The 113,556-nt window shown below is 64.9% G+C and carries 104 protein-coding genes, 2 tRNA genes and 1 riboswitch (2 of these 107 cut by a window edge); of the genes, 56 read left to right on the top strand and 50 right to left on the bottom strand.

The window, feature by feature from the left end:
* The 5 genes from ACIGJG_RS12570 to pepN form a co-directional block, all read right to left on the bottom strand.
* On the bottom strand, positions 1–72 hold the 5' end (the start) of the coding sequence (locus tag ACIGJG_RS12570) for a hypothetical protein (RefSeq protein WP_011298597.1). Its footprint begins 261 nt before the window's first position; only the first 72 of its 333 coding nucleotides appear in the window; its start codon is at positions 70–72; the stop codon falls past the left edge of the window.
* Between the two features lie 167 nt (positions 73–239).
* Positions 240–608 (bottom strand): hypothetical protein, encoded by a 369-nt coding sequence (locus ACIGJG_RS12565; protein WP_011298596.1) that lies wholly within the window; start codon positions 606–608, stop codon positions 240–242.
* A gap of 102 nt (positions 609–710) precedes the next feature.
* A tRNA-Thr gene (locus ACIGJG_RS12560) sits at positions 711–786 on the bottom strand.
* A gap of 111 nt (positions 787–897) precedes the next feature.
* The gene (locus ACIGJG_RS12555; RefSeq protein WP_011298595.1) at positions 898–1,917 is read right to left on the bottom strand and encodes a class 1 fructose-bisphosphatase; all 1,020 of its coding nucleotides are present in this window, start codon (positions 1,915–1,917) and stop codon (positions 898–900) included.
* A gap of 77 nt (positions 1,918–1,994) precedes the next feature.
* On the bottom strand, positions 1,995–4,694 hold the full coding sequence (gene pepN / locus ACIGJG_RS12550) for an aminopeptidase N (protein ID WP_011298594.1): 2,700 nt from the start codon (positions 4,692–4,694) through the stop codon (positions 1,995–1,997).
* A 225-nt stretch (positions 4,695–4,919) separates the two neighbouring features.
* Between pepN and ACIGJG_RS12545 the strand changes: the two genes are divergently transcribed.
* Both ACIGJG_RS12545 and ACIGJG_RS12540 read left to right on the top strand, forming a co-directional pair.
* Entirely contained in the window at positions 4,920–5,591 is a 672-nt protein-coding gene (locus ACIGJG_RS12545; protein ID WP_011298593.1) for a DUF4136 domain-containing protein, read from the top strand.
* A gap of 268 nt (positions 5,592–5,859) precedes the next feature.
* Positions 5,860–8,193, top strand: a complete 2,334-nt coding sequence (locus ACIGJG_RS12540; protein ID WP_011298592.1) for an NADP-dependent malic enzyme — start codon at positions 5,860–5,862, stop codon at positions 8,191–8,193.
* A 92-nt stretch (positions 8,194–8,285) separates the two neighbouring features.
* On the opposite strand, the gene ACIGJG_RS12535 is transcribed toward ACIGJG_RS12540, so the two are convergent.
* From ACIGJG_RS12535 to ACIGJG_RS12510, 6 genes are all read right to left on the bottom strand, one after another.
* Positions 8,286–8,531, bottom strand: a complete 246-nt coding sequence (locus tag ACIGJG_RS12535) for a hypothetical protein (RefSeq protein ID WP_011298591.1) — start codon at positions 8,529–8,531, stop codon at positions 8,286–8,288.
* Positions 8,532–8,783: 252 nt separating this feature from the next.
* Positions 8,784–9,863: a porin gene (locus tag ACIGJG_RS12530; RefSeq protein ID WP_011298590.1), complete on the bottom strand. Its 1,080-nt coding sequence runs from the start codon at positions 9,861–9,863 to the stop codon at positions 8,784–8,786.
* 199 nt (positions 9,864–10,062) lie between these two features.
* Positions 10,063–10,581 carry a 2-oxo-4-hydroxy-4-carboxy-5-ureidoimidazoline decarboxylase gene (gene uraD / locus ACIGJG_RS12525; RefSeq protein ID WP_011298589.1) on the bottom strand — a complete coding sequence of 173 codons (519 nt, stop codon included), beginning with the start codon at positions 10,579–10,581 and terminating at the stop codon, positions 10,063–10,065.
* Positions 10,578–11,528 carry an allantoinase PuuE gene (gene puuE / locus ACIGJG_RS12520; protein WP_011298588.1) on the bottom strand — a complete coding sequence of 317 codons (951 nt, stop codon included), beginning with the start codon at positions 11,526–11,528 and terminating at the stop codon, positions 10,578–10,580. The genes uraD and puuE overlap by 4 nt, the downstream gene beginning before the upstream one ends.
* Positions 11,529–11,591: 63 nt before the next feature.
* Positions 11,592–12,998, bottom strand: a complete 1,407-nt coding sequence (locus tag ACIGJG_RS12515) for a nucleobase:cation symporter-2 family protein (RefSeq protein ID WP_041679675.1) — start codon at positions 12,996–12,998, stop codon at positions 11,592–11,594.
* Positions 12,999–13,144: 146 nt separating this feature from the next.
* The gene (locus ACIGJG_RS12510) at positions 13,145–13,903 is read right to left on the bottom strand and encodes a GntR family transcriptional regulator (RefSeq protein ID WP_011298586.1); all 759 of its coding nucleotides are present in this window, start codon (positions 13,901–13,903) and stop codon (positions 13,145–13,147) included.
* Positions 13,904–14,241: 338 nt separating this feature from the next.
* On the opposite strand from ACIGJG_RS12510, the gene uraH reads away from it, so the two are divergent.
* Both uraH and ACIGJG_RS12500 read left to right on the top strand, forming a co-directional pair.
* A complete protein-coding gene (gene uraH, locus ACIGJG_RS12505; protein WP_220630925.1) occupies positions 14,242–14,595 on the top strand; it encodes a hydroxyisourate hydrolase in 354 nt (117 codons plus the stop codon).
* A 31-nt stretch (positions 14,596–14,626) separates the two neighbouring features.
* Positions 14,627–15,832 (top strand): urate hydroxylase PuuD, encoded by a 1,206-nt coding sequence (locus ACIGJG_RS12500; RefSeq protein WP_011298584.1) that lies wholly within the window; start codon positions 14,627–14,629, stop codon positions 15,830–15,832.
* 230 nt (positions 15,833–16,062) lie between these two features.
* Here the strand turns inward: ACIGJG_RS12500 and ilvD are convergent, their stop codons facing one another.
* From ilvD to xdhA, 8 genes are all read right to left on the bottom strand, one after another.
* Positions 16,063–17,922, bottom strand: a complete 1,860-nt coding sequence (gene ilvD / locus ACIGJG_RS12495; RefSeq protein WP_011298583.1) for a dihydroxy-acid dehydratase — start codon at positions 17,920–17,922, stop codon at positions 16,063–16,065.
* Positions 17,923–18,138: 216 nt separating this feature from the next.
* On the bottom strand, positions 18,139–18,714 hold the full coding sequence (locus tag ACIGJG_RS12490) for a TMEM165/GDT1 family protein (protein ID WP_483672412.1): 576 nt from the start codon (positions 18,712–18,714) through the stop codon (positions 18,139–18,141).
* Positions 18,715–18,744: 30 nt separating this feature from the next.
* Positions 18,745–18,969: riboswitch (yybP-ykoY riboswitch) on the bottom strand.
* A gap of 52 nt (positions 18,970–19,021) precedes the next feature.
* Entirely contained in the window at positions 19,022–20,164 is a 1,143-nt protein-coding gene (locus ACIGJG_RS12485; protein ID WP_011298581.1) for a fatty acid desaturase, read from the bottom strand.
* A 174-nt stretch (positions 20,165–20,338) separates the two neighbouring features.
* Positions 20,339–21,661, bottom strand: coding sequence for a guanine deaminase (guaD, locus tag ACIGJG_RS12480; protein ID WP_011298580.1), 1,323 nt, complete (start codon positions 21,659–21,661; stop codon positions 20,339–20,341).
* A gap of 61 nt (positions 21,662–21,722) precedes the next feature.
* Positions 21,723–22,778 (bottom strand): adenosine deaminase, encoded by a 1,056-nt coding sequence (locus ACIGJG_RS12475; RefSeq protein ID WP_011298579.1) that lies wholly within the window; start codon positions 22,776–22,778, stop codon positions 21,723–21,725.
* Between the two features lie 20 nt (positions 22,779–22,798).
* Positions 22,799–23,791: a xanthine dehydrogenase accessory protein XdhC gene (xdhC, locus tag ACIGJG_RS12470; protein WP_011298578.1), complete on the bottom strand. Its 993-nt coding sequence runs from the start codon at positions 23,789–23,791 to the stop codon at positions 22,799–22,801.
* Positions 23,792–23,947: 156 nt separating this feature from the next.
* Positions 23,948–26,329: a xanthine dehydrogenase molybdopterin binding subunit gene (gene xdhB / locus ACIGJG_RS12465; protein ID WP_011298577.1), complete on the bottom strand. Its 2,382-nt coding sequence runs from the start codon at positions 26,327–26,329 to the stop codon at positions 23,948–23,950.
* Between the two features lie 12 nt (positions 26,330–26,341).
* Positions 26,342–27,844 (bottom strand): xanthine dehydrogenase small subunit, encoded by a 1,503-nt coding sequence (gene xdhA / locus ACIGJG_RS12460; RefSeq protein ID WP_011298576.1) that lies wholly within the window; start codon positions 27,842–27,844, stop codon positions 26,342–26,344.
* 220 nt (positions 27,845–28,064) lie between these two features.
* Between xdhA and ACIGJG_RS12455 the strand changes: the two genes are divergently transcribed.
* Positions 28,065–29,012: a LysR substrate-binding domain-containing protein gene (locus ACIGJG_RS12455; protein ID WP_041679673.1), complete on the top strand. Its 948-nt coding sequence runs from the start codon at positions 28,065–28,067 to the stop codon at positions 29,010–29,012.
* Between the two features lie 23 nt (positions 29,013–29,035).
* Here ACIGJG_RS12455 and ACIGJG_RS12450 read toward each other — a convergent pair whose 3' ends face one another.
* The gene (locus ACIGJG_RS12450) at positions 29,036–29,815 is read right to left on the bottom strand and encodes a PP2C family protein-serine/threonine phosphatase (protein ID WP_140951925.1); all 780 of its coding nucleotides are present in this window, start codon (positions 29,813–29,815) and stop codon (positions 29,036–29,038) included.
* A 414-nt stretch (positions 29,816–30,229) separates the two neighbouring features.
* On the opposite strand from ACIGJG_RS12450, the gene ACIGJG_RS12445 reads away from it, so the two are divergent.
* Entirely contained in the window at positions 30,230–30,700 is a 471-nt protein-coding gene (locus tag ACIGJG_RS12445; RefSeq protein WP_041679672.1) for a lecithin retinol acyltransferase family protein, read from the top strand.
* Between the two features lie 260 nt (positions 30,701–30,960).
* Here ACIGJG_RS12445 and ACIGJG_RS12440 read toward each other — a convergent pair.
* The 3 genes from ACIGJG_RS12440 to ACIGJG_RS12430 form a co-directional block, all read right to left on the bottom strand.
* Positions 30,961–31,035, bottom strand: a tRNA-Arg gene (locus tag ACIGJG_RS12440).
* A 246-nt stretch (positions 31,036–31,281) separates the two neighbouring features.
* On the bottom strand, positions 31,282–31,431 hold the full coding sequence (locus ACIGJG_RS12435) for a hypothetical protein (RefSeq protein WP_166487012.1): 150 nt from the start codon (positions 31,429–31,431) through the stop codon (positions 31,282–31,284).
* 48 nt (positions 31,432–31,479) lie between these two features.
* Positions 31,480–31,812, bottom strand: coding sequence for a DMT family transporter (locus ACIGJG_RS12430; RefSeq protein ID WP_483672410.1), 333 nt, complete (start codon positions 31,810–31,812; stop codon positions 31,480–31,482).
* Positions 31,813–32,066: 254 nt separating this feature from the next.
* Between ACIGJG_RS12430 and ACIGJG_RS12425 the strand changes: the two genes are divergently transcribed.
* Positions 32,067–32,573 carry a hypothetical protein gene (locus ACIGJG_RS12425; protein ID WP_011298514.1) on the top strand — a complete coding sequence of 169 codons (507 nt, stop codon included), beginning with the start codon at positions 32,067–32,069 and terminating at the stop codon, positions 32,571–32,573.
* Positions 32,574–32,602: 29 nt separating this feature from the next.
* Here ACIGJG_RS12425 and ACIGJG_RS12420 read toward each other — a convergent pair whose 3' ends face one another.
* Entirely contained in the window at positions 32,603–33,781 is a 1,179-nt protein-coding gene (locus ACIGJG_RS12420; protein WP_483672409.1) for a benzoate/H(+) symporter BenE family transporter, read from the bottom strand.
* 105 nt (positions 33,782–33,886) lie between these two features.
* Positions 33,887–34,822, bottom strand: coding sequence for an amino acid ABC transporter substrate-binding protein (locus tag ACIGJG_RS12415; protein ID WP_011298512.1), 936 nt, complete (start codon positions 34,820–34,822; stop codon positions 33,887–33,889).
* A gap of 511 nt (positions 34,823–35,333) precedes the next feature.
* Between ACIGJG_RS12415 and ACIGJG_RS12410 the strand changes: the two genes are divergently transcribed.
* Complete coding sequence (locus tag ACIGJG_RS12410; protein WP_483672408.1) at positions 35,334–37,262, top strand: ATP-binding cassette domain-containing protein; 1,929 nt, start codon at positions 35,334–35,336, stop codon at positions 37,260–37,262.
* Here the strand turns inward: ACIGJG_RS12410 and ACIGJG_RS12405 are convergent.
* Both ACIGJG_RS12405 and ACIGJG_RS12400 read right to left on the bottom strand, forming a co-directional pair.
* Positions 37,259–37,402 (bottom strand): hypothetical protein, encoded by a 144-nt coding sequence (locus tag ACIGJG_RS12405; protein WP_166487011.1) that lies wholly within the window; start codon positions 37,400–37,402, stop codon positions 37,259–37,261. The genes ACIGJG_RS12410 and ACIGJG_RS12405 overlap by 4 nt on opposite strands.
* Positions 37,399–38,610: an MFS transporter gene (locus ACIGJG_RS12400; RefSeq protein WP_483672407.1), complete on the bottom strand. Its 1,212-nt coding sequence runs from the start codon at positions 38,608–38,610 to the stop codon at positions 37,399–37,401. Before ACIGJG_RS12400 ends, ACIGJG_RS12405 begins: the two co-directional genes overlap by 4 nt.
* 318 nt (positions 38,611–38,928) lie before the next feature.
* Here ACIGJG_RS12400 and ACIGJG_RS12395 point away from each other — a divergent pair, with 318 nt between their 5' ends.
* From ACIGJG_RS12395 to ACIGJG_RS12375, 5 genes are all read left to right on the top strand, one after another.
* Positions 38,929–40,920 (top strand): DNA topoisomerase IV subunit B, encoded by a 1,992-nt coding sequence (locus tag ACIGJG_RS12395; RefSeq protein ID WP_011298509.1) that lies wholly within the window; start codon positions 38,929–38,931, stop codon positions 40,918–40,920.
* Between the two features lie 76 nt (positions 40,921–40,996).
* Complete coding sequence (locus tag ACIGJG_RS12390; RefSeq protein ID WP_011298508.1) at positions 40,997–41,779, top strand: lytic transglycosylase domain-containing protein; 783 nt, start codon at positions 40,997–40,999, stop codon at positions 41,777–41,779.
* A 72-nt stretch (positions 41,780–41,851) separates the two neighbouring features.
* Positions 41,852–44,194: a DNA topoisomerase IV subunit A gene (gene parC, locus ACIGJG_RS12385; protein ID WP_011298507.1), complete on the top strand. Its 2,343-nt coding sequence runs from the start codon at positions 41,852–41,854 to the stop codon at positions 44,192–44,194.
* A 113-nt stretch (positions 44,195–44,307) separates the two neighbouring features.
* Complete coding sequence (locus tag ACIGJG_RS12380; RefSeq protein ID WP_011298506.1) at positions 44,308–44,865, top strand: chromate transporter; 558 nt, start codon at positions 44,308–44,310, stop codon at positions 44,863–44,865.
* A complete protein-coding gene (locus ACIGJG_RS12375) occupies positions 44,862–45,392 on the top strand; it encodes a chromate transporter (RefSeq protein ID WP_011298505.1) in 531 nt (176 codons plus the stop codon). Before ACIGJG_RS12380 ends, ACIGJG_RS12375 begins: the two co-directional genes overlap by 4 nt.
* An 89-nt stretch (positions 45,393–45,481) precedes the next feature.
* Here the strand turns inward: ACIGJG_RS12375 and ACIGJG_RS12370 are convergent, their stop codons facing one another.
* Positions 45,482–47,158, bottom strand: coding sequence for an L-lactate permease (locus ACIGJG_RS12370; protein ID WP_011298504.1), 1,677 nt, complete (start codon positions 47,156–47,158; stop codon positions 45,482–45,484).
* A 375-nt stretch (positions 47,159–47,533) separates the two neighbouring features.
* Here ACIGJG_RS12370 and ACIGJG_RS12365 point away from each other — a divergent pair, with 375 nt between their 5' ends.
* A complete protein-coding gene (locus ACIGJG_RS12365; RefSeq protein ID WP_483672406.1) occupies positions 47,534–48,181 on the top strand; it encodes a LysE family translocator in 648 nt (215 codons plus the stop codon).
* Between the two features lie 21 nt (positions 48,182–48,202).
* Here the strand turns inward: ACIGJG_RS12365 and ACIGJG_RS12360 are convergent, their stop codons facing one another.
* From ACIGJG_RS12360 to ACIGJG_RS12325, 8 genes are all read right to left on the bottom strand, one after another.
* On the bottom strand, positions 48,203–48,847 hold the full coding sequence (locus ACIGJG_RS12360) for a glutathione S-transferase family protein (RefSeq protein WP_011298502.1): 645 nt from the start codon (positions 48,845–48,847) through the stop codon (positions 48,203–48,205).
* Between the two features lie 91 nt (positions 48,848–48,938).
* Complete coding sequence (locus tag ACIGJG_RS12355; RefSeq protein ID WP_011298501.1) at positions 48,939–50,123, bottom strand: aminotransferase-like domain-containing protein; 1,185 nt, start codon at positions 50,121–50,123, stop codon at positions 48,939–48,941.
* Between the two features lie 43 nt (positions 50,124–50,166).
* Entirely contained in the window at positions 50,167–50,496 is a 330-nt protein-coding gene (locus ACIGJG_RS12350; RefSeq protein ID WP_011298500.1) for a DHCW motif cupin fold protein, read from the bottom strand.
* Positions 50,497–50,513: 17 nt separating this feature from the next.
* Positions 50,514–50,969, bottom strand: coding sequence for a RidA family protein (locus ACIGJG_RS12345; protein ID WP_011298499.1), 456 nt, complete (start codon positions 50,967–50,969; stop codon positions 50,514–50,516).
* Between the two features lie 11 nt (positions 50,970–50,980).
* A complete protein-coding gene (locus ACIGJG_RS12340; RefSeq protein ID WP_483672403.1) occupies positions 50,981–51,973 on the bottom strand; it encodes a DMT family transporter in 993 nt (330 codons plus the stop codon).
* 25 nt (positions 51,974–51,998) lie between these two features.
* A complete protein-coding gene (locus ACIGJG_RS12335; RefSeq protein WP_011298497.1) occupies positions 51,999–52,637 on the bottom strand; it encodes a LysE family translocator in 639 nt (212 codons plus the stop codon).
* A gap of 5 nt (positions 52,638–52,642) precedes the next feature.
* Complete coding sequence (locus tag ACIGJG_RS12330) at positions 52,643–53,356, bottom strand: alanyl-tRNA editing protein (RefSeq protein ID WP_011298496.1); 714 nt, start codon at positions 53,354–53,356, stop codon at positions 52,643–52,645.
* Positions 53,357–53,398: 42 nt separating this feature from the next.
* The gene (locus tag ACIGJG_RS12325; protein WP_011298495.1) at positions 53,399–54,076 is read right to left on the bottom strand and encodes a VOC family protein; all 678 of its coding nucleotides are present in this window, start codon (positions 54,074–54,076) and stop codon (positions 53,399–53,401) included.
* Between the two features lie 84 nt (positions 54,077–54,160).
* Between ACIGJG_RS12325 and ACIGJG_RS12320 the strand changes: the two genes are divergently transcribed.
* From ACIGJG_RS12320 to ACIGJG_RS12310, 3 genes are all read left to right on the top strand, one after another.
* Positions 54,161–55,699: an aminotransferase-like domain-containing protein gene (locus ACIGJG_RS12320; protein WP_011298494.1), complete on the top strand. Its 1,539-nt coding sequence runs from the start codon at positions 54,161–54,163 to the stop codon at positions 55,697–55,699.
* Between the two features lie 128 nt (positions 55,700–55,827).
* Positions 55,828–57,729, top strand: coding sequence for a molecular chaperone HtpG (gene htpG, locus ACIGJG_RS12315; protein ID WP_011298493.1), 1,902 nt, complete (start codon positions 55,828–55,830; stop codon positions 57,727–57,729).
* 90 nt (positions 57,730–57,819) lie between these two features.
* On the top strand, positions 57,820–58,323 hold the full coding sequence (locus tag ACIGJG_RS12310; RefSeq protein ID WP_011298492.1) for a DNA-deoxyinosine glycosylase: 504 nt from the start codon (positions 57,820–57,822) through the stop codon (positions 58,321–58,323).
* Positions 58,324–58,338: 15 nt separating this feature from the next.
* On the opposite strand, the gene ACIGJG_RS12305 is transcribed toward ACIGJG_RS12310, so the two are convergent.
* On the bottom strand, positions 58,339–59,421 hold the full coding sequence (locus ACIGJG_RS12305) for an SRPBCC domain-containing protein (protein ID WP_220630916.1): 1,083 nt from the start codon (positions 59,419–59,421) through the stop codon (positions 58,339–58,341).
* Positions 59,418–59,786 (bottom strand): ArsR/SmtB family transcription factor, encoded by a 369-nt coding sequence (locus ACIGJG_RS12300; protein ID WP_011298490.1) that lies wholly within the window; start codon positions 59,784–59,786, stop codon positions 59,418–59,420. The genes ACIGJG_RS12305 and ACIGJG_RS12300 overlap by 4 nt, the downstream gene beginning before the upstream one ends.
* A 24-nt stretch (positions 59,787–59,810) precedes the next feature.
* Here ACIGJG_RS12300 and ACIGJG_RS12295 point away from each other — a divergent pair, with 24 nt between their 5' ends.
* The 3 genes from ACIGJG_RS12295 (at position 59,811) to ACIGJG_RS12285 (ending at position 62,710) form a co-directional block, all read left to right on the top strand.
* Positions 59,811–60,491 (top strand): lipocalin-like domain-containing protein, encoded by a 681-nt coding sequence (locus ACIGJG_RS12295; RefSeq protein ID WP_235679762.1) that lies wholly within the window; start codon positions 59,811–59,813, stop codon positions 60,489–60,491.
* Between the two features lie 132 nt (positions 60,492–60,623).
* Complete coding sequence (locus ACIGJG_RS12290; RefSeq protein WP_483672402.1) at positions 60,624–61,766, top strand: PLP-dependent cysteine synthase family protein; 1,143 nt, start codon at positions 60,624–60,626, stop codon at positions 61,764–61,766.
* A gap of 71 nt (positions 61,767–61,837) precedes the next feature.
* Entirely contained in the window at positions 61,838–62,710 is an 873-nt protein-coding gene (locus ACIGJG_RS12285; RefSeq protein WP_181184508.1) for a class I SAM-dependent methyltransferase, read from the top strand.
* 40 nt (positions 62,711–62,750) lie between these two features.
* On the opposite strand, the gene ACIGJG_RS12280 is transcribed toward ACIGJG_RS12285, so the two are convergent.
* A complete protein-coding gene (locus ACIGJG_RS12280) occupies positions 62,751–64,346 on the bottom strand; it encodes an ABC transporter substrate-binding protein (protein WP_011298486.1) in 1,596 nt (531 codons plus the stop codon).
* A gap of 161 nt (positions 64,347–64,507) precedes the next feature.
* Here ACIGJG_RS12280 and trmB point away from each other — a divergent pair, with 161 nt between their 5' ends.
* Positions 64,508–65,185, top strand: a complete 678-nt coding sequence (trmB, locus tag ACIGJG_RS12275) for a tRNA (guanine(46)-N(7))-methyltransferase TrmB (protein WP_041679664.1) — start codon at positions 64,508–64,510, stop codon at positions 65,183–65,185.
* Positions 65,186–65,256: 71 nt separating this feature from the next.
* Here trmB and ACIGJG_RS12270 read toward each other — a convergent pair whose 3' ends face one another.
* From ACIGJG_RS12270 to ACIGJG_RS12240, 7 genes are all read right to left on the bottom strand, one after another.
* Positions 65,257–66,459, bottom strand: coding sequence for a DUF2863 family protein (locus ACIGJG_RS12270; protein WP_011298484.1), 1,203 nt, complete (start codon positions 66,457–66,459; stop codon positions 65,257–65,259).
* Between the two features lie 99 nt (positions 66,460–66,558).
* Positions 66,559–66,699 carry a hypothetical protein gene (locus ACIGJG_RS12265; protein ID WP_166487010.1) on the bottom strand — a complete coding sequence of 47 codons (141 nt, stop codon included), beginning with the start codon at positions 66,697–66,699 and terminating at the stop codon, positions 66,559–66,561.
* 228 nt (positions 66,700–66,927) lie between these two features.
* A complete protein-coding gene (acnA, locus tag ACIGJG_RS12260; protein ID WP_483672399.1) occupies positions 66,928–69,633 on the bottom strand; it encodes an aconitate hydratase AcnA in 2,706 nt (901 codons plus the stop codon).
* 268 nt (positions 69,634–69,901) lie between these two features.
* Positions 69,902–70,438: a hypothetical protein gene (locus tag ACIGJG_RS12255; RefSeq protein WP_011298481.1), complete on the bottom strand. Its 537-nt coding sequence runs from the start codon at positions 70,436–70,438 to the stop codon at positions 69,902–69,904.
* A gap of 209 nt (positions 70,439–70,647) precedes the next feature.
* Positions 70,648–71,829, bottom strand: coding sequence for a bifunctional 2-methylcitrate synthase/citrate synthase (gene prpC, locus ACIGJG_RS12250; RefSeq protein ID WP_483672398.1), 1,182 nt, complete (start codon positions 71,827–71,829; stop codon positions 70,648–70,650).
* Positions 71,830–71,883: 54 nt separating this feature from the next.
* Positions 71,884–72,864, bottom strand: coding sequence for an HpcH/HpaI aldolase/citrate lyase family protein (locus tag ACIGJG_RS12245; RefSeq protein ID WP_011298479.1), 981 nt, complete (start codon positions 72,862–72,864; stop codon positions 71,884–71,886).
* Positions 72,865–73,001: 137 nt separating this feature from the next.
* Positions 73,002–73,985 carry a malate dehydrogenase gene (locus ACIGJG_RS12240; RefSeq protein WP_011298478.1) on the bottom strand — a complete coding sequence of 328 codons (984 nt, stop codon included), beginning with the start codon at positions 73,983–73,985 and terminating at the stop codon, positions 73,002–73,004.
* 378 nt (positions 73,986–74,363) lie between these two features.
* On the opposite strand from ACIGJG_RS12240, the gene ACIGJG_RS12235 reads away from it, so the two are divergent.
* The 30 genes from ACIGJG_RS12235 (at position 74,364) to ACIGJG_RS12090 (ending at position 105,861) form a co-directional block, all read left to right on the top strand.
* A complete protein-coding gene (locus ACIGJG_RS12235) occupies positions 74,364–75,227 on the top strand; it encodes a GntR family transcriptional regulator (protein WP_011298477.1) in 864 nt (287 codons plus the stop codon).
* 247 nt (positions 75,228–75,474) lie between these two features.
* Positions 75,475–75,885 carry a succinate dehydrogenase, cytochrome b556 subunit gene (sdhC, locus tag ACIGJG_RS12230; RefSeq protein ID WP_011298476.1) on the top strand — a complete coding sequence of 137 codons (411 nt, stop codon included), beginning with the start codon at positions 75,475–75,477 and terminating at the stop codon, positions 75,883–75,885.
* 11 nt (positions 75,886–75,896) lie between these two features.
* Entirely contained in the window at positions 75,897–76,262 is a 366-nt protein-coding gene (gene sdhD, locus ACIGJG_RS12225; protein ID WP_011298475.1) for a succinate dehydrogenase, hydrophobic membrane anchor protein, read from the top strand.
* A gap of 3 nt (positions 76,263–76,265) precedes the next feature.
* Entirely contained in the window at positions 76,266–78,044 is a 1,779-nt protein-coding gene (gene sdhA, locus ACIGJG_RS12220) for a succinate dehydrogenase flavoprotein subunit (protein WP_011298474.1), read from the top strand.
* 34 nt (positions 78,045–78,078) lie between these two features.
* Positions 78,079–78,780, top strand: a complete 702-nt coding sequence (locus tag ACIGJG_RS12215; protein ID WP_011298473.1) for a succinate dehydrogenase iron-sulfur subunit — start codon at positions 78,079–78,081, stop codon at positions 78,778–78,780.
* 93 nt (positions 78,781–78,873) lie between these two features.
* Entirely contained in the window at positions 78,874–79,161 is a 288-nt protein-coding gene (locus ACIGJG_RS12210; protein ID WP_011298472.1) for an FAD assembly factor SdhE, read from the top strand.
* A 44-nt stretch (positions 79,162–79,205) separates the two neighbouring features.
* Positions 79,206–80,507 (top strand): citrate synthase, encoded by a 1,302-nt coding sequence (gene gltA, locus ACIGJG_RS12205; protein ID WP_011298471.1) that lies wholly within the window; start codon positions 79,206–79,208, stop codon positions 80,505–80,507.
* 527 nt (positions 80,508–81,034) lie between these two features.
* On the top strand, positions 81,035–82,150 hold the full coding sequence (locus ACIGJG_RS12200) for a branched-chain amino acid ABC transporter substrate-binding protein (protein WP_011298470.1): 1,116 nt from the start codon (positions 81,035–81,037) through the stop codon (positions 82,148–82,150).
* 115 nt (positions 82,151–82,265) lie between these two features.
* Complete coding sequence (livH, locus tag ACIGJG_RS12195; protein ID WP_011298469.1) at positions 82,266–83,192, top strand: high-affinity branched-chain amino acid ABC transporter permease LivH; 927 nt, start codon at positions 82,266–82,268, stop codon at positions 83,190–83,192.
* Positions 83,193–83,204: 12 nt separating this feature from the next.
* Positions 83,205–84,482 (top strand): high-affinity branched-chain amino acid ABC transporter permease LivM, encoded by a 1,278-nt coding sequence (locus tag ACIGJG_RS12190; protein WP_290371295.1) that lies wholly within the window; start codon positions 83,205–83,207, stop codon positions 84,480–84,482.
* Between the two features lie 8 nt (positions 84,483–84,490).
* Complete coding sequence (gene livG, locus ACIGJG_RS12185) at positions 84,491–85,264, top strand: high-affinity branched-chain amino acid ABC transporter ATP-binding protein LivG (RefSeq protein ID WP_140951983.1); 774 nt, start codon at positions 84,491–84,493, stop codon at positions 85,262–85,264.
* Positions 85,264–85,965: an ABC transporter ATP-binding protein gene (locus ACIGJG_RS12180; RefSeq protein ID WP_011298466.1), complete on the top strand. Its 702-nt coding sequence runs from the start codon at positions 85,264–85,266 to the stop codon at positions 85,963–85,965. Before livG ends, ACIGJG_RS12180 begins: the two co-directional genes overlap by 1 nt.
* A 319-nt stretch (positions 85,966–86,284) precedes the next feature.
* Positions 86,285–87,694 (top strand): 3-isopropylmalate dehydratase large subunit, encoded by a 1,410-nt coding sequence (leuC, locus tag ACIGJG_RS12175; protein WP_011298465.1) that lies wholly within the window; start codon positions 86,285–86,287, stop codon positions 87,692–87,694.
* A 14-nt stretch (positions 87,695–87,708) separates the two neighbouring features.
* Positions 87,709–87,837 (top strand): entericidin A/B family lipoprotein, encoded by a 129-nt coding sequence (locus ACIGJG_RS12170; protein WP_011298464.1) that lies wholly within the window; start codon positions 87,709–87,711, stop codon positions 87,835–87,837.
* 10 nt (positions 87,838–87,847) lie between these two features.
* A complete protein-coding gene (gene leuD, locus ACIGJG_RS12165; protein ID WP_011298463.1) occupies positions 87,848–88,498 on the top strand; it encodes a 3-isopropylmalate dehydratase small subunit in 651 nt (216 codons plus the stop codon).
* 35 nt (positions 88,499–88,533) lie between these two features.
* The gene (leuB, locus tag ACIGJG_RS12160) at positions 88,534–89,601 is read left to right on the top strand and encodes a 3-isopropylmalate dehydrogenase (RefSeq protein ID WP_011298462.1); all 1,068 of its coding nucleotides are present in this window, start codon (positions 88,534–88,536) and stop codon (positions 89,599–89,601) included.
* A gap of 101 nt (positions 89,602–89,702) precedes the next feature.
* On the top strand, positions 89,703–89,834 hold the full coding sequence (locus ACIGJG_RS12155; protein ID WP_258234652.1) for a hypothetical protein: 132 nt from the start codon (positions 89,703–89,705) through the stop codon (positions 89,832–89,834).
* Between the two features lie 90 nt (positions 89,835–89,924).
* Complete coding sequence (asd, locus tag ACIGJG_RS12150) at positions 89,925–91,061, top strand: aspartate-semialdehyde dehydrogenase (protein WP_011298461.1); 1,137 nt, start codon at positions 89,925–89,927, stop codon at positions 91,059–91,061.
* A 280-nt stretch (positions 91,062–91,341) separates the two neighbouring features.
* Positions 91,342–94,182 carry a motility hub landmark protein FimV gene (locus ACIGJG_RS12145; protein ID WP_483672395.1) on the top strand — a complete coding sequence of 947 codons (2,841 nt, stop codon included), beginning with the start codon at positions 91,342–91,344 and terminating at the stop codon, positions 94,180–94,182.
* Positions 94,183–94,299: 117 nt separating this feature from the next.
* Complete coding sequence (gene truA / locus ACIGJG_RS12140; protein WP_483672394.1) at positions 94,300–95,121, top strand: tRNA pseudouridine(38-40) synthase TruA; 822 nt, start codon at positions 94,300–94,302, stop codon at positions 95,119–95,121.
* Entirely contained in the window at positions 95,108–95,824 is a 717-nt protein-coding gene (locus ACIGJG_RS12135) for a phosphoribosylanthranilate isomerase (protein WP_011298458.1), read from the top strand. The genes truA and ACIGJG_RS12135 overlap by 14 nt, the downstream gene beginning before the upstream one ends.
* A 122-nt stretch (positions 95,825–95,946) precedes the next feature.
* Positions 95,947–97,140: a tryptophan synthase subunit beta gene (trpB, locus tag ACIGJG_RS12130; RefSeq protein ID WP_140951970.1), complete on the top strand. Its 1,194-nt coding sequence runs from the start codon at positions 95,947–95,949 to the stop codon at positions 97,138–97,140.
* A complete protein-coding gene (locus ACIGJG_RS12125) occupies positions 97,140–98,054 on the top strand; it encodes a DNA-methyltransferase (RefSeq protein ID WP_011298456.1) in 915 nt (304 codons plus the stop codon). The genes trpB and ACIGJG_RS12125 overlap by 1 nt, the downstream gene beginning before the upstream one ends.
* A gap of 1 nt (position 98,055) precedes the next feature.
* Complete coding sequence (gene trpA / locus ACIGJG_RS12120; protein ID WP_011298455.1) at positions 98,056–98,853, top strand: tryptophan synthase subunit alpha; 798 nt, start codon at positions 98,056–98,058, stop codon at positions 98,851–98,853.
* 191 nt (positions 98,854–99,044) lie between these two features.
* On the top strand, positions 99,045–99,917 hold the full coding sequence (accD, locus tag ACIGJG_RS12115; protein ID WP_011298454.1) for an acetyl-CoA carboxylase, carboxyltransferase subunit beta: 873 nt from the start codon (positions 99,045–99,047) through the stop codon (positions 99,915–99,917).
* A 140-nt stretch (positions 99,918–100,057) separates the two neighbouring features.
* Complete coding sequence (folC, locus tag ACIGJG_RS12110) at positions 100,058–101,368, top strand: bifunctional tetrahydrofolate synthase/dihydrofolate synthase (protein ID WP_011298453.1); 1,311 nt, start codon at positions 100,058–100,060, stop codon at positions 101,366–101,368.
* Between the two features lie 103 nt (positions 101,369–101,471).
* Positions 101,472–102,209, top strand: a complete 738-nt coding sequence (locus tag ACIGJG_RS12105) for an SPOR domain-containing protein (RefSeq protein ID WP_483672391.1) — start codon at positions 101,472–101,474, stop codon at positions 102,207–102,209.
* A 35-nt stretch (positions 102,210–102,244) separates the two neighbouring features.
* Entirely contained in the window at positions 102,245–102,742 is a 498-nt protein-coding gene (locus tag ACIGJG_RS12100) for a CvpA family protein (protein ID WP_041680005.1), read from the top strand.
* Between the two features lie 100 nt (positions 102,743–102,842).
* Complete coding sequence (purF, locus tag ACIGJG_RS12095) at positions 102,843–104,369, top strand: amidophosphoribosyltransferase (protein WP_011298450.1); 1,527 nt, start codon at positions 102,843–102,845, stop codon at positions 104,367–104,369.
* A 286-nt stretch (positions 104,370–104,655) separates the two neighbouring features.
* Positions 104,656–105,861 (top strand): O-succinylhomoserine sulfhydrylase, encoded by a 1,206-nt coding sequence (locus tag ACIGJG_RS12090; RefSeq protein WP_011298449.1) that lies wholly within the window; start codon positions 104,656–104,658, stop codon positions 105,859–105,861.
* Positions 105,862–105,890: 29 nt separating this feature from the next.
* Here ACIGJG_RS12090 and ACIGJG_RS12085 read toward each other — a convergent pair whose 3' ends face one another.
* The 4 genes from ACIGJG_RS12085 to rpsU form a co-directional block, all read right to left on the bottom strand.
* Entirely contained in the window at positions 105,891–106,160 is a 270-nt protein-coding gene (locus ACIGJG_RS12085; RefSeq protein WP_235679763.1) for a hypothetical protein, read from the bottom strand.
* 71 nt (positions 106,161–106,231) lie between these two features.
* Positions 106,232–107,101 (bottom strand): ABC transporter permease, encoded by an 870-nt coding sequence (locus tag ACIGJG_RS12080; RefSeq protein ID WP_011298447.1) that lies wholly within the window; start codon positions 107,099–107,101, stop codon positions 106,232–106,234.
* 1 nt (position 107,102) lies between these two features.
* Positions 107,103–108,014: a nodulation factor ABC transporter ATP-binding protein NodI gene (nodI, locus tag ACIGJG_RS12075; protein ID WP_041680003.1), complete on the bottom strand. Its 912-nt coding sequence runs from the start codon at positions 108,012–108,014 to the stop codon at positions 107,103–107,105.
* A gap of 169 nt (positions 108,015–108,183) precedes the next feature.
* Positions 108,184–108,396 (bottom strand): 30S ribosomal protein S21, encoded by a 213-nt coding sequence (gene rpsU, locus ACIGJG_RS12070; protein ID WP_008648415.1) that lies wholly within the window; start codon positions 108,394–108,396, stop codon positions 108,184–108,186.
* A gap of 524 nt (positions 108,397–108,920) precedes the next feature.
* Here rpsU and ACIGJG_RS12065 point away from each other — a divergent pair.
* From ACIGJG_RS12065 to kdpC, 5 genes are all read left to right on the top strand, one after another.
* Positions 108,921–109,103, top strand: coding sequence for a hypothetical protein (locus ACIGJG_RS12065; protein ID WP_140951974.1), 183 nt, complete (start codon positions 108,921–108,923; stop codon positions 109,101–109,103).
* The gene (kdpF, locus tag ACIGJG_RS12060) at positions 109,103–109,192 is read left to right on the top strand and encodes a K(+)-transporting ATPase subunit F (RefSeq protein ID WP_041679662.1); all 90 of its coding nucleotides are present in this window, start codon (positions 109,103–109,105) and stop codon (positions 109,190–109,192) included. The genes ACIGJG_RS12065 and kdpF overlap by 1 nt, the downstream gene beginning before the upstream one ends.
* Positions 109,192–111,009 (top strand): potassium-transporting ATPase subunit KdpA, encoded by a 1,818-nt coding sequence (gene kdpA / locus ACIGJG_RS12055; protein WP_011298445.1) that lies wholly within the window; start codon positions 109,192–109,194, stop codon positions 111,007–111,009. Before kdpF ends, kdpA begins: the two co-directional genes overlap by 1 nt.
* A gap of 163 nt (positions 111,010–111,172) precedes the next feature.
* Complete coding sequence (kdpB, locus tag ACIGJG_RS12050) at positions 111,173–113,248, top strand: potassium-transporting ATPase subunit KdpB (RefSeq protein ID WP_425291321.1); 2,076 nt, start codon at positions 111,173–111,175, stop codon at positions 113,246–113,248.
* Positions 113,249–113,274: 26 nt separating this feature from the next.
* A protein-coding gene (gene kdpC / locus ACIGJG_RS12045) for a potassium-transporting ATPase subunit KdpC (RefSeq protein ID WP_041679661.1) crosses the window boundary here: on the top strand, positions 113,275–113,556 show its beginning. 345 nt of this gene lie beyond the right edge of the window; only the first 282 of its 627 coding nucleotides appear in the window; its start codon is at positions 113,275–113,277; its stop codon lies beyond the right edge, outside the window.

Here is a 113,556-nt window from a genome sequence, read left to right as displayed (position 1 = left end):
GCGCGCCTGGGCGCTGGTGGCAGCGGTGCTCAGTCCACCGGCTAGTACTGCGATGATTGCAAGGTGTTTCATCTCTGTCTCGACTCTGAACGGCGGTAACTGTAGCCGTTCAGCGCGAAGAAACAGGGGTGAATCCTGTAATCATTCGTAACCGTTGCATCCGGCGCGAATCGCTATATCAAAGAGGTGGGGCTGTTCCGCTTCGGTCGCACGCATAGTGCTTCCGCGCAGCCGGCAATTCAGTGCTTCCAGACGACCGGCGCGGTCGCGGTGCAGGTGGTTACCTTGCCGAACCAGTTCCTGCTGGTGTTCAGCTTGATGCGTGGCTCATCGATTGGCTCGATCTGCCGCTGCCTTCTGTCGGCCAGACTGTTGGCCACATTGATGGCAACTGCCTTGCACTCGGCCGCGGCGGTACCGGGCAGCATCGTGAATTGCAGGTATCGGTAGTCGACCCTGAGCGTGAAGCCATCGGGCACATATTCCACCGTGTACTCCGTCGCCATGTCATACGTTGACATCTGGCGGCCGGAGTAATGGGGGGCCGTGGTGGTGCAAGCGGCTGACGCCAGGCAGGCGAGTGCCGCCGCGATTCTCAGGAATTTCACTGTGCGCTCTCCATTCGTGCCCATGGGCACCGCAGGCAGCTACATGACACCCAGAAACAACAAAGCCCAACCGGGCTGGCTGGGCTAAGTGCTTGATTCTTTTGGTGCCGAAGAGAGGAATCGAACCCCCGACCTTCTCATTACGAATGAGCTGCTCTACCGACTGAGCTACTTCGGCAACAAGTTCCGGTGAACTGGAACAGCCCGCAATCATAGCAGCGCTATTACGGCGCTGCAATCATTTTTTGCCAGGCCGATCGTCCTTGCGGACCGGAACGGCCTGTGGGCCTCAGCCCTGCTGGCCAGCCGCCTCATGGTGATAGCGCGTAACCCGCTCCACCTCATTCTTCGACCCCAGGATCACCGACACGCGCTGGTGCAGCTTTTCCGGTTGCACGTCCAGAATGCGGATGTGCCCGTTGGTGGCCGCGCCGCCGGCCTGTTCGATCAGCATCGCCATCGGGTTGGCCTCATACATCAGGCGCAGCTTGCCGGCCTTTTCTGGCTCGCGCTTGTCCCACGGGTACATGAAGATGCCGCCGCGCGTGAGGATGCGGTGCACGTCGGCGACCATCGAGGCGATCCAGCGCATGTTGAAGTTCTTGCCGCGCGGGCCTTCGTCGCCTGCCAGGCATTCGTCGATGTACTTGCGCACGGGGGGGGCCCAGTGGCGCATGTTGGACATGTTGATGGCGAATTCCTTGGTGTCTTCGGGAATCTGCACATCGGACTGGGTCAGAACGAAGCTGCCCGCCTCGCGGTCCAGCGTGAAGACGTGCACGCCGTTGCCGACGGTCAGTACCAGCGTGGTCTGCGGGCCGTACACGGCGTAGCCGGCGGCGACCTGGTGCGTGCCAGGCTGCAGGAAGTCAGCCTCGGTCACGGTCTGGCCGGGCTTGGGCATGTGCAGCACGGAGAAGATCGTGCCGATCGAGACATTGACGTCGATGTTGGACGAACCATCGAGCGGGTCGAACATCAGCAGGTATTCGCCCTTCGGATAGCGGTTGGGAATCTCGTAGAACGATTCCATTTCTTCCGAAGCCATGGCGGCGAGGTGGCCGCCCCATTCGTTGGCGTCGAGCAGCACTTCGTTGGCGATCACGTCCAGCTTCTGCTGGGTTTCGCCCTGCACATTGCCGGTGCCGGCCGAGCCGAGCACGCCGGCCAGTGCGCCCTTGTTGACAGAGTTGGAAATGGCCTTGCAGGCGCGCGCCACCACTTCGATCAGCAGCCGCAGTTCGGGCTGGATCGTGTTGTGCTTGCGCTGCTCCTCGACCAGATAGCGGGTCAGGCTGATGCGAGTCATGATGGTTCTCCTTGGATGGCCGCAATTCTACATGTGCCGCGAGGGCCGGCGCCGCGCGGGCGCCGGCTGCCCTGGCGTCAGGCGGCCAGCGCCTTGCCGATGATCTCGCGCACGTCGCGCGACAGCGAAGCCGATGCCGAGACCCGTTCCAGTTCCGCGCGCATGCGGTCGCGCAGGGCCGGCTCGTACTTCTGCCAGCGGTCCATCACGCGTGCGAGACGTGCCGCGACCTGCGGGTTGATTGCGTCGAGCGCCAGCACCTGGTCGGCCCAGAAGCGGTAGCCCGATCCATCGGCGGCGTGGAACTGCGCGGGGTTGCCCGAGCAGAAGCTGAAAATCAGCGAACGCGCGCGGTTCGGGTTGCGCAGGTTGAAGGCGGGGTGCTCCATCAGCGCGCGCACGGTGTCGATGGTGCGCTTGCCGGCGTGCGGGCCAACCTCGCCACGCTGCATGCCCTGCAGCGAGAACCACTTGTCGATGACGAGAGCGTCGTCCTCGAAGCGTTCGTAGAAATCGGCGAGCGCGGCCTCGCGGCCCGGGGCGAAGCTGTTGACCAGTGCCGACAGCGCGGCAAAGCGGTCGGTCATGTTGTCGGCCTTCTGGTACTGCTCGCCGGCGAGCTGCAGCATCGCATCGCTGCCGCTCTCGACGAGGTAGCCCAGCGCGAGGTTGCGCAGCGCGCGGCGCGAAGCGGAGTCGGCATCGGGGCTGTAGGCGCCCGGCGTGGCGTTCGATTCGTAGGCCGCGAGCCAGTCGGCCTGCAGCGCATGCGCCAGGCCCGCGCGCATGAACTGGCGCGCCTGATGAATGGCGGCCGGATCGGCTACGCCCATGCGTTCGGCCAGATAAGCTTCGGCCGGCAACACCAATGCCTGTTCGCGGAACGCCGGGCTGAGGCGATCGTCATTGAGCACCGTGCGCATGGCGCTAATTAGTGCGTGGTCGAGCTTCAGGTCGCGCCCCGCCTGCACATCGGCCACGAGTTGCAGCAGTGCGCGCGTGGCCAGGCGCTGGCCGGCTTCCCAGCGGTTGAACGCATCGCTGTCGTGGGCCAGAAGGAACGTGAGTTGTGCGTCGGTGTACTCGGCATCGACGATCACCGGGGCCGAGAAATTGCGCAGCAGCGAGGGCAGCGGGGCCGCAGTACCGCGCGGCAGGTTGACGAAGCGGAAAGTCTGCTCGGCCTGCGTGAAGTCCAGCACGCGCGTCGTGCCATCGGCAGCCGCTTCACCTTCGAGTTGCAGCGGCAAGTCGTGGCCGTCGGCGCCGAGCAGGCCGATTGCAAACGGGATGTGGAACGGCTGCTTCTCGGGCGTGCCGGCGCGCGTCTCGATACCGACCTTGGGGCAACGCTGCGACAGCGTCAGCGTGAGGCTGCCATCATCCGCGTTCCACGCCGTGCGCGCGGTGACCACGGGCGTGCCGGCCTGGCTGTACCAGAGCCCAAACTGCGTGAGGTCGCGGCCATTGGCATCCGCCATCGCGGCACGGAAATCGTCGCAGGCCACCGCCTGCCCGTCGTGCCGCTTGAAATACAGGTCCATGCCCTTGCGGAAGCCGTCGCGGCCGAGCAGGGTCTGGTACATGCGAACGACTTCGGCGCCTTTCTCGTACACCGTGACGGTGTAGAAGTTGTTGATCTCTTCATAGCTGTCCGGGCGTACCGGGTGCGCCATGGGGCCGGCATCTTCGGGGAACTGCACCTGCCGCAGCACGCGCACGTCCTCGATGCGCTTGACCGCGCGGCCCGATTCCGAGCCCATCATGTCGGCCGAGAATTCCTGGTCGCGGAAGACGGTCAGGCCTTCCTTGAGCGAAAGCTGGAACCAGTCGCGGCAGGTCACGCGGTTGCCGGTCCAGTTGTGGAAATACTCGTGGCCGACCACGGCTTCGATATTGGCGAAGTCGACATCGGTCGCGGTCTGCGCATTGGCCAGTACGTACTTCGTGTTGAAGATGTTCAGGCCCTTGTTCTCCATCGCGCCCATATTGAAGTCGCTGACGGCGACGATCATGAAGCGATCCAGGTCCAGTTCCAGCCCGAAGCGCCGCTCGTCCCAGCGGATTGCGTGGATCAACGAATCCATCGCGTAGCGGGTCTTGTCGAGGTCGCGCGCTTCGACCCAGACCTGCAGCAGCTTGTCCTTGCCGGACGCGGACTGGATGCGTTCCTCGATGCACTCGAGCTTGCCTGCCACGAGCGCGAACAGGTACGACGGCTTGCGGAACGGGTCTTCCCATACCGCTTCATGGCGGCCGCCAGGCAGCTCGCTTTCGCTGACGAGGTTGCCGTTCGACAGCAGCACCGGGCAGGCCGCGCGGTCGGCGCGCAGCGTGACGCGGTAGGTAGCCATCACGTCCGGGCGGTCGAGGAAATAGGTGATGCGGCGGAAGCCCTCGGCCTCGCACTGCGTGAAGAAGTTGCCGTTGGAAACGTAAAGCCCCGACAGCGAGGTATTGGCCGCCGGCTGGCAGGCCGCGGTGATTTCCAGCGTGCCCTGTGCGGGCAGGCCAGGCAGCGTCAGGGTGCCCGCCTCCTGCCTGGCGTTGGCAACGGGTTTGCCATCGACGCTTACGCCGACCAGTTCGAGATCCTCGCCGACCAGCACCAGCGGTGCGTCGGCGGCCGCGGACGCATGGCGCGCGAAGCGCAGCGTGCTGGTCACGACAGTGCGTTGCGGGTCCAGGTCCAGCACCAGTTCGACGTGGTCGATGGTGAAAGCCGGCGGGGTATAGTCCTTGCGATAGACGGTAACGGGCGTATCGGTGCGCAGCATGGGGAGTCCTGTCTTCGGAAGACCGTGGAAAAGGGTCGTGCGGGTCGTGCCGCGGCACGGCGCTGAAGTATTCATTGTAGCCAAGGGGTCGCCAGCCCGGCTGGCAGGGAATTCCGGCCCGGCCGCGTGGTCTCAGAGACACGTCAGATCAACAACAAGAGAGGCATCTATATGTGGCAATGGGCGGGCCGTGGCACAGGCGGCCACCGCAATGACGGGAACGGGATGTGGCGCAGGCTGGCCGCGTGGGTGGCGGCGGCGGGCGCCATGCTGCTGACTGGCTGCGCAAGCACCGTAGTGACGGACGTCACCGCATTCCGGCAGCCGGGCTGGCAGAACGAGGCGCCGCGCACTTACAGCTTCGAGCACACGCCCGAGCAGGCCGCGCAGCTGGATCGCCAGACCTATGAACTGTGGCTGGCCGACGCGCTGGCCCGGGTCGGCTTCGAGCAGGTACCCGAGAAGCAGGCGCGCTACCGGGTCAGCATGGAGTACAACGCGGCGCCCGGCATGGTGCGCGTGGCCGAAACCGTCTACCCGGATCCCTGGTACGGCCCGTGGGGACCGTACTGGGGGCCGTACGGCTTCTACCGGCCCTGGGGGCCTTGGGGTTGGCCCGGCTACTGGCCGCCGCAGACCGTCGTGCGCGACGTGCCGGTGACCTTTGCCAGTCTGCGTGTCTATTTCAAGGATGCGGCAACCGGGCAGCGTGTCTATCAGGTCAGCGCGCAGAACCAGACCGAGGACGGCAACCCGGCAGCGATGATGCCCTACCTGATCCGCAGCGCCTTCACCGAGTTTCCGGCCGAGAGCGGCCGGCCCCGGCGCGTTACCTTGCCCGTCGATCAGGGCACCGCGCCAGCGGCGCCGGCGGAGGCAAAACCGGCCGCAAAGTAACGTCTGCGGAGCATATACATTCGCGTGCCATTGCATACGCATTGGTAAAAGCTGTTTTGCTGCGATATTCGGCCGAAAACGCGACTTAACCGTTGAAACGGGTGGGTTCTGTGCCGTAACCGTGGGCTAGAATAGGCGCTCGATTTTCCGGCCCACAACCACCGGAGCCCGTCAGGATGCTGCCCCTCGCTGCCGGCCGTCGTGCCTGCTGCGTCGTTGGCGGGATGCGCTCGGGCCCCGGCAAGAAGGCCATTTTCCGGACGAGCCAATGAGCAGCAAGACCAGCGGTGACGCACCGCAACACGCCCCGAACAGTCCTGAAGCGCAATTGCGCCTCGCTGCGCTGGAATACCACCGCAGTCCCACCAAGGGGAAGATCCAGGTAACCGCCACGAAGGCGCTGTCCAACCAGCGCGATCTGTCGCTGGCGTACTCGCCGGGCGTGGCCTATGCCTGCGAGGAGATTGCCAAGGATCCGTCGACGGCTGCCGAATACACCTCTCGCGCCAACCTGGTGGCCGTGATCACCAACGGTACCGCGGTGCTGGGCCTGGGCGACATTGGTCCGCTGGCCGGTAAGCCGGTGATGGAAGGCAAGGGCTGCCTGTTCAAGAAGTTCGCCGGCATCGACGTGTTCGACATCGAGCTCGACGCGCGCGACCCGGACAAGATCGTGGAAATCGTCGCCGCGCTGGAACCCACGCTCGGCGGCGTGAACCTCGAAGACATCAAGGCGCCAGAATGCTTCTACATCGAGCAGAAGCTGCGCGAGCGCATGAATATCCCCGTCTTCCATGACGACCAGCACGGCACTGCCATTATCTCGGCCGCGGCACTGCTGAACGGCCTGAAGGTGGTCGGCAAGGACATCGCCAAGGTCAAGCTGGCGGTGTCGGGTGCCGGCGCTGCGGCCATCGCTTGCCTGGATACCATGGTGAGCCTGGGCGTGAAGCGCGAAAACGTCTCGGTGGTGGACTCGAAGGGCGTGATCTATGTCGGCCGCGACGCCAACATGGAAGCCAACAAGGCCCGCTACGCGCAGGACACCTCGGCCCGTACGCTGGCCGACATCGTCAACGGCGCAGACGTTTTCCTGGGCTGCTCGACCGCCGGCGTGCTGACCGGCGACATGGTCAAGACCATGGCCGACAAGCCGATCATCCTGGCGCTGGCTAACCCCGAACCGGAAATCCGCCCGGAAGTGGCCAAGGCCGCGCGTCCGGACTGCATCATCGCCACGGGCCGTTCGGACTACCCGAACCAGGTCAACAACGTGCTGTGCTTCCCGTACATCTTCCGCGGCGCGCTCGACTGCGGCGCGACGAAGATCACGGAAGCGATGAAGCTGGCCTGCGTGAAGGCGATCGCCGAGCTGGCCGAAGCCGAGCTCAACGACGCCGTCGCCGCTGCCTACGGTGGCCGTGAACTGAAGTTCGGCCCCGACTACATCATCCCGACGCCGTTCGACCAGCGCCTGATCGAAAAGATCGCGCCGGCCGTGGCCAAGGCTGCCGAAGAATCGGGCGTGGCAACGCGTCCGATTCAGGACCTGGACGCCTATCGCCAGCAGCTGTCGACCTACGTCTACCACACCGGCATGATCATGAAGCCGGTGTTCTCGGCCGCCAAGGCTTCGCCCAAGCGCGTCGCCTATGCCGAAGGCGAAGAAGAGCGCGTGCTGCGCGCGGTGCAGAGCGTGGTCGACGAAGGCCTCGCACGTCCGATCCTGATCGGCCGTCCGCACGTGATCCAGATGCGCATCGAAAAGGCCGGCCTGCGTCTCAAGGCCGGCGTCGATTTCGAGCTGATCAACCCGGAAGACGATCCGCGCTACCGCGCCTACCACGAGGCCTACCACGCGCTGCGCGGCCGCGACGGCGTGACGCCCGACATGGCCAAGGTGGCGCTGCGCCGCTCCAACACGCTGATCGGCACCATGCTCATGCATATGGGCGATGCCGACGCGCTGCTGTGTGGCACGGTGGGCCGCTTCGAGGCGCACCTCGAACACGTGAGCGACGTCATCGGCCTGGCACCCGGTGCGAAGGTCTTCGCTGCGCTGAACGCGCTGATGCTCGAGAAGCACACGCTGTTCATCACGGATGCCTTCGTCAACGACGATCCGAACGCCGAAGAGCTGGCCGCGATCACGCAGCTTGCCGCTGAGGAAATCCGCCGCTTCGGCCTGCACCCGAAGGTCGCGCTGATGTCGCACTCGATGTTCGGCTCGTCGACGCGTCCGTCTGCGCGCAAGATGCGCGAAGCGGCCGAGATCCTGGCCAAGGTGGCGCCGCATCTCGAGGTGGAAGGCGAGATGCAGGGCGACGCCGCGCTCGACGAGGACGTGCGGCGCCACTTCCTGCCGTCGACCAAGCTGGCCGGCAGCGCGAACCTGCTGGTGATGCCGACGCTGGACGCTGCCAATATCGCGTTCAACCTGCTCAAGATGACGGGCGGGCAGGGCGTGACGGTGGGCCCGATCCTGCTCGGCGCGGCCAAGCCGGTGCACATCCTGAACCCGCAGGCCACGACGCGCCGTATCGTCAATATGACGGCAGTCGCGGTGGCTGAGGCCAACGCCAACGCCAGCGTGCAGCAGTAAGCGCGGCGTCACACAGGCATGAAAAAGGCCGGGTCAATGACCCGGCCTTATTTTCTTGCTGTGGCGCATCAAAGGTGCGCCACACCCGGTTGTTATTGCAGCACGTTGTACTGCTCGCGCATGACCACGATGATCGACCGGGCGGCCGCAAGCTGAGTATCCAGGTGCTCGACATACTCCTGCGGGAAATTCACTTCAGCGCTCCAGTTGCAGCCGGTATGGTCCGGCTGATGCATTCGCACCGCGTGAAGCTCACATTCCCCACACTCGGGGTTGTTATCCAGGCACTGGTTCAGGATGGCCATCAGTTCGGAACGGGTCTTCGCATTTCGCCGCATGAGTCACCTGTCTCGCTGTGGTTTTCGTAGTCCGGAGAACCAATCTAGGCACCGTGCCGGCCGTGTTCCAATTGAATCAGCCTATGGATTGATGTCCGCCGATCCGCAGGTGGCGTGGCAGATTATGCGGCGCCGCAACATACGGGCGGCAAGACCGTGCCAGATGTGATCCCGGCGCGGCAACAAAAAAGCCCGCCAAGGGGCGGGCTCAGGGCTGCATGCGGTATTCCCGCGATCTACAGTTACAGTGCGTCAGAACTTGTGACGCATACCGACGCCAAACGTATCACCGTGCTCGGCGTCGTTGCGCTTGTCGTAGTAGTACGCGGCGTAGACGTCGGTACGCTTGGACAGGTTGTAGTCGTAGGCGATGGCGGCCGTGTTGCGCTTGAAGTCGGTCACGTCGTTCTTGGTCTTGTCATACGAGTACGAGACCAGCACGTTGCCTGCACCAACCGGAACCGACGCGCCAATCTGGCCGTTGGTGTGCTTCAGGTCGCCGCCGTTGCCGGCGCCGTTGATGCGGGTCTTGATGTACTGCGCTTGCGCGAACAGCTTGACGACCTGGAAGTCGTACGTGATGCCGCCCTGGACGGCGTCCTGGCGATCGAAGCCGGTCGGCACGCCGAGGTCGCCGACAGGCTGGATGTTGAACTTGACCTGCTGGTAGGCCAGCGTTGCTGCGAACGGGCCGTTGAAATACATCAGGTTGCCGCCCCACTTGTTCTCGCTGGTCTTGCCCGGCTGCTCCCCGAAGGAATAGATCACGTTCGCGGTGAGGCCGCCGAAGTTCGGCGTGCTGTACAGCACCGAGTTGTTCCAGCCCGAATCGCCGATGATGCCCGGGTCATTGAGCTTGCCCGGCACTGCCGACACCAGGTAGGTGTGGAAGATGGTCGGCGAGAACACGTACGAGTCGACCAGCGGGTTGAACAGGATGGTCGAGATGAAGTAGGGCGTGGTGTTGCGGCCCAGCTTGACGGTACCGTACTTGTCGTTCTGCAGGCCGACATAGGCGTTGCGGCTGAACATCGAGTCGCCGTTGAAGCGGCCCATGCTGCCGCTGTCGGTGCGGAAGAAGCCGTTCAGGTCGAAGATGGCCTTGTTGCCGCTGCCCAGGTCTTCCGTGCCCTTGATGCCCCAGTACGACGTCTGCATGCCGCCCGAGTTGGCCACCCATGCGCGGTCCGCACCGCCCACGTCCTTGAAGCCGCCAACAAACATATCGGCCTGGCCGTAGAGCGTCACGCTCGACTGTGCCATGGCCGCGCCGGAAAGAAGGGTAGCTGCTACGGCTGCCAGCTTCAGTGCCGGCTTGTACTGCTTCTGCATTTTTAGACCTCCGTGGTTTGATCCTGCTTGGAACGTTGTGTACTGGGTCCCTGTCGGGTTCTTGTTCTGTTCTTTGCGCTTCTGTTCGTGCCACCTGGTCAGGGCTCGGTTGACGGGCCCGCATTCTGATCGATTGCGGGCCGGGGTGCCGGTAGCATCGGGTACAGCGTTTTTGTTATACAGGTGCCGCTTTTTTGGCTCAGCCGGATACTAAGTCGTCAAGCCGGAACTGTGCAATGCGATGGATCTGGTTGATGCAAGTTTGCAACTCCGTCTCCGGGGTGTTGTCGATGCGGCGTGCGAACTCGTTGATGATGCCGGCGCGGTCGTAGCCACGTACGGCCAGGATGAACGGGAAGCCGAACTTCTGGTTGTAGTCGGCATTGAGCGACTGCAGTCGGTCGAACTCTTCAGGCGTGCACAGGTTCAGCCCCGCTCCGCTCTGCTCGCGCGTGGATTCGGCGGTCAGTTCGCCGCGCACGGCGGCCTTGCCGGCAAGCTCCGGATGAGCGCGCACGAGCTTGACCTGCGCTTCGGTACCGGCCGCATCGACCGCGGCACGCAGCGCGTCAGCCAGTTCCGCCACGTTCGCGAACGGGCGCTTTGCCGCGGCAGTTTCCGCGAACCACGGCGAGTGTTCATACAGGCCACCCAGCACCTGCACGAATTCGGCGGTGGGCATGGCGTTGAGTTGGGCGATGGTGTAGGTCTGGCTCATGCTTTGTTGCGCGGAGTGTAGGGATGGGTCTCGATCCAGTGGCGGGCGATATCGACGCGGCGGCTGATCCATACCTTGTCGTGGCCCTGCACGTAGTCGAGGAAGCGCTGCAGCGCACGGAAGCGCCCCGGTCGGCCGAGCAGGCGGCAATGCATGCCGATCGACAGCATCTTGGGCTGGTCCAGGCCGCTGGGGTCGCCTTCTTCGTACAGCACGTCGAACGCGTCCTTCAGGTACTGGAAGAACTGTTCGCCCGTGTTGAAGCCTTGCGGCGTGGCAAAGCGCATGTCGTTGGAATCAAGCGTGTAAGGCACCACCAGGTGGGGCTTCTTCCCGCCGCCGGTGACTTCGACCTCGGTCCAGAAGGGCAGGTCATCGCCGTAGTAGTCCGAGTCGTACAGCAAGCCGCCGTGCTCGACCACAAGGCGGCGCGTGTTGGGACTGTCGCGGCCCGTGTACCAGCCGAGCGGCATCGAGCCGGTCAACTCCTTGATGATGTCCATGCCGATGCGCATGTGCTCGCGCTCGGTGGCTTCGTCGATGTTCTGGTAGTGGATCCAGCGCCAGCCGTGGCAGGCAATCTCATGGCCCAGCTCGACAAACGCGCGCGTGAGTTCCGGATGGCGCTGCAGCGCCATCGACACGCCGAAGATGGTCAGCGGCAGGCCGCGCTTCTCGAACTCGCGCAGGATGCGCCAGACGCCCGCGCGCGAGCCGTATTCGTAGATGCCCTCCATGCTCATGTGGCGGTCGGGATAAGCCGCCGCGCCGACGATTTCGGAGAGGAACTGCTCGGACGCGGCATCGCCATGCAGGACGCAGTTCTCGCCGCCTTCTTCGTAGTTGAGGACGAACTGCAGTGCAACGCGCGCGCCGCCGGGCCAGCGTGCGTGCGGCGGCCGGGCACCGTAGCCGATGAGATCGCGTGGATAGTTCTTGTCTGTCATGGTTCGTTTCTGCTTCAGGGCACCGGCAGCGCCGTCTTGCGAGGAGGCTGCCGGGAACCGCGGTTACTCCGTGCCGTGCGTGTTCGCGGCGGCGTTGCGCATGGCCTCTTCGCGCGACTGGATGCCGTTGTAGAAGAGGTTCAGCGCCACGGCCACGATGGTGCCGAGCACGATCCCGCTGTGGGTGAACGGGACCGTCCACTTCGGCAGGTATTGGAAGAACGTCGGCGCCAGCGTCGGGATCATGCCGAAGCCGATCGAGATGGCGACGATGAACAGGTTGTGGCGGTTGCGGTTGAAATCGCAGCTGCCGAGGATGCGGATGCCCGTGGCGGCGACCATGCCGAACATCACGATGCCGGCGCCGCCGAGCACGAACTGCGGCACCGAGGCGACCACGTGGGCCATCTTCGGGAACAGGCCGAACGCGATCAGGATGATGCCGCCGGCTGCCGCCACGTAGCGCGAGCGCACGCCGGTCACGGTCACCAGGCCCACGTTCTGCGAGAACGAGGTGTAAGGGAAGGTGTTGAACAGACCGCCGATTACCGTGCCCAGGCCGTCCGCGCGCAGGCCACGGGTCAGGTCTTCATTGCTCAGCTTCTTGCCGGTGATGTCCGACAGGGCCAGGAACATGCCGGTGGATTCCACCAGCGTGATCAGCATGACGATGCACATCGACAGGATCGCGCTGAGTTCAAAGGTCGGGATGCCGAAGTGCAGCGGGGTGATGACGGCGACGAAGCTCGCTTCATTCAGGCCTTCGAACGACACCTTGCCCATGGCCATGGCCACGAACGTGCCGGCGATGATGCCGAGCAGCACCGCGCAGTTGGCCACCAGGCCGCGGCCATACTTGGTCAGCAGCAGGATGACCGCGAGCGTGAGCCCGGCGATGCCAAGGTTGGCCAGGTCACCGTAGGCGAGATTGGGCACTTCCTTCACCACGCCGTCGATCACGGCGCGGGTGGTGGGCTGGCCGCCGGCTGCCCAGTTGATGCCCACGCGCATCAGCGACACGCCGATCAGCGTGATCACCGTGCCCGTCACCACGGGCGGAAACAGCCCGAGCATGCGGCCCATCATCGGTGCAACCAGGATGCCGAACACTCCTGACGCGATCACCGCGCCGTAGATGCCGAGCAGGCCGACGTTCGGGTCGGTGCCGATGGCGATCATCGGCGCCACCGAGGCAAAGGTCACGCCCATCATCACGGGCATGCGGATGCCGAACTTCCAGAAGCCGAAGGCCTGGATCAGCGTGGCGAGGCCCGCGGCGAACAGGTCGGCGTTGATCAGGAAAGCCAGCTGGTCCTTGGGCAGCTTCAGGGCGCCACCGACGATCAGGGGGACCGCCACGGTGCCGGCATACATCACCAGCACGTGCTGCAGCCCGAGCGCGAGCAGACGCCCGGAAGGCAGACGCTCGTTAGTCAGGTCCGTGGGGACCGTGGTGCTTGCGGAAGTCATTGGTGCGTCTCCTCTCCTTTGGTTTGATGGGAACACTGGCATCCGTGGCCTCCTTTTGGGACAGCACCGCCGCCGCATCCTTCAGGACGCTGTCATGGGCAGTGCAGCCAGGCCTCGTTCGGTGTGATGCCGGCGGGAACACCGTGCTAGGTGGAGCGGCCCAGCACGCTGCGAAGATCGAAGGCGCCCGGATCGTCGGGCTGTACGCGGTCGGCGCACGCGCCAAGATGGTGCGCCATGCGCGACTGCGCCAGTGCGGCGTCGCCCTGTTCGAGGGCGTCGAGGATTTCCTCGTGTTCGTCGAACGAGCACGCGTTGTTGCCGGGGGCTTCCACGCTGGCGATCATCAGCGTCGTGCGCGAGACCAGCCGGCGCATCATGTTCACGAGCAGCGCGTTGCCGGACAACTCGGCCAGCGCGGTGTGGAATTCGGCCGAGAGGCGGATCCACGTGGGTCGGTCATGCGTGAGAAAGGCCTTGCGTTCGCTGGCCACCATCTTGCGCAGCGGGGCGATCACGGTCTTGACGTCAGGCATGGCGGCGAGCTTGTCGAGCACCGCGCGTTCCAGCATCTGGCGCAGTTCGAACATGTCGTGCGCCTCATCGGTGGACGGGCTGGCAATGAACGCGCCGCGATTCGGTTCCAGGTCCACCATGCCGTCGGCAGCCAGGTGCGACAGCACCTTGCGTACCGTGTGCCGCGCGGTGGCATAGATTTCGCAAAGCGAATGCTCGGTGAGCTTGGTGCGCGGGGGCAGCCGGTGCTCCATGATCGCGTCATAGATCTCGTGATACATGCGATCTTCGACCGAGCCCTTGCGAGCGGGGCGCTCGCTTTTGTCGGACTTCTGTTCGGTCAGCGCGGCATCGGCGACACCGGCAATCAGCTTCAGGCTCTTGGACATCTTGGCACCAAGCGGTAGGACGGAAACAGCGGGCTGCGGCCCCTGCGGGACCACCGTCTGTCGCGCCGGAAATGCGGGCTATCAGCAAGCGGTGATCCAAAAATTGTTGACAATTATTTGGTTACGCCTTCAATATTGTCAACAAAACCGAATCAGGTTTTCGACAACTAAGGGTTATCCCCCAGTTGTCAACCGGGTGGGTGCAGGCGCATTGTCGCCACGCACCAACCCAGCGCCGGGATGCGTTACATGACGTACCGAGCGGGCACCATTCCCAGATATGGTGCTAGTGAAGGCAGCGGCGCCCCTCACAACCCAATCGCAAAAGGACAAATACGATGGGACGCTTGACCACCCACGTTCTCGACACCGCTGCCGGCACCCCGGGCCAGGGCATGTCGATTACTCTCCATAAAATTGTCGACAATCGCCGCGAAACGCTGAAAACCGTGGTCACCAACCACGACGGCCGCTGCGACCAACCCCTGCTGGAAGGCGCCGACCTGGTTGCCGGCGTGTACGAGCTGGAATTCGCCGCCGGCGACTACTTCCGCGCGCAAGGCGTGAAGCTGCCGGAACCGGCCTTCCTCGACGTCGTGCCGCTGCGTTTCGGCATTGCAAACACCGACGCGCACTACCACGTGCCGCTCCTGGTTTCGCCCTGGTCGTACTCGACCTACCGCGGCAGCTGAATTCGTGGTCTAGGGAAACAGGAGACAAGACATGGAAGGCTATATCCTCGACTGGGCCAATATGCTGTTGCGGTGGGTGCACGTCATCACCGCCATTGCATGGATCGGTTCCTCGTTCTATTTCGTCTGGCTGGACAACAGCCTGACCAAGCCCATCGCCCCCGACCTGAAGGACAAGGGCGTGGATGGCGAGTTGTGGGCGGTGCACGGCGGCGGCTTCTACAACCCGCAGAAGTACCTGACCGCGCCGAAGTCACTTCCCGAGAACCTGCACTGGTTCTACTGGGAGTCGTATTCGACCTGGATGAGCGGCTTCGCGCTGCTCGTGGTGCTGTACCTGTTCAACGCCAGCACGTTCCTGATCGACAAGAATGTGTTCGATATGTCGCCCGGCGCGGCAGTCGGCTTCGCGGTTTCGTACCTGCTGATCGGCTGGATCGTCTATGACAGCATCTGCCGCCTGTTCGGCAAGAACGACCGTCTCGTCGGCATTCTGGTGGCGGTCTACATCATGGCCGCGGCGTTCGTTGCCTGCCACATCTTCTCGGGCCGCGCGGCATTCCTGCTGACCGGCGCGATGGTGGCGACGATCATGAGCGCCAACGTGCTGGTGTGGATCATCCCGGGCCAGCGCAAGGTCGTGGCCGCCCTGAAGGCCGGCCAGCCGGTGGACCCGATCCACGGCAAGCGCGGCAAGCAGCGCAGCGTTCACAACACCTACTTCACGCTGCCGGTGCTGTTCGCCATGCTGTCGAACCACTACAGCATGACCTACGCCGCCAAGAACAACTGGCTGGTGCTGATCCTGATCATGCTAGCCGGCGTGCTGATCCGCCAGTTCTTCATCCTGAAGCACAAGGGCAAGATCAATGTGCTGTGGCCGGCAGCCGGCGTCACCGCGCTGGGTGTGGTCGCCGTGCTGATCGCACCGCAGCCGCGCCCCACGGTCGCCAAGGCCGAAGGCGAGGCCTCCGCCGCCGTCAGCTTCGCCAAGGTGCAGGAAGTGGTGAACGCCCGTTGCGTGCAGTGCCACGCTGCGCAACCGAAGATGATGCCGACGGCTGCCAAGGGCATCAAGCTGGACACTGCGGACGACATCAAGTCCCACGCCCAGCTGATCTACCAGCAGGCCGTGCAGCAGAAGGCTATGCCGCTGGGTAACGTCACGCAGATCACGGACGATGAACGTGCCTTGTTGGGCCAGTGGTTTGAAGGCGGCGCCAAGACGACTAACTGAATGTTGTAGTACTCGGACCCGCTCGCCAGCGAGCGGGTCCGTGAAAACCGAGCATCGGTGATCGACGGTCCGGAGGCTGTGCAGTTGGCAGTCGTTTGTACCGGGCCGGCGAGGGTTTGGACGGGGCTTCGGCTCCGTTTTTTTTAAGTTCTCGCGGGCTCAACAAACAAAAAAAAGCCGCTCCGAAGAGCGGCCTTTGTTCGCAGCCGGGCACGAAGACCGCCGCGATATCAATCGTCCAGCAACGACAGATCGCGCACTGCGCCCTTGTCCGCCGACATGACGAGCTTGGCATACGCCTTCAGTGCGGCCGACACTTTACGCGGACGTGCCTTCGCCGGCTTCCAGCCCTTGGCGTTCTGCTCTTCGCGGCGGCGCGCCAGTTCTTCGTCCGACACGAGCACATCGATCGTCCGGTTCGGAATGTCGATGCGGATCTTGTCGCCGTCGCGCACGAGGCCGATGGCGCCGCCGGCGGCTGCTTCCGGCGAGCAGTGGCCGATCGACAGCCCGGACGTGCCGCCCGAGAAGCGGCCATCCGTGAGTAGCGCGCAAGCCTTGCCCAGGCCCTTCGACTTGATGTAGCTCGTCGGGTAGAGCATTTCCTGCATGCCGGGGCCGCCCTTGGGACCTTCGTAGCGCACGATCACGACATCCCCGGCCTTGACCTTGTCGTTGAGGATGTTCTCGACCGCCTCGTCCTGCGATTCGGTCACGTGAGCCGAACCCTCGAACACGAGGATGCTTTCGTCCACGCCGGCAGTCTTCACCACGCAGCCGTCCAGCGCGATATTGCCGCGCAGCACTGCCAGGCCACCTTCCTTGGAGAAGGCGTGCTCGTACGAGCGGATGCAGCCCTCGGCGCGGTCCAGGTCTAGGCTCGGCCAGCGCGTGTTCTGGCTGAACGCCACCTGCGTCGGGATGCCGGCCGGGCCAGCCATGTAGAAATGACGGACGGCCTCGTCCTTCGTGCGGACGATGTCCCACTGATTCAGCGCGTCGCCGAGCGACGGGGCATGTACGGTCGGCACGTCGGTATGCAGCTTGCCGGCACGCTCGAGCTCGCCCAGGATGGCCATGATGCCGCCCGCGCGGTGCACGTCTTCGATGTGGTACTTGTTGGTGTTGGGCGCCACCTTGCACAGCTGTGGCACGACGCGCGACAGGCGGTCGATGTCATTCATGGAGAAATCGATGCCCGCTTCCTGCGCGATTGCCAGCAGGTGCAGGATGGTATTCGTGGAACCGCCCATGGCGATGTCCAGCGTCATCGCGTTCTCGAACGCCTTGAAGCCGACCGAACGCGGCAGCACGCGCGCGTCTTCCTGCTCGTAGTACTGGCGGGCCAGTTCGACGATACGGCTGCCCGCGCGCTTGAACAGCTGCTCGCGGTCCGCGTGCGTGGCGACGACGGTGCCATTGCCGGGCAGCGACAGGCCCAGTGCTTCGGTCAGGCAGTTCATCGAATTGGCCGTGAACATGCCCGAGCACGAGCCGCAGGTGGGGCAGGCGGAGCGCTCGACCTCGGCCACGTCGGCGTCGGAATAGGCCGGGTCGGCCGCGATCACCATGGCGTCAACCAGGTCGAGCTTCTTGAATTCGACGGCCTTGGTGACCGGGTTGGCCAGGCGCGTCTTGCCGGCTTCCATCGGGCCGCCCGACACGAAGATCACGGGGATGTTCAGGCGCATGGCGGCCATCAGCATGCCCGGGGTGATCTTGTCGCAGTTCGAGATGCACACCATGGCGTCGGCGCAGTGCGCGTTGACCATGTACTCGACCGAGTCGGCGATGATGTCGCGGCTCGGCAGCGAATACAGCATGCCGTCGTGGCCCATGGCGATGCCGTCATCGACCGCAATCGTGTTGAACTCCTTGGCCACGCCGCCAGCGGCTTCGATTTCGCGCGCGACGAGCTGGCCCAGGTCCTTCAGGTGGACGTGGCCGGGCACGAACTGGGTGAACGAGTTCACCACCGCGATGATCGGCTTGTTGAAATCGTCGTCTTTCATGCCGGTGGCGCGCCACAGCGAGCGGGCCCCAGCCATGTTGCGGCCGGCGGTGGAGGTCTTGGAACGGTATGCGGGCATTGTGGGGTTGTGAAATCAGTATCGCGGAAAGGATGCGGGGCCACGGGAATAGGGGCCCCTCATGCGCCCGTGCGAACAACCTCTTGAGCTGCGCCCTGGGCAGAACTCGCGATTATCCCACACCCGGCGCAGCGTGCAGCCGGCCAGGCCGGTGATCGCGCGGTTGTCGCCGGCAACCCGGGTCTCGCGTCCCGGATTGCCGGATGGGGGCAGCCGTCAGCCGCCGATATTGAGCAGCGCCAGTACGCCCAGCACCAGGAAAATGCCGGCGGCAATCTTGTGCACCAGCGCGATCGGCATCTTGTTGGCGAACTTGTCGCCGAGCAGCACGGCCGGGGCATTGGCCAGCATCATGCCGAAGGTCGTGCCGGCCACTACGGCGAGCACCGCGCCGTTGAAGCGGGCGGCCAGAGCGATCGTGGCGATCTGGGTCTTGTCGCCCATCTCGGCAAAGAAGAACGCGACGATGGTGGCGATCAGGATGCCGAGCGTGCCTTTCACCGGCTTGGCGCCTTCTTCGTCGTCGAACTTGTCGGGGATCAGCATCCAGGCGGCCATGGCGATGAAGCCGAGGCCCAGAATCCAGCGCAGCAGGTTTTCGCCGAGCACATGGGTGATCCAGCCGCCGAGCGCGCCGGCAAAGCCGTGGTTGACGATCGTGGCGATCAGGATGCCAAGGATGATGGGAAGGGGCTTGCGATAGCGCGCGGCCAGGACGAGCGAGAGCAACTGCGTCTTGTCGCCCATTTCAGCGAGCGCGACGATGCCTGTGGAGACGAGGAAGGCTTCCATGTTGTTGTGTGAGTAACCCGGGCCGCATGCATCGCGAGATGCCAATGACGCACACCTTTCCCGGCCCGGCCAGAAAGGTATGGTCATCGGTCTCGCCAGGCCTTGGATCGGTCTGGGCCTGATGGCCAGCCGGGTCCGGAGCTGCGCACGCCATAACCGCAAGCGGTCAAGTCTGTTGACGTACGCCCCTGTCTTCCGGTTGCCGCATTGCGCGGCGCGGTGAGAGCAGGGCGGCTACTCCCCAATGGAAGCCGCGATTATAGCGGCGGGGGCGGTGAGCGTCCACCGCCCGGGAAAATGTGCCGTGTCAGGCCGGCACGGGGGACTGCTCGCTGGTCTGGCGACCGCGGAAGTCGGTCCAGCACAGGGCCTTGAAGTCGTACAGCTTGCAACGGCGTGCGGTGTCGAAGTACCAGCGCCACGAGAAATTCTCGATGATGATGCGGCCCGGCAGCGCATGTTCGAGCAGCGCCTGCGCGCGCTTCAGGCGGTACAGCGGCACGCTCATGTCCACGTGGTGTGCGGTGTGTTCCATGATGTGATGCAGCGCGGCGCCGATGCCATGGCGGAAACGCAGGTGCACGGTCGTCGAGACGAACGGCTGGGCCTTGGCCCACATCGACTTGGTGTCGTACCACGCCACGCTGGTGTGGGTGTGGTGCACGTACAGCACGAAGCCGACGGTCACGTTCCAGACCAGGAAAGGCAGCACGAAGCCGGCGCCGACCATCATCCATGCCGATTGCCCGGTGGCAAAAGCGGCCCAGATCAGCGCACCGATCCACGCGGCGCCGAACGTGGCCACCAGCGTGCAATCGGCCATGAAGATCGGACGGCGCGTGGCCATCTGGCGCTTGTTCGGGAAGAACAGCTTGCACCACCAGATCTCGACCAGGTAGTACAGGCCTGGACCGAAGCCGGTGCGGTAGATGCGCTCCATCACGCGGCGCCAGCGCGGCAGCGCCTGGAACTCTTCGAGCGAATACGGCGCCCAGACGAAGTCGAAGCCCTTCAGGTTGGTGTAGCCGTGGTGGACCACGTTGTGGCCGACTTCCCACAGGCTGTAGGGCGTCAGCGACGGCAGGAACGTCAGCCGGCCCAGCCATTTGTTCAGGCCGCGGCGCGGCGTCAGGCTCTGGTGGCAGGCGTCGTGGCCGATGATGAACAGGCGCGCGATGATCAGGCCCGCCACTACGCCGAGGCCCACCTTGGCGGCCCAGTGCGGGGCCAGCACGACGCCCGCCAGCGTGGCCGCGAACAGCAGGTAGTCGAAGGCGAACAGCGCCAGCGCGCGCGGCGTGCTGCGCTGGCCTAGCGGAATCAGCCAGCCGCGGATGATTTTGCGGGATGGCAGCGGCTGGTCTGGGGAAATCGGTTCGGGAAACGGCTGGTTGGCAGGCGCCGGTGCGTGCAGCGGTACCTCGGGATGCGTGGCAGCGGTGGTGGTCATGGAAACCTTCAGGTTGCTGGCGTTGCGGGTCGGCCTCGCAAGGCCTGCAACGGAACCGCAAAGGTTAGAGGGCTTTGCCGTTACGAGTCTTGACCACCGTCAAGCCGCGCCGGAGCGCTCCCGGGTATTAACCCATCGCGGCCGCACGAGTGGCGGCCACAGGTATGGAGGGCGTCACACGACCGGTACCTGTACCGCCTCGCCCATCACATAGACACTGTCGATGACCCGGTCATCGCCGAGCATGGCGAATGCGAACAATTGCTCTTCGAGCGTCTCCGAGCGGCCGCTGCGACGCGCGATCAGCGGCGTGGCCTGCGGATCCAGCACGATGAAGTCGGCCTCGCAGCCCTCGCTGAAGCTGCCGATGCGGTTGGACCAGCCCAGCGCTTCGGCGGCCGCGCGCGTGGCCAGGTAAAACATGCGCAGCGCGGTCAGGTGGTAGCCGCCCATGCGCGCGACCTTGTGCGCGGCGTTCATGGTGCGGAACATCGAGAACGAGGTGCCGCCGCCGACGTCGGTCGCCAGCGTCACGTTCAGGCGGTTGGCGTCCGACTGGTGGAAGTCGTAGAAGCCGCTGCCGAGGAACAGGTTCGACGTCGGGCAGTGCGCGACGGCGGCGCCGCTGTCGGCCAGGCGGCGGCGGTCGTCCTGGTCCAGGTAGATCGCATGGCCGTAGAACGCGCCGGGGCGCAGCAGGCCGTAGCGGTCGTAGACGTCCAGGTAGCTCCGCGCGTCCGGGAACAGTTCGGCCACCCATTTCACTTCGTCGCGGTTCTCTGCGACGTGGGTCTGGATGAATGCGTCCGGATAGGCCTTGGCCAGTTCGCCGCAGGCGGCGAGCTGCGCTTCGGTCGACGTCGGCGCGAAGCGCGGCGTGATGGCGTAGGCGAGGCGGCCCTTGTTATGCCAGCGCGACAGCAGGTCGGCGGAATCGCGCGCGCCGGTTTCAGCGGTATCGCGCAGGAACTCGGGACAGTTGCGGTCCATCATCACCTTGCCGGTGATCATGCGCAGGTTGCGCTGTTCGCTCTCGGCAAACAGTGCGTCGGCTGAAGCCTTGTGCACCGTGCTCCAGACCACCGCGCTGGTGGTGCCGTTGCGCAGCAGTTCGTCGGTGAAGAAGCCGGCGACCGCGCGCGCGTATTCAGGCTCGGCGAAGCGACGTTCCTCGGGGAAGGTGTAGGTGTCCAGCCAGTGCAGCAGGCCCGGCGACGGCGACGCGATGATGTCGGTCTGCGGGTAGTGCACGTGCGTGTCGATAAAGCCCGGCACGATCAGCTTGCCGCGGTGGTCGATCACCTCGGCATCGGCCGGAATGCGCGACGCGAGCGACGTGTAGTCGCCGGCCGCGACGATGCGGCCAGCGGTGACGAGCAGCAGACCATCCTCCCAATACTGATAGGCGTCCTCATGGAACTGCGGGTCGTGCAGGAAATGCAGCACGCGGCCGCGGATCGCGCGAGTAATGGACGGAGTCGGAGGAGTGGTCGTCATGGTCTGTCTCTCGGGCCAGGCCGGCGCGCACGCGCAGGGCCAGGCCATTGGTATGTGCCGCTCAGGCCGCGGGGGCCGTGGCAGGCGGGGACGTCGGCGTGGCCGACCAGAAGTGGTCGACCTCCGCCAGGAACTCGGCCTTCTGCATCGGGGGCAGGAAGGCCGCTTCAAAACTATTGCGCGCCAGCTTGTGCGCATCGGCGGCGTCGAGCGGCAGCGCTGCGAACGTGGCTTCCCAGTTGGCGTTCATGTAGCCGCCGAAGTAGGCCGGGTCGTCCGAATGCAGCGTGATCGCAACGCCGGCATCGAGCATGCGCTTGAGCGGATGCTCGCTCAGGTCCGGATGCACCTTGAGCTTCTGGTTCGAAAGCGGGCACACGGTCAGCGCCACGCGTTCGCGCGCCAGGCGCTCGATCAGCGCGGCATCGTCGATCGAACGTACGCCGTGATCGATACGTTCGACCTTGAGGATGTCCAGCGCATCGGTGACGTACTGGGCGGGGCCTTCCTCGCCGGCATGGGCCACCAGGTGCAGGCCGAGTTCGCGGGCACGAGTGAATACGCGTGCAAACTTTTCGGGCGGGTTGCCCTTCTCCGACGAATCCAGCCCGACGCCGACAAAGCGGTCCCGGTACGGCAGCGCGGCTTCCAGCGTGGCGAACGCGTCTTCTTCCGACAAATGGCGCAGGAAGCAGAGGATCAGGCTGCTCGAGAAATCATATTCGGTGCGCGCCTGGGCCAGTGCATCGGAAATGCCGTCGATCACGGTGCCGATTGGCACGCCGCGAGCCGTATGGGTCTGCGGATCGAAGAAGATCTCGGCATGGCGGACATTGTCGGCGACGGCGCGCTTGACGTAGTCCATGGTCATGTCGAAGAAATCCTCTTCGGTCAGCAGCACACTGGCACCGGCGTAGTAGATGTCCAGGAACGACTGCAGGTCGGTGAACGCATAGGCCGCGCGCAGAGCCTCGACGCTGGGGTAGGGCAGGTTCACGTGGTTGCGCTGGGCCAGCCGGAAGATCAGCTCGGGTTCGAGCGTGCCTTCGATATGCACGTGCAGTTCTGCCTTGGGAGTACGGCGGATCTTGTCCGCCAGCGCGGCATCGATGGTCATGTGGGGCCTCGGTCTTGTGGTTACGGATGCACCGTCTCCCCGTGGCTCGCGTGCAGCGCGGCGAGGCGCTGGTCGCGGACCTGCAGCAACTGGGCGACGATGGCTACCGCAATCATAGCCGGTGCCTTGTCTGTGATCCCTGATACCCCCATCGGGCAAGTCATTTCCGGAAACCGGGCCGGGTCGACGCCGTGGTCCGCCAGCCGGTGTTCGAAGCGCGCGCGCTTGGTCTTGGAGCCGATCAGGCCGAAATACGCAAAGTCCGTGCGCCGGAAGATCTCCTCGCACAAGGTCTGGTCGAGCGCGTGGCTGTGCGTCATGACGAGAAAATAGCTGCCTGCGGGCGCCTGCGCTACCACGGCTTCCGGCGTATCGCTGGCCTCGGGCTCGACGTTATCGGGCAGTCCGGCCGGGAACAGCGTGTCGCGTTCGTCGACCCAGTGCACACGGCAGGGCAGATTGGCCAGCACCTTGACCAGCGCATGGCCGACGTGGCCCGCGCCGAACAGCACCACATGCATGTCGTCGGGAACCAGCGTGTCGGTCCAGGCGCCATCCGCTTCCAGCGTGACCGACGCGATCACCGCACGGCTTTCCGTCGCGGTGACGGCACCGCGAACCGGCACCGTGCGTTCCAGCGACTTGCCCGCGGCAAAAGCGGCCTCCACGGCATCCAGCCAGTGCAGATCGTCCGGCCCGAGCACTTCAAACGCCAGTTGCACCACGCCGCCGCAGCACTGTCCCAGCGCCGGGCCCAATGGAATGCGCTCGATGCGGCGCTGTTCCTTGCCCTCGTTCAGCATGGCGCGCGCGATATCCATGCCGCGCCATTCGAGATGCCCGCCGCCAATGGTGCCGACCAGATCGTTGGCGCTGACCAGCATGCGGATACCTGCCTCGCGTGGCGCGGAGCCCTTGACTTCGACGATGGTGACCATCGCCACCGGCACGCCCGTGCGCACCATGCGCGCGGCGTCGGCGAAGCGGAAGGGTTTGAGCGGTGCATCCTGCATGTCGGGCCTTTGGTCAGTTAGGCCGGCTGTTGCCGGTCTCGTTGTCTGTCTTGCTGTTTGCGCCGGGGGTGGCGCGCACCTGCGCGGGCGGCCGGCCCCTGATCCGCCAAGAGCGGAACAGGGGGGAAAGTCCGGCAGGCCCGGCAGGCGCGCGCGTCAGGCCGGCTGTGCGGCGGTTTCGCCGACCGCGCTCGCCGCGCATGTCGCGCGTACTGCTTCCACCGCGTCCAGGATGGCTTCGCTGGTAGCCGGCGCGCGCAGCGGCGGGTTGACCTGGTAGTCAGCCACGGCCGCGATCGCGTCGCGGATCGCGAAGAACACCGAGAACGGCAGCAGCAGCGGCGGTTCGCCCACAGCCTTGGAGCGGTGGATGCTGTCTTCCACGTTCCGGTTCTGGAACAGGCGCACGTTGAAGTCTTCAGGGCAGTCGTTGATCGTCGGGATCTTGTAGGTGGACGGCGCATGCGTCATCAGCTTGCCGTCCTTGTTCCACCACAGTTCCTCGGTCGTCAGCCAGCCCATGCCCTGGATGAAGGCGCCTTCGACCTGGCCGATATCGATGGCCGGGTTCAGCGACTTGCCTGCATCGTGCAGCGCGTCGGCGCGCAGCAGCTTCCATTCGCCGGTCAGCGTGTCGACCAGCACCTCGGAGCACGCCGCACCGTAGGCAAAGTAGTAGAACGGGCGGCCCTGCAGCTTCTTCTGGTCCCAATGCAGCTTCGGCGTCGTGTAGAAGCCGTCCGACCAGAGCTGCACGCGTGCCAGGTACGCTTCGCGGGCCAGTTCGCCGAATGGCACGCGCAGCTCGCCGGCGATCACGAGATCGTCGTTGAAGCGCACGCTGTCAGGCGTCACGCCGGCCTTGCGCGCGGCAAACTCGGCCAGGCGCTCGCGAATCTGGCGCGCGGCGTCCTGCGCGGCCTTGCCGTTCAGGTCAGCGCCGGTCGATGCCGCAGTCGCCGAGGTGTTGGCCACCTTGCTGGTATCCGTTGCGGTCACGCGTACGCGTTCCATGCGGATACCGAGCTCGTGCGCCACCACCATCGCAACCTTGGTGTTCAGGCCCTGGCCCATTTCGGTGCCGCCGTGATTCACCAGCACCGAGCCGTCGTTGTACACGTGCACGAGCGCGCCGGCCTGGTTGTAGTGCGCCACGTTGAACGAGATGCCGAACTTCACCGGCGTGATCGCGATGCCCTTCTTGAGGATTGGGCTCGTCGCATTGAACGCACGCGTGGCCTCGCGGCGCCCACGGTATTCGCTGGTGGCCACGAGTTCGTCGATCAGTTCGTGGATGACATTGTCTTCCACGGTCTGGCCATACGGCGTGACGTTGCGCTCGGTCTTGCCATAGAAGTTGGCGCGGCGCACATCGAGCGAATCCTTGCCGACATTGCGTGCCACGTTGTCGAGGATGTACTCGATCGCGAACGCGCCCTGCGGGCCGCCGAAGCCGCGGAATGCGGTATTGCTCTGCGTATTCGTCTTGCCGCAGTAGCCGTCGATCTGCACGTTCGGCAGCCAGTAGGCATTGTCGAAGTGGCAGATCGCGCGCGTCATCACCGGGCCCGACAGGTCGGCCGAGAAGCCGGCGCGCGACACCATCTCGATCTGCACGCCTTCGATGCGGCCATCAGTGTCATGACCGACGTCGAAATCGAACACGAAGTCGTGGCGCTTGCCGGTGATCATCATGTCGTCGTCGCGGTCCGGACGCAGCTTGACCGGGCACATGAGCTTCCATGCCGCCAGCGATGCGCAGCACGCGAACATGGCCGACTGCGATTCCTTGCCGCCGAAGCCGCCGCCCATGCGGCGGCATTCCACCAGCACCTGGTGCGCGTGCCAGCCGAGCATATGGGCCACGGCGTGCTGCATCTCGGTCGGGTGCTGGGTCGAGCACCACACGTGCATGCCGTCGTTTTCGCGCGGCGCGGCGTAGGCGATCTGGCCTTCCAGATAGAACTGCTCCTGTCCGCCGAGGCGGATCTTGCCCGCATCGCGGTGCGCGGCGGCTGCCAGATGCTGTTGCGGCTCGCCCCGGGTCAGGTGCATCGGCGGCAGCACGTAGCTGCCGGCCTCGTGCGCGGCCTCCGGCGAGAGTACCGGTGGCAGGTCTTCGTATTCAATCACGCCCAGGCGGGCAGCGCGGCGTGCCGCGTCATGCGACGTGGCAACCACCACGAAGATCGGCTGGCCGATAAACTGCACCACGTCGCGCACCAGGATCGGGTCGTCGTGGATGATCGGGCCGCAGTCGTTGACGCCGGGAATGTCATCCACGGTCAGCACGTCCACCACGCCGGGCGCGGTGCGCACCTTGTCGAGCGAGATGGATTTGATGCGCGCATGGGCGCGGCTGCTCATGCCGAGCGCCGCGTGCAGCGTGCCGGCGAGCTCGGGAATATCGTCGGTATAGGTGGCGGTGCCTGCCACGTGCAGGTGCGCCGATTCATGCGGACGCGAGATGCCGACCTGGGGCACGGCCTCGTCGGCCACGCTGGCGTCGAGCAGGAACGGTTCGGTTTGCTTGTTCATGCCGATCTCTCCTCAGGCCGTGACGGTTGCAGTGGCGCCAGCGCCAGGCGCGCGGACGTTGACAGCGGATGCGGGCAGCGCATCGGCGCGCGTCTCCAGCCAGAAGCGGTACAGCAGGTTGGCCGCCCCGCGGGTGCGGTACGAGGCGGTCGAACGCATATCGGACAGCGGTGTGTAATCCTGCGACAGCGCGGCCATGCCGGCGCGCACGGTGGCTTCGTTCCACGGCTGGCCGATCAATGCAGCTTCGGTGGCCGCGCCGCGCTTCGGTGTGGCGGCCATGCCGCCGAACGCGACGCGTGCCTGCGTGATCACGTCGTTCTCCACTGTGATCGCGAATGCCGCGCACACGGCCGAAATATCCTCGTCAAAGCGTTTGGACAGCTTGTAGGTCCTGAAGTGCTGCGGGCCCTTGACGGGTACGCGCAGCGCTGCGACGAACTCGCCTTCCACCATGGCCGTCTTCTGGTACGCAAGGTACAGGTCTTCGAGCGGCAGCGTACGGCGCGTCGCGCCGAGCTGGAGTACCACTTCGGCGCCGAGCGCGATCAGCGCCGGCATCGAATCGCCGATCGGCGAGCCGTTGGCGATATTGCCGCCAAGCGTGCCCGCATTGCGGATCGGCAGCGAGGCGAAGCGCTTCCACATCTCTTCGAGTTCGGGGTGCGCGGCGGTCAGCGCAGCGTAGGCCTTCTCGAGCGTCACGCCGGCGCCGATCTCGATCATGCCGTCGCGCTCTTCGATCGATTGAAGGTCTTCGACCTGGCCGATATAGAGCAGGTTGCCGAGTTCGCGGAACTGCTTGGTGACCCACAGGCCCACGTCCGTGCTGCCGGCAAGGATGCGGATGCCGGGCTCGGCCGCCTTGATTGCGCCGAACTCGGCCGCGGTGCGTGGCGCGAAGAAGTTCTGGCCCTTCGCGCTGTAGCGGAAGGTCTCGCCGCGCTTGAGATTGCGCAGCGTGTCGGCGATCTGCTTCGGGTTGAGCTTGCTCGCGTGCGGCGCAGGCAGGGCCATCATGCGCTCGCCGGCGTCGATGATCGGGCGGTAGCCAGTGCAGCGGCACAGGTTGCCGGTCAGCGCGTCGCAGATGGTCTGGCGCGTCGGCGCTTCGCCGCCCGGGGTGTGCTGCTGGTACAGCGCCCACAGCGACATGACGAAGCCGGGCGTGCAGAAGCCGCATTGCGAACCGTGGCACTCGACCAGGGCTTCCTGCACTGGGTGCAGGGCGCCGTCGGCCTGGCGCAGATCCTCGACGGTGATCAGCGCCTTGCCGTCGAGCGTGGGCAGGAACTGGATACAGGCATTGACGGCCTTGAATTCGACATCGCCGCCGTCCTGCAGCTCGCCGATCACGACGGTGCAGGCGCCGCAGTCGCCTTCAGCGCAGCCTTCCTTGGTGCCGGTGCAGCGCGCGTCCTCTCGCAGGTACTGCAGCACGGTCCTGGTAACGGGGGCGTCGGATACTTCCCTGACCTGGCCGCGGTGGAAAAAGCGGATGGTTTGCGTCTCCATGGTCTTCATCTCGTTCTGTGATGGCGGAAACATAGCACCGGCGCGTTTCATGCAATATTCGGCCCAGGTGATATGCCCCATCAGGATGCCCGTCCATGGGGTTCCGCTGTCCCCTTATCACGGCGGATTGACCAATGGCGGGTTGCGTGACATACACTATGCGCCGTTCCCTTCCCCCACGCCAGCCTCCCGGCCGCACGCCGGCAGGGCCCCTATTGCCATGCACGGACGCGACCATCTCGATACCTATTTGCTGCGGGTGCTCCACACCCTGCTGACCGAGCAGAGCGTGACGCGCACGGCTGTGCGCCTGGGCCAGTCGCAGCCGGCCATCAGCAATACGCTAAAGCGCCTGCGCGAGATCACCGGCGACGCCATCTTGGTGCGGGGCAAAAGCGGCATGGTGCCAACCGAACGGGGGCGGGAATTGCTGGAGCTGGCCGAGCAGAGCCTGGCGGCGATGGACCGTATCGCGCGTCCTCCGCAGCAGTTCGATCCGGCCACGACCACGCGGACGTTTCACCTTGGCGCCCCGGATTACCTGGATGCCTTCTTCCTGCCAAACATCGTCGAGCGCGTGCGCCGGCTGGCGCCCGGCGCCAAGCTGTTCGTACATCCTATGACGTCGTCGAGCGACTTTCTGGAGGACCTGGAGCAGGGGCAGCTCGACATCGTCATTGGCAACTGGCTGTCGCCGCCCGAGCATCTGCATATCTCGCCGTTATTTGATGACGAGGTGGTTTGCATGCTCGGTGCCCAGCATCCGCTGGCGCGCAAAGGCCTGACGCTGAAGCACTACCTGGAGATGCCTCATCTGGCACCTGCGCCCTATGCTTCGATGCAACGCAGCATGATCGATCAGGCGCTCGCCGAGCAGGGGTACAAGCGCAATATCCAGGTGACGCTACCGTACTTTGGGCTGGTGCCGTATGTGCTGATGAAAACCGATATGGTGTTCACCACCGGCCGCCAGTTTGCTGCGCACTATGCGCAGTATTTGCCGATCCGGATGGTGCCGTCTCCGGTGACGTTCCCGCGCATGCGGTTCTACCAGCTCTGGCATGAGCGGTGCCATGCGGCCCCGGATGTGATGTGGATGCGGAGGATGATCGCGGAGGTGGCGACGGATTTGCCGCAGTTGCCGAGGTTGGAGGCGGAGGCGGGATAGAGGTGGCTGCCTTTGGTGTGGTATTACCCCTCGACTTCCGGATTTACCAGCGTCATATCTGACCCATATGGGTCTTCTGCCCGCACCACCACCACGGTGACGTTGTCGTGCCCGCCGTGGTCCAGCGCTGTCTTTACCAGTGTCTGTGCAATGGCGTTCAGGTCGCCCCCTGCGGCAAGCACGGATGCGATGGTGTCGTCCTCGACCTCGTTGCTCAGCCCATCGCTGCAAAGCAGGAACACGTCGCCGTCGGCGACATCGACGAACAGTTGCTCGGGCAATAACGTATCGGCCGCGCCAACGGCACGCGTGATGGTGTTGTGCGCCGGATGATGTCGCGCTTCTTCGGCGGTGATGAGGCCGCGTGCCAGCAGCCGTTCCACCTGGCTGTGGTCTCGGGTCAGGCGCTGCAAGTGCCCGGCGCGCAGCCGGTAGAGACGGCTGTCGCCGGCCCACAGGTAGCCGCAACGGCGGTCGCCGGTGGCCAGCGCCACGACGGTGGTGCCCACGCACCGTACCTGCAGGCGTGCGGCTTCGGCAATCAGCGCGCGGTTGACGTCCTGCAGCGCGGCGCCGACGTCGGCGAGCCGTTCTTCCAGCGTTGACCGGGGCGGAAGCGCCGCCAGCGCTTGCGTGACGGCCTGGCTCGCGAAATCGCCGACGGCATGGCCCCCCATGCCATCGGCCACGACCCAGATCCCGAGGTCCGGCAGATCCAGGCAAGCGTCCTCATTGCGCTCGCGTACGCGCCCAACGTCGGTGCAGGCTGCCGAAGCCCAGCGGAATTGCGTCACGCCAGTCAAGATACCCTCCTTCCGCGTGAAATCGGGTCGTTTCCGGATTCCATGTCTGGAACGCGTTGTTCATCTGACCAGCATAGAAGTTGTTCTTCGTCTCGTAAAAGTTGATCACCGTGGTCCTGCCGCTCGTCAGGGACGCGTCGACCCGGGAAGTTCGCAGTGGCGGGTGTTATCTGCAAGTTGGCGCCGGCTCATGGGTGTCGATCCGAGCGACGGTGGAACGGCGCAATGGTGGTGGCTAACCAACAGAATGTCGGTGATGACGTTGGTCATTCGGCAACAGTTTCCCCAGATCCGACAGCGCCGCTTTCCCGTAAACGCTGGTCCTGGCAGGGAAATCGATGTCCTGGCATGGCGCATGCAGAGGTCTGGCAACCACGCAGCAATGACTGCCGCCACCAGACACCCGAGACAGCCATGCCACACCAGCCCGCACAACAAGACGAACGCCGCGACGGCGCGAGCCATGACGCCGACTTGCCGCTGGGCGCCCATTTGGTGACGGGACGCCAGGGCTATGTGCATCACGGCATCTATGCCGGCCACGGCCGCGTGATCCACTATGCCGGCTTCGCCCGCGCGCTGCAGACCGGGCCGGTCGAGGAAATCAGCCTGGCGGCATTTGCCGCGGGCCGTGCCGTCGCCATCCGCCTGGAACCGTGTGCCCGCTTTGTCGGCCTCGAGGCGGTGTCGCGTGCGCGGTCGCGTCTGGGCGAGAACCGCTACTGCCTGTTCTCCAACAACTGCGAGCACTTCTGCTCATGGTGCCTGTCCGGCGAAAGCCGCAGCGAGCAGGTGGAAGCCGGCCTGCGCCATCCGCGCGCCGCGCTGCAGACGATGCTACGGCTCTGCGCCAGTTTCCTGCAGGTCAGCCTGCGAACCGCCTGAAACGTTTTCCATTCAGAACACGAAGGAGCCAGCCATGTCCGGACTGATCGTCAGAGCAGATTGCGCCGTCTATAGCGGCCGCCAGAGCCACCGCAACGGCCAGCCCGCCGTCGCCGCAGCCAGAGGCCGCCATGCCGGCGTCAGGGCCGGGCGCCATGAGCCGCGTCGCGCGCGACTCGCTTCGCAGGGGCGGTCACCGGTAACAGGCGAGTGCCGGCGGCGGTGATGCACTGAATCGGGGGCGGGAAGATGGAAGTAGATGGTCCCGCCGACAGGAATCGAACCTGTATCTAGCGCTTAGGAGGCGCTCGTTCTATCCATTGAACTACGGCGAGGGACAGAGCTGTCAGGACCGTCGTTCCGCGGGGCAGCGGTGATCCTGAAGACGGGCCGGAGTATATCAAAATCCTCCCGCCGGAGGCGTTTTGGGGGAAAGAGGAAGGGGTGGAGGCGCGCAAGCGCCAGACGCAGCGCGCCCGGCGACAAGCGGCTGCGGAAAGGTCCGGATTGGCGGTTGCCTGTACAAGCCGTGCGGCACCGCTCGACGCGATGGCTGTTTGCCACCGCGTCAGATTCGCCAGCTATTTCTTGTGATGCACCAACCGGTTCCACCAGTACTGCACCGGATGTTCATGCTCCGGATAGAACGGCGATTTATGGAAAAACTCGGCGCGAACAGCCAGGATGTACAGCGCGACGATGATTGCGGCGAGGAGCAGGGCGGTAAGCATGGCGGTCTCCCGTGGCAGGAACCACATCCATTCTAGGCCGCACCGTTGTCAATGCCCGCTGGTTTTCGAGAATAGCTGGATCACCGCCACACCGGCGATGATCAGGCCAATGCCGGCGCAGGCGGCGAGGTCGGGTACCTGGCGGTACAGCACCATGGCGATCAGCGTGACCAGGACGATGCCCGCGCCGCTCCAGATGGCATAAGCGACGCCCACTGGTACGGTCTTCATGACCAGCATGAGCAGATAGAAGACGCAGGCATAGCCCGCTACCACGAGGATGCTGGGCAGCAGGCGCGTGAAGTTCTCGGCGGCCTTGAGGCTACTGGTGGCGATGACCTCGGCAACGATGGCCAGGGCAAGGAGCAGGTATCCGTTCATAGGCGAAACGCGATGGCGAAGGGGTGGAAGGACAGACGGCAGGCGGCAATGTAGCGTAAGCGGCGCTTTGGTGAAACGTTATGCCCTCCCTTGCGGTGGTTGTGCAAAGTGGCGTGGCAGTCTTGAATGATAGTGTGCGGTGTGCGATACATTGGCCCACTGCCAAGGCAGTTTCGGCAGTACCCGACCAGGCCGGCAATCCACAACAACGTACGGCGGCGGGCGTTTTTCTTTCCGGCTTTTGGGGGAGCAGTATGAGCAATCAAGGCATTGACGGAGCTACCGTCTGGCCCGCCACACGCATGGCAGCCGCGGAGGCTGACGAATCGGGCGTCTGGCAAAACACGATCGCGGTGGCGGATTACGCGCTTGAGGAGGCGAGCCGCATCCACCGCGGCGTGCAAAGCAATCTCAAGCTGATGCAGGAAGTCCGGGCGCTGCGCGAAGAATTGCGCAAGGCCCACGCGGAAGTCGACCGCTACCGGGGCATGCACGCGCGCGTGGTGGTCAGCATGCGCCAGCTCGAGGAGGAGCATGCGGCCGAGATGGGCCGGCTGCAGACAGAGAACGAGATGCTGCTGGTGCGCCATCGCGTCTACAAACTACTGGCTGAGCACTACGGCACCGCGGCGCTGCGCTTCGACACCGCCACATTCTGCGAGCACCGCGACCGCGTGCTCCAGCACGTGCTGTTCCAGCGCCGCAAGGGCGTAGCGCTCGAAGAGGTCCGGTCTCGCGATATCGGCTTCCTGCTGCTCTAGTCCATTAGCCGCTGACCGGTCAGGGGTCGTCAGGCGGCCTTGCGGCGCAGCACCAGCAGCGTCAGCATGCCGCCCACCACGCCCCAGAAGGCCGAGCCCACGCCGGCCAGCGTCATGCCGGACGCGGTGATCATGAAAGTGATCAGCGCGGCTTCACGCTCGTCCGGCGTCTGCATGGCCACGGTCAGTCCATTGGCGATCGATCCGAGCAGCGCGAACGCAGCCAGCGCCACCACCACGGCTTTGGGGAAGGCCGCGAACAGCGCGGCAATGCTGGCCGCGAGGATGCCGGCCAACAGATATCCCACGCCGCAGACCACGGCAGCGGTGTAGCGCCGTGCCGGGTCGGCGTCGGCCTGCGGCCCGGTGCAGATGGCGGCCGTGATGGCGGCCAGGTTGATGCCGTGCGAGCCGAACGGCGCCAGCACGGCCGAGGCGAAGCCCGTGACGGTAATCAGCGGCGATGCCGGCACGTGGTAGCCGTCCGCGCGCAGTACCGCCAGGCCGGGAATGTTCTGCGAGGCCAGCGCCACGATGAACAACGGAATGGCGATGCTGACAAAGGCCTGGAACGAGAATGCCGGCGTAGTCCAGACCGGTACCGCCACCGCCAGGTGGAATCCTTCAAAGTGCAACTGGCCCAGCGTGCCGGCCAGTGCCACGCCAACCAGCAGCACACCGGGCACCGCGTAGCGTGGCCACCAGCGCCGGCCAGCGAGATAGGCGGCGAACATCGCCAGCATCAGCAGCGTCTGGTCCTGCGCCTGTACGAACACATCCACGCTGATCCGGAACAGGATGCCGGCAAGCAGCGCCGATGCAATGCTCGCCGGCAGCGCCCGCATCAGCTTGTCGAACCAGCCGGTCAGCCCGGCGGCGGTCATCAGCAGCGCCGCCATCAGGAAGGCACCGATCGCTTCCGCATAGGGACCGCCCGGCAGGCTCGCGATCAGCAGTGCGGCGCCGGGCGTGGACCATGCCACCACCACGGGCACGCGCATGGCCAGCGACAGCCCGATCGTGGTCACGCCCATGCCGATCGACAGTGCCCACAGCCAGGACGAGATCTGCGCACTGCTCAAGTGCGCAGCCTGCCCGGCCTGGATCATCAGCACGAGAGAGCTGGTGTAGCCGGTCAGCGTGGCAATCAGGCCCGCAACGAGCGCGGAAACGGAAAGATCGGACAGCTTCAGGGAGGTGGCAGGCATGAGTCAGGAAGGAGACGGGAAGGAGACCTGAGCGGCACGGCCGACATCTTCGCATGAGTGCTGCCGCCCGTTGTCCCTGGCTGCTTCGCTGCCGAGTCCGCCGCCTCAGTCCGCCACTTTGTCGCTCGGGAACTTGAAGGAATCGCGCAGCAGGTAGCTCATCGGAATGTCGAGCGTGATGCCGTGCGGCGGAATCGGTGCCTGGAACCACTTCTTGTAGAGCCTCGGCGTTTCCTGGTCGTAGACTGCGGCGATCAGCGTCTTGTCGACGAGCTTCTTGAACTCCGGGTCGCTTTTGGAAAGCATGATGGCGTACGGCTCGATGGTCAGCATTTCGCCGGTGACCTTGAAATCGCCCGGTCGGCTGGCGTTCGCGCGCAGGCCGTACAGCAGCACGTCGTCCATCACGAAGGCATCGGCCTTGCCGGCTTCCACCATGGCAAAGGCTTGGGCGTGGTCCTTGGCCTCGACCAGGCGCCACTGCATGACCTTGCCTTCGTCCATCTTGCGCAGCATGGCCAGCGGCGTGGTGCCTGACGTGGAGACGACCGTCTTGCCGCGCAGATCCGCCCACTTGCTGATGCCGGAATCGGTCTTCACGATCATGCGGCTGCCGGCAATGTAGTGCGGGATGGTGAAGGCCACCTGCTCGCGCCGTTCCCGGTTATTGGTGGTCGAGCCGCATTCCAGGTCCGCCTTGCCCTCGACGATAGCGGGAATGCGGTTGGCCGGCGTGACCGGGACCCACTCGACGCGCAGGCCGGGCAGGTGCAGCGAGGTGCGTACCGCATCGGCGATCTTCAGGCACAGGTCGACGGCATAGCCGACCGGCTTGCCGTCGGCCACGAACGAGAACGGTACCGAGCTTTCGCGGTGCGCAATGCGGATAACGCCGGTTTGCTGGATGTGATTCAGGACCGGCGCGGTGGCAGCGCCGGCGGAAGCTGCGCCGGTGGCCAGCATGGCAGCGCAGGAAAGGGAGGACAAGACAAGCACAGCGTTCGGGCATGAAACCCGGCGCGGCAGACCCGTTTCGATCATGGAAACCCCCGTCAAATGGAACGAAAAGCAAAGGCGGCCGCTAAGTCTGGTTCCTTGCGGCTCTGATATGTCGTTATCGCGCTGTACCCCCTGCAGGCGCTCTGCCGGCAGGCTTGTCGCCCTGAAGCAGTACTGCTGCGCGGACTATTGTTCCATGTGCGCCCAGTTGCAGACAAATTCTCTGAAGTGAAGGCGTGCGACGCATGCAACGGAGCGCCAGTAGGCCAGTTGACGGGGGCTTTCCCTTACGGATATTTCCGAACTGGAGTGACCGGCATGCCGTTGTTATGCTTTCTCGGTGCCTTGCGAGCAGGGCACCGAGGAGAGACTCTTGGGCCCGCTATGCGGGCCCTTTCTTTTGCGTCGGCGGTACATCGCGCTCTCGGCGGAGCGGCTGCCCATACCTGTGGTCTACAATGCGGCCTGCTTCGCCTTGTCGCCGCCGTGCACGCAGGCGCCGGCGACCCATTCCGATTCCGCAATTCCGCAATTCCGCTGCCCCATTCCTCCCATGGCCCTGTTTTCCATTAACGATGCCCAGCTTGCTTTCGGGCACGTGGCCTTGCTCGACCACACCGATTTTTCGCTGGAAGCCGGCGAGCGTGTCGGCCTGATTGGCCGCAACGGCTCGGGCAAATCCTCGCTGCTGAAGATCGTGGCGGGGCTGGCGGCGCCGGATGACGGCCTGATTGCGCGCCAGTCGGGCGTGACCTCGGCCTACGTGCCGCAAGAGCCGCAATTCGATCCGGGCATCACCGTGTTCGATGCCGTTTCGCAGGGCATGGGCCAGGCGCATGACCTGCTGATGCGTTACGAGGCCGCCGCCGAGCGGCTGGCCGACAGCCATGACGAAGCCGCGCTGGCCGAACTGCACCGGCTGCAGTCGGAGCTCGATGCCGCCGGCGCCTGGCATCTGCGCACCCGCGTGGAAACCACGCTGGCCCGGCTGGGGCTCGATCCGCATACGCCCGTCGGTGCGCTGTCCGGGGGCTTGCAGAAGCGCGTGGCGCTTGCTCAGGGTCTGGTCGCGGAACCGGACATCCTGCTGCTGGACGAGCCGACCAACCACCTCGACGTGGAAGCGATCCGCTGGCTCGAAGACCTGTTGCTCGGTTTCCGCGGCAGCGTGCTGCTGATCACCCACGACCGCGCGTTCCTGGACCGCGTGGCGACCCGTATCGTTGAACTCGACCGCGGCCGCCTGCTGTCTTTCCCGGGCAACTTTGCGGCCTACCAGGCCCGCAAGGAAGAACTGCTGGCCGCCGAGCAGGTGGAGCAGGCCAAGTTCGACAAGCTGCTCGCGCAGGAAGAAGTGTGGATCCGCAAGGGCGTCGAGGCACGCCGCACGCGCAGCGTGGCGCGTATCCAGCGGCTCGTGGCGATGCGCTCCGAGCGCGCGGCGCGGCGTGAGGCACAGGGCAACGTCAAGCTGGAGGTGTCCCAGGCCGACCGCTCCGGCAAGATCGTGGCCGAGCTGATCGACGTGAACAAATCCTACGGCGACAAGGTCGTGGTGCGCGACTTTACCGGCACCATCATGCGCGGCGACAAGGTCGGCCTGATCGGCCCCAACGGCGCCGGCAAGACCACGCTGCTGCGCCTGATCCTCGGCGAACTGGCGCCCGACAGCGGCACCGTGCGCAATGGCAGCAACCTGCAGGTCGCGTACTTCGACCAGATGCGCACGCAGCTCGACCTCGAGAAATCGCTGGCCGACACCATCAGCCCGGGCAGCGACTGGGTCGAGGTCAACGGCCAGCGCAAGCACGTGATGAGCTATCTCGGCGATTTCCTGTTCGCGCCCGAGCGCGCGCGCTCCCCGGTCAAGTCGCTGTCCGGCGGCGAGCGCAACCGACTGCTGCTGGCACGCCTGTTCGCGCGCCCGGCCAATGTGCTGGTGCTGGACGAGCCGACCAACGACCTCGACATCGACACGCTGGAACTGCTCGAAGAGCTGCTGCAGGACTACAGCGGCACCGTGTTCCTGGTCTCGCACGACCGGGCGTTCCTCGACAACGTGGTGACCTCGACGATTGCCGCCGAAGGCGACGGCTTGTGGCGCGAATCGGTCGGCGGCTATTCCGACTGGGTTGCGCAGTCCGAGCGCAGCGCGGCGCTGCAGGCGGCGCGAAAGACCGAGCAGAAGGCGGCCGAGGCTGCCAAGACCAAGGATTCGCGCGACGCGCGCGGCGCCAACCGTACCGTCAAGCTGTCATACAAGGAACAGCGTGAACTGGACGGGCTGCCGGAGCGGATCGCTTCGCTGGAAACGGAACAGAAGACGATCGCCGCGCAGCTTGAGGACGGTTCGCTCTATGTCAGCGATGCGGCCAAGGCCGCCGAACTGGCGACCCGGCACGACGAGATCGAGATGGAACTGCTGGAGGCGCTGGAGCGCTGGGAAGTGCTGGAGGCGAAGACGAAGGGCGAGGCGGGCTAACCACACCACGCCAGCACCATATTCGTCAGGTCCACCATAAACGACGGCCGCAGATACCCGATAAACCCAAGCACCAGCGCTGCCGCCAGCCCAAGCAGGCCGGCGGCGCGCAGCAGGCGTTGGCGGGCAATGGTCGTCATGCCGCGGCCGGCTGCGGTCGCGCGACCGCCTGCTCGCGGATCGGCAGGTTGACCAGCGCTGCCATCACGCCCAGTGCCATCGCGATCATCCACACCGTGGTGTAGCCGCCCGTGCGGTCATACAGATAGCCGCCTAGCCACGCGCCCAGGAAGCTGCCGATCTGGTGCGAGAAGAACACCACGCCCGACAGCATCGACAGGTATTTCACGCCGAACACCTGGGCGATGATGCCGTTAGTCAGGGGCACGGTCGACAGCCACAGGAAACCGATCATCGCCGCGAACACCCAGGTGCTGGCGGCCGTCAGCGGCAGCAGCAGGTAGCCCGCGATCACCACCGAGCGTGTCAGGTAGATCGCCGACAGCAGGTAGCGCTTGGGCATGCGTTGCCCCATGGCGCCGGCGGTGTAGGTGCCGAACACATTGAACAGGCCGATCAGCGCGAGCGCCACGGTGGCGATCTTCGGATCGGTCAGGCCCTTGTCCTTCAGGTACGGCGCCAGGTGCACGCCGATGAACACGACCTGGAAGCCGCACACGAAGTAGCCCAACGTCAGCAGTTGGAAATTGCGGTTGCCGAACGCCTCGCGCACAGCCTGGCCAATGGTCTGGTGATGCCCGCCGTCGTGCGCAGTCATCTTCGGTTCCCGCAGCGTGAACGCCAACGGCAGCATGACGCAGGCCATCAGCGCCATTACGAACAGCGCGTTCTGCCAGCCTATGCCCGAGATCAGCGTCTGCTCGGCCGGGATCATCAGGAATTGCCCGAACGAGCCCGCCGCGGCGGCAATGCCCATGGCCCAGACGCGCTTGTCGGGGCTGGCAATGCGTCCGATCACGCCGTAGACGATGCTGTACGTGGTGCCCGACTGCGCAATACCGATCATGACGCCCGCACCGGTCGCAAAGGCCGTGCCGCTCGTCGACAGCGCCATGACTACGAGGCCGCCGACGTACAGCACCACGCCAATAAGCATGATGCGCAGCGCGCCGAACTTGTCGGCAAGCGCACCCGCAAACGGCTGGCTCGCGCCCCACATCAGGTTTTGCAGCGCCAGCGCGAAGGCGAAGGTCTCGCGGTTCCAGCCGTGGGCCTGGGTGATTGGAAGGTTGAACAGGCCGAAGCCATGCCGGATACCCATGGAAAGGGTGACGAGCAGGCCGCCGCACACAAGCACGGTGGTCAGGGAGAGTTGTCGGTTCTGCATATCGGGCTCGCTGCGGGCGGAGGAGTGCCGCTGTCGTGTTCTTGTTGTGTTGCCCGGGCGCGGCATAGGGAAGCCGGAGCGGGTTTGCGCGAGTTTACTCCGGCTCGCCGGAAGGCGTCGGGTGCTGCCCGCAAGTCCGGACGGGCGGCATGGTAATCCGGAGGCGCTCCGGACGGCCCGCAAGGAAGGGCGCTGACGCCGCTGCCTTTTTGCCACGATTGCCGGTCCGGGCTTCCATTACAATGCAGTGCCCGGCACCCCGGCGCAGCCACGAATGCGCGCCGCAGTGGCCGGGATCTCCACTTTCGTAGCGACTCCATGGCGAGCAAAACCAGTCAGTACAGCGAATCTTCCATCCGGGTCCTGAAGGGCCTGGAGCCGGTCAAGCAGCGTCCCGGCATGTACACCCGCACCGACAACCCCCTGCATATCGTGCAGGAGGTGATCGACAACGCGTCCGACGAGGCGCTGGGCGGCTTCGGTTCCGAGATCCTGGTCACGCTGCACCGCGACGGCAGCGTCAGCGTGGAGGACGACGGCCGCGGTATCCCGGTCGGCATCCACCCGGAAGAGGGCGTGCCGGTAGTCGAGATCGTGTTCACGCGGCTGCACGCGGGCGGCAAGTTCGACAAGGGCAAGGGCGGAGCGTACGCGTTTTCGGGCGGCCTGCACGGCGTGGGCGTGTCGGTGACTAATGCGCTGTCGACGCAGCTTGATGTGTCGGTCTGGCGCGACGGCATGATGTCCACGCTGACCTTCTCGGGCGGCGACGTGACCGCGCCGCTGACCTCGCGCAAGCTCGAGCGCGGCGAGAAGAAGAACGGCACGCGCGTCCAGGTCTGGCCGGACGCCAAGTATTTCGATTCGGCCGCGATTCCGCAGGCTGAACTGCAACGTCTGCTGCGCAGCAAGGCGGTGCTGCTGCCGGGCGTGAAGGTCACGCTGGTGATCGAGAAGTCTGGCGAAACCCAGACGTGGCAGTACGACCAGGGTCTGAAGGGCTATCTGGTCGAGGCGCTGGCGCAAGGCAGCGGCGCTGAGCTTGTGATCCCGATGTTCGAAGGCGAGCACTTCGCCGATCCGGACGCAAACCCCGGCGAAGAAGGCTTCGCCGACGGCGAAGGCGCTTCCTGGGTGGTGGCCTGGACCGAAGAGGGCGCGCCCGTGCGGGAGTCCTACGTCAACCTGATCCCGACCCCGGCCGGCGGCACGCACGAGTCCGGCCTGCGCGAAGGCCTGTTCCAGGCAGTCAAAAGCTTTATCGAGATGCACGCGCTGCAGCCCAAGGGCGTCAAGCTGATGAGTGAGGACGTGTTCGCGCGCGCCTCGTTCGTGCTGTCGGCCAAGGTGCTGGACCCGCAATTCCAGGGCCAGATCAAGGAGCGCCTGAACAGCCGCGACGCGGTGCGACTGGTGTCGACGTTCAGTCGTCCGGCGCTGGAACTGTGGCTGAACCATCACGTTGAGTACGGCAAGAAGCTGGCCGAACTCGTGATCCGCCAGGCGCAGGCACGCACGCGCGCCGCGCAGAAGGTCGAGAAGAAGAAGGGCTCCGGCGTCGCCGTGCTGCCGGGCAAGCTGACCGACTGCGAATCGACCGACGTCACGCGCAACGAGCTGTTCCTGGTCGAGGGCGACTCGGCCGGCGGCTCGGCCAAGATGGGCCGCGACAAGGAATTCCAGGCCATCCTGCCGCTGCGCGGCAAGGTGCTCAACACCTGGGAGACCGAGCGCGACCGCCTGTTCGCCAACAACGAGGTGCACGACATCGCCGTGGCGATCGGCGTGGACCCGCACGGCGCGAACGATGAGCCCGACCTGTCCAACCTGCGCTACGGCAAGATCTGCATCCTGTCGGACGCGGACGTGGATGGCGCGCACATCCAGGTGCTGCTGCTGACGCTGTTCTTCCGCCACTTCCCGAAGCTGATCGAGGCTGGCAATGTCTGCGTGGCGCGCCCGCCGCTGTTCCGCGTCGACGCACCTGCGCGCGGCAAGAAGCCCGCGCAGAAGCTGTATGCGCTCGACGAAGGTGAGCTCGAAGCCATCCAGGACAAGCTGATCAAGGACGGCGTCAAGGAAGGCAGCTGGCAGATTTCCCGTTTCAAGGGCCTTGGCGAAATGAGCGCCGAACAGCTCTGGGAAACCACCATGAACCCGGATACGCGCCGCCTGCTGCCCGTGGCGCTCGGCGAATACGACCTGCCGCAGACCGTCGAGATGATGAACATGCTCATGGGCAAGGGCGAAGCCGCCCAGCGCCGCAGCTGGCTCGAGGAGAAGGGCAACGAAGTCGAGGCGGACATCTGAGCGCCAGTCTGTACGCCGTCCGACATTGGGGGATAATGCGCGCTTCGACGTCCTCGCCCGCAAGCCGCAACGCAAGATGAGAACGAGACCGACCCGCAAACCATGGCAACAGGCGGCCGCAGCCGCGCTGATGGTGGCTGGTCTCGCCTGCGCGCCGGCGGCGCATGCCGAACTCTACGGCTTCGTCGATGCCGATGGCATTGCTCACTTTGCAGACCGCAAGCTCGACGAGCGCTACAAGCTTTTCATGCGGGAAGGCGGCAGCTTCGATACTTCGCGCGAGTCGAGCGCCGCGCCAAAGAGCGACCTTGAGCAGCACAAGCTGTACCGCTACGTCGTCAATCACCCGAATATCGCCAAGGTCGAGCCGATGATCCGGCAGATCGCGGACAAGCAGGATGTCGACCCGGCGCTGGTCAAGGCCGTGATGGCCGTGGAGTCCGGCTTCAATCCATCGGCCGTATCGCCCAAGGGCGCCATCGGGCTGATGCAGGTGATTCCCGATACCGGCGCGCGTTTCGGCGTGAGCGGCGATGCGCGCCGCAGCGTCGAGGAAAAACTGGCCGATCCGCGTACCAATATCTCTGCCGGCGTGCGCTATCTGCGCTGGCTGATGGAACTGTTCCCCGACAACATCGAACTGGTACTGGCCGCCTACAACGCGGGCGAGGGCGCGGTGCAGCGCTACAACAACCGGATTCCGCCGTACCCGGAGACGCAGCAATACGTGAGCACCGTGCTGCAGTTCTACCGGCTCTACAAGCCCGGCGGCGGTGCGGTCGTGACCCGCACCAGCGCGGCAGTTGGCGGGCCTTCACGCGTAAAGATGGTGATCGGCGGACGGCGCAACATGCCCTGACCGAGATACCCGAATAACAAGCCACCCGGCGCGCCTGCTTCACATCATGGCGCGCCGTCTTCTTGCCAATCCATGGAACAACAAGACATCACGTTTCAACCCGAAGAGCCCGCGGATTCGCTGACGCTGGCGCGCTACGCCGAGCGGGCTTATCTCGACTACGCCGTCAGCGTGGTCAAGGGCCGCGCGTTGCCCGAGGTCGCGGATGGCCAGAAGCCCGTGCAGCGGCGCATCCTGTTCGCCATGCACGAGATGGGCCTGCGCGCCGACGCCAAGCCGGTCAAGTCCGCGCGCGTGGTCGGCGACGTGCTCGGCAAGTACCACCCGCACGGTGACCAGTCGGCGTATGACGCGCTGGTCCGCCTGGCACAGGACTTTTCGCTGCGCTATCCGCTGATTGACGGCCAGGGCAACTTCGGCTCGCGCGACGGCGACGGTGCGGCGGCAATGCGTTACACCGAAGCGCGCCTCACCCCGATCTCACGCCTGCTGCTCGACGAGATCGACCAGGGTACGGTCGACTTCATCGCCAACTACGACGGCTCGATGGAAGAGCCGAAGCTGCTGCCCGCGCGCATGCCGTTCGTGCTGCTCAACGGCGCGTCGGGCATTGCCGTGGGCATGGCGACCGAAGTACCGCCGCACAACCTGCGCGAAGTGGCCGGCGCCACGGTGGCGATGATCCGCAACCCGAACATCACGCTGGCCGAACTGCTCGCGCTGATGCCGGGCCCGGACTATCCCGGCGGCGGGCAGATCATCTCGCCGGCAGCCGATATCGCCCAGATCTACGAGAGCGGCCGCGGCAGCCTCAAGGTGCGCGCGCGCTGGACTATCGAGGAAATGGCGCGCGGCCAGTGGCAGCTCGTGGTGACCGAACTGCCGCCCGCCACGTCGGCGCAGAAGGTGCTGGAGGAAATCGAGGAGCTGACCAACCCGAAGGTCAAGGCCGGCAAGAAGGCGCTGACCCCGGAACAGCAGCAGCTCAAGGCCTCGGTGCTGGCCGTGCTGGACGCCGTGCGCGACGAATCGGGCAAGGATGCGCCGGTGCGGCTCGTGTTCGAGCCCAAGAGCAAGAACATCGAGCAGCAGGAATTCATCCAGACGCTGCTCGCGCACACGAGCCTGGAGTCGGGCGCGCCGGTCAACCTCGTGATGATCGGCACGGATGGCCGTCCGCGCCAGAAGGGCCTGCGCGACATCCTGCGCGAGTGGATCGACTTCCGCTTCGCCACCGTCACGCGGCGCACGCGCTATCGCCTGGGCAAGGTGGAAGACCGCATCCATATCCTCGAAGGCCGGATGCTGGTGCTGCTGAACATCGACGAGGTGATCCGCATCATCCGCGAAAGCGACGAGCCGAAGCCTGCGCTGATGGAGCGTTTTGGACTGAGCGATCGCCAGGCCGAGGACATCCTCGAAATCCGCCTGCGTCAGCTGGCCAGGCTCGAAGCCATCCGGATCGAGAAGGAACTCAAGGACCTGCGCGAAGAGCAGGCCGACCTCGACGTGCTGCTGAAGTCCGACACCATGATGCGCCGTCGCATCATCAAGGAGATCGAGACCGACGCCAAGCAATACAGCCCCGAAGACAAGGACCCGCGTCGCACGCTGATCCAGGAAGAGCGTCGCGCCGCCGCCGAGGTGCGCGTGGTCGATGAACCGGTGACGGTCGTGGTGTCGCAGAAGGGCTGGGTGCGTACGCGCCAGGGCCATGGTCACGATGCGCAGCAGTTCACGTTCAAGGCTGGCGATGCGCTGTACGACACATTCGAATGCCGCACGATCGATGTGTTGCTGGCCTTTGGCACCAACGGCCGCGTGTATTCGGTGCCCGTGGCGAGCCTGCCGGGCGGCCGTGGAGACGGCGTGCCGCTGACCACGCTGATCGAGCTTCAGCCGGGCAGCCAGATCGCGCATACGTTTGCGGGCAGCGCCGAGCAGCGCATGCTGATCGCGACGCAGGGCGGCAACGGCTTCCTGACCAAGATCGCGGACATGACGGGCCGGCAGAAGGGCGGCAAGTCGTTCCTGACGCTCGATGACGGCGATGCACCGCTGACGCCCGCGCCGATCGCGAGCGAGGCCACGCATGTGGCCTGCCTGTCCGGCAACGGCCGCCTGCTGCTGGTTGCGCTCGACGAGGTCAAGGTGCTGTCGGCCGGCGGCCGCGGCGTCATCCTGATGGAGCTGGAGCCGAAGGAGAAGCTGCTGCAGGCCGTTGGCGTTGGTGCGCCGGGGCTGGTGGTGTCCGGCACGACGCCGCGAGGTGGCAAGCCTGACACGCAGAAGCTGGCTGGGGCGAACCTGATGCCTTATGTCGGCAAGCGGGCGCGCAAGGGCAAGGCGCTGGAGACCAAGCTGAAGGGTGTGCGGATCGATCCGTTCAGGGTTGTGCCGCCGTCGGGCAACTAACCCCGACACGGCCGGGTTTCTTTCTCCCCTCTCCCGGTCGTGGGAGAGGGGAGTGCCGCAGCGGCAGATTTAACGCTGCCGCTGTTGCTTGCCGTTGCTGTCCTTCTCCCCTCATGTCCTCCCTCGCCCCACCTCCTACTCCCCGCGCCCTCTTCATCGAATTCGCCCGCATGGGCCTGTCCGGCTTTGGCGGCGTGCTGCCGTTCGTGCGCCGCGCGGTGGTGGAGCGCAACCGCTGGCTCGATGACCGCGATTTTGTCGAGTTGCTGAGCCTCGGCCAGGTCCTGCCCGGGCCCAACGTCATCAACCTCGCTCTGATGCTCGGCCTGCGCTTTGCCGGCTGGCGTGGCGCGCTGGCGGCGTTCAGCGGGCTGGTCATGGTGCCGATGGGGCTGGTGCTCGGCTTGCTGCTGCTGTACCAGCACTATCAGGACGTGCCGGCCGTGCAGCGCATGCTGGCCGGCATGACGGCGGTATCGGCCGGACTCATGCTGGCCACCGCGATCCGGCTCGCGCAGAGCCAGTCGCTGACCACGCGCGCCGTGCTGATCGGCGGCGCGGCATTCCTTGTCATCGGCCTGCTGCGCTGGCCACTCGTGCCGGTGATGGCGGTCCTGGTACCGCTTGCGCTGGTGCTCGAGTGGCGCGCGAACCGGGGAGGGCGGCAATGAGCGCGGCCGAGGTGCTGGGCAGCCTGTTTGCTCATTTCAGCGCACTGTCGCTGTTGGCGATCGGCGGCGCCAGTTCTACGCTGCCTGACATGCACCGCTACCTGGTCGAGGCCAACGGCTGGCTGACCGATGCGCAATTCTCGGCGATGTATGCCATCTCGCAGGCCGCGCCAGGGCCCAACGTGCTATTCGTCTCGCTGTTCGGCTGGCAGGTCGCGGGCTTCGCCGGTTCGCTCGCGGCCATGCTTGGCATGTGCGGGCCATCGAGCCTGATCGCGCTCGCGTTCGAGTATTTTTCGGGCCGTTCGCCGCACGCGACGTGGCCTGGCCTGATCCGGCGCGGGCTGGCGGCGCTGACGATCGGACTGCTGTTCTCGTCGGGCTGGGTACTGGCGCGCAGTGTCGACCACGGCTGGGGCGCCGCCGCGGTTACCGTGGTGACGGTGTTGCTGATGATGAAGACACGCGTGCATCCGCTCGTGCTGGTGGGGCTCGGCGGGGTGGCGGGCCTACTTGGCGTGCTCTGACCGGACAAAAAAACAGCCCCGCTGGGAGCGGGGCTGCATGGCGCAGGCGAAACGCCCGCCTGGTGTGCGGGACGGCTCGTTGTGGCTCGTTAATGAATGACCATATGCGTGAACGGCTCCACATACGCCTGCAGCGTGACGAAGATCCCAACCAGGATCGCCAGCGCGATCGAATGGAAGAACACGTAACGCAGGATGTCGCCTTCATGGCCATACCACTTGGTAGCCGTCGAGGCCACCACGATGGACTGCGCGTCGATCATTTTGCCCATCACGCCGCCTGAACTGTTGGCCGCGGCCATCAACACCGGCGACAGGCCAAGCTGCTCGGCCGTGGTCTTCTGCAGGCCGCCGAACAGCACGTTGGACGCGGTGTCCGAGCCCGTCAGCGCCACGCCCAGCCAGCCCAGCATGGTGCCGAACAGTGGGTAGAGCACGCCGGTCTGTGCGAAGGCGAGACCCAGCGTGGCATCCAGCCCGGAGTAGCGGGTCAGGTAGCCGATGCCGAACATCGCACTGATGGTCAGCAGCGAGAACTTGGTCAGCTTGATGGTTTCCCAGTATTCCTTGACGAGACGCGGCACCGAGTAGCCCATCAGCAGGCCGCCGAGAATGGCGGAGACCAGGATGCCGGTGCCGGCCATCGACAGCACGTTGAAGAGGAACACCGCCGGTTCGGCGATTTCTTTCGGCGTGACCGGCGGATGCTTGATGATTGCCTTGTCCAGGCCCGGGATCGGGAACTTGAACGCCCACAAGTTATCCATGAACTTCTTGAACTCGGGGATGCCCCAGACGAACACGAAGATGGTCAGGATGATCCACGGCAGCCAGGCCTTGGCGACCGAGATGCCGGCCGAGGCGGCGCTGGCGGCGGCGTCGGCGGCCAGTGCCTCGGGGTGGTCGACCTTGGAGTCGTCGTGGCGGCCGAGGATCTTGGTCGACGTCCAGACTTCCTTCGGTTGCCAGATCTTCAGGAACAGCGTCAGGCAGCCCATCGAGATTAGCGACGAGATCACGTCCACCAGCCACGGGCCATGGAAATTCGAGACCAGGAACTGCGGCACCGCGAAGGTCACGCCCGCGACCAGGATCGCCGGCCAGATGGCGAGCATGCCGCGGAAGCCAGCAAAGGCCCAGATCAGCCAGAACGGCACCAGCACCGAGAAGAAGGGCAACTGGCGGCCGATCATGGCCGACAGCGTGACCTGGTCGATGCCCGTCACCGACGACAGCCCGATGATCGGGGCCCCGAGCGCGCCGAAGGCCACCGGCGCGGTGTTGGCGATCAGCGCCAGGCCCGAGGCGGCCAGCGGCGAGAAGCCCAGGCCGATCAGGATGGCGCCGGTCACGGCCACCGGCGTGCCGAAGCCGGCCGCGCCTTCAAAAAACGCGCCGAAGCTGAAGGCAACCAGCAGCAGCTGCAGGCGACGGTCTTCGGTCACGCCGGAGATCGAGTTCTGCAAGACCTTGAATGACCCGTTCAGCGTCGTCAGCCGATGCAGAAAGATGATGTTGAGGACAATCCACCCAATCGGGAAGAGACCCGATACGATGCCGAGGCCCGCGGCCTTGCCAGCCATGGCTGCCGGCATGCCGAAGACTGCTGCAGCAACCACGACGCCCACGACCAGCGCCAGACCGGCGGCCAGGTGGGCCTGCATGTGAAAGAAAGCCAGCGCTGCAAGCAGCACGGCCACCGGGACACCCGCAGCAATGGTCGACAGCGCCATATTGCCTAGCGGGTCATAGACTTGACTCCACACGATTGATAATCCTCCTCAGGTTTGGCTCGGGCGTCCCGGGCGATCTACGTGCCCTGGGCTGCCGGTGTACAACGCGTACAGACGTGCGGCGTCAACCGCACACGCGAGTCGAACAAGGATTGTAAGGATGGGTTCCCGCAGCGCCACCTTAAATCCCGTCATGGCATACATGAAGCGGATTCAGGGATCAGGGTTTGCCTGGGGGGCAGCATGGCGCACGTGCTGTCCTAGGGGCAGAGTACTCTAAACGGCGCCTATTAGAAATGTATGCCTGCGAGCCAATGCGCATAATGTTGCTTGGCAACCGTGTACGCGCTGCGTAGTCTGTTTCCCGCATTACCGCGAAAACGACAAACAAAGAAGCAGGAGACTCCCATGCCCGAATTCCTTCCTCCCTGGCCACTGCTCGGCGCATTCGTGCTGGCCAGCCTTGCGCTGGCGGTAACGCCGGGACCCGCCGTGGTCTATATCGTGACGCGCACGCTCGCGCAGGGACGTCGCGCGGGGCTGGCGTCGGTCGGCGCCGTAGCGCTGGGCAACCTGGGTAACGCGGCCGGCGCGGCGCTCGGGCTGGCGGTCTTGTTTTCGGTCTCGGCGCTGGCCTTTACGGTGGTGAAGTACGCGGGGGCCGCGTACCTGATCTGGCTTGGCATCCGTACCTTGCGTGCAGCGCCGGCGGTCGCCACGGACACGCCGCCGCCGGCACGGCCATTGCGCCAGGTGCTCCGCGATGGCTTCGTGGTAGCCTTGCTCAATCCCAAGACGGCCATTTTCTTTGCCGCTTTCCTGCCGCAGTTCATGAACCCGGCCGGCTCCGCGCTGGCGCAGAGCCTTGCGCTGGGCATCGGCTTCGTGCTGATCGCGGCCGGTACCGACATCTGCTACGTGACCGCCGCAGCTGCCGTCATGCCGGCACTGCGCCGCGCGGGTCGCGCGCGTGCGGCGGGCCGCTACCTGACGGCCGCTGCCTTCATCGGACTGGGTGTGTTCACGGCGGCGTCGGGATCGCGCGCCGCTAAGTGAGGCAGGCTTGCCGCCGCGTCGTCAACGCAGCGGCAGTTCCAGGATGCCGCCCGCCGCAGGCCGGGCGCGCATGGCAGCCAGCCAGCGCTCCAGGTCAGGACGCGGCTCATGTGGAACCGGCGTGCCCATCCAGCGGTGCGCCGCGCAGGCCAGCGAAATATCCGCCATCGTGAAGCGGTCGCCGCCGATGAACTCGCGGCCGGCCAGCGCCTTGTCGAGCAGCGCGGCCAGCGGTTCGGTGCGCTTGCACGATGCGGCAATCGCGGCCTCGTCGCGCTGTTCGGCCGGAACGCGAACCATGTTCAGGAACGCAGTGACCATGGCCGGGCTGAAGGTGGTGGTCTGCCAGTCCATCCAGCGGTCGGCCGATGCGCGCGCCTTGACGTCTTCGGGCCACAGCGTGCCCTCGCCGTACTGCGCGCACAGGTAGCGCACGATGGCATTGGATTCCCACAGCACGAAGGGCTCGCCGCCCACGTCCGTGCCCCGGAAATCCTCGATCACCGGGATCTGCCGGTTGGGGTTCAAGCGGACATAGGCCTCGGTGTCCAGGTCGCCCTGGCTGACGCCGATGTCCACGCGTTCATGGTCCAGGTGCAGTTCGCGCGCACACCAGACCACTTTCTGTACGTTGATCGACGACAGTCGACCCCAGATCCGCAGCATGAAGACTCTCCCCTGATCTTTTGCGTTGGCTGTTTCGCCTCATTGTTGCACTGCAGTGTTACACCTCAGTGTGGCATCTCAGTGTGGTATTTCAGGCAGCGCGGGCCTGCGATGCCGCAGTGATGGCTTCGCGGAACAGCGTGCCGAGGATTGCCACACCCTGCTCGATGCGTTCCGGCGGCACCGTGACAAACGCCAGGCGCAGCGTATTGCGTTGCGGGTTGCTGGCATAGAACGGCGCGCCCGGCACATAGGCCACATTGCGTTTCACCGCTTCTTCCAGGATAGCCATGCTGTCCAGGCCCTGCGGCAGCTGCACCCAGATGAACATGCCGCCTTCGGGTGCATTCCAGCTTACGCCTTCGGGCATGTGGCGCGCCAGCGCGTCGAGCATGACTTTGCATTGCTTTCCGTACAGCTCGCGGATGGTCGGTATGTGGCGCTCGAGGAGCCCGTCGCGCACGGTCTCGTAGGCCACGCGCTGCGTAAAGGTAGGGGTGTGCAGGTCAGAAGCCTGCTTGGCCTGGCACAGCTTGAAATGCAGTTCCGGGGGCGCAATCACGAAGCCGAGCCGCAGGCCCGGTGCCAGGATCTTCGAGAACGAGCCCATGTAGATCACGCCGTCGGGGTTCATCGACAGCAGCGTCGGCAGCTGGTCGCCGGTGTAGCTCAGTTCGCCGTAGGGATCGTCTTCCACGATCAACACGCCCAGTTCCTTGGCGCGCGCCACCAGCGCCTGGCGGCGCTCCAGCGGCAGGCGGCGGCCGGTCGGGTTCTGGAAGTTGGGCAGCGCGTACAGGAAGCGTGCGCCAGCGGTCAGCGCGGCGGTCAGGGCTTCCGGCTGCAGGCCTTTCTCGTCCGTGGGCACCGACGTGAACTCCGGCTCGAACAGCGAGAACGCCTGCAGCGCGCCAAGGTAGCTCGGCGTTTCCACGAGCACCTTGCTGCCCGGATCGATCAGCACCTTGGCGATCAGGTCCAGCGCCTGCTGCGAACCGGTGGTGATCAGCACGCGCTCCACGCCAACGTTATGGCGCTTGGCGATGAACTCGCGCAGCGGCAGGTAGCCTTCGGTGGCGGCGTACTGCAACGCGGCGGCCGGATTGTCGGCAAATACACGGGCCGTCGCCGCCTCCATGGCCGCGACCGGGAACGACGCCGGCGAGGGGAGGCCGCCGGCGAACGAAATGACTTCCGGACGCTCGGTGACCTTCAGGATTTCGCGGATGGCCGAGCTGGTCAGTTGCTGCGCCCGGCGGGAGATGGCCCATGTCATGATGTTTCTCTTTTCTCTGGGGGAGAGCCGCCTGGCGGGCGGCTCAGTCAACGATAAATAGTCTCGCACCAGTCGGCGTGGACGATCGGTGCGGTTCCGCCTGGTCAGCCACCTGATAACTCGTGCCGGCGCGGAGCACGAACTGGCGTCCGTCTTCCAGCTCGGTATGCAGTTCGCCATCCAGCACGAACAGGATATGCCCCTTGGTGCACCAGTGGTCCGCGAGGTAGCCGGCCGAATACTCGACCATCCGCACCCGGATATCGCCGAACTGGCGCGTGCGCCACAGCGCCTCGCCCCGTTCGCCGGGATGGCGCGTGGGCTCGACGGCGGACCAGTCGGTTGTGCCGAAAGGCAGGTTGTCGATGCGCATGGCGGAACGGCCGTCCGTCAGTTCACTTCGACGATCATCTCGATCTCGACGCAGGCGCCGAGCGGAATCTGCGCGACGCCGAACGCGCTGCGTGCGTGCTTGCCCTTGTCACCGAACACTTCAGCCAGGAATTCCGAACAACCGTTCGTGACCAGATGCTGTTCGGTGTATTCCTGCGTCGAGTTCACGAGGCTCATCACCTTGACGATGCGCGTGACGCGGTTCAGGTCGCCAATATGCGCGTGCAGCGTGGCCAGCAGGTCGATCGCGATCAAACGTGCGGCGGCCTTGCCGGACTCGGTGTCGATGTCCTTGCCCAGCTTGCCAGCCCATACCTTGCCGTCCTTGCGGGCGATGTGGCCCGACAGGAAAACGGTATTGCCGGTCTGCGCGGCCATGACGTAGGCGGCGGCAGGGGCGCCGGCGGTGGGCAGTTCCACGCCGAGGCGTGCAAGGGTGTCATAAACGGACATGTGATCTCCTGTCAGTGAGGGCGTTCGGTGAGGACGGGGGTAGTTTTCGCAGCGGGTCCGGTGCCCGCATTTGTCATGGGGGCCGCTTGTTGCACGGCGGCGCGGCGGCCCAGGGCCACCACGGCAATCACGGCCACCGCGAAGGCGATGGTGGCGGGGTCGAGCGGCTCGGCCAGCAGCACGGCGCCGCCCGCGAGCGTCAGGAACGGCTGCAGCAATTGTATCTGCCCGACACGCGCCACGCCGCCTTTTGCCAGCCCCGCGTACCAGAACAGGAAGCCGATGAACATCGAGAACACCGACACATAGGCCATGCCCAGCCAGGCGCGTGGCGACGCGGCGGCAAGCGCGGCGCTGTCCCGCCAGCCGAGCCAGCCGACCACGGGCAGCAGCACCGGCAGCGACACCACCAACGCCCAGCTGATGGTTTCAAGTCCGCCGAGTTCACGCGACAGCTTGCCACCTTCGGCATAGCCGAGCGCGCCCAGCAACACGGCGCCGAACAGATACCAGTCCGCATGCTGCAGTGCACCCGCACCCTGCCATACGGCAAAGCCGATGACGAGCGCGCTGCCGGCGACGGCCGACAGCCAGAAAGCCACGGATGGCCGTTCGCGCCCGAACCATGCGGCGAACACCGCGGTGGCAAGCGGCAGCAGGCCGATCACGATGGCGCCATGGCTCGACGGTACCTCACGCATGGCCAGCGATGAGAACACCGGGAAACCGACCACCACGCCCAGCGCCGTCACCGCAAGCCGAGCCCATTGGGTTCCGCGCGGACGGCGCCGAGCGTCCAGTGCGCCGCGCATGCCGAGCAGTGCCAGCGCCAGCACGGCGGCAATCACGGCGCGGGCCAAGGCGACAAAGGTGGCGTCGAGTTCGGCCACGGCCATGCGCGTGAACGGCAGCGTCTGGCTGAAGATGGCTACGCCGATGAAGCCGAGCAGCATGCCGCCGGAATGCGGCGGGTGCGAGGTGTTGTTGATGTGCGAAGCAGTCATGGTCGTGTCGGCGACGAGAGTCGGATCAGGCTGCAGCGGGGCGCACGCTGACGGCAATCCACACGGCAGTCAGCGCCAACGCCAGCCCCATGGCACGGTTGAACCAGCGCACGCGGTTGCCCTGCATCAGCCATTGCCGCAGCGATGCCCCGAGCACGCCGTACACGCTATTGCTGACGAAGCCGAACATGCCGAACGTCGTGCACACCAGCAGCACGCGCTGCGCGGGCGATGGGGCGCCGGCCATGTACGACGCCGCGGTGGCAAGTGCCATCATCCAGGCCTTGATGTTGGCGTACTGCAGCACGGCCGACTGCCACACATTGAGCGGACGCAGCACCTGTTTCTCCGCCAGCACCGTGCTGCGCGCGAGCTTTGCCGCAAGCCACAACAGGTAACCCACGCCGGCCATATGCACGATGGTGGCCAGTGCCGGAGTGCTCAGGATCAGCGCGCCGACACCAACGGCGCACAACGCGAGGATGCTGGCAAAGCCGAACGCCACGCCCACGCAATGGGGCAGCGTTGCGCGCAGGCCGAAATTCGCGCCTGTCACCGCCGCGATCGTGGTGTTAGGCCCGGGCGTGAACGAACCCACCGCCAGCAGCGTAACCAGTGCAAGGAATTGCGCGGCCGACAGGCCGGTCAGGAAATCTCCGGTCATGGCGGTCAGGCGAAATTGACGACCACGCGCCGGTTGGTGCGGCTTTTTTTCTCGATCTTGGTCACCACCACAGCGCCGATCTCGCTGGTGTTGGCCACATGCGTGCCGCCACAAGGCTGGCGGTCGACACCCGGAATCTCGATGATGCGGATGCTGCTGGTACCGGCCGGCGGCGCGGCGCCGATGGTGCGCACGAGTTCCGGCTGTGCGGCCAGTTCCTGCGGCGTGATCAGCGTAACGCGCACGGCCGTATTGGCGCGGATCAGCGCGTTGAGCTGCTCGGTCAGCACGGCCTTGTCGAGCGTCGATTCAGGCAGGTCGAAATCGATACGTGCCGAATCCGGCGAGATACCGCAGCCCGTCACAGGCACGGGGATCAGCGAGCCCAGCAGGTGCAGGCAGGTGTGCAGGCGCATCAGCCGGTGGCGTCGCTCCCAGTCGATCGTGACCGTGACACGCTCGCCTACGCGCGGCAGCGCCGTGCCTTCCGCGGGGACATGCAGAATGCGGGCGCGGTCGTCGGCGTAGACGGTGTCGGTAATCGACATGGTGCGCCCGTCCTCCAGCGTCAGCGTGGCCGTGTCGCCGGCTTGGCCGCCGCTGCGCGCATAGCAGATGGTCTCGTCGAGTTCGATGCCGGCATCGCTCACTGCCAGCACCGTGGCGCTGCAATGGTCGAGATAGGGATCGTCGTCGAAGCGTTTGCGGGTGACGGTCATCGGTGGGTGTCTCCGTGGTCTTGTTCTTGTTGATGTCGGGTTCTAGCGCAGGGTGCGGATGCCCTGCGGCGTTTCGATTTCGGCGATAAGCACTGGCGGGCCGTCGGCCTGCTCTATCGTGATCAACGGCTCTGCGCCGAGCCACGCCAGGCCCTGGCGCAGCAGTTCGGCATTCGGATGACGGCCGGTGAGCTTGCGCAGCGCCAGATCCTGCCGCGGCAGGATCGCGCCCGGATGCGGGGACACATCCCACTGGATCAGGCTCGGCAGCAGGCCGCCGCCGGCGCTCGCAGCTTCGCCTTGCCACGCGGGCAGGCTGCCGTCTTCCGGCACTGTGATGCGCCAGCGCAGGTCGCCGCGCTGCATCGGAATGACCCGGGCGATCCGGTCGGGATACTGCGCTTGCCAGCGCGACAGGTCGGCGGGCCGCTCGACGCGGGCCGCCCAGTGCAGCAGGCAGGGTCCGGCCTGCAGACGTTCGCGCACGCTGTCGCTATCGAGCCCGAACCAGCGCGGACGTTGCGGCGCCGAGGCATCGGGATCGACAGCAATCACCTCGAGATACATGCCGCCGAACAGGCCCAGCACGCGGTTATGCGTGCCCATGGCCGCATGGGCGCCGCCTCCCTGAGGGGCGATGCCTAGCGCGTCGGCGACGTACTCCGTGCCGGCGTCGAGCGTCTGGGCGGCGATGACGAGGTGATCGAGAGCGAGCTTCATCGTGGCTTGATGGTAGACAAGGTAGTCGGTACAGTACCGGTACAGTTATGCCGATCGTATTCAGTACAGTTGCAGGAGCACCACATGGACGGCAGCCAGCAGCAAGATTCATCGGCCACGCCAGAGCGCAAGGATAGCGGAGGCGGCTTGCAGGATGCCCCGGCGCGTGGCCTGCGGCTGGTCGTGCCGCCAGGCGCGACGGGCAGCACGGAACGCATGCCAGACCCGGTGCCGTCGGCGCAGATGACGCTGGTGGAGCAACTGACCGAATGGGCCCGCATGCGCATCGACGAACGCGTGTTCCGCGCGGGCATGCGCATGCCGTCGATCCGGCAATTGGCGCAGGAGAAGGGGATTTCCCGCTTCACCGTGGTGGAGGCGTACGAACGCCTGGTGGCACTCGGCTATCTGGAATCGCGTCGCGGCTCGGGCTTTTACGTGCGCGAGCGCGTGGCGCAGGCGTCGGCGGTCCCGGTGGCGCCGGTGGCGGTGGCCGCGCGCAATATCGACGTGACCTGGCTGCTGCGCAGCATGTTCCATACCGCGGAGACCCACAAGGCGCCCGGCCTCGGCTTCCTGCCCAACGAATGGCTCGATGGCGAACTGATTGCCAGTGCGCTGCGCGGGCTCGGCCGCCAGCCCGGCAACCATTTCCTCGCCAGCGGTACGCCACAGGGCTTCCTGCCGCTGCGCCAGCAACTGCGCACGCGGCTCGAGGAACTGGAGATCGGCGCCACGGCGGAACAGATCGTGCTGACGTCGGGCATCACGCAGGCGCTGGACCTGATCGCGCGGCTCTACCTGCGCCCCGGCGACACCGTGCTGGTCGGGGACCCTGCCTGGTTCGTGATGTTCGGCCGCTTTGCCGCGCAGGGTGCGCAGGTGATCGGTGTGCCTTATACGGCCGAGGGCCCCGATCTTGAAGCGCTCGAACGCATCGTCCAGGCGCACCGGCCGCGGCTCTTCGTCATCAACTCTGTGCTGCATAACCCGACAGGTACGTCGCTGTCGGCCGCCAAGGCGTTCCGGCTGCTGCAGATGGCCGAGCAGTACGACTTCCTGATCGTCGAGGACGATATCTACTGCGACCTGTGCCCGCCGGGCCATGCCGCGACGCGGCTTGCCAGCCTCGACCAGCTTCGCCGCGTGATCTACCTGGGCAGCTTCTCCAAGACGCTCGCTGCGAACTTGCGCGTCGGCTTCGTCGCCGCCCATCCGGAGCTGGCTGCGACGCTGACCGACAGCAAACTGCTGGCCGGGCTGGCCACGCCCGAGATCAACGAACGCGTGCTGTACAAGGTGCTGACCGAAGGCCACTACCGCAAGCACGTCGAGCGCGTGCGCGGGCGGCTGGACCGGGCCCGCGACGAGACCCGTCGCGAGCTGGAGCGCCGTGGCCTGCGCCTGTTCCCGGGGCAGCACGCCGGCATGTACCTGTGGGCCGACACCGGTCGTGACACCAACGCCATCGCCACGTCCGGGCACGAGGAAGGCTACCTGTTCGCGCCCGGCAGCCTGTTCTCGCCGTCGCAGATGCCGTCCGGATGGATGCGCTTCAACGTCGCCAGTAGCGGCGATCCGGACATGCTCGATTTCCTGTCCCGGCAGCTCGAACGCCTCTGACAAGCCACTGATTCGGCTCTTACAGGAAAGCGGGGTCTTGAAATCCGCCGGTGCCGGCCCTATTTCGGGAGGCATTGGCGACGCGCCAGACCCCATTCCCTGATTTTCCGGATTCGAAGAGGAGAACCATGTCCGCACCGCACGAAACGATGAGCTTCCAGGCGGAAGTGAAGCAACTGCTGCACCTGATGATCCACTCGCTGTACAGCAACAAGGAAATTTTCCTGCGCGAGCTGGTATCGAATGCTTCGGACGCCACTGACAAGCTGCGCTTCGAGGCGATCGCGAATCCCTCCCTGCTCGAGAACGACGCCGACCTGGCCATCCGCATCGAGGCAGACACCGCTGCCCGCACGCTGAAGATCACCGACAACGGCATCGGCATGAGCCGCGACGAGGCCATCCGCAACCTCGGCACCATCGCCCGTTCAGGTACCAAGGAATTTTTCCAGCAGCTTTCCGGCGACCAGCAGAAGGACGCCGCGCTGATCGGCCAGTTCGGCGTCGGCTTTTACTCTGCCTTTATCGTGGCCGACAAGGTCACCGTCGAGACCCGCCGCGCGGGCGTGGCCGCCGACGAAGCCGTGCGCTGGGAAAGCACCGGCGACGGCGAGTTCACCGTCGACGCCATCACGCGCGCCGAGCGCGGCACCACCATCACGCTGCACATGCGCGAAGGCGAGGACGATTTTCTGTCGGCCTGGCGCCTGAAGAGCATCATCCAGAAGTACTCGGACCACATCTCGCTGCCGATCCGCATGCCCAAGGAAGTGTGGGATGCCGACACCAGCGCCTACAAGCGTACCGACGAGTGGGAGAGCGTCAACCAGGCCAGCGCGCTGTGGACGCGTCCGAAGTCGGACATTACCGACGAGCAGTACATCGCGTTCTACCAGCACATCGCGCACGACAATGAAGCGCCGCTGTCCTGGACGCACAACCGCGTCGAAGGCCGCAGCGAATACACGCAGCTGCTGTACATCCCGGCACGCGCGCCATTCGACCTGTGGGACCGCAACCACAAGCACGGACTCAAGCTCTACGTGAAGCGCGTCTTCATCATGGACGACGCCGAGCAGTTGTTGCCGTCGTACCTGCGCTGGGTCAAGGGCGTGATCGATTCGGCTGACCTGCCGCTGAACGTCTCGCGCGAATTGCTGCAGGAAAGCCGCGACGTCAAGGCGATCCGCGAAGGCAGCACCAAGCGCGTGCTGTCGATGCTCGAATCGCTGGCCGACAGCGAGGAAGAAGCCGAGCGCGCCAAGTACACGACCTTCTGGCAGCAGTTCGGCCAGGCACTCAAGGAAGGGCTGGGCGAAGACAACGCGAATCAGGAACGTATCGCCAAGCTGCTGCGCTTTGCCTCGACGCAGAATGACAACGCCGAGCAGAGCGTATCGCTGGCTGCGTACGTCGGCCGCATGAAGGAAGGCCAGGACAAGATCTACTACGTCACCGCCGACACCTGGGCCGCTGCAAAGAACAGCCCGCACCTCGAAGTGTTCCGCAAGAAGGGCATCGAAGTCCTGCTGCTGACCGACCGCGTCGACGAATGGATGCTGTCGTTCCTGCGCGAGTTCGACGGCAAGGAGCTGGTCTCCGTGGCCCGCGGCGACCTGGACCTCGGCAGCCTCGCTGACGAAGCCGAAAAGGCAGAGCAGGAAAAGGCCGAAACCGAATGGAAGGACGTGGTCGCCCGCGCCAAGACCGTGCTCGAAGGCAAGGCCAAGGACGTGCGCGTGACGCTGCGCCTGACCGCATCGGCATCGTGCCTGGTCTCGGACGAAGGCGATATGAGCGGCTACCTGCAGCGCCTGCTGAAGCAGGCCGGCCAGAAAGCGCCGGACGCCCAGCCGATCCTGGAATTGAACCCCGAGCACGCGCTGGTGAAGAAGCTGCGCGACCTGCCGGAAGGCGACGGCTTCAATGACCGCCTGCTGGTGCTGTTCGACCAGGCACTGCTCGCGGAAGGCGGTATGCTGGATGATCCCGCCGCTTACGTGCAGCGTGTGAACAAGCTGCTGGCCTGAACATAGGCGTGAAGAGAAGGGCCGGGCGACCGGCCCTTTTTTGCTTCTGGCCTGCGTGAAGGAGAAGGATACAACTGAAGTCGATTGACGATGCTGAAGCGCTGCTTTCCTCCTGTAGTCGATGCCGAAACACGGGTGCTGATTCTTGGAAGCCTGCCGGGGGAGGCGTCGCTGGCGCAAGGCCAGTATTACGCGCACAAGCAGAATCAGTTTTGGCGCCTCGTTGGCGATACGATCGGCGAAGCTTTGGTGCAGATGGACTACCCGTTGCGCCTGCAGACACTGCTGGCTCACCACATCGGCCTGTGGGATGTCGTGGCCGAAGCCAAGCGCGAAGGCAGTCTCGACAGCAACATCCGCGATCACGCCGGCAATGACCTGATCGGCCTGATCGATTCGCTGCCGAGCCTTGCCGTGATTGCGTTCAACGGCGGTACCGCCGAGCGTATTGGATTGAAAGCACTGCGCGAGCATGGCGATCGCCATCACATCGTCAGGCTGCCCTCCAGCAGCCCTGCGCACACCAGGTCCTACGGGGAAAAGCTGAGCGCCTGGCAGGCGTTGCAAACGTGGCTGCCTGCCGGGTCGCGCTGACATTCACCCGGCTGCCTATCCCAACTCCGGCTGCGTAGCCGCATAGCTCGGCCGCGCACGCATGATCGCATGAGCGTGCCGGATATTCGGCCGCGTTTCCAGCATCGCCGCGCTTTCGGGGAATCGCCCCAGGTATTCGACGATCGGCGCGAAGAACAGGTCGGCCATCGACAAGGCATTGCCGACCAGAAAATCGCGTCCGCCGTATGCCTGCTCCAGGACATCGAGCTGCTTTTCGATATCGGGCAGTGCCGCATCGATGACCGCGCGATCGGGCTGGCCGTCCTTGCCTTTAGGGAACACATAGTGCAAGACGTAGCGGCGCACCATCGCATCGTAAGCGTGGCAGTTGATCAGGCTGATCCACTGCTCGCAGCGTGCGCGGGCAGTTGGGCCGGTCTGCGGAATCAGGTTCGGGCCACCGAAGACTTCGTTGATGTAGCTCAGGATGGCGCGCGTTTCGTAGAAATCGATCGGGCCGTCGCTGAATGCGGGAATGCGGCCGAACGGGTTGTGGGACAGCAGTTCGTCGCTATGCGGCGGGACCGGCTTGAGCGTGTAGCGCACGCCTTTCTCTTCGAGCGCCAGGCGCACCGTGCGCACGTAGGTGCTGCGCGCATCGCCGTAGACGGTCAGCGTGCCGGCGCTGCCTTCGGCATCCAGATAGTCGCTGAGGTTGTTGAAGACCGATTGCCAGCCGTTGTCGTGCGAATCGCGCGTGGCTGCGTCGGGGAAGCCGGAATGGCGCATATGCAGATGCGTGCCGCCATCCTTGTCGGTCAGCGTGATCTCGATCAGCGTGCGCACGCCGGCCGGTAGTTCGCTGCCTTCCCATTGCCACGTGTACGCCAGGAAGTTGGCACGATCGATGGCCTGATACTCGCCGCCGACGATGTGTTGCTCGCCGTCCTTCGCGCCCATCACAAGCCGGTAGCGGCCCCCCAGGCGCGCGTCGGCGCTGGCTTCCCGCACCTGCATGCCGCGCGGGCAATGCCAGACAGCCAGCGCGGCCTGGTCGGTAAATGCATCGAACACCCGCTCGCGCGGCGCGCGGATCTGGCGGGTCATCTCCAGATGAAACGTTGCGGCTTGGGTCATGACTTGGTCCCCTTTTTTCGATGGGTAACAGCGGTCTCGGATTCCGTTTGCTCGACGAAGGCCACCAGCCTGTCGAGATTGCCTTCCCAAAGCTGGCGATAGGTCTCCAGCCAGCCATGCGCATCGCGCAATGCGCCGGGGCGCAGATGGCAGATGCGCCAGCGTGCGTTGATTTCCCGCTCGATCAGCCCGGCATCGGCCAGCACCCGCAGATGACGGGAGATGGCCGGGGCGGAGATGTCGAACGGCCGCGCCAGTTCGCTGACCGGAGCGTCGCTCTCCGACAACCGCGCAAGAATCGCGCGTCGCGTCGGGTCGGCCAGGGCGGCGAAGATGGTGGAGAGCGGGTCGTCTGCGTTTGGCATGATGTCATTTAACGCATTGGTTAAATGAAGGTCAAGGGCTGTTACATCTGGTGGTTCGTGGAGGCGGTGAACTACGCCGAACTGTCGGGAAGCGAACAGAGCGCATGCCACGAGACGAGTAGGTTGGCCAGCGTTGCCGGTGACGCGCTGTACCGGCAAGGCCTGACACGGGGCGATGCTTCCACGAGGCGAACCATGAAATGCATCCATAGCGGTTCCACCATCCTGCGGATGGTGTTCCTGGGACTCGCGCTGCAGTCTGGCGCTGCGTTGGCTCAACAGTCGCTGGACCAACTGGCTGGCGCGTGGACCTATGTCTCAGTCGATACCGTCCGCTCAGACGGAAGCCGCACGCCAATGTACGGGCCCAACCCCCATGGTCTCGTGATCTTTGACGGTCGTGGTCACTACGCGCTGGTCAATGCGCGCGGCGACCTGCCAAAGTACGCATCTAACGATCGAATGAAAGGCAGTGCGGAAGAGTATCGCGCCGTCGCGCAAGGTTCGATCGCGCACTTTGGTACGTATGTCGTCAACGAGGCCGACAAGACCATCACCTTTCGCATCGACTCTAGTACTTTTCCGAACTGGAACGGTGTCGAGCAACGAAGACCGTTCGTCCTTTCGGGAGATGAATTGCGGTGGACCACGCCGGCCGCTTCTGGCGGCGGTTCGGGTGAGGTGGTGTTGAAGCGCGCCAGATGATGATGAAGAGAGGCACCACGGCATTGCTGTAGTGGAACGCCACGGCACTTCCTGTACGATGACGGCTCGCCCCACAGTTCCGGGCCGCCTGCCGCCCGGCCCGCCATCTGCAGTTTTACCGGGGGAAGTGCCATGCCGCATTCGGACTGGACCCACGAAGCGATCCACAGGATCGAGGCCGATTTCAACCGGTCTTCCGATACCCACCTGATTCCGCTGGACCTGCCGGGCTATCCGGATATCCGTTTCTACTTCAAGGACGAATCGAGCCACCCGACCGGCAGCCTCAAGCACCGGCTGGCGCGTTCGCTGTTCCTTTACGCGTTGTGCAACGGATGGCTGCACGCAGGCAGCACAGTGGTGGAGGCTTCCAGCGGCTCGACCGCGATTTCGGAAGCGTATTTCGCGCGCCTGCTCGGACTGCCATTCGTGGCGGTGATCCCTGCCGGCACCTCGCGCGCGAAGGTGGAGGCGATCGAGTTCTACGGCGGGCGCTGCCAGTTCGTCGCCAATCCGTCGGAGATCTACACCGAGTCACACCGCATCGCGCGCGAATCGGGCGGGCACTTCATGGACCAGTTCACTTACGCCGAACGCGCGACGGACTGGCGGGCCAACAACAATATTGCCGAGTCCATCTTCAAGCAGATGGCACAGGAGGCGCACCCCGTGCCCGCATGGATCGTGGCCAGCGGGGGCACGGGCGGCACGGTAGCGACGCTCGGCCGCTACGTGGCGTACCGGCGGCATCAGACGCGCATCCTGTGCGCCGATCCGGAGAACTCGGTGTTCTTCGACCATTTCCAGGGTTGCCTGGAAGGCCAGCCGGACCTGGCGCTGACGCTTGATACGGGCTCTCGCATCGAAGGCATTGGCCGCCCGCGCGTGGAGCGCTCCTTTATCCCGACGTGCGTCGACGCGATGCTCAAGGTGCCCGACGCGCTCTCGTTTGCGGCCATGCGCTATCTGGCGCAACGCTTCGGGCGGCGCGTAGGCGGATCGACCGGTACCAACTTTGTCGGCGTGCTGTACCTCGCGCAACGCATGCGCGCGGCGGGGCAGGCCGGCGCGATCGTCACGCTGCTTTGCGACAGCGGCGAGCGGTACGCGACGACGTATTACGACGATGACTGGTACCAGGAGCAGCGCATTGCCGTGGATGTCGCGGATGCGCTGATCGGGCGTGCGGTCAAGGGCGAGCCGGTGCTGACTCCGCACGCGGTGGCCGGGCTGGCAGAGGCCGGTTCCGGCATTCCCGGCAGCGCAGGACAATGATCGCGCGCGTTTCTGTCACAATCGCGGCTTTCCTGCGCTGGCTGCGTCCAGCCCGCCCGAACAAGCAAGACATGACCCTACTGAAACGCAAATCGATCGAGGCCGTCGCCTCGCGCCGCCCCGCGCGCGGCACCCGGACTCGTGGCGAACGCCCGGCCAAGGAAGAAAAGCGCATGACGCCGCGCTTTGCCCCCGTCACGTTTTCCGAGATGGATGGCGTGCGTTACCTGCACTTCGGCACCGAATGGGTCCAGGGTGCGATGCGCCTGCGCAAGCCCGATGCCATCGAACTCGAATACGCGCAGCAGATGATGGCCTGGCTGCTGTTCCTGTCGCCATCGGCGCCGGACTTTCACGTCGTGCAGCTCGGACTCGGGGCGGCGGCGCTGACCAAGTTCTCCCACCGGCATTTCGCGCGGGCACGCGTGACCGCGGTCGAGCTGAACCCGGCGGTGATCGTTGCCGGCCGCAGCATGTTCGGCCTGCGCGAGGACGATGCGCGCCTTAGCGTGCGCGAGCAGGACGCGTGGGATTACGTGATGGATGCCGCGAGCACGGCTTCGGTCGATGCTCTGCAGGTGGACCTGTACGACGCCACGGCACGCGGCCCGGTGCTGGACACCACGGCCTTCTATCGCGCCTGCCGCCGCACACTGAAGGCGCCGGGCGTGATGACTATCAACCTGTTCGGCGATCACGACAGCTTCCCGAAGAACATCGAACGCATCTGCGATGCCTTCGACAACCGCGTGCTGGTGTTCCCCGAGGTGCACGACGGCAACGTCATCGCGCTCGCGTTCAACGGCCCGGCGATCGATGTGTCGTGGGAAACGCTGGAAGCGCGCGCCGACGTGGTAGAGACAAACACCAAGCTGCCGGCGCGTGACTGGGTGAAGAAGCTGCGTGCCGCCAATGCGCGGCAGGAAGAAAAGCTGGTGATCTGATCGGTCCGCTGCCCGGAGCCAGGCTCCGGGCTCGCGGCCGTTACTGCTTGTGGAAGAACTGCGCCAGCGACCATTCGTCGGTGCGCGCCTCGTACTTCAGGCCGGTCTTCATCGCCCACATCGCGAGCTGGCTATGCGACGGGATGACCGCATGGTCGTCCAGCGCGAACTTCGCGGCGGCCTTGGCGTTATCCTCGCGCGCCTTGTCGCTGCTGACGGTGGTCAGTGATTTCTCGATCAGCTTGTCCAACTGCGGATTGCTGTACTTGCCCCAGTTCCACGTACCGTAGCCGGTCTTGGGGTCAGGCGTGCCGGCGATCGAGCGCAGCGCCACGTCGGCGGCGGCGGAACCCCATCCCAGCATCTCGAACGAGAAATCGCCCTGGCGCGCGCGCGTGAAGTACGCGGCCACGGGCAAGGTTTCCACCTTGGTCTGGATGCCTACGCGCGTTAGCATGCTCGCGGTAGCCTGCGCCACGGCGGCATCGTTCAGGTAGCGGTTGTTGGTTGCGTGCAGCGTCAGCCCGAAACCGTTCGGATAGCCGGCGGCGGCGAGCAGTTTCTTCGCGCCTTCCGGATCGTAGGCGTCGGGTTTGGTGCCGGGGTGCCCGAAGATCTGCGGCGACACCAGCGAAGAGGCCGGCACCGCAAGGCCTTCCATGATGCGGCTGACGATCGCGTCGCGGTTGAGGGCCTTGGAGATTGCCGCGCGTACGCGTGCATCCTTGAACGGGTTCTTGCCCAGCGGCTTGCCGGCCTTGTCGGTGACGTAGGGCGGGTTGTCGCGCGACTGGTCCATCTGCCAGAAGATCGTGCGCCATGACACGGTCTGCTCGATGCGGAATTTCGGGTTCTGCTTGAGCTTGGCCACGTCGGCGGCGGGCACGCTTTCGATCACGTCGACATCGCCGGCGAGCAGGGCGGAGGTGCGGGCGCCGTTGTCGGTGATGATGCGGAAGATGGCTCGATCCCACTCAGGCTTGGCGCCCCAGTAGTCGGGATTGCGCGCCATCACAATTTCCTGGCCGCGGGCGAAGCGCACGAACTTGAACGGGCCAGTGCCGATCATGGCCTTGCCGGAATCGAAATCGGCCTGCGTAAGCGTCGCGGCGACCTTCTTCGGCATGATCGGCACGCTGTTCAGGTCATTGGCCAGGTTGGCATAGTTGGCCACGTTCATGGTCAGCCGCACCGTGAGCGCGTCGGGCGTGTCGATGCGCGCGATCGGCTTGGTGTAGCTCGTGAACGAGCCGGGGCTGTTGGTCAGCTTCTCGGGCCGCTCGAGCGATGCCTTGACGTCCGCGCTCGTAAACGGCGAGCCGTCGTGCCATTTGACGTTCGGCCGCAGCTTGATTTCCCACGTGGTCGGGTTGACGGGCTTCCACGACAGCGCGAGCCCCGGGATATAGCGTGCATTCTTGTCCATGAACACGAGCGACTCGAAGATATGCAGCGCGATGGCATTGTTCGGCCCGGCATTGTTCCAGTGCGGGTCCATGGAGGTGACATCGGCCGCCAGGCCGACGCGCAGGTCTTCGGCGTATGCGCTGCCAACCGGCGACAACGCGAACAAGGCGCCGCACAGCAGTGCGGTGCGGGCGACTCCGGAAACGATGGACGGGCGGCGGGAATTCATGGCGCTAGGCTCCTCATGCTGGCCCGGGCGGCCGCGGGCGAGGAGGGCGCGCGGCCATGGGCTGTTCTCAAGCGGTTGTCAGGCAATTTGCCCGCATTGTGCCGGCAAAACGACATCCCTGCAGGCTTTCCGATCAGATGCGGTTGATTGGCGCCGGTAAAATGGCGGCCATGTTTGCCAATTCCCCCACCATTGTCTCGGCGCAGTCCGACATCCACGAACATCTCGCGGCGCGTGTGACGCGCCATCTTGCCGAGCCGTTCCGCAAGCCGATCGGCGAGGTGAGCCGGCGTGCGCTGGACGAGGCGCTGGCGCGCTGGCGGCAAGCCGGCAACGTGCCGCTGATCCTCGACGCAGGCTGCGGCGTGGGCGAAAGCACGCTGCGCCTGGCCACGGCCTTCCCGGACCATTTCGTGATTGGCGTGGATCAGTCGGAAAAGCGCCTTGGCGCCGGCAAGGACTGGTGGGGTGACGCGCCGATACCGGGCAACTTCTGCTGGGCGCGGGCCGATCTGGTCGATGTGTGGCGCGTGTTGCAGGAGTATGGCGTGCCGGTGGCGCGGCACTATGTGCTCTATCCCAATCCCTGGCCGAAAATCGGCCACCTGGGTCGGCGTTGGCAAGGGCATGCGGTCTTTCCCGCGCTGGCGGCCTGTGGCGATTATCTCGAGTGCCGCAGCAACTGGAAGGTCTATGTCGACGAATTCGTAACGGCGCTGGGCATGCTGGGCCGGCCGTCGGTGACCGAGGCGTGGCAGCCTGAAACCGCCATGACGCCGTTCGAGCGCAAGTATGCGGCTTCAGGGCATGGCCTCTGGCGCTGCGTAGCCCAGCGGTAAGCGGAAAGCACAACGGCCCGCAGTGCGGGCCGTTGCATGGGGCTGAAGCGGCGCCGTGGCGCCGTTCCGCGTCAGTGGAACAGCGGCTGCTGTGTCGGCGCATCTTCGGGCAGCTCGGCGTGAACGATCTCGCCGTTGCGGTCCGCATAGAGCGGCGTGCCGCAGTCTTCGCAGTACTCGGGATCGAACAGTGCGGCGTGGCGGAAGATGTCTTCGACGCCGGCATTGCGCAGTTCCTCGCAGATCTGTTCGAGCGGGTTGCCCTTTTCGTCGGCATCGACTTCGCCGGCTTCGCGGCCGTAGACGGGCCAGACGATGCCGTAGATCACATCCTTCTCGCCGCGCATCGTGAAGCCGACACGGTACTCTTCCACCACTTCCTCGCCGAACGCCGCGACAACGGCCGCCAGCTGGCCGGCGGGAACGTCGAGCGTGCCGCTCAGGTAATTCACGGCCGCGCGCACGGTCAGCGGGCGGATGCTCTTGTCGGACTCGCGGCAGGACAGGAAGAACGCATCCGGCAGCAGCAGCTCGAACTCGCAGCCCGGTAGCAGCAGCGCCACGGTGGCCTGCACCTGGCTGCGCCACTGCTCGAGGCAGGTGGAGCGCTCGGCATGATGCTCCTTGGCATCTTCCTGCCAGCGGAACAGCGCCTGTTCGTGCGGAGCGACGACCACCGCCAGCAGGTAGCGGGGATCAGCCAGGATCGGTGCGGTCTCAGGCAGGTCGCGCAGGTCGACCTTCGGCACGGTACCGCTCAGGGCGGCAGCCGCGAGCTTGTGTGTCAGCGCGAACGTGTCGCTGTGCGTGCGCGGCAGCTGGTCGATGCTGTACAGGTACGGCGACAGCGCGACCTTGGTGCCGGTGGCCAGCACATGCGCCTGCAGGTGCACAGCCAACGTCTGCGCGAGGTCCGGCTTCAGCGAGCCGGACGGAATCGCGTAACGTGTATGCGCGAGGATGGGGGCAGCCACCAGCAGGGCGTCATAGCGCACGCCGTCGACTTCCACCATGGCGGATTCGGCCAGCGTCTCGGCCTGTTCGGCCAGCACGTCCGAGGCATCCGCATTGTGCTTGAACAGGTGTTCGAGCGCCGCGTCAAGCGCGGTCTGGCTGCCGTTCTTCAGCAGCCGGCCCAGGCGTTGCGAGAGCCGCCGTTCCCAGTATGCGTCCTCCATGCGGCTGCCCGATGCGTCAAGGGCGAGCGCATCGGCCACCAGTCGCTCGGCATCGGGCGAAAGACGCGGGGAAGCCTTGGGGCGAAAACCTGCCATAGAGTGAAATTATCCGTTTTTGCGTAAAACGGTATTCTACTCGCTGCGTCGACAGGAATGATGCCAGCCCGATACCGCCGGCACCTCCTGCAAACGATCTTACTTTTGCGAGGGCGCGGCCGGGGCGTGGGTTTCGGTGCCGTGCTGCTCGCCGCCCATCGATACGTCGCCGCCGCCCTTGCTGAGCAGGTAGAAGGCAGCGCCGGCGACGACAACGAATGCGATGATGATCTTGACCATGGTGTCTCCTGTCATGATGGGTGGGGAAGCGATGGTCGTACCACCGTCCCGCGGGCGCTGAGCGCCGTTCTTGTGAGGGACAGTGTGGCAGCCCCGGCTTGCGTGGAACTTACATGCCGGCGATGGCGCCAGGTGATGGGAGGGGCGCTTCGGAACCAACGAAAACCGCCCGCCGCGCCCGGCGCGTAGGCCGGGCATGGCGGGCGGCGTGGTGCTGCCTCAGCCGGTTCAGGCGGCCAGCAGCTGGCGCAGCACGAACGGCAGGATGCCGCCGTGGTTGTAGTAATCGACTTCGATCGGCGTGTCGATGCGCAGCAGCACCGGCACGCGCTGCACGTCGCCATTGGCACGGTTGATCACCAGCACCAGGTCCTGCTGCGGCCTGAGATCCCCCTCGATGCCCTCGATGTCGAAGGTCTCGTTGCCCGTGATGCCCAGCGTCTGCGCGCTGTCGGTGCCCTTGAACTGCAGCGGCAGCACGCCCATGCCGACCAGGTTGGAACGGTGGATGCGCTCGAAGCTGCGCGCGATCACGGCCTTCACGCCCAGCAGCTGCGTACCCTTGGCCGCCCAGTCGCGCGACGAGCCGGTGCCGTATTCCTCGCCGCCGAACACCATCGTCGGCGTGCCTTCGGCGATGTACTTCATGGCGGCGTCGTAGATCGACATTTCCTCGCCGGTCGGCTGGTGGATCGTCAGGCCGCCTTCGACGCGCGAGCCGTCGGCCTTGGGCGGGATCATCAGGTTCTTGATGCGCACGTTGGCGAACGTGCCGCGCATCATCACCTCATGGTTGCCGCGGCGCGAACCGTAGCTGTTGAAGTCCGCCTTGAGCACGCCATGCGACAGCAGGTACTTGCCGGCAGGGGAGGTGTCCTTGATCGAACCGGCCGGGGAGATGTGGTCGGTCGTCACGGAATCGCCGAAGACGCCGAGCGCGCGTGCGCCGCGCACGCTCGCAGTGGCGCCGGACGGCTCCATGCTGAAGTCCTGGAAGAACGGCGGCTCGGCGATGTAGGTCGACGCGGGCCAGTCGTAGACCTGGCCCTTGGTGCCCTTGATCGCGCCCCACAGCTTGCTCGGCTTCTTGACCTGCTCGTAGTTGCCCTTGAACGTCTTGGCGTCCATCGCGAACTTCATCAGCGCGTGGATTTCCTCCGAGCTCGGCCAGATGTCGCCGAGCCAGATGTCCTTGCCGCCCTTGCCCTTGCCGACCGGCTCGGTCATCAGGTCGCGCGTGACATTGCCTGCGATGGCGTAGGCCACCACCAGCGGCGGCGAAGCCAGGAAGTTGGCACGGATATTCGGATGGATGCGGGCCTCGAAATTGCGGTTGCCCGACAGCACGGCGGCCGCGACCAGGTCGTTCGTGACGATGGCCTCGTTCAGTTCCGGCGTCAGGTCGCCCGCGTTGCCGATGCACGTGGTGCAGCCGTAGGCGGTCACGCCGAAGCCAAGCTTTTCGAGGTACGGCAGCAGGCCGGCGGCCGTCAGGTACTCGGTCACCACGCGGCTTCCGGGCGCCAGCGACGTCTTGATGTGCGGCGCCACCGTCAGCCCGGCTTCCACGGCCTTCTTGGCCAGCAAGCCGGCGCCAAGCAGCACGCTCGGATTGGACGTGTTGGTGCAGGACGTGATGGCGGCGATCAGCACGTCGCCGTTCTTGACGTCGATGCCGTCCGTGGTCTGGTAGGTGCGATCGAGTTCGGCCGGCTCCTTGTTGAAGCCGTTCTCGGCCACGGGCTTGCTGAACAGCGAGCTGAACGTGCTCTTGACGTTGCCGATCTCGATGCGGTCCTGCGGACGCTTCGGGCCTGCCAGCGACGGCGCGACGGTGCCGAGGTCCAGCTTGACCACATTGCTGTATTCGATCTCGCCGGACTTGGGGATACCGAACATGTTTTGCGCTCGGAAATAGCCTTCGAACGCGGCGATTTCCTCTTCCGTGCGGCCGGTGCCCTTGAAGTAATCGATGGTCTTCTCGTCCACCGGGAAGAAGCCCATGGTGGCGCCGTACTCGGGCGCCATGTTGCCGATCGTGGCGCGGTCCGGCAGCGCCAGGCTGGCCGTGCCTTCGCCGAAGAACTCGACGAACTTGCCGACGACCTTTTCCTTGCGCAGCATCTCGGTGATGGTCAGCACGAGGTCGGTCGCAGTCACGCCCTCGCGCAGGCGGCCGGTCAGTTCCACGCCCACCACGTCCGGCGTCAGGAAGTACACCGGCTGGCCCAGCATGCCGGCTTCCGCTTCAATGCCGCCAACGCCCCAGCCCACCACGCCGATGCCGTTGATCATGGTGGTGTGGCTATCGGTGCCGACCAGGGTGTCGGGGTAGTACACGCCGTCCTTCTTATGGACGCCGCGCGCGAGATATTCGAGATTGACCTGGTGCACGATGCCGAAGCCCGGCTGCACCACGCCAAAGGTGTCAAACGCCTGCATGCCCCACTTCATGAACTGGTATCGCTCGTTGTTGCGCTGGAATTCCAGTTGCATGTTCAGGTCGAGCGCCTTCTTTTCGCGGAAGTGGTCGACCTGGACCGAGTGATCGACGACCAGGTCCACTGGCACCAGCGGCTCGATCTGCTTGGGGTTCTTGCCCATCTTCTCGGCCACGTTACGCATGGCGGCGAGGTCGGCCAGCAGCGGCACGCCGGTAAAGTCCTGCAGCACGACACGCGCCACCACGAACGGAATCTCGTCGACGCGTTCCGCGTTCGGCTTCCAGTTGGCAAGCTGGCGGACATGTTCCTCGGTGACCTTCTTGCCGTCGCAATTGCGCAGCACCGATTCGAGCACCACGCGGATCGACACCGGCAGGCGTTCGATCGCCACGTTCAGTTCCTCGCCCAGTTGGGGGAGGGAATAGAACTGGCCGTTGCCTGAAGAGCCGATCTTGAATTCTTTTAGCGTCTTATTGAGGTTGTAGGGCATTGCCATACTCCGATCGAGGAACCTAGCGAGGAATGATGCAGTGGCGTTGACTCGGACCTGACCCCTTGGTGCGCCGCCACGGCGATCACCGCGGTCCGATGTCGGCTGCGCACCGATACTCTAACTGCCGCGCTCACGGGTCGCCAGCGCCGGGCCGGCGAACGCCGTGTTCGCGCCATGACCGCCATGCCGGCAACCATTCCCCGCCGGCATGGCAAGCCGGGTCCGGCCTGAACCTCGAGGAGGCTGGGCCGGGAAACTGCGAGATTTACTGCTTCGGTGCCGCCGACTGCTGCGTGGCGTCGGATTGCGGTTGCTGCTGCGGCGTGGCCAGCAGGGGCGAGGCCACCGGCGCACGCAGGCCGCCGGCTTGCGTCGGCGCGGCGCCGCCGGCCTGCATCTCGGCGTTCTGGCATTCGTCGGCCAGGCGCTGGCCCAGGTTCTTGTTGAACAACATGGCCTTGCTCGGGATCACCACCAGGTCCAGGCCGGAGCGGGCGTCGAAGTAGCGGTCAGCGCCGGTCACGGTGGACTGGCGCGGCAGCTTGTAGTCGCGGCCTTGCCAGTGCACGGTCAGCACTTCATCGCGCAGCATGTTGCCGGAGATGTACAGGACGTTGCCGAGTTCGCACTGCCACTTCTCGCCCGTCGGCGTGGAGGCGGTCTCGGCAGCCGGGGCTGCCTTGCTCTTCTTGGCGGTCGCCTTCTTGGTGGTCGTCTTCTTGGCCGGTTCCTGGGCCATCACGGTGCCGACGGTACCAAGGGTGAACGCGCCGATGCACGCAGCGAGGATGAGCTTTTTCATGGGAATAACCTTTCAGGGTCTGTGTCTTTATGGTCTGGCAAGCCCCGGAGAGTCCGGAGCCTGGGCAAGATTCCGCCGCTATTCTCTACGATTTGCGGAGTAGGGCAAGCAGCCTGTCCTTTCGTTACATAATCCGGACGATATTGCGGGAATGTGGCGGAGGCGCGCTTCACATGCCGCGCCTCAGGTGCCTGGGCCTCACATGCCAATCACTTGCGCTTGCCGATCGGTACGAACTTCAGATCTTCGGGGCCCGTATAGTTGGCGCTCGGGCGGATGATCTTGTTGTCGATGCGCTGCTCGATGATATGCGCAGCCCAGCCCGAAGTGCGAGCGATCACGAACAGCGGCGTGAACATTGCGGTCGGCACGCCCATCATGTGGTAGCTCACGGCGCTGAACCAGTCCAGGTTCGGGAACATCTTCTTGATGTCCCACATCACCGTTTCCAGGCGTTCGGCGATGTCGAACATCTTCATCGAGCCGGCGTCCTTCGACAGGTTGCGCGCGGTTTCCTTGATCACCTGGTTGCGCGGGTCGGCAATGGTGTACACCGGATGGCCGAAGCCGATCACGACTTCCTTGTTCTCGACGCGGCGGGTGATGTCGGCCTGCGCTTCGTCCGGGCTGTCGTAGCGCTTCTGGATCTCGAAGGCCACTTCATTGGCCCCGCCGTGCTTCGGGCCGCGCAGCGCGCCGATCGCGCCGCAGATGGCCGAGTACATGTCCGAGCCCGTGCCGGCGATCACGCGGCCGGTGAAGGTCGATGCGTTGAACTCGTGCTCGGCGTACAGGATCATCGAGGTGTGCATGGCGCGTTCCCACAGCTTTGACGGCTTTTCGCCATGCAGCAGATGCAGGAAGTGGGCGCCGATCGAGTCGTCGTCGGTTTCCACTTCGATGCGGCGACCGTTGTGGCTGTAGTGGTACCAGTACAGCAGCATCGAGCCCAGGCTGGCCATCAGGCGGTCGGCAATGTCGCGAGCGCCCGGGGCGTTGTGGTCGTCCTTCTCCGGCAGCACGGTGCCCAGTACCGACACGCCGGTGCGCATCACGTCCATCGGGTGGGCCGAGGCAGGCACCCATTCCAGCGCGGCCTTGACGTTGGCGGGCAGGCCGCGCAGTGACTTCAGCTTGGTCTTGTAGGCGGCCAGTTCGGCCCTGTTCGGCAGCTTGCCATGGACCAGCAGGTGGGCGATTTCCTCGAACTCGCATGCATCGGCCACGTCCAGGATGTCATAGCCGCGGTAGTGCAGGTCGTTGCCGGTACGGCCGACGGTACATAGCGCGGTATTACCGGCGGTCACGCCCGACAGGGCAACGGACTTCTTGGGCTTCGGTCCCGCCGATTGCGGAGCGTCTGCCGGGGTGGTGTGATTGGCTGCGGACATCCTGTTCTCCTTTGGAATCGGTCTATGCCGGATGCTTGTTGTGCGCGTGCAGGGCTAGTCGAAGAACAACTCGGCCACGTTCTTCGGCAGCGGCGTGCCGGTGGCGTGAGCGCGTTGCAGCAGCGACCAGTAGTAACGGTAGCTGGCACGGTCATGCAGTTGGCCGTCGTGCCGGATCGGGGCCCAATTGTTTTCGTGGGCGGCCAGCAGAATCTGGCTGGCCGCGCCGATTTCCTCGATGCCGGGTCGGAACGCGGCGACGATCGGCTCGATCTGTCCCGGGTGGATGCTCCACTTGCGCAGGTATCCGAACTCGCTGCGCGCGCGGTGCGCATCATCGCCCGCGCGCTGGGGCACCTGGACGTCGGTGCTGACGTTATGCGAAGGCACCTTGCCGTGGCGGTGGCACGCTGCGGAGATCTCCAGCATCGCGCGGCGGACCAGGGGATGTTCGAACTGCTGCGGCGAGCGCATGGCCTCGCCGGGAATGGCGCCATGGTGGGCCGACACGAAGTCCATCAGCCCAAAGCTCAGGCACTCCACCTGCACCAGCGAAGCGATGTCGAATGCCTGCTCTAGCGCCGCGTGCGTCTCGATCAGCACATGGATTGGAATGTGACGGGCAATGCCTGCCGCGCGGGCTGCCTGGTTGACGTGGTCGGTCACGCGCGCCACTTCGACGACGTCGGTCACCTTGGGCACGACCACGTAGGCCAGCCGGGTACCTGCCGCGCGCACCAGCACGTCGACATCCTGCTTCCAGCACGAATGGGCCGGGTCATGGATGCGTACGCCCACACGGTTGTGGGCGTTGAGCGGACCGTTGATCAGGCTTGCGCACAGTTCGGCGTGTTCGCGTTCCAGGCCGACGGCGGCACCGTCCTCGCAATCGAACGTGATGTCGAAAACGGGGCCAAGCTCTTGCTGCAGGGCCAGCGACTTGAGCATCAGCTTTTCGCTGCCCGCGTAGTGGTCACACACCGGCAACTGGATGGGGATGGCTTCGCCCTGGAACAAGACCTCGGAGGGATGCACTTGGATTTCAGTGGGGAAAGGTTGTGGGATGGGCCGAAACAGTCGAGGGTAGGGGCCCAATACAAAAAAACCGGAGCCCGCGCCGATTCGTGAATCGTTGCGGTGCTCCGGTTTCCTATGCGGACAGGGTCCGAGGATCAGCCGAGCAGGTGCTGCACGCCGGCCTTCTCTTCTTCCAGTTCGTTCAGGGTGATGTTGATCTTTTCCTGGCTGTAGGCGTCGATCTCCAGACCCTTGACGATTTCGTACTTGCCGTTGGCGCAGGTCACGGGGTAGCCGAACATGGTGTCGGCCGGGATGCCGTACTCGCCGTTCGACGGGATGCCCATGGTGACGACCTTGCCGTTGGTACCCAGCACCCAATCATGCACGTGGTCGATGGCGGCGTTGGCAGCCGAGGCAGCCGACGACAGGCCACGCGCTTCGATGATGGCGGCGCCGCGCTTGCCAACGGTCGGCAGGAACACGTCGTTGTTCCACACCGGATCGTTGATCATGTCCTTGACGCTCTTGCCGTCGACAGTCGCGTAGCGATAGTCGGCGTACATGGTCGGGCTGTGGTTGCCCCACACGAACATCTTCTCGATCGAGGCCACCGGCTTGCCGGTCTTGGCGGCGATCTGCGACAGGGCACGGTTGTGGTCCAGGCGCAGCATGGCGGTGAAGTTTTCGCGCGGCAGGCTCGGTGCCGACTTCATGGCGATGTAGGCGTTGGTGTTGGCCGGGTTGCCGACCACCAGCACCTTGACGTTGCGGCTGGCGACTTCGTCGAGTGCCTTGCCCTGCACCGTGAAGATCTGGGCGTTGGCTTCGAGCAGGTCCTTGCGTTCCATGCCCTTGCTGCGCGGACGGGCGCCCACCAGCAGGGCAACGTCGGCGTCCTTGAACGCAACCTTCGGATCATCGGTGATGACCACGCCGGCCAGCAGCGGGAAGGCGCAGTCTTCCAGTTCCATCACCACGCCCTTGACGGCCGCCTGGGCCTGGGGCAGGTCGAGCAGTTGGAGGATGACCGGCTGGTCTTTGCCCAGCATGTCGCCGTTGGCGATGCGGAACAGCAGGGAGTAGCCGATCTGGCCAGCGGCGCCGGTCACTGCGACGCGCATTGGGGCTTTAGCCATGAGTAAATCTCCAAACGAATAGATGGGGGAAACCGGTGGGTGGCGTGCCGCGTAGGGGGAGGCTCGTCACCACGTGCTGGTTGTCGCCACAGCGGGGAGCGGCACTCTGCCGGAACCAGGTGGCAAAGCCACTGGGGGAACCGGTGAGGGTAGCCACAACGGGTCATGGTGAAGCAACGAAGCGTAAGTCTACTGCGAAGCGGGGCGCATTAGCCAGATTGAGCGGCTGTCATGTCTGTGTCACGCGCGCCGCTGGCGTGGACCAGCGCGAGTGTAGGCCGGGGCTCCCCCTCATGTCAATTCATATGTCTTATATAAGACATAAGACGTTTAACGTCAGGCTGGACGGGCTTCGCCGTTTTGTGGTGAAATCCGGCTATGTCCTCCCTGCCTACGTCCCTGACCGGCGCTGCCCTACCCGGAGCGCAGGATTCTGCCGCCGCCACCTCCGGCGCCGGGGCGCAGCCGTCGTCTTCCTCATCGTCTTCCCAGCAGCCGCCTTCCACCGCTGTCCACGCCGTGCCGTCGCCGACTTTCAGTCCGCTTTACCAGCAGATCAAGGCCCTGATCACGCGCAGCCTGCAATCGGGCGAGTGGAAACCGGGTGACATGATACCCAGCGAAATGGAGCTGGCATCGCGCTACAAGGTCAGCCAGGGCACCGTGCGCAAGGCCATCGATGAACTGGCGGCCGAAAACCTGGTGGCGCGGCGGCAAGGCAAGGGTACCTTCGTCACCACCCACCACGAAGACGTGGTCAAGTTCCGCTTCCTGCGGCTGGTGCCGGACGAAGGCGAACCGCATTATGGCGCCAGCCACGTGCTCGAATGCAAGCGGCTGCGCGCGCCCGCCGAGATCGCTCGGCTGCTCGATATCCGCACCGGCGACAGCGTCGTGCAGATTCGCCGCGTGCTGACATTTTCGGGCGAGTCGACCGTGCTGGACGAGATCTGGCTGCTCGGCGCCAACTTCAAGGGGCTCACGGCAGAGAAGCTGACTGAGTGGAAGGGCCCCATGTACGCATTGTTCGAGGCCGAATTCGGTACCCGCATGATTCGGGCCTCTGAGAAGATTCGCGCGGTGGCTGCCGACGAGACGGCGGCCGCCCTGCTTTCCGTCCCGGTCGGGTCACCGCTGCTGTCAGTCGAGCGTGTGTCGTACACGTATGGCGACCGTCCGGTCGAAGTGCGGCGCGGCCTGTATGTGACGACGCGCCACTATTACCAGAACGACCTGAGCTGAATGCCGCCGGGATTATTGCGGCAATTGTCATGATCGCGGTAGCTGTTGCGTGGCAGGGGTGGATTTGGCGCATCGCGACGCGCCGTGTGCGATTGTCGCGCGCCGGCTGTCCGGGCCTGATAGCTGAAAATTATTGGTGCGGCGCGCAACAAAGGCGCTAAAATCTCATGGATTTGCCCCAATGCATTCTTTTGCATGCAGGGCAATGGCAGTTTCGTTTTTTGTTTACCGCAAAATGGGGTCTCGCATGGCTGAAGCCGTCAACAAAGCCAGGCCGGAGTTCCGGAATATCGGTATCTCGCAGATCGCGAAATACCGGTTGCCCTGGGCCGGCAAGGTGTCCATCCTGCATCGCGTGAGCGGCGCAATGATGTTCCTTCTTCTTCCCTTTGTTCTGTACCTGTTTGAGCAGAGCATTACCTCCGAACTGAGCTTCGCAAAGTTCTCGGCCCTGTTGTCCGGTGGCTTCGTCAAGCTGGTTGTGCTGGCCCTGATCTGGGGTTATCTGCATCACTTCTGCGCTGGTATCCGCTTCCTGCTGCTGGACGTGCACGTCGGCGTTTCCAAGCCCGCTTCGGCTAAGTCTGCCATCAGCGTGCTGGTTGTCAGCCTGCTGCTTACCCTGATTTTCGGCCTGAAGCTGTTCGGCCTGTTCTGAGGAGAATCAAGGTGGCAAACAATAATATCGGTCCCAAGCGTCTTGTCGTCGGTGCCCACTACGGCCTGAAAGACTGGCTCGCGCAACGCGTCACGGCTGTGATCATGGTGGTGTTCACCGTGATCCTGGCTATTGCCTTCCTGCTGTCGAACGGCGCTTCGTACGAAGCGTGGGCAGGGCTCTTCTCCAACCAGTGGATGAAGATCATCACGTTCCTGACCATCCTGTCGCTGCTGTATCACGCCTGGATCGGCGTACGTGACATCTGGATGGACTATGTGAAGCCGATGGCCGTGCGCCTCGTGCTGCAAGTTCTTACGATTCTGTGGCTCGTCGGTTGTGCGGGCTACGCTGCTCAGATTCTCTGGAGGGTGTAATAAATGGTCGCAGTCAAGACTGGATTGCCGCGTCGCCGCTTTGACGTGGTCATCGTCGGTGCTGGCGGCGCCGGGATGCGCGCATCCCTCCAGCTCGCGGAAGCCGGCCTGAACGTGGCCGTGCTGTCCAAGGTGTTCCCGACCCGCTCGCACACCGTGGCGGCGCAGGGCGGCATCGGTGCTTCGCTCGGCAACATGAGCGAAGACAACTGGCACTATCACTTCTACGACACCATCAAGGGCTCCGACTGGCTGGGCGACCAGGACGCCATCGAGTTCATGTGCCGTGAAGCCCCGAAGGTCGTGTACGAGCTCGAACACTTCGGCATGCCATTCGACCGTAACCCGGACGGCACGATCTACCAGCGTCCGTTCGGCGGCCATACGGCCAATTACGGTGAAAAGCCCGTGCAGCGCGCCTGCGCCGCGGCTGACCGTACCGGCCACGCACTGCTGCACACGCTGTACCAGCGCAATGTGCGCGCCAAGACCCACTTCTTCGTCGAATGGATGGCGCTGGACCTGATCCGCGACCAGGACGGCGACGTGCTGGGCGTGACCGCGCTGGAAATGGAAACCGGCGAGGTCTACATCCTCGAAGCCAAGACCACGCTGTTCGCCACGGGCGGTGCCGGCCGTATCTACGCTGCGTCGACCAACGCCTTCATCAATACCGGTGACGGTCTGGGCATGGCCGCTCGCGCTGGCGTGCCGCTGGAAGACATGGAGTTCTGGCAGTTCCACCCGACCGGCGTGGCCGGCGCGGGCGTGCTGATCACCGAAGGCGTGCGCGGCGAAGGCGGTATCCTGCGCAACAAGGACGGCGAGCGCTTCATGGAGCGCTATGCCCCGACGCTGAAGGATCTGGCGCCGCGTGACTTCGTGTCGCGCTCGATGGACCAGGAAATCAAGGAAGGCCGCGGCTGCGGCCCGAACGGCGACTACGTGCTGCTCGACCTGACCCACGTCGGTGCCGAGACCATCATGAAGCGCCTGCCGTCGATCCGCGAAATCGGCATGAAGTTCGCCAACGTCGACGCGATCAAGGAACCGATTCCCGTCGTCCCGACCATCCACTATCAGATGGGTGGCATTCCGACGAACTTCCACGGCCAGGTCGTGGTGCCGAAGAACGGTAACCCGAACGAGGTGCTGAACGGTTTCTACGCGATCGGCGAATGCTCGTGCGTGTCGGTCCACGGCGCGAACCGCCTGGGCACCAACTCGCTGCTGGACCTGGTGGTGTTCGGCCGTGCCGCCGGCAACCACATCATCGCCCAGAACCTGAAGCAGAAGGAACACAAGCCGCTGCCGGCCGATGCCGCGGACCTCGCGATGTCGCGCCTGGCCAAGCTGCAGGCCACGTCGTCGGGCGAATACACGCAGGACGTCGCCAACGACATCCGCAAGAACATGCAGTCGCATGCCGGCGTGTTCCGTACGCAAAAGCTGATGGACGAAGGCGTTGAGCGCATCCTGGAAGTGTCGGAGCGCGCCAACAACATCCACCTGAAGGACAAGTCCAAGGTCTTCAACACCGCGCTGGTTGAAGCCCTGGAAGTGGCCAACCTGGTGGAAGTGGCCAAGGCAACGATGATTTCGGCCGCTGCCCGCAAGGAATCGCGCGGTGCGCACGCCCACAGCGATTTCCCGAACCGCGACGACCAGAACTGGCTCAAGCACACGCTGTTCTACAGCGAAGGCAACCGCCTCGACTACAAGCCGGTGAAGATGGAGCCGCTGACGGTGGAAAGCGTTCCGCCGAAGGCCCGTACTTTCTGAGCACCGCATCGTAGAGAAAACAGGACCTACAGAAATGAAGCGTATTTTCGAAGTCTACCGCTACGATCCGGACAAGGACGCGGCACCGCGCATGCAGACCTACGAGGTCGAGCTCGACGGTCACGAGCGCATGCTGCTGGACGCGCTGGTCAAGCTGAAGAAGCTGGACGAGACCATCTCGTTCCGCCGTTCGTGCCGTGAAGGCGTGTGCGGTTCGGACGCGATGAACATCAACGGCAAGAACGGCCTGGCCTGCCTGACCAATATGCGCGAGCTGCCGGACCGTATCGTGCTGCGTCCGCTGCCCGGCCTGCCGGTCGTGCGCGACCTGATCGTCGACATGACGAACTTCTTCAAGCAGTACAACTCGATCAAGCCGTTCCTGATCAACGACGAGCCGCCGCCCGAGAAAGAGCGTCTGCAGTCGCCGGAAGAGCGCGACGAGCTCGACGGCCTGTACGAGTGCATTCTGTGCGCGAGCTGCTCGACGTCGTGCCCGTCGTTCTGGTGGAACCCGGACAAGTTCGTCGGCCCGGCCGGTCTGCTGCAGGCATACCGCTTCATCGCGGACAGCCGCGACCAGGCCACCAGTGAGCGTCTGGACAACCTGAACGACCCGTACCGCCTGTTCCGTTGCCACAGCATCATGAACTGCGTGGACGTGTGCCCGAAGGGTCTGAACCCGACCAAGGCCATCGGCAAGATCAAAGAGCTGATGGTCCGCCGCGCGGTCTGATCCGACGGTGGTTTGCAGTAAAGAGCAGTAGTTGTAAGCGGCGCGTCAGCCTGAGCGGCTATATCAGGCGGGCGCGCCGGAAAGCAGGAAGCCATGACCGAGAGTCTCTCCACCACCTTCTCCCATCAGGCCGATCCGCACAAGCGTGCGCGCCTGCGCTGGCGTGCGCGTCGCGGCCTCCTGGAGAACGACATCATCGTCGAGCGATTCTTCAACCGTTACGAGGAGAGCCTGTCCGATGAGGATGTGGCTTCGCTGAGCGAGCTGTTCGAGCTCAGCGACAACGAGTTGATGGACCTGCTCCTTGCCCGCAAGGAGCTAGACGGTGAGCTCGACACGCCCCCGATGCAGCGCATCATTGGCCTGCTGCGTTCGGTCTGAGTATTTGGTCAATATTATTATTCACAGCATTTGAAGGATCCGACATGACGCCGTCCGATGTGAAAGCCACGCTATCGTTCTCCGATGGTTCCCCCAGCGTTGAGCTGCCGATCTACAAGGGCACCGTAGGCCCGGACGTGATCGACATTCGCAAGCTGTACGGCCAGACCGGCAAGTTCACCTACGACCCCGGTTTCATGTCGACGGCTTCGTGCAATTCGAAGATCACCTACATCGACGGCGACAAGGGCGAGCTGCTGTACCGCGGCTACCCGATCGAGCAACTGGCGCAGAAGTGCGACCACCTCGAAACCTGCTACCTGTTGCTGAAGGGCGAACTGCCCAACGCCAAGCAGAAGGAAGAATTCACCGGCCACGTCATGAACCACACCATGGTTCACGAGCAGCTGCAGTTCTTCCTGCGCGGTTTCCGCCGCGATGCGCACCCGATGGCCGTGCTGACCGGCCTGGTCGGTGCCATGAGCGCGTTCTACCACGACGCGATGGACATCGATGATCCGCACCAGCGCGAGATCTCGGCCATCCGCCTGATCGCCAAGATGCCGACCATGGTCGCCATGGCGTACAAGTACAACATCGGCCAGCCGTACATCTACCCGCAGAACGACCTGTCCTACTCGGGCAACTTCCTGCGCATGCTGTTCGGCACGCCGTGCGCCCCGTACACCGTGAACCCGGTGCTGGAGCGTGCGCTGGACCGAATCTTCATCCTGCACGCCGACCACGAGCAGAACGCTTCGACCTCGACCGTGCGTCTGGCCGGTTCGTCGGGTACGAACCCCTTCGCAGCGATCGCCGCTGGCGTGGCCTGCCTGTGGGGTCCGGCTCACGGCGGCGCCAACGAAGCCGCGCTGAAGATGCTGGAAGAGATCGGCAGCGTCGACAACATCGGCGAGTTCATCAAGCAGGTCAAGGACAAGAACTCGGGCGTGCGCCTGATGGGCTTTGGCCACCGCGTGTACAAGAACTACGATCCGCGCGCCAAGCTGATGCGCGAAACCTGCCATGAAGTGCTGAACGAACTGGGCCTGCACAACGACCCGCTGTTCAAGCTCGCCATGGAGCTGGAAAAGATCGCGCTGGAAGACGAATACTTCGTCAGCCGCAAGCTGTACCCGAACGTCGACTTCTACTCGGGCATCGTCCAGCGCGCGCTGGGTATCCCGACGTCGCTGTTCACCTGCATCTTCGCGCTGGCTCGTACCCCGGGCTGGATCTCGCAGTGGGAAGAGATGATCACCGATCCGGAATACAAGATCGGCCGTCCGCGCCAGCTGTTCAACGGCGCCGCTTCGCGCGACGTGCCGGACATTTCCAAGCGCTAAGCGCGGGAATCGCTCTGGCTGCGCACCGCAGCAATCCCAAACGCCCCGGCTCGCCGGGGCGTTTGTCTTTCCGGCGTCACGCGTCTTGTGCGATGCAGCGATCGCAGTAGCAGGAAGTTGCACCTCGAGTGGTCAGAAGCGCAATTTGTGGTGAATTGTGTCGCGATCGACCAAACGGGTTCCGCATTTGTTGTGCGATTTTCGTATCCGGCAGGGAATTTGACCCTATAATGCGGGCTGCTCTGCCGATGGCAGCCGGGTCACCCTTCCGGCAAGCCGTGCGGCAAGCGGGGCAGGCGACAGCGCTTGCGCAATAGAGAACGCATCAAACGTTGTCTTTCCGAACCATGCTCCCCTGATCCTTCCGGGGGCTGACACATGCCGGGCCCCGCATTCGCTGTCTTCTTGCCGGACCCGTCTTCCGCGTCTCGGACCTGGTTTCTCTGTCGTCCGCGGGGTGTAGTTCGATTGCGCAGGTCATGCCGTCTCTTGCCCGTATGACCACAATACCAATCGAGGAGCTCCTGATGACGCTTTCCCGCCTTACGTCCATTTCGTTGGCCGCCGTGCTGGCCACCCTTGGCGCTGCCGCCAACGCCGAAACCGTGAAGATCGCTATTGCCGGCCCGATGAGCGGCGCCGTGGCGCAGTATGGCGATATGGTCAAGGCCGGTGCGCTGACCGCCATTGAACAGATCAACGCAGCCGGTGGTGCCGGCGGCAACAAGTTCGAGGCGGTGATGATGGATGATGCCTGCGAGCCGAAGCAGGCCGTGGCCGTGGCCAACAAGATCGTCAGCCAGGGCATTAAGTACGTCATTGGCCATGTGTGCTCGGGCTCGACCATCCCGGCTTCGGATATCTACGAGAACGAAGGCATTGTGATGGTCACGCCGTCGGCCACCGCACCGCAACTGACCGAAGCGAAAAAGCGCAAGTTCATCTTCCGCACCATCGGCCGCGATGACCAGCAGGGCCCGGCTGCCGCCCAGTACATCATCAGCAAGGTCAAGCCGAAGAAGGTCGCCGTGCTGCACGACAAGCAGTCCTACGGCCAGGGCATCGCTACCTCGGTGAAGAGGGACCTGGAAGCCGCCAAGATCCCGGTGGCGCTGTTTGAAGGCATCAACGCCGGCGATTCGGATTACTCCGCCGTGATCACGAAGCTGAAGTCGCAGGGCGTGGATTTCGTCTACTTCGGCGGTTACCACCCGGAAATGGGCCTGCTGATGCGCCAGGCGCGCGAGCAGGGCGTGAAGGCCACGTTCATGGGCCCCGAGGGCGTGGGCAACAAGGACGTCACCGCGATTGCGGGCCCGGCTTCCGAAGGCATGCTGGTGACGCTGCCGGCCGACTTCTCGGCCGACCCTGCCAACGCAGGCCTGGTGAAGGCGTTCGCCGACAAGAAGCGTGATGCCAACGGCCCGTTCCAGATGCCGTCCTACGCCGCCGTCAAGATCCTCGGCGACGCCATCGCCGGCGCCAAGAGCACCGATCCGACCAAGGTCGCGGCGTACATGCACAAGAACGCCTTCCAGACCCCGATCGGCAAGGTCGAGTACGACGACAAGGGCGACCTGAAGTCCTTCAAGTTCGTGGTCTACACCTGGCACAAGGACGCCAGCAAGACCGCCGCCAACTGATCCCGGCCTTTCCTTCGTAGCCATCCCGCGCCTCCACAAGGGGCCGCGGGATGGTCCGCTATCGGGCTTCGGCGCGGGCTTTCATCCGGGCTTCGACTTCCTGAGGCTTCCCCCCATGAACGAATTTCTTCCACAGTTCACCCAGCAGCTGGTCAATGGCCTGACGCTGGGTGCGATCTATGCGTTGATCGCCATCGGCTACACGATGGTCTACGGCATCATCGGCATGATCAACTTCGCCCACGGCGAGATCTACATGATCGGTGCGTACGTGGGTCTGGTCACACTGACCGCCATCGGCGTGCAGGCCGGCTACCCGTTGCCGCTGGTGCTGGGTGCCGCTCTGCTGGTCTCCGTCGTGATCACCGGCTGCTATGGCTTCGCGGTCGAGCGCGTGGCGTATCGGCCCTTGCGCGGCGGGCCGCGGCTGGTGCCGCTGATCTCGGCCATCGGCATGTCGATCTTCCTGCAGAACTACGTGCAGATCGGGCAGGGTGCGCGCGACGTGTCCGTGCCGATCCTGATCTCGGGCGCCATCGAATTCCAGATGGGCAGCGATTTCACCGTCACAGTGCCATATTCCCGTCTGCTGATCGTCGGCGTGACGCTGGTGCTGATGATCGCGCTGACGCTGTTCATCGGCCATTCCCGCATGGGCCGCGCGTGCCGCGCGTGCGCTGAGGACATGCGCATGGCCAACCTGCTGGGTATCGATACGAACCGCGTGATCTCGTTCACGTTCGTGCTCGGCGCGATGCTGGCCGCGGTCGGCGGCGTGCTGATCGGGCTGACCATCGGCAAGCTCAATCCGTTTATCGGCTTTATCGCCGGCATCAAGGCGTTCACCGCCGCGGTGCTGGGAGGCATTGGGAGCATCCCGGGCGCGATGCTCGGCGGCGTGCTGCTGGGCCTGGTCGAAACCTTCGCGTCGGGCTACATGCCGGCCGAATACAAGGACGTGGTGGCCTTCAGCCTGCTGGTGCTGGTGCTGCTGTTCCGCCCGACCGGCCTGCTCGGCAAGCCAGACGTGGAAAAGGTCTGAGGGAGACGCGACATGACAAACCGGACTTCTGCAATGCCCGCAAACCGGGCTTCTGCCCTGCCCGCAGGGCAATCCCTGAAGAATGCCGTGGTGGCCGCGGTGATGACGGCCATCCTGACCATTCCCGTGCTCGGCCTGCAACTCAAGCTGGACGGCTACAAGGTCGTGCTGGAGCCGCACTGGCGGCCGGTGTGGATCGCCGTGGCGGCGGTCTTCCTGTTCCAGCTGTTCAAGCCGCTGCTGTCGCGTGCCGGCAGCGCCGTGCGCATGCCGGCCATGCCGCAACTCGGCGTCGGCCAGCAGCGCGCGGCGGTGTGGGTGCTGCTGGCCGTGGGCCTCGTGTGGCCTTTCTTCGGCTCGCGCGGTGCGGTGGATGTGGCGACGCTTGCGTTGATCTACGTGATTCTCGGGCTTGGCCTGAATATCGTGGTCGGCTTCGCCGGACTGCTGGACCTTGGCTACGTGGGCTTCTACGCCGTGGGTGGCTATACCTACGCCATGCTGAACCAGTACTTCGGCCTCGGCTTCTGGGAATGCCTGCCGATTGCTGCAGCGATGTCTGCCACCTTCGGCTTCCTGCTCGGCTTCCCTGTGCTGCGCCTGCGCGGTGACTACCTGGCCATCGTGACGCTGGGCTTCGGCGAGATCATCCGCCTGCTCGCGCGCAACCTGACCGAGTACACCGGCGGCCCGGACGGAATCTCGGGCATTCCGAAGCCCACTGTATTCGGCTTCGAGATGGCGCGCAGCGCCACCGTCGAAGGCGCACGCACTTTCCATGAGCTGATCGGGCTGGACTACAAGGGCGAGCACATGGTGATCTTCCTGTACCTGCTCGCGCTGCTGCTGGTGGGCTTCACGCTGTTCGTAACCAGCCGCCTGATCCGCATGCCGATGGGCCGTGCGTGGGAAGCGCTGCGCGAGGACGAGATCGCGTGCCGATCGCTGGGCATGAACCCGACCCGCATCAAGCTGTCGGCGTTCACGCTGGGGGCGGCGTTCGCGGGCATCGGCGGCGCGTTCTTCGCGGCCCGCCAGGGACTGGTCAATCCGGAATCGTTCACCTTCATCGAATCGGCGCTGGTGCTGGCCGTGGTGGTGCTGGGCGGCATGGGTTCGCAGCTGGGCGTGATCCTCGCCGCGATCCTGCTGACCGTGCTGCCCGAAGTGGCGCGCGGTTTCGCCGAATACCGCATGCTGATTTTCGGCCTGGTGATGGTGCTGATGATGATGTGGCGTCCGCAGGGCCTGCTGCCCGCGAGCCGTCCGCACGTGGAGCTTCCCCGATGAGTACGGCGATGAATGCAAATGCGGAATTGCTGAAAGTTTCCGGCCTGCAGATGCGCTTCGGCGGCCTGCTGGCGGTGGATGGCATCGAGTTCGATGTCAGGCGCGACGAGGTCTTCGCGATCATCGGCCCGAATGGCGCCGGCAAGACCACGGTGTTCAACTGCGTCGGCGGTTTCTACAAGCCGACGGCGGGCGAGGTCACGCTGGACGGCCATGCCATCGCCGGCCTCCCGAGCCATATGGTGGCGCGCAAGGGCCTGGTGCGCACGTTCCAGAACATCCGCCTGTTCAAGAACCTGACCGTGGTGGAGAACCTGCTGGTCGCGCAGCACCTGCAGGTGCAGGCGGGCATCCTGCGCGGACTGTTCGCGACGCCGGCCTATCGCCGCGCCGAACGTGAAGCGCTGGAGCGTGCCGCCGAATGGCTGGAGCGCATGGGCCTGACCAAGGTTGCCAACCGAGAGGCAGGCACGCTGTCGTACGGTCACCAGCGCCGGCTCGAGATCGCGCGCTGCATGATCACGAAGCCGCGCCTGCTGATGCTGGACGAACCGGCTGCGGGCCTGAACCCGCAAGAGAAGATCGAGCTGTCGCAGCTCATCGACCAGTTGCGCAAGGAGTACGGCATCGCCGTGCTGCTGATCGAGCACGACATGAGCCTGGTGATGGGCGTGTCCGACCGCATCCTGGTGATGGAGCACGGCAAGCCGATCGTGATCGGCAAGCCCGAGGAAGTGCGCAACGACCCGCGCGTGATCAAGGCCTACCTGGGAGAGGACTGATGCTGAAGCTGGAACAGGTCCATACCCACTACGGCGCCGTCGAGGCGCTGTCGGGCGTATCGATCGAAGTCAACAAGGGCGAGATCGTCACCCTGATCGGCAGCAACGGCGCCGGCAAGACGACGCTGATGATGACCGTGTGCGGATCGCCGCGCGCGTCGAGCGGCCGCGTGCTGTTCGAGGGGCAGGACATCACGAACCGTTCGACGCACGAGATCATGCGCATGGGCATGGCCATCTCGCCGGAAGGGCGGCGCGTGTTTCCGAGCCTGACGGTGCTGGAAAACCTGAAGATGGGGGCATTCTTCGCCAAGCGCGAAGACATCGAGGCGGGCATCGAGCACGTGTTCAAGCTGTTCCCGCGGCTGAACCAGCGGTCGGCCCAGCGCGCCGGCACCATGTCGGGCGGCGAGCAGCAGATGCTGGCGATCGGCCGCGCGCTGATGAGCCGGCCGCGCCTGCTGCTGCTTGACGAGCCCACGCTCGGTCTGGCGCCGCTGATCATCGCGCAGATCTTCGACATCATCCGCACGATCCGTGACGAAGGCGTCACTGTGTTCCTGGTCGAGCAGAACGCCAACAAGGCGCTGCAGGTCGCGGACCGCGGCTACGTGCTGGAAACCGGCAAGGTAGTGCTGGCCGATACCGGCGCCAACCTGCTGTCCAACGACCGGATCAAGGCAGCCTATCTGGGCGGCTGATCCCATGCCGTCGTTCCCGCGTCGCGGGGGCGACGGTATGGCTTTCGCCATCCACGAAAGCCCCCTTTCGCCAATCGCGGCGCAGCGCAAGGCTGTGCCGGGGCAGGCCGGCGCCTCACCCGTGGCATAATCGCTTGAGAAGTCAAGCATTGCAAAAAGCGCTCGCTTCCGACGGCCTCCAGCGTCATCATCGCGGTTGCCGTCGCCGTGTCCTGCCCCGGTAACGAGGCGGCCGGACCACACAAAGATCCCTGCAAACTACTTGCGCGGTACCGTGCGCCATTTCCGCCGGAATGGCACGCTGGCCGCCCCATGCATCATGGCCAAGACGCTCTACGACAAACTCTGGGATGACCACACCGTCCACGTCGAGGAAGACGGCACTACGCTGCTCTACATCGACCGTCATCTGCTGCATGAAGTGACCAGCCCGCAGGCGTTCGAAGGCCTGAAGATAGCAGAGCGTCCGGTGTGGCGCATCAGCGCGAACCTGGCGGTGTCGGACCACAACGTGCCGACCACTGACCGCAGCGAAGGTATCGCCGACCCGGTGTCGAAGCTGCAGGTCGATACGCTGGACGCAAACTGCGACAGTTTCGGCATCACCCAGTTCAAGATGAACGATCATCGCCAGGGCATCGTGCACGTGATCGGGCCGGAGCAGGGCGCCACGCTGCCGGGCATGACGGTGGTGTGCGGCGACTCGCATACCTCCACGCACGGTGCATTCGGTGCGCTCGCGCATGGCATCGGTACGTCGGAAGTCGAGCACGTGCTGGCCACGCAGACGCTGCTGGGCAAGAAGGCCAAGAACATGCTGGTCAAGGTGGAAGGCAAGCTGCCGCGCGGCTGCACCGCCAAGGACATCGTGCTGGCCATCATCGGCAAGATCGGCACGGCCGGCGGTACCGGCTACACGATCGAATTCGCCGGGTCGGCCATCCGCGACCTGACCATGGAAGGCCGCATGACGGTCTGCAACATGGCCATCGAAGCCGGCGCACGTGCGGGGCTGGTGGCCGTGGACAATGTCACGCTGGAATACGTGAAGGGTCGTCCGTATGCGCCGCAGGGCGTAGAGTGGGACCAGGCCGTGGCCTACTGGAGCACGCTGCATTCGGACGCCGGCGCCAGTTTCGACCAGGTGATCGAGCTGCGTGCCGAGGACATCCGCCCGCAGGTGACCTGGGGCACGTCGCCCGAAATGGTCGTCAGCATCGAAGACCGCGTGCCGGATCCCGAAAAGGAAAAGGACCCGACCAGGCGCAACGCCATGGAGCGCGCGCTCGAGTACATGAACCTGCAGCCCAACGTGCCGATGGAAAGCATCAACGTGGACAAGGTGTTCATCGGTTCCTGCACCAACAGCCGCATCGAAGACATGCGCGCCGCCGCGTGGGTGGTGCAGAAGCTGGGCCGCAAGGTGGCTTCGAACGTGAAGCTGGCGATGGTCGTGCCGGGTTCGGGCCTGGTCAAGGAACAGGCCGAGCGCGAAGGGCTCGACAAGGTCTTCAAGGCCGCAGGCTTCGAATGGCGCGAGCCGGGTTGCTCGATGTGCCTGGCGATGAATGCCGATCGCCTGGAGCCGGGCGAGCGCTGCGCGTCCACGTCGAACCGCAACTTCGAAGGCCGTCAGGGCGCGGGTGGCCGCACCCATCTGGTGAGCCCGGCGATGGCCGCCGCGGCCGCCATCGAAGGCCACTTCGTCGACATCCGCAAGCTCGGCTGAGCGGAGTGCTGCAGATGAGAACCCTGATCGCTCTGCTGGCATGCTTCGGCATGCTGCAACTGGCCGGCTGCAACACCATGGCCGGTCTGGGCAAGGACACGCAGGCCGCCGGCAGCTCGCTCGAGCGCGCGGCCAAGAAGTAAGGAAAGAGACATGGACAAGTTCACTGTACACAGCGGCCTCGTGGCGCCGCTGGACCGCGAGAACGTCGATACCGACGCCATCATCCCGAAGCAGTTCCTGAAGTCGATCAAGCGCACCGGCTTCGGCCCGAACCTGTTCGACGAATGGCGCTACAAGGACGTCGGGGAGCCCGGCATGGACAACAGCAAGCGTCCGCTGAACCCGGACTTCGTGCTGAACCAGCCGCGCTACCAGGGTGCGTCGATCCTGCTCGCGCGCCGCAACTTCGGCTGCGGCAGCTCGCGCGAACATGCGCCGTGGGCGCTCTCGCAATACGGCTTCCGCGCCGTGATCGCGCCGAGCTTCGCCGACATCTTCTTCAACAACTGCTACAAGAACGGCCTGCTGCCGGTGGTGCTGAGCGAGCAGCAAATCGACCACCTGTTCAACGAGACCAACGCGTTCAACGGCTACAAGCTGACCATCGACCTGGACAAGCAGGTCGTGCTCACGCCGTCGGGCCAGGGCTATGAGTTCGACATTGCCCCGTTCCGCAAGTACTGCATGCTGAATGGCTTTGACGATATCGGCCTGACCCTGCGCCATGCCGACAAGATCAAGAGCTATGAAGCCGAGCGCGTGGCGAAGATGCCGTGGCTGAACAACCGCGTGGTCGGCTGAACGCCACAGCGGAAATCAAACAAGGAAAACACAGCATGAAGATTGCAGTCCTGCCAGGTGACGGCATCGGTCCGGAAATCGTTGCCGAGGCCGTCAAGGTCCTGAACGCGCTCGACGAGAAGTTCGAGATGGAAACCGCCCCGGTGGGCGGCGCCGGCTACGAGGCCGAAGGCCACCCACTGCCGGAGAACACGCTGAAGCTGGCCAAGGAAGCCGATGCCATCCTGTTCGGCGCCGTGGGCGACTGGAAGTACGACAGCCTGGAGCGCGCGCTGCGCCCCGAGCAGGCCATCCTGGGCCTGCGCAAGCACCTGCAGCTGTTCGCCAACTTCCGCCCGGCGATCTGCTATCCGGAATTGACGGGCGCATCGAGCCTGAAGCCGGAACTGGTCGCGGGCCTGGACATCCTGATCGTGCGCGAACTGAATGGCGACATTTACTTCGGCCAGCCGCGCGGCGTGCGTGAGGCGCCGGACGGCCTGTTCAAGGGCGCCCGCGAAGGTTTCGACACCATGCGCTACAGCGAGCCGGAAATCCGCCGCATCGCGCATGTGGCGTTCCAGGCCGCGGCCAAGCGCGGCAAGAAGCTGTGCAGCGTCGACAAGGCCAACGTGCTCGAGACCTTTCAGTTCTGGAAGGACATCGTGATCGATGTCAGCAAGGAGTATCCGGACGTCGAGCTGTCGCACATGTACGTCGACAACGCCGCGATGCAGCTGGTCAAGGCGCCCAAGAGCTTCGATGTAATCGTCACCGGCAATATGTTCGGCGACATCCTGTCGGACGAGGCCGCGATGCTGACCGGCTCGATCGGCATGCTGCCGTCGGCCTCGCTTGATGCGAACAACAAGGGCCTGTACGAGCCGTCGCACGGTTCGGCCCCGGACATCGCGGGCAAGGGCGTCGCCAATCCGCTGGCGACCATCCTGTCGGCGGCGATGATGCTGCGCTACTCGCTGAACAAGGCCGAACAGGCCGACCGCATCGAGAACGCCGTGAAGAAGGTGCTGGCACAGGGCTATCGCACCGGCGACATCCTGACGCCGGGCTGCAAGCAGGTCGGCACGCGCGAAATGGGCGAGGCCGTACTGGCCGCTCTGTAAGTCACAATCCGGAAAAGGCGCTGCGCTGCAACGCCTTTTCTTTTATTTGTCCCCGATTTTCCACGCTGCGGCACCGCCGCAAAATCGTGTAGACTCTGCGAATGGCCCGATTTTCCCAGTCCACCCTGACTGCTGTTGCTGCCCTGACCGTTACCCGCGGCCCGGTCGGCACGATTTCGCTCGGCCAGACCGCAACGACGATTAAAACGATTATTAAAACCGCGATCGCCTAGATCCGTTCGTCGTGCCTGCCCGTCTTCCCCGCGCAGCCACGCCGGGCGAGGAAAATGGCGGGGAAGTAAAAATCACATCCGAGGTAAATCATGATTGTAGGTCTCGTCGGTTGGCGGGGAATGGTCGGCAGCGTCCTGATGCAGCGCATGCAGGAAGAGCGTGATTTCGACCATATCGAGCCCGTCTTCTTCAGCACGTCCAATGCCGGCGGCAAGGCGCCCGCCATGGCCAAGAACGAAACCACGCTCAAGGATGCCAACGACATCGACGCGCTGAAGAAGTGCGACGTGGTGCTGACCGCCCAGGGCGGCGACTATACCAACGAAGTCTTCCCGAAGCTGCGCGCAGCGGGCTGGAAGGGCTACTGGATCGACGCGGCTTCGTCGCTGCGTATGAAGGACGATGCCATCATCGTGCTGGATCCGGTGAACCAGGGTGTGATCAAGGATGCCCTGTCCAAGGGCGTGAAGAATTTCATCGGCGGCAACTGCACGGTCAGCTGCATGCTGATCGGCCTCGGCGGCCTGTTCCAGGCCGACCTGGTCGAGTGGATGACTTCGATGACCTACCAGGCCGCCTCGGGCGGCGGTGCGCAGCATATGCGCGAACTGCTGACGCAGTTCGGTACGCTGAACGCATCGGTCAAGTCGCTGCTGGATAACCCGGCATCGGCCATCCTGGAAATCGACCGCCAGATCCTGGCGACGCAGCATGGCCTGTCCGCCGAAGAAACCAAGCAGTTCGGCGTGCCGCTGGCCGGCAATCTGATTCCCTGGATCGACAAGGACCTGGGCAACGGCCAGTCGAAGGAAGAATGGAAGGGCGGCGCCGAGACCAACAAGATCCTGGGTCGCGGCGAAGGCTTCCTGGGTGCGACCGGCGCCACGCCGATCGCCGTCGACGGCTTGTGCGTGCGCATTGGCGCCATGCGCTGCCATTCGCAGGCGCTGACCATCAAGCTGCGCAAGGACGTGCCGCTGGACGAGATCGAAGGCATGCTCGCGGCGGCCAACCAGTGGGCCAAGGTGGTGCCGAACACGCGTGAAGCCAGTATGACCGACCTGACCCCGGCTGCCGTGACGGGCACGCTGACCATTCCGGTCGGGCGCCTGCGCAAGATGCAGATGGGCGGCGAGTACCTGTCGGCCTTCACGGTTGGCGACCAGCTGCTGTGGGGCGCGGCCGAGCCGCTGCGCCGTATGCTGCGCATTTTGATCGAGTCCTGATCCCGGGGAGCGACGTTGCTGATGCCTGGAGGCTTTCGTTGCAGCCAGGCAACAGAAACAACAGCTTTGTCCGTGACGCCGCGCCCGTGCGCGGCGTTGTTACATCTGAACGCCTATTTTTTCGGGCGATGCGTCACAATACGCCGGCATGCGACCGCTTGCCGGCCCTCCGTCGGCACGCTTGCGCAATCCGGTGAGAGGCACACTAGAATGCCCGCTGGCCGGAGTGAATGCTTTGGGGTCGGGTTTCTATCGCTACTAAAACATAACGGAGCATAAGGTGAGTGTGAGCCAACATCGCCGGAAGAATGCGCCAACCGTCCGTCAGCGCTGGTCAACGCTGGCCGTCACGGCTCTCGGGCTGCTGCTTGCGCAGCCAGCTGCGTATGCCGCGGGGTTCGGGCAATTGCGGGTACAGTCGAATCTGGGGCAACCGCTGCAGGCGGAGATCGACATCAGCGGGGTGACTGCCGAAGAGGCAGCGGGATTGAACGTCAAGCTGGCCTCGCCGGCGGCGTATGCAAGCGCGGGGCTGACGTATCTGCCGGCCGTGAGCAGCTTGCGACTCGATATCGAGCGCCGTCCCAATGGCAGCTACGTGGCCAAGGTCCGGTCCAGCCAGCCGATCAGCGAGCCGTTCGTCGATATTCTGATCGACATGAGCTGGTCCAGCGGCAAGGTGTCGCGGGCCTATACTTTCCTGCTTGACCCCGCCGGGGCCAAGCCTTCCAACCAGACTTTCTCGCCGGCGACGGTCGTGCAGGCCGCCACGCCGGATGCCTCGCCGGCTGCCGCACCGGCGCCGGTGCCATTGCAGGAACCCGCACCGGCTGCCGCCCAGAGCACGCAGCCCGCTGCCCAAGCGCAGGCGCAGGCCGCAAGGCCCGCGAGGCAGCCCGCCAGTCGTCGTAGCCACGCGGCTCAGGCTGTCACCGGGGGCGAGTCACCGGCAAGCGGAGCGTACACGGTCAAGCGCGGGGACACGCTGTCGTCGATCGCCAACGATGCGCTGCTCGATCAGGAGGGCGTATCACTCGATCAGATGTTGGTCGCGCTGTACCGCAATAATCCTAATGCCTTCATCGGCGGCAATATCAACCGCCTGAAATCCGGCACGGTGCTGCAGGTGCCTTCGCGCCAGCAGGCGCAGTCGCTCACGCCCAAGGCCGCTCGCCGCGAGGTGGTGGCCCGTACGCAGGGCTTTGACGCGTACCGCAGCCGGCTGGCTGGTGCTGCCGCGGCGAAGTCGGTCGAGGCGGACAGCGGGCGCCAGCAGTCGGGCAATGTCACGGCGCGCGTGCAGGACCAGGCCGTTCCGGCCGCTGGTCCGCAGAACGAACTCAAGCTGAGCAAGGGCGAGCGCGCGGGCCAGGCTAATGCCACCGCGCAGGCCGAGGAAAACGTCGCGCGCGACCGGCAACTGAAGGAAGCCGAATCGCGGCTGGCGCAGTTGCAGAAGAACGTTGGCGACATGCAGAAGCTGCTCGAGCTGAAGAACAGCGAGATCGCCAAGCTATCCCAGGCCAACCAGGCCAACCAGGCTAACCAGGCCGCTGCGGCCGACAAGGGCAGGGCGGAAAAGGCTGCGCCGGCGGAAGCCAAGGCGCCGACCGTGGTCGCGGCCGAACCGCCTAAGACTGATGCACCGGCCCAGGCCGCACCGGCCACACCGACGGCACAAGTCGATGCCGCAAGTGCCGCGCCGGCCCAGGCTGCAGCGGCGGCAACCGCTGCGGTGGCTACTAGTCCGGCTACTCCGGCTGCCTCGGCACCGGTTGCCGGTGCCAGCACTGCACAGGCTGCAGCGCCCGCACCCAAGCGTCCACCGGTCGTGGTCCAGGCCGAGCCGGCGCCGGAGCCGTCGTTCCTCGACGGTCTGCTGGCCAATCCTATGCTGTTGCCCGGTGGTGGCCTGCTGGTGGCGCTGCTTGGCGGCTATGCGATCTACCGTCGCCGCCAGCAGCAGAAGTCGGCGGATGGCGGAGCCTTCGGTGACTCCATCCTGTCGCAGGAAAGCACCGTGATGGCCGGCGCCAATTCGCTGTTCGGTGCAGCCGGCGGGCAGAGCGTGGACACGTCGCAGCACAGCGTGTTCGGCGCGGATTTCCGCATCGGCAACAACATGCCGGAAGCCAGCGAGGTCGACCCGATCGCCGAGGCGGAGGTCTATATCGCCTACGGGCGCGACGTGCAGGCGGAAGAGATCCTGCGTGAAGCGCTCGAGAAGGACCCGGAGCAGCAGCCGATCCGGCTCAAGCTCCTGGAGATTTACAGTAATCGTCAGGATGTGGAAGGTTTCCGCGTGATTGCAGAAGAGATGTTCGCCCAGACCGGCGGACAAGGGGCGGAATGGCTCAAGGCCGCGGAAATGGGGCGCGCACTCGATGCGGGCAATGCGTTGTACCTGGCGGTGTCGCCGGACACGAGCAGCGGGCCGGAAACGTCCACGCCGGCGTCGGACCAGTGGCGCACGCAGGACCCGTCGCACGATCCGGCCGTGGCGCCGCGCGAACCTTCGCTGGGTGATCTGGCGCTGCCGCTGGATGCCTTCCCGGCACCGGCGGCTGGTGATCCGATCATTGCGCCGGAGTCGGCGTCGCTGGTCTTCAGCGACACCGCCATGCGCGCCGACGCACCGCTGGAGCCTGCAGCGAAGTTCGACGGTGACCTGGACCTGACGCTGCCGGTCGACGGTGACGACACCCTCGCAGACGTGCCCCGGCTGGACACGCCGACCCGCTCTCGCATGATGGAATTCGACATGTCGGGCCTCTCGCTCGACTTCAATGCCGACGCCGCCACCGAGTCCAGGGACGAAGCCGATGCGACCACGCAGCTTCCTTCGCCGACCATGATCCGGGACGGCAAACTGCCAGAGCCGATCGATCTGGCCGCCCTGGGCGACACCGGTCCCGACACCACGCCGGGCGTTTCGCCGAGCACGCTGTCGACAGACGGCATGGACGGTGGGCGCGACATGCAGATCAAGCTGGACCTGGCCCGCGCCTATATCGAGATCGGCGACAAGGAAGGGGCGCGCGAGCTGCTGCAGGAAGTCGTGGAGCAGTCGCAGGACGACCTGCAGGCGGAGGCGCGTTCGCTGCTGCTTGAGGTGGTCTGAGTTATCATCGACGATCCGGGCAGGCGGCAGTCATGCCGCGGCCCGAAGTGATGCGCCGGAAGCGTCCCTTCCGGCGCATTTGTTTTTGTCGGCCATCGCAGGCCAGTTTCCCGCTCCATGAACCGCATCGCCATCGGCCTCCACTACGACGGTGCCGCCTTTTCGGGCTGGCAGTCGCAGCCGCATCGCAACACCGTGCAGGATTACCTCGAAGACGCCATCGAGCGCTTCGCGGGCGTGCGCCTGTTGACGACCGTTGCCGGGCGCACTGATGCCGGCGTCCATGCGCTGGGGCAGGTGATCCATCTCGACACGACGCTGGATCGCACCACGTTCTCATGGGTGCGCGGCATCAATGCATTCCTGCCGCCGTCGATCGCGCTGCAATGGGCTCGGCCGGTCGACGAGAGTTTCCATGCGCGTTTCCTGGCGTTTGAGCGAATGTACTATTACGCGCTCTACACTGGCCCGCACCGCGTGCCACTCGCGCATGGCCGGGCCGGGTACCTTATGTTGCCGCCGGGCCAGAGGCTTGACGTGGATGCCATGCAGGCCGCGTCGCGCTGCCTGCTTGGCGAGCAGGATTTCTCGTCGTTCCGTGCGGCCGAGTGCCAGGCCAAGTCACCGGTCAAGACCATGTATGACGTGACGTTGAAGGCGGACGGCAACTGGGTCTTCCTGCGCTTCCGCGCGAGCGCCTTCCTGCATCACATGGTGCGCAACCTGATGGGTTGCCTGGTGGCGGTAGGGCGCGGACGCTATCCGCCGGAATGGCTGGCCGAAGTGCTCGCCGCCCGTGATCGCAAGCTCGCAGCGCCCACCTTCATGCCGGACGGTCTCTACCTCGCGGACGTGAAGTATCCTGAGGCTTACAAGATTCCGGCGGCGGACCCATCCGCCAGCCTGTTCCACGGAGTATTCCGCCATGACGCAGCCTGAGCGTGCCGACGCCGCGGCACCGGCCCGCACCCGCATCAAGATCTGCGGCCTCACGCGCGAGGACGACGTCCGCGCCGCGGTTGACGCGGGTGCTGACGCAATCGGGCTGGTGTTCTATCCGCCCAGTCCGCGCTATGTGGATCTGGCCCGCGCAGCGGAACTTGCCGAGGTCGCGGGGCCGTTCGTGTCCGTGGTCGGCCTGTTCGTCAATGCCGAGATGGAAGACGTGGCTCACGTCGCCGAGCGTGTGCCCCTTACGATGCTCCAGTTCCACGGCGACGAGACCCCGCAGTCCTGCACCCAGACCGCCCAGCGCTGCCGCCTGCCTTTTCTGCGCGCGGCGCGTGTGCGGCCAGGGCTCGATTTGGTAGAATTCGCCGGTCAATACCGCGATGCCGCTGGCTTGCTGCTCGACGCTTTCGTCGAGGGCTATGGCGGCGGCGGCCACGTCTTCGACTGGACCCTGATCCCTCCGGCATGGCTTGCTTCCAACCATCCGTCTCCCGGCAACCCGAACGCAAACGGCGCTCCTCGCATCGTTTTGAGTGGTGGGTTGAACGCGCAAAACGTCGCTGGCGCGATTGAACGCGTGCGGCCCTACGCTGTGGATGTCAGCAGCGGAGTCGAGGCCGCCAAGGGCGTGAAGGACCACGCCCGCATCGCCGCGTTCGTGCGCGCAGTCCGCAGTGCCGAGGCAGGATGAAGCGGTCGCAAGATCGGCCCCTTCACCATGGCCCCGGCGAATTGCAGTAGCGCCGCTCGCATCGCAGTCAAAATTTGCGCCCTTGCCCGTGAGGCAAGGCCGTTGACCTGAAGAGCCCAGACATGTACGACCTGCCCGATTCCCGTGGCCATTTCGGCCCCTATGGCGGCACCTTCGTCTCCGAGACGCTGGTCCACGCACTCGATGAGCTGCGCGAGGCCTATGCCCATTACCAGCAAGACGCCGAGTTCGACGCCGAATTCCGCCGCGAGCTGAAGCACTTCGTCGGCCGTCCATCGCCGATCTATCATGCGCAGCGCTGGAGCGAGCTGCTCGGCGGCGCGCAGATCTACCTCAAGCGCGAGGACCTGAACCACACCGGTGCCCACAAGATCAACAACGTGATCGGCCAGGCGCTGCTGGCCAAGCGCATGGGCAAGAAGCGTGTGATCGCCGAGACCGGCGCCGGCCAGCACGGCGTTGCCACGGCCACTATCGCCGCACGCTTCGGCATGGAGTGCGTGGTCTACATGGGCTCCGAGGATGTCAAGCGCCAGGCCGCGAACGTCTATCGCATGAAGCTGCTCGGCGCGACCGTCGTTCCGGTGGAAAGTGGCTCGCGCACGCTCAAGGATGCGCTCAATGAAGCGATGCGCGACTGGGTGACCAACGTCGAAACCACGTTCTACATCATTGGTACCGTGGCCGGCCCGCACCCGTACCCGATGATGGTGCGCGATTTCCAGTGCGTGATCGGCGAGGAAGCCAAGGTGCAGATGCCCGAGATGACTGGCCGCCAGCCGGATGCCGTGATCGCCTGCGTGGGCGGCGGCTCGAATGCAATGGGCATCTTCTATCCGTACATCGAGCACAAGGACGTCCAGCTGATCGGTGTCGAAGCCGCCGGCGATGGGCTGGATACGGGGCGCCATGCAGCGGCACTGATCGGCGGTACGCCGGGCGTGCTGCATGGCAACCGCACCTACCTGCTGCAGGACGAAAATGGGCAGATCATCGAGACGCATTCGGTGTCGGCCGGTCTGGACTATCCGGGCGTCGGTCCCGAGCACGCGTGGCTCAAGGACATCGGCCGCGCGCAGTATGTGCCGATCACCGATGAGGAGGCGCTCAAGGCCTTCCACGATTGCTGCCGCATCGAGGGCATCATCCCCGCGCTGGAATCGAGCCATGCGATCGCCTACGCGTGCAAGCTCGCGCCGACACTGCCCAAGGACAAGCTGCTGCTGGTGAACCTGTCCGGCCGCGGCGACAAGGACATGCACACCGTCGCCGAACGCTCGGGGCTCAAGCTCTGATGCGCGCGCTGCCACCTTCCGTACCGTCGGAGCTGGCCCTGGGCGGGGCTTCGGACCTGCCCGGTGCGCCGGACGCGCCTGCGCTGCAGCTGTTCCAGGAAGACATGTTCGAAGGCATTGCACGCCTGCCGGACGGCTCGGTCGACCTCGTCGTCGCCGATCCGCCCTACGGGCTGGGCAAGGACTACGGCAATGACTCCGACTTGCTGTCGGGTGATGCCTACCTCGAGTGGTCCGAGCGCTGGATGGATGCCGTCTGCCCGAAGCTGGCGCCCAAAGGCACGCTGTACCTGTTCTGCACCTGGCAGTATTCGCCCGAGCTGTTCGTGATGCTCAAGCGCCGCCTGACGATGATCAACGAGATCATCTGGGACCGTCGCGTGCCGAGCATGGGCGGCACCACGCGCAAGTATTCGTCGGTGCACGACAACATCGGCTTCTTCGCCAGGGCGCGCGATTACTACTTCGACCTGGACCCGGTGCGAATTCCGTACGACCCGGAGACCAAGAAGGCGCGCAGCCGCCCGCGTTTCGAGGGCAAGAAGTGGCTCGAGATGGGCTACAACCCGAAGGACCTGTGGAGCATCTCGCGCATCCACCGCCAGGATCCCGAGCGCGCCAATCACCCGACGCAGAAGCCGCTGGAAATCGTCGAGCGCATGGTGCTGTCGAGCTGCCCGCCGGGCGGGCTGGTGCTGGACCCGTTCGCGGGCAGCGGCACTACCGCGGTGGCGTGCCTGCGCCATGGCCGGCGCTTCGCGGGCTTCGAGATCAATCCCGAGTATGTCGAGGTGGCGCGCGGGCGTGTGGCCGCGGCCGCGCAACTGGCCAGGTCCGAGGCGGACCGCAACCCAACATCGGCGGCTGCCAATGACGAGGATTCGTCGGCGCAGCTGCCTCACCTGATTCCCTGATATGTCACGCATCCAGAAGACATTCGCGGCACTCGCCGCGCAGAACAAGAAGGGCCTGATTCCGTTCATTACCGCAGGCGACCCGGAACCGGGGCTGACGGTGGACCTGATGCACGCACTCGTTGCCGGCGGCGCCGACGTGATCGAGCTCGGCGTGCCGTTCTCCGATCCGATGGCCGATGGCCCGGTGATCCAGCGCGCCTCCGAGCGCGCGCTCGCCAATGGCGTGTCGCTCACGCAGGTGCTGCAGTGGGTGCGCGAATTCCGGCAGACCAATGCCGATACGCCGGTCGTGCTGATGGGCTATGCCAACCCGATCGAGCGCATGGGCGAGGCCGCATTTGCCAAGGCCGCTGGTGCTGCTGGCGTGGACGGCGTGCTCGTGGTCGACTATCCGCCGGAAGAGTGCGAGTCGTTCGCCGTGCTGATGCGCGACAACGGCATCGATCCGATCTTCCTGCTGGCGCCGACTTCGACGGATGCGCGCATCGAGGCCGTTGGCAAGGTGGCGAGCGGCTATGTCTACTACGTCTCGCTCAAGGGCGTGACCGGTTCGGCCACGCTGGATCTGGACAGTGTCGCGGCACGCCTCCCACTGATCAAGAAGCACGTGAACCTGCCTGTTGGCGTGGGCTTTGGCATCCGTGATGCGCAGACGGCACGCGCGATCGGCAGCGTGGCGGACGCCGTGGTGATCGGTAGCCGGCTGGTGCAGCTGCTCGAAGATGCGCCGCGCGGACAGGCGGTAGAATCGCTGCGTGCGTTCATCGCCGGAATTCGCGAGGCGCTGGACGCCTGAAGTGATGAGTTGGCTGCCTGATGGTGGCGAAAAAGTGCTGGAGCCTGCGCGCCATGCGTGTTCTGCTTCGGCCGAACCATGCCGGCATGGTAAATTCTCGGGTTGATTCCCTGCCGTTCCTCCGGTTTCACCGGGCCAATGCGTAGCGCAAGTCGCGCATCGCGAGCGGCAGTCATCCGAAAGGAGCTTTCATGAGCTGGTTGGATAAACTCCTGCCTCCCAAGATTCAACAGACCGACCCCCGTACCCGCAAGGGCATTCCCGAGGGGTTGTGGGTCAAGTGCCCGTCGTGCGAGTCCACCCTGTACCGGACCGACGTCGAGGCCAACCTGCACGTCTGCCCGAAGTGCGACCACCATATGCGCATCAGCGCGCGCGCGCGCCTGGACGCGCTGCTCGACGCCGAAGGCCGCTATGAAATCGGCCAGGAAATCGTGCCGGTGGACGCACTCAAGTTCAAGGACAGCAAGAAGTACCCCGACCGCATCAAGGCCGCCATGGACGAGACCGGCGAGACCGATGCGATGGTCGTGATGGGCGGTGCGATCCACACCATTCCGGTGGTGGCGAGCTGCTTCGAGTTCGAGTTCATGGGTGGCTCGATGGGCTCCGTGGTCGGCGAGCGCTTCGTGCGTGGCGCCCAGGCGGCGCTCGAGCAAAAGGTGCCGTTCATCTGCTTTACCGCCACGGGCGGTGCGCGCATGCAGGAAAGCCTGCTGTCGCTGCTGCAGATGGCCAAGACCACGGCGATGCTGAACCAGCTTTCGGCATCGAAGCTGCCTTTCATCAGCGTGCTGACCGACCCGACCATGGGTGGCGTGTCGGCCAGCTTCGCGTTCCTCGGCGATGTCGTGATCGCCGAGCCGAAGGCGCTGATCGGCTTTGCCGGCCCGCGCGTGATCGAGCAGACCGTGCGCGAAAAGCTGCCGGAAGGCTTCCAGCGCGCCGAATTCCTGCTGCAGAAGGGCGCCATCGACATGATCGTCGACCGCCGCAAGCTGCGCGCCGAGCTGGCGCAGTTGCTTGCGCTGCTGCAGAAGCAGCCGGCGGACGCGGTCGCGTAAGAGCGGCCGGATGGCACAGGCAAGGGCGCGGGCGGTTGACGCGCCTTTTGTTTTTCCTGGCGCCGAGGCAATGCCAGCTCCGGCCTTGACTTTCAGGCCGGCTGGCCAAATCTAGAAGCAAAGCATTTCCACCCCCCTTCATGCCTGTCTTCCACAACCTTCCCGAATGGCTCGCCCATCTCGAAACCGCCCATCCCGTGGGCATCGACATGGGCCTGACCCGTATCACGCGCGTCAAGGAAGCGCTGGGCCTGCGCATTGATGCCGTGGTGTTCACGGTCGGCGGTACCAACGGCAAAGGCTCGACCTGCGCCATGCTGGAGCGCATCATGCTGGAAGCCGGCTACAAGGTGGGCTGCCATACCTCACCGCATCTGGTGACGTTCAACGAGCGCGCGCGCCTCAATGGCGAGATGGCGACGGATGCGCAACTGCTGCCGCACTTCGAGGCCGTGGAGCGTGCCCGCACCAGCTTTGCAGACCCGATCAGCCTGACGTATTTCGAGTTCACCACGCTGGCGATCATCCATATGTTCGCGGCGGCCGGGCTGGACGCGATGATCCTGGAAGTGGGCCTGGGTGGGCGACTCGATGCGGTCAACGTGATCGATACGGATTGTGCCGTGATCACCAGCGTCGATATCGACCACACGCAGTACCTCGGCGACACGCGCGAGAAGATCGGCTTCGAGAAGGCTGGCATTTTCCGTCCGGGCGTGCCGGCGATCTGTGGCGATCCGGTGCCGCCACAGTCGTTGATCGACCATGCCGAGGCGATCGGCGCCGACCTGTGGCTGGTCGGGCGCGATTTCCGCCACCAGGCCGCCAAGGGTCAGGAGCGCCAACAGTGGGACTGGAGCGGACGCGAGCGCAAGCTTAACGGGCTTGGCTATCCGGCGTTGCGCGGCGCGAATCAATTGCTGAACGCTTCGGCTGCACTGGCAGCGCTGCAGGCGATGCGTGCGCAGTTGCCCGTGAGTGCGCAGGAAGTCCGCAACGGCCTGGCCTTCGTGGAGCTGCCCGGGCGCTTCCAGGTGCTGCCGGGACGCCCGGCGGTGATCCTCGACGTGGCGCATAACCCGCATGCGGCCGCCACGCTGGGCCAGAACCTGGAAAACATGGGCTTCTTCCGCTACACCTACGCGGTGTTCGGCGCCATGCAGGACAAGGATCTCGCGGGTGTCCTGCGCCAGGTGGCCGACAAGGTGGATCACTGGTGCCTGTGCGACCTGCCGACCGAGCGCGCGGCAACTGCCGCCGATTTGCTGCAGAAGCTCGAAGAGGGCGGTTTCCAGCCGGGGCCGGATGCCACGGCGGCCTGTTTTTCCAGCCCCGAAGCCGCTTACCGCGATGCCATCGAGAGAGCGACCGAGAATGATAGAATTCTGGTCTTCGGATCGTTCTATACCGTTGCCGGCGTAATGGCATACCGCGCCACGCAGGCAAACTAGCGCAGCGCCGCACACGAAAGTGCGGCACAAGTTCGCGGCAATCGAGCGACAAACCAGCGGCCGGCACGGAGCGAATCCGACGGCCGCCGCACCGAACCAATCTATGGGCCTGCTTTCGCTGTTTTCTTCCCGCAAGGGCAACGACCCGGCACCCGAGCGTACGCGCAGGCAGCGTACCGACCCTGGTGCAGGCATCGCCTCGTCGCGTCGACTCGCGGAGGAATATGCCGACGACACGCTGGATCCCGAATTTCCGCAGAAGCAGCGCGCACGCCGCCGCCTGATCGGTGCCGTGGTGCTGGTGGTGGCCGCGGTCATCGTGCTGCCCATCATCTTCGAAACCAAGCCGCGCCCGGTGTCCGACGATGTGTCGGTGAAAGTCACAGGCGGCCAGGGTGCACAGAAGCCGAAGGTTGAAGCCCGCAAGGCGGATCCGTTGCCGCCGGCGCCGCAGTCCCAGCAGGCTCGGGGCGACACCGCGGAAGCACTCGACGCTGGCGAAGAAGTGGTCAGCGCGCCGTCAAAGCCGGCCCCCGCCGCGGACAAGCCCGCGGCACGTACCGATACCAAGCCCGCCGAGACCAAGACGGCGGATGCCAAGACGCAAGGCAGCGGCAAGTACCTGATCCTGATTGGCGCTTTCTCTTCGGAAGAGAGGGCAAAGAACTGGCTGGCCAAGCTCAAGGCGAGCAAGGTGCCGGCGTATGTCGAACGGAAAGTCCTGGCTGACGGCGAGCGTATCCTGCTGCGCGCGGGCCCCTTCAACGACCGTGATGCCGCCGACGCCGCCGACAAGCGCGTACGCGCGACCGGGCTCGCGTCGAAGGTGGTGGAACAGTAAGCCTGCGTGGCCGCGCGATGCGGCCGCCTGCAACGATGCAGCCGACTTTCTTCGACTACGCTGTCGTCTTCATCCTGCTTGCTTCCGGCCTGATCGGCGTGCTGCGCGGACTGGTCCGCGAGGTGCTGTCGCTGATCGGCTGGGTGGTGGCGTTCTGGGTTGCCTACCGGTTTGGTGGCGTGGCCGCCGGATGGATGCCGGAATCGCTGCCCGGCGGCGAGATCGCGCGCCACGCGCTGGGCTTCGTGACCTTGCTGATCGGCACGGTGATCGGCGCGGCGCTGGCGGGCACGGTGGTCGGCCAGCTGCTGGAAAGCACCGGCCTGAAGCCGGCGGACCGCGGACTCGGCCTGGTGTTCGGCCTGCTGCGCGGCGCGCTGATCGTGATGCTGCTGGTCACGCTGGCCGGACTGACGAAATTGCCGGAAGAGGAATTCTGGCGCGACGCGTTGAGCCGCCCCTATGTGATGCAGGCTATGGAATCGCTGAAACCATGGCTGCCACCGGAGCTGGCGAAGTACGTCAAGACATGACACTGAGGCCCGGCACCGATGCCTGGCCGGTACGAAACGCAGGCCCTGTCCTCAGGACCGGGCTGCGCCCCTGATTCAAAGCCTTTCCTGGGAGCATGGCATGTGCGGTATCGTCGGCGCGGTCTCTACCTCGCCCGTCAACCAATTGATTTACGACAGCCTGCTGTTGTTGCAACACCGCGGACAGGATGCTGCCGGCATCGCCACCGCCAACGGCAGTACTTTCCACATGCACAAGGCCAACGGCCTCGTGCGCGACGTGTTCCGGACCCGCAATATGCGCGGCCTGCCGGGCACCGCCGGCATCGGTCAGGTGCGTTACCCGACCGCGGGCTCCGCCTCCAGCGAAGAAGAGGCACAGCCGTTCTACGTCAATGCGCCGTACGGCATCATCCTGGCCCACAACGGCAACCTGACCAACTGGCAGCAACTGCGCGAGGAAATGTTCCGCCGCGACCGCCGCCACATCAATACGCACTCGGATACCGAGGTGCTGCTCAATGTGCTCGCTGACGAACTGCAGCGCGCGAGCCAGGGCATGGCGCTGGATCCGGAAACGATCTTCAAGGCCGTTTCCGGCATGCACCGCCGCGTGAAGGGCTCGTACGCCATTGCCGCGCAGATCGCCGGTTACGGCATGCTTGCCGTGCGCGATCCGTTCGGCATCCGCCCGCTGAGTCTTGGCAGCGTGGACACGCCCACCGGCAAGGAATGGATGGTGGCGTCGGAGTCGGTGGCGCTGGAAGGCATCGGCTATCGCATGGAGCGCGACGTGGCGCCCGGCGAGGCCATCTTCATCGACCTCGACGGCAAGCTGTACAGCAAGCAGTGCGCGGACAACCCCGTGCTGACGCCGTGCATCTTCGAGTACGTCTACCTGGCCCGTCCGGATTCGTGCATCGATGGCGTGCCCGTCTATGACGCCCGCCTGCGCATGGGCGACTACCTGGCCGAAAAGATCCGCCAGGAAGTGTCGGCCGGCGACATCGACGTGGTCATGCCGATTCCCGATTCCAGCCGCCCGGCCGCCATGCAGGTAGCCAACCGGCTGGGCGTGGGCTATCGCGAAGGTTTCTTCAAGAACCGCTACGTGGGCCGCACCTTCATCATGCCGGGCCAGGCGGTGCGCAAGAAGTCGGTGCGCCAGAAGCTCAACGCGATGGCCGTCGAGTTCAAGGGCAAGAACGTGCTGATCGTCGATGACTCGATCGTGCGCGGCACCACGTCGTTCGAGATCGTGCAGATGGCGCGCGACGCCGGCGCCAACAAGGTCATCTTCGCCTCGGCCGCGCCGCCGGTGAAGTACCCGAACGTGTACGGCATTGACATGCCGACGCGCAGCGAGTTGGTGGCCCATGGCCGCACGCACGAAGAGATCGCCAAGATCATCGGCGCCGACAAGCTGGTGTACCAGGACGTGGAAGCGATGAAGCAGGCTGTACGCGACATCAACCCCGCGTTGAACGACTTCGACGCGTCGTGCTTCGATGGCCGCTACGTTACCGGCGACATCGACGAGGCCTACCTGGATCGCCTGGAAACGGCGCGCAGCTTGGCTGATCGCGAAGGCACCGGAGACATGGAGCGCTCGCAACTGCACCTGCAGCGTTCGGGCGGCAACGAGTAAGCCGCGCCGCGTCCGTGCGCGTTGACGAATGCGAGGCCCGGCCGTAACATGGCCGGGCGTCGATTTGAGAGTCAGCTTGCGGACGCGGGTCCTGCCCGAAACAGCTAAAGAGATAGCCGTCAGAAGGGAAATTCCGGCGCAGCCGCCGTGAAATCCCTAGGTATCCGCAGAATACGCAAGCCCGTCGATCCGACTCTCCGATCGCACGGGCTTTTTTCATGGCCGGCCGTTTGCCGCCGGCTTGTCGAGACCACTGCATTCGCGCGGGTACGACCGCGCCACCAGCATGAACCAACCGCTCAATCCTGAATCGCTTGGCATCGATACCCTTGGCGTGCGCGCCGGCACGCTGCGCAGCGAATACATGGAGCATTCCGAGGCGATGTACCTGACCTCGAGCTTCTGCTTCCACAGCGCCGCCGAAGCCGCGGAACGCTTCGCCAACTCGGAAGAGGGCTTCACCTACTCGCGCTTCACCAACCCGACCGTCTCGATGTTCCAGTCGCGCCTGGCGGCGCTGGAAGGCGCGGAGTCGTGCATGGCGACCGCGTCGGGCATGAGCGCGATCCTGTCGGTGGTGATGTCGCTGATGCAGGCGGGCGACCACCTGGTGAGCTCGCGCGCGATCTTCGGGTCGACCATGACGCTGTTCGGGAACATTTTCTCGAAGTTCGGCGTCGAGACGACCTTCGTCGACCCGGGCGATCTGAACGCTTGGCGCGCGGCAGTGCGACCGACCACGAAGCTGTTCTTCCTGGAGACCCCGTCGAATCCGTTGACCGAGGTAGCGGACATCGCGGCCGTGGCCGACATCGCGCACAACGCCGGCGCCCAATTGATCGTCGACAACTGCTTCTGTTCGCCAGCGCTGCAGCAGCCGATCAAGTTTGGCGCCGACATCGTGGTGCATTCGGCCACTAAGCATATCGACGGGCAGGGCCGTGTGCTCGGCGGCGCGGTAGTCGGTTCGCACGATTTCATCATGGGCAAGGTTTTCCCGTTCGTGCGTACCGCGGGTCCGACGCTGTCGGCCTTCAACGCGTGGGTGCTCCTCAAGGGCATGGAGACGCTGGCCATCCGCATGGAGCGGCATTCTGCCAATGCGCTGGCGCTCGCCGAGTTCCTGGAATCGCATCCGGCAGTGGCACGCGTGTTCCATCCCGCGCTGAAGTCGCATCCGCAGCATGAGATCGCCATGCGTCAACAGAGCGGTGGTGGCGCGATCGTGTCGTTCGAGCTCAAGGGTGCGACGCCCGAGCAGCAGCGTGCGAATGCCTGGCGCGTGATCGACAACACGCGCTTGTGCTCGATCACCGGGAATCTCGGTGATACGCGTACGACGATTACCCATCCGTACACGACCACGCACGCGCGTGTGAGTCCGGAGGCCAAGGCAGCTGCGGGTGTCGGTGAAGGCCTGATCCGCCTGGCGGTGGGACTTGAGACGGTGGCCGATCTGAAGGCCGATCTGCTGCGCGGGCTCGGCGAGTAAGACGACAGCCGCGGAAGGATAGCGCCGGCTCAGGGCGTCTGGGCTGGTGCTGCGTTATCGCTGCCAGCCACGGCCTTGACGCCGGCCTTGGTCACGTCGTAAGTGGTTTCCACCGCCGTCGAAGCGACACTGACGGCTGCGGAGCCCACCGTTGTCACGGTGGAAACGGCAGCGCTGCCTACCGCAATGGTCGCCCCAACGACGCTGCATCCTGCCAGCAAGGCGCCTGTCGCGATCGCGACTAGCCGTGCGGCGACGCGGTATGAGGGTCGGGGAAAACCGGAAAACGAAAACGGCATGCAAGGCTGCCCGGTGGGCACGTAAATAGGCGCCAGGACATCGGGCCCCGGCAACCGGCCGCCTGCGAAGCTCATCGCAGCAAGCGGCGCCGCAACAGTACCAGCGAAAGCACCAGGGCAACAATACCGTAGGCCATCAGCACGGCAATATGCAACCCGGCATTGTCGATCGGCCGCCCCAGCATCAGCGGACGGATCAGTGCAACCGCATGCGCGAGCGGCAGGACATTGGTCGCCGCGCGAGCGCCTTCGGGCAACTGTTCGAGCGGGAAGAACACGCCCGAGAGCAGCAGCATTGGCGTCATCACCAGCGTCTGGTAGAACATGAAGAAGTCATAGCCGGGGGCCAGCGCCGTGACGATCATCGCCAGGCTCGCGAACGTGATGCCCGCCAGCACGATCACCGGCAGTGCCAGCAGCGCGCCCGGCATGTGCGCATAGCCGAGCGCCCCGGCCACGAGCATGATCGCCAGCCCCGACAGCACCGCCTTGCTGGCGGCCCACAGGATCTCTCCGAGCACCACGTCGCCGAGCGTCAGCGGCGCATGCATGATCGCTTCCCACGTGCGCTGCACGTGCATGCGCGAGAACGCCGAGTACATCGATTCGAAGCTCGCCGACATCATCACGCTCGATGCCGTGGTGCCGGCGGCGAGGAAGGCGATGTACGACACGCCGTGCACTTGCCCGACCAGCAGGCCGAGTCCGAGGCCAAGGCCGAACAGGTAGATCATCGGATCGGCCAGGTTGCCGATCATTGACGGGATGGCCAGCTTCTTCCACACCATGTAGTTGCGGTACCAGACCATCATCCAGTTGCGCAGATTGCGCGGCAGCAGTGGCTGCGGATAGTGCTGTGCCGATGCGGCGCTGCCGTTGCGGGTGCGGGTTTGCGTCGCTGCGGCAGTTGCCGTGTCCGGACGCGGATCCTGTTCGCTCATGTCAGTCCCTCATCTCGCGGCCGGTCAGCTTGAGGAACACGTCCTCGAGGTTGGCCGGACGGTGCAGGTAGCGTACGCCGCTCTGGCCATGCAGGGCGGCGAGTAGCGGGGCTGGCTCGCGCACGTAGCAGAAGAGCGTCTCGCCGCTCATTTCGGTGCGCTCGGCCAGCGGTGTCAGGCTGCCGCGCAGCGTGTCGAGTTCATCGCCATAGACCTCGACCACATCGCAGCCGATCTGGCTGTCGATCAGGTCGTGTGGCTTGCCTTCGGCAATCTTGCGGCCGCCATCGATCACGCACAGGTAATTGCACAGGCGCTCGGCCTCTTCCATGAAGTGCGTGGTCAGCAGGATGGTCTTGCCGCTGGCCATCAGCGACTTCAGCCGTTCCCAGATCAGGTGGCGGGCCTGCGGATCGAGCCCGGTCGTGGGCTCGTCCATGATCAGCAGGTCCGGGTCGTTGATCAGCGCACGCGCCACGGTCAGGCGCCGGCGCATGCCGCCGGACAGGTCGCGCACCTGGGCGTTGGCGCGGTTTTCGAGCCGGGCGAATTCCAGCAGGGCCGGCACGCGGCGTTCGATCACGGCAGAGGACAGGCCGAAGTAGCGGCCGAAGATGCGCAGGTTCTCGATGACGGAGAAGTCCGGATCGAGATTGTCGAACTGCGGAACCACGCCGACGCGCATGCGTGCCTGCGGCGCGCGCTCGGGAATGGGCTCTCCGCATAGCGTCAGCGAGCCCCCTGCCGGCGTGGTCAGGCCCAGCAGTAACCGCAGCGTGGTGGTCTTGCCAGCGCCGTTGGGGCCGAGCAGGCCGAAGCACTGGCCACGGTGCACCTGCAGATCCAGATCGTTGACGACAACCGTGTCGCCGTATTGCTTGCGCACCTTGCGCAACTCGAGGATGGCAGTCAAGGCAGGAACCGGTAGGCGCGCCGGCGGGGCGCAATATCCACCATTATGCCGGTCATCGCCGCGCATGACCTGTGATGCACTGCACCATTGCGCGCCGGTCAGCCAGTCGACATCCAGGCATAAAAAAACCGCCAGCATGCTGGCGGTTTTTTCTGAGCGCGAAACCGAATCAGTAGAGCTTCTTCGGCAGCATTTGCATGCGCAGACGCTTGCGCAGGCGCGCTTCGGCAGCCTTCTTCTTGCGCTTGCGCTCGGTCGTCGGCTTTTCGTAGGCCGTGCGGCTCTTCAGTTCGACGATCAGGCCGGTCTGCAGAATCGCGCGACGGAAGCGACGCATTGCAACTTCAACCGGCTCACCGGGTTTCAAGACGATCTTAGTCAATTCAGTCCTTTAGGGGAGTGCCGCACATGCGGCTGGTTCAAACGAGGGGGAAACTGCGGCCGCCGGAGCAGCTGGTATTGCACGAGGAGCGATTTGCCCTGGTGCACCCCCGCGAACCTGAAAGATGTGGACCTGTGAGTCCGTGCAACCAGTGTCAGGGGCTGATAGCGCCGGGTTCCTTGAACAGCGGGAGCCTGGCAGTACCGGTTTCCGTAAAAAGCTATACGCCCGTAACTATGGCACGTATACGACGCAAATGTCAAGAATGTGCCGCAACGAGGCAGCGGTGAGCGGGTCTTCCGGAAACGGGTTGCGACGCTCGCTGCACATCAATTCGTCGAGCTCTTGCGGGCGCGGCGCCGATGATACGCGAGAACCGGCGACTGCGTCCGGCGATACCGAAGCGCGGCATCGACGAGCACGGCAACGCGCCCGTCTTTATGCGTTCTTTATACCGCTTGCGCCACTTTCTACCCCGTTTTTAGCGCCCGATCCATAAGCTGCCAGACACCAAATACTCACGGATGGCAGAAGTCATGGACGGAGTTTTTCTGATCGCCTTGATCGTATTCGCCGCCGCCACCGCGGCACTGCTGCGGCTCTGCGATGCGCTGGGAAGCCAGGCACCAGATGCCGGCACACAGCACGGCGATGTTCACTACCACGCAGCGCCTGGCAAGCACAGCGCTGCCGACAGGGGGATGTGATGGACTGGGCTGACCTGCTGAGCGGCGCGCTCGCCGCGCTGATTTTCATCTACCTTCTGATCGCGCTCTTCCGCCCGGAGAAATTCTGATGTCGAACGAGTTCCTGGGCCTGCTGGCCCTGTATCTGGCGATCCTGTTCGCCGCAGGTCCGTTTCTCGGCCGCTATATGCGGCGGGCAATGGAAGATGGCAGTTACAAGCTGACCGCATGGGGGCGTCCGTTCGAGCGCGTGATCTACAGGCTCGCCGGCGTGCGCGCCGATGCCGAGATGGGATGGAGGCAGTACACGATCGCCGTGCTGGCGTTCAACCTGCTTGGCGTGATCGTGGTCTACGCCCTGCAGCGACTGCAGGCCTATCTGCCGTTCAACCCTCAGGGCGTTGGCGCGGTGACGCCGGACTCGGCCTTCAACACCGCCATCAGCTTCGTTTCCAACACGAACTGGCAAGGCTACGCGGGCGAATCGACGATGAGCTACCTGACGCAGATGCTGGCGCTCACCGTGCAGAACTTCTTCTCCGCGGCGACGGGCATTGCCGTGGTGTTCGCGCTGATCCGCGGTTTCGCGCGGCAGAGCAGTGCGACCATCGGCAACTTCTGGGTCGATATAGTCCGAAGCACGCTGTATGTGCTGGTGCCGATCTCGACGGTGATCGCGCTCGCGCTGGCCAGCCAGGGCGTGATCCAGAACTTCGACAGCTACAAGGAAGTCAGCCTGGTGACACCGGTCGAATACAGCCAGCCCAAGGTTGATGCGGCCGGACAGCCGCTGCTCGACGCGCAAGGCAAGCCGGTCACCGAAGATCTGAAGACGGACAAGCAGACGCTGGCGATGGGTCCGGTGGCCTCCCAGGAAGCGATCAAGATGCTCGGCACCAACGGTGGCGGCTTCTTCAACGCGAACTCGGCGCATCCCTACGAGAACCCCACCGCGCTCACCAACCTGATCCAGATGCTGGCCATCTTCCTGATCCCCACAGCGCTGTGCTTTACGTTCGGCGAGATGGTGAAGGACCGGCGCCAGGGCGTGGCGGTGCTCGCGTCGATGACGGTGATCTTCATCGCCATGGCCTGCGTGACGTCCATTTCCGAGCTGCAGGTGAATGCTGCGCTATCCGGCCTCCCGGTCGACCATGCCGTATCGGCACTGCAGGGCGGCGGCAACATGGAGGGCAAGGAAACGCGCTTCGGCATGGCGGCGTCGGCACTGTTCGCCACCATCACCACGGCGGCCTCGTGCGGTGCGGTCAATGCCATGCATGACTCGTTCACCGCCATCGGCGGGCTTGTGCCGATGCTGCTGATGCAGCTTGGCGAAGTCGTGTTCGGCGGCGTCGGCTCCGGACTGTACGGCATGCTCGTGTACGCGGTGCTGGCCGTGTTCATCGCCGGCCTGATGATCGGCCGCACGCCGGAGTACCTCGGCAAGAAGATCGAAGCCTACCAGATGAAGATGACCGCGGTGGCCATCCTCGTCACGCCGCTGCTGGTGCTGGTCGGCACGTCGATCGCGGTGATGACGGAGGCGGGCAGGGCGGGCGTGTTCAACCCGGGCACGCACGGCTTCTCCGAGATCCTCTATGCACTGTCCTCGGCGGCCAATAACAACGGCAGCGCCTTTGCAGGCCTGTCCGCCAACACGCCGTTCTTCAACACCCTGCTCGCCGCGGCCATGTGGTTTGGCCGCTTCTGGATCATCATCCCGGTGCTCGCGCTGGCTGGCTCACTGGCGGCGAAGAAACGCCTGCCGGTGACGGGCGGCACCATGCCCACGCACGGCGCGTTGTTCGTGGTGCTGCTGGTCGGTTCGGTGCTGCTTGTGGGCGCGCTGACGTATGTCCCGGCCCTGGCACTGGGACCCATCGCCGAGCAGCTGCAGGGCGCGGTGACGGCAATTGCCAAGTAAGCGTATTGCGGAGAAACGCATGCAACAAGAATCCATGGCGACGCAAGGCAAGACCGGCGGCGCCGCATCCAGAACCAATGCATCGGCGGCCAAGGCCGCCCAGCCATCGGGCGCCGCCAACCGTCCGCATGGCCAGCATCCGCATCGTCCGCCGCGCCGCGGCATGTTCGCTGCCGAACTCGTCAAGCCGGCTTTGCTGGCCGCAGTGAAGAAGCTGTCGCCACGCGATCAGGTGCGCAACCCGGTGATGTTCGTGGTGTATGTCGGCAGCAGCCTGACCACTGTCCTGTTCCTCAAGGCGCTGGCTTCGCCGGTGGCGGGAGGCGAAAGCGCCGGCTTTATCCTGGCCGTCTCGGTCTGGTTGTGGTTCACGGTGCTGTTCGCCAACTTTGCCGAGGCGCTGGCCGAAGGGCGAAGCAAGCAGCAGGCGGAATCGCTGCGTGGTCTGAAGACGACCGCCATGGCGCACGTACTCGTGGACGGCAAGCGAGGCGGTGCGATGGAAACGCGCGCGGCTACAACCCTGCGGCGCGGCGACATCGTGCAGGTCCAGGCCGGCGACATGATCCCCGGCGACGGTGAAGTGATCGAGGGCGTGGCGTCGGTGGACGAAAGCGCCATCACTGGCGAATCGGCGCCCGTGATCCGCGAATCCGGCGGCGACTTCTCGTCGGTGACCGGCGGCACGCGCGTGCTGTCCGACTGGATCGTGGTGCGCATCACCACCAACCCGGGCGAGAGCTTCATCGACCGCATGATCAGCATGGTCGAGGGCGCCAAGCGGCAGAAGACGCCGAACGAACTCGCGCTGACCATCCTGCTGGTGGGCCTGACCATCGTGCTGCTCCTGGCGACCGCCACGCTGCTGCCGTTCTCGCTCTACAGCGTGCTGGTCACCAAGGCCGGCATGCCGGTCACGATCACCGTACTGGTCGCGCTGCTCGTTTGCCTGATTCCGACCACGATCGGCGGCCTGCTGTCTGCGATCGGCGTGGCCGGCATGAGCCGCATGATGGAGGCCAACGTCATCGCCACCTCGGGCCGTGCCGTGGAAGCGGCAGGCGACGTCGACGTGCTGCTGCTCGACAAGACCGGCACCATCACGCATGGCAACCGCCAGGCCGCGCGCTTTGTGCCGGCACCGGGCATCTCGGCGCAGCAGCTTGCGCAGGCAGCGTGGCTGTCGTCGCTCGCCGACGAAACGCCCGAAGGCCGCAGCATCGTGACGCTGGCGCGCCAGCAGCAAGGGGTTGCCGCGCCGGACATGGCGGAGCTGCGCCCGGTGTTCGTGCCGTTCACGGCGCAGACGCGCATGAGCGGGGTGGACCTGCGCAATGGAGACAGCGAACGCATCGTACGCAAGGGCGCTGCCGACGCGGTGCGCCGCTTCGTGACCGAACGCGCGGGCAAGTTCCCGGAAGCCGTGATGCAGGCCGTCGACGACGTTGCCGGTGCCGGCAGCACGCCGCTGGTGGTGGCCGAGGGATCCGACGGCAATGTGCGCGTGCTCGGCGTGGTCGAGCTCAAGGACATCGTCAAGACCGGTATCCGTGAGCGCTTTGCCGAATTGCGCAAGATGGGCATCAAGACCGTGATGATTACGGGCGACAACCGGCTTACCGCGGCGACCATCGCGGCCGAGGCGGGCGTCGATGACTTCCTTGCCGAGGCCACGCCTGAAGCGAAGCTCAAGCTGATCCGCCAGTACCAGGGCGAGGGACGCCTGGTGGCGATGACCGGCGACGGCACCAACGACGCGCCCGCGCTGGCGCAGGCCGACGTCGCCGTGGCGATGAACAGCGGCACGCAGGCGGCGAAGGAGGCAGGCAATATGGTCGACCTCGACAGCAACCCGACCAAGCTGATCGAGATCGTCGAGATCGGCAAGCAGATGCTGATGACGCGCGGTTCGCTGACCACGTTCAGCGTGGCCAACGACATTGCCAAGTACTTCGCCATCATTCCGGCTGCCTTTGCCACGACCTATCCGCAGCTCAACCTGCTGAACGTGATGGGGCTGAGCACGCCGGCGTCCGCGATCATGTCGGCGGTGATCTTCAATGCGCTGATCATCGTCGCGCTGATCCCGCTGGCGCTCAAGGGCGTCGCCTACCGGCCGCTCGGCGCGGCGGTGCTGCTGCGTCGCAACCTGCTGATCTACGGCCTTGGCGGCATTCTCGTGCCGTTTGTCGGGATCAAGCTGATAGACATGGCGCTGGCCCTGCTGGGCTGGGTCTGACCCTATTCCTGCATTGAGAGGAACTCATGAATATGCAAGCGCAATCCACGCAATCCGCGCCGGCGGCACCGCTGCAAGGCGGACTGTTGCGGCCCGTGGCGGTGGTTTTCGTCGTGCTGTCGCTGGTGACGGGGCTGTTGTACCCGGGCGTGATCACGGCGGTGTCGAAAGCCGTGTTCCCGGAGCAGGCAGCCGGCTCGTTGATCGTCAGGGACGGCAAGGCCGTGGGCTCGTCGCTGATTGGCCAGCCGTTCTCGGACCCGAAGTACTTCTGGGGTCGCCTGTCGGCCACCGCGCCAATGCCGTAC

The organism is Cupriavidus sp. C1SS-2L, assembly GCF_057073735.1.
Note: the sequence above shows the minus strand (reverse complement) of the source record. Positions and strands in the feature narration are given on the sequence as shown.

Bases quoted from the DNA above. Each gene is read 5' to 3' on its own strand.
- ACIGJG_RS12305 (WP_220630916.1), bottom strand. From the start codon at position 59,421: ATGACCCAAGCCGCAACGTTTCATCTGGAGATGACCCGCCAGATCCGC.
- trpA (WP_011298455.1), top strand. From the start codon at position 98,056: ATGTCACGCATCCAGAAGACATTCGCGGCACTCGCCGCGCAGAACAAG.
- ACIGJG_RS12265 (WP_166487010.1), bottom strand. From the start codon at position 66,699: ATGGTCAAGATCATCATCGCATTCGTTGTCGTCGCCGGCGCTGCCTTC.
- ACIGJG_RS12080 (WP_011298447.1), bottom strand. From the start codon at position 107,101: ATGAGCGAACAGGATCCGCGTCCGGACACGGCAACTGCCGCAGCGACG.
- ACIGJG_RS12375 (WP_011298505.1), top strand. From the start codon at position 44,862: ATGAGCGCGGCCGAGGTGCTGGGCAGCCTGTTTGCTCATTTCAGCGCA.
- ACIGJG_RS12100 (WP_041680005.1), top strand. From the start codon at position 102,245: ATGCAGCCGACTTTCTTCGACTACGCTGTCGTCTTCATCCTGCTTGCT.
- ACIGJG_RS12400 (WP_483672407.1), bottom strand. From the start codon at position 38,610: ATGCAGAACCGACAACTCTCCCTGACCACCGTGCTTGTGTGCGGCGGC.
- trmB (WP_041679664.1), top strand. From the start codon at position 64,508: ATGGCGGCCATGTTTGCCAATTCCCCCACCATTGTCTCGGCGCAGTCC.
- leuC (WP_011298465.1), top strand. From the start codon at position 86,285: ATGGCCAAGACGCTCTACGACAAACTCTGGGATGACCACACCGTCCAC.
- ACIGJG_RS12320 (WP_011298494.1), top strand. From the start codon at position 54,161: ATGGACGGCAGCCAGCAGCAAGATTCATCGGCCACGCCAGAGCGCAAG.
- ilvD (WP_011298583.1), bottom strand. From the start codon at position 17,922: ATGCCCGCATACCGTTCCAAGACCTCCACCGCCGGCCGCAACATGGCT.
- ACIGJG_RS12390 (WP_011298508.1), top strand. From the start codon at position 40,997: ATGAGAACGAGACCGACCCGCAAACCATGGCAACAGGCGGCCGCAGCC.
- ACIGJG_RS12325 (WP_011298495.1), bottom strand. From the start codon at position 54,076: ATGAAGCTCGCTCTCGATCACCTCGTCATCGCCGCCCAGACGCTCGAC.
- ACIGJG_RS12285 (WP_181184508.1), top strand. From the start codon at position 61,838: ATGACCCTACTGAAACGCAAATCGATCGAGGCCGTCGCCTCGCGCCGC.
- ACIGJG_RS12280 (WP_011298486.1), bottom strand. From the start codon at position 64,346: ATGAATTCCCGCCGCCCGTCCATCGTTTCCGGAGTCGCCCGCACCGCA.
- ACIGJG_RS12530 (WP_011298590.1), bottom strand. From the start codon at position 9,863: ATGCAGAAGCAGTACAAGCCGGCACTGAAGCTGGCAGCCGTAGCAGCT.
- ACIGJG_RS12380 (WP_011298506.1), top strand. From the start codon at position 44,308: ATGTCCTCCCTCGCCCCACCTCCTACTCCCCGCGCCCTCTTCATCGAA.
- ACIGJG_RS12125 (WP_011298456.1), top strand. From the start codon at position 97,140: ATGCGCGCGCTGCCACCTTCCGTACCGTCGGAGCTGGCCCTGGGCGGG.
- ACIGJG_RS12290 (WP_483672402.1), top strand. From the start codon at position 60,624: ATGCCGCATTCGGACTGGACCCACGAAGCGATCCACAGGATCGAGGCC.
- leuD (WP_011298463.1), top strand. From the start codon at position 87,848: ATGGACAAGTTCACTGTACACAGCGGCCTCGTGGCGCCGCTGGACCGC.
- xdhA (WP_011298576.1), bottom strand. From the start codon at position 27,844: ATGGAGACGCAAACCATCCGCTTTTTCCACCGCGGCCAGGTCAGGGAA.
- ACIGJG_RS12310 (WP_011298492.1), top strand. From the start codon at position 57,820: ATGCTGAAGCGCTGCTTTCCTCCTGTAGTCGATGCCGAAACACGGGTG.
- ACIGJG_RS12270 (WP_011298484.1), bottom strand. From the start codon at position 66,459: ATGGCAGGTTTTCGCCCCAAGGCTTCCCCGCGTCTTTCGCCCGATGCC.
- leuB (WP_011298462.1), top strand. From the start codon at position 88,534: ATGAAGATTGCAGTCCTGCCAGGTGACGGCATCGGTCCGGAAATCGTT.
- puuE (WP_011298588.1), bottom strand. From the start codon at position 11,528: ATGACAGACAAGAACTATCCACGCGATCTCATCGGCTACGGTGCCCGG.
- accD (WP_011298454.1), top strand. From the start codon at position 99,045: ATGAGCTGGTTGGATAAACTCCTGCCTCCCAAGATTCAACAGACCGAC.
- ACIGJG_RS12360 (WP_011298502.1), bottom strand. From the start codon at position 48,847: ATGCTGCGGATCTGGGGTCGACTGTCGTCGATCAACGTACAGAAAGTG.
- ACIGJG_RS12540 (WP_011298592.1), top strand. From the start codon at position 5,860: ATGAGCAGCAAGACCAGCGGTGACGCACCGCAACACGCCCCGAACAGT.
- ACIGJG_RS12335 (WP_011298497.1), bottom strand. From the start codon at position 52,637: ATGACCGGAGATTTCCTGACCGGCCTGTCGGCCGCGCAATTCCTTGCA.
- kdpA (WP_011298445.1), top strand. From the start codon at position 109,192: ATGTCGAACGAGTTCCTGGGCCTGCTGGCCCTGTATCTGGCGATCCTG.
- ACIGJG_RS12090 (WP_011298449.1), top strand. From the start codon at position 104,656: ATGAACCAACCGCTCAATCCTGAATCGCTTGGCATCGATACCCTTGGC.
- ACIGJG_RS12105 (WP_483672391.1), top strand. From the start codon at position 101,472: ATGGGCCTGCTTTCGCTGTTTTCTTCCCGCAAGGGCAACGACCCGGCA.
- ACIGJG_RS12340 (WP_483672403.1), bottom strand. From the start codon at position 51,973: ATGACTGCTTCGCACATCAACAACACCTCGCACCCGCCGCATTCCGGC.
- kdpB (WP_425291321.1), top strand. From the start codon at position 111,173: ATGTTCGCTGCCGAACTCGTCAAGCCGGCTTTGCTGGCCGCAGTGAAG.
- ACIGJG_RS12365 (WP_483672406.1), top strand. From the start codon at position 47,534: ATGCCCGAATTCCTTCCTCCCTGGCCACTGCTCGGCGCATTCGTGCTG.
- ACIGJG_RS12200 (WP_011298470.1), top strand. From the start codon at position 81,035: ATGACGCTTTCCCGCCTTACGTCCATTTCGTTGGCCGCCGTGCTGGCC.
- pepN (WP_011298594.1), bottom strand. From the start codon at position 4,694: ATGCTGCGCACCGATACGCCCGTTACCGTCTATCGCAAGGACTATACC.
- ACIGJG_RS12215 (WP_011298473.1), top strand. From the start codon at position 78,079: ATGAAGCGTATTTTCGAAGTCTACCGCTACGATCCGGACAAGGACGCG.
- prpC (WP_483672398.1), bottom strand. From the start codon at position 71,829: ATGTCCGCAGCCAATCACACCACCCCGGCAGACGCTCCGCAATCGGCG.
- ACIGJG_RS12545 (WP_011298593.1), top strand. From the start codon at position 4,920: ATGTGGCGCAGGCTGGCCGCGTGGGTGGCGGCGGCGGGCGCCATGCTG.
- ACIGJG_RS12295 (WP_235679762.1), top strand. From the start codon at position 59,811: ATGAAGGTCAAGGGCTGTTACATCTGGTGGTTCGTGGAGGCGGTGAAC.
- uraH (WP_220630925.1), top strand. From the start codon at position 14,242: ATGGGACGCTTGACCACCCACGTTCTCGACACCGCTGCCGGCACCCCG.
- ACIGJG_RS12490 (WP_483672412.1), bottom strand. From the start codon at position 18,714: ATGGAAGCCTTCCTCGTCTCCACAGGCATCGTCGCGCTCGCTGAAATG.
- ACIGJG_RS12255 (WP_011298481.1), bottom strand. From the start codon at position 70,438: ATGAAAAAGCTCATCCTCGCTGCGTGCATCGGCGCGTTCACCCTTGGT.
- ACIGJG_RS12210 (WP_011298472.1), top strand. From the start codon at position 78,874: ATGACCGAGAGTCTCTCCACCACCTTCTCCCATCAGGCCGATCCGCAC.
- sdhC (WP_011298476.1), top strand. From the start codon at position 75,475: ATGGCTGAAGCCGTCAACAAAGCCAGGCCGGAGTTCCGGAATATCGGT.
- ACIGJG_RS12535 (WP_011298591.1), bottom strand. From the start codon at position 8,531: ATGCGGCGAAATGCGAAGACCCGTTCCGAACTGATGGCCATCCTGAAC.
- uraD (WP_011298589.1), bottom strand. From the start codon at position 10,581: ATGAGCCAGACCTACACCATCGCCCAACTCAACGCCATGCCCACCGCC.
- ACIGJG_RS12155 (WP_258234652.1), top strand. From the start codon at position 89,703: ATGGCCCGATTTTCCCAGTCCACCCTGACTGCTGTTGCTGCCCTGACC.
- ACIGJG_RS12500 (WP_011298584.1), top strand. From the start codon at position 14,627: ATGGAAGGCTATATCCTCGACTGGGCCAATATGCTGTTGCGGTGGGTG.
- kdpF (WP_041679662.1), top strand. From the start codon at position 109,103: ATGGACTGGGCTGACCTGCTGAGCGGCGCGCTCGCCGCGCTGATTTTC.
- acnA (WP_483672399.1), bottom strand. From the start codon at position 69,633: ATGCCCTACAACCTCAATAAGACGCTAAAAGAATTCAAGATCGGCTCT.
- ACIGJG_RS12170 (WP_011298464.1), top strand. From the start codon at position 87,709: ATGAGAACCCTGATCGCTCTGCTGGCATGCTTCGGCATGCTGCAACTG.
- ACIGJG_RS12415 (WP_011298512.1), bottom strand. From the start codon at position 34,822: ATGATCGAAACGGGTCTGCCGCGCCGGGTTTCATGCCCGAACGCTGTG.
- livH (WP_011298469.1), top strand. From the start codon at position 82,266: ATGAACGAATTTCTTCCACAGTTCACCCAGCAGCTGGTCAATGGCCTG.
- sdhA (WP_011298474.1), top strand. From the start codon at position 76,266: ATGGTCGCAGTCAAGACTGGATTGCCGCGTCGCCGCTTTGACGTGGTC.
- parC (WP_011298507.1), top strand. From the start codon at position 41,852: ATGGAACAACAAGACATCACGTTTCAACCCGAAGAGCCCGCGGATTCG.
- folC (WP_011298453.1), top strand. From the start codon at position 100,058: ATGCCTGTCTTCCACAACCTTCCCGAATGGCTCGCCCATCTCGAAACC.
- ACIGJG_RS12455 (WP_041679673.1), top strand. From the start codon at position 28,065: ATGCACGGACGCGACCATCTCGATACCTATTTGCTGCGGGTGCTCCAC.
- xdhC (WP_011298578.1), bottom strand. From the start codon at position 23,791: ATGCAGGATGCACCGCTCAAACCCTTCCGCTTCGCCGACGCCGCGCGC.
- ACIGJG_RS12555 (WP_011298595.1), bottom strand. From the start codon at position 1,917: ATGACTCGCATCAGCCTGACCCGCTATCTGGTCGAGGAGCAGCGCAAG.
- ACIGJG_RS12085 (WP_235679763.1), bottom strand. From the start codon at position 106,160: ATGCCGTTTTCGTTTTCCGGTTTTCCCCGACCCTCATACCGCGTCGCC.
- ACIGJG_RS12435 (WP_166487012.1), bottom strand. From the start codon at position 31,431: ATGCTTACCGCCCTGCTCCTCGCCGCAATCATCGTCGCGCTGTACATC.
- gltA (WP_011298471.1), top strand. From the start codon at position 79,206: ATGACGCCGTCCGATGTGAAAGCCACGCTATCGTTCTCCGATGGTTCC.
- ACIGJG_RS12510 (WP_011298586.1), bottom strand. From the start codon at position 13,903: ATGTCCAAGAGCCTGAAGCTGATTGCCGGTGTCGCCGATGCCGCGCTG.
- ACIGJG_RS12475 (WP_011298579.1), bottom strand. From the start codon at position 22,778: ATGACCATCGATGCCGCGCTGGCGGACAAGATCCGCCGTACTCCCAAG.
- truA (WP_483672394.1), top strand. From the start codon at position 94,300: ATGAACCGCATCGCCATCGGCCTCCACTACGACGGTGCCGCCTTTTCG.
- ACIGJG_RS12405 (WP_166487011.1), bottom strand. From the start codon at position 37,402: ATGACGACCATTGCCCGCCAACGCCTGCTGCGCGCCGCCGGCCTGCTT.
- htpG (WP_011298493.1), top strand. From the start codon at position 55,828: ATGTCCGCACCGCACGAAACGATGAGCTTCCAGGCGGAAGTGAAGCAA.
- ACIGJG_RS12445 (WP_041679672.1), top strand. From the start codon at position 30,230: ATGCCACACCAGCCCGCACAACAAGACGAACGCCGCGACGGCGCGAGC.
- ACIGJG_RS12065 (WP_140951974.1), top strand. From the start codon at position 108,921: ATGGCAGAAGTCATGGACGGAGTTTTTCTGATCGCCTTGATCGTATTC.
- ACIGJG_RS12180 (WP_011298466.1), top strand. From the start codon at position 85,264: ATGCTGAAGCTGGAACAGGTCCATACCCACTACGGCGCCGTCGAGGCG.
- ACIGJG_RS12420 (WP_483672409.1), bottom strand. From the start codon at position 33,781: ATGCCTGCCACCTCCCTGAAGCTGTCCGATCTTTCCGTTTCCGCGCTC.
- purF (WP_011298450.1), top strand. From the start codon at position 102,843: ATGTGCGGTATCGTCGGCGCGGTCTCTACCTCGCCCGTCAACCAATTG.
- ACIGJG_RS12345 (WP_011298499.1), bottom strand. From the start codon at position 50,969: ATGTCCGTTTATGACACCCTTGCACGCCTCGGCGTGGAACTGCCCACC.
- guaD (WP_011298580.1), bottom strand. From the start codon at position 21,661: ATGACGACCACTCCTCCGACTCCGTCCATTACTCGCGCGATCCGCGGC.
- ACIGJG_RS12350 (WP_011298500.1), bottom strand. From the start codon at position 50,496: ATGCGCATCGACAACCTGCCTTTCGGCACAACCGACTGGTCCGCCGTC.
- ACIGJG_RS12240 (WP_011298478.1), bottom strand. From the start codon at position 73,985: ATGGCTAAAGCCCCAATGCGCGTCGCAGTGACCGGCGCCGCTGGCCAG.
- ACIGJG_RS12355 (WP_011298501.1), bottom strand. From the start codon at position 50,123: ATGACATGGGCCATCTCCCGCCGGGCGCAGCAACTGACCAGCTCGGCC.
- ACIGJG_RS12425 (WP_011298514.1), top strand. From the start codon at position 32,067: ATGAGCAATCAAGGCATTGACGGAGCTACCGTCTGGCCCGCCACACGC.
- ACIGJG_RS12515 (WP_041679675.1), bottom strand. From the start codon at position 12,998: ATGACTTCCGCAAGCACCACGGTCCCCACGGACCTGACTAACGAGCGT.
- ACIGJG_RS12485 (WP_011298581.1), bottom strand. From the start codon at position 20,164: ATGACCACCACCGCTGCCACGCATCCCGAGGTACCGCTGCACGCACCG.
- ACIGJG_RS12135 (WP_011298458.1), top strand. From the start codon at position 95,108: ATGACGCAGCCTGAGCGTGCCGACGCCGCGGCACCGGCCCGCACCCGC.
- trpB (WP_140951970.1), top strand. From the start codon at position 95,947: ATGTACGACCTGCCCGATTCCCGTGGCCATTTCGGCCCCTATGGCGGC.
- xdhB (WP_011298577.1), bottom strand. From the start codon at position 26,329: ATGAACAAGCAAACCGAACCGTTCCTGCTCGACGCCAGCGTGGCCGAC.
- ACIGJG_RS12330 (WP_011298496.1), bottom strand. From the start codon at position 53,356: ATGACCGTCACCCGCAAACGCTTCGACGACGATCCCTATCTCGACCAT.
- ACIGJG_RS12235 (WP_011298477.1), top strand. From the start codon at position 74,364: ATGTCCTCCCTGCCTACGTCCCTGACCGGCGCTGCCCTACCCGGAGCG.
- ACIGJG_RS12410 (WP_483672408.1), top strand. From the start codon at position 35,334: ATGGCCCTGTTTTCCATTAACGATGCCCAGCTTGCTTTCGGGCACGTG.
- ACIGJG_RS12430 (WP_483672410.1), bottom strand. From the start codon at position 31,812: ATGAACGGATACCTGCTCCTTGCCCTGGCCATCGTTGCCGAGGTCATC.
- ACIGJG_RS12190 (WP_290371295.1), top strand. From the start codon at position 83,205: ATGACAAACCGGACTTCTGCAATGCCCGCAAACCGGGCTTCTGCCCTG.
- ACIGJG_RS12395 (WP_011298509.1), top strand. From the start codon at position 38,929: ATGGCGAGCAAAACCAGTCAGTACAGCGAATCTTCCATCCGGGTCCTG.
- asd (WP_011298461.1), top strand. From the start codon at position 89,925: ATGATTGTAGGTCTCGTCGGTTGGCGGGGAATGGTCGGCAGCGTCCTG.
- livG (WP_140951983.1), top strand. From the start codon at position 84,491: ATGAATGCAAATGCGGAATTGCTGAAAGTTTCCGGCCTGCAGATGCGC.
- ACIGJG_RS12300 (WP_011298490.1), bottom strand. From the start codon at position 59,786: ATGCCAAACGCAGACGACCCGCTCTCCACCATCTTCGCCGCCCTGGCC.